This window comes from Vibrio sp. RM-41-2B, from assembly GCF_024744415.1.
GTDB classification, from domain to species: domain Bacteria; phylum Pseudomonadota; class Gammaproteobacteria; order Enterobacterales; family Vibrionaceae; genus Vibrio; species Vibrio diabolicus.
In genome coordinates, this window is record NZ_JAMQWD010000004.1 from 171,689 (window position 1) to 287,031 (window position 115,343).

Sequence of the window (115,343 nt, forward strand, 5' to 3'; positions counted from 1 at the left end):
TGCAGCGCCGCCTCTGGGTACTGCAAACTTACGTGTTCGTGATTTAATGATCGAAATCGGCAACGAGATGTTGGCGTTCGATACCGAAGAAACGACTCGCTTCTTTAATCAGCGTATTGCCGATGGCATCGACGAAGACATGGCAAACAGCCTCAGAACCTATGTGGAAGGTTGGCCATCGGCGATGCAGTTGATCGCGTTACAAGCGCAACATCAAAACCGTACATTGGCACAAACCGTAGAGTCGGTATCGCAGTTCAATCACGCGCATTTGTGGGATTATCTAGTCGAAGAAGTATTCGACTTGCTCGATCACGAAACTCGTCACTTCTTGATGCAAGTGTCCGTGCTTGACCACTTCAATGATGAGTTGGTGTTTGCCCTCACCCAACGCGAAGATGCGCTTGGTTTGATCGAATCATTAAACCGCTACGGCTTATTCATCTACCCACTCGAAGGGGAGCAAAACTGGTTCCGATTCCATAACTTATTTGGCGAGTTTTTGTCTCATGAGCGCCAAGCGCGTATTCCCCAGCAAGAAAAAGACCTCCACCGCAATGCAGCTGTTGCCTGGTTACAACAAAAAGCACCGCACCAAGCGATTCACCATGCACAAAAGTCGAACGATAAAGATTTGGTGGTAGAAATTCTAAACGAATTCGGCTGGAAGATGTTTAACCAAGGCGAGCTCAGCACGCTGGAGAGCTCAATTAATAAGTTGGATGCTGAGCTTCTGTTCAGCCACCCAAAACTTACGATGCTCCGAGCTTGGTTGGCTCAAAGTCAGCACCGTTATAACCAAGTAGGCCACCTGCTTGAAGAAGCGGAAGAAGAGCATAAAAAGCGTAACATTGAGTTAGATATTCATTATCAAGGTCAAGCAAACGCGCTGCTTGCTCAAGTGGCTATCAACAGCAACCAGCCAGAGAAAGCACTCGAATTAGCGGAGCTAGCACTTAGCCAACTTGATAACACGATTTACCGTAGCCGCATTGTGGCAACTTCGGTTGTTGGCGAAGTTAACCACGTGCTAGGTAAACTCGACCGCGCGTTACCGATGATGCAACAAACCGAGAAGCTGGCTCGTCAGTACCAAGTTTACCACCAAGCGTTATGGGCGATTTTACAACAAAGCGAGATTTTGATTGCGCAAGGTTACGTACAAGCCGCCTTTGAGCTGCAAGATTCCGCATTCCGTTTGATTGAAGATCAGCAACTTCAACATGTTCCTCTGCACGAGTTTTTGCTGCGTATTCGTGCGCAAGTGCTTTGGTGCTGGAACCGACTTGATGAAGCAGAGGAGTGTGCCTACCGAGGTCTACAAATTCTCGAAAACCATTCGCCAAGTAAGCACTTACACAGCTACTCGATGCTGGCGCGTATTGCGGTTGGCCGTGGCGAGCTAGACAAAGCCGGTAAATTCATTGAGCACATTCAACATTTGATGAAGCAGTCGACTTACCACGTAGATTGGACAGCAAACGCTTCACTATCGTTGATCCTATTTTGGCAAGCGCGCGGTAACACCGATGCAATGCAAGAATGGCTCAACACTGCGGTTCGTCCTGAATCGGCATGCAACCACTTTTCACAATTGCAATGGCGTAACATTGCACGCGCACACATCAACTTAGGTCAATATACCGAAGCGCGCGCAGCATTGGATTTCCTCCAAAGTGAAGCTCGTCGAACCAACCTGATCACAGATACTAATCGCAACTTAGTGGTCGAAGCGGTGTTTGCTGCTCGTCAAAAAGACGAAGAGCAAGCAAAAGCTTTGCTAAAAGAAGCGTTAGTGATGACAAACCAGACGGGGATGGTAGGTAATTTCCTCATTGATGGCGCCACCATTGGCGGGCTACTGGAGAAGTTAAGCCTACGCCATGAGCTAGGCGATCTAGAACGTCACCGCGCTCAACAATTGATGAAGGATATTTCGTCCAATCAGCGCAGCCGCTCTATTCACTTTGATGAAGACTTCATTGAGAAGCTGGTAAACCACCCTAACGTACCGGAACTGGTTCGCACAAGCCCACTGACTCAACGTGAGTGGCAGGTGCTTGGTTTGATTTATTCTGGTTTCAGTAATGAGCAAATCGCGCAAGAGCTTGATGTGGCAGGCACCACGATTAAAACCCACATTCGCAACTTGTACCAAAAGCTCAATATCGCCAATCGTAAAGAGGCCATTGTGACAGCTGAAAATTTACTCCAGTTGATGGGGTACTGATCAGCTCAAGAAAACAGATTAAAACCTAAAGTGAAATACAAGGGGTTGGCGTGATGCGTCAGCCCTTTTTTATGAGTCTAAAACGAGGGAAGTGCAATTTGCAAAGCACGTAAGTAACGTTGTTCATATAAAAAAATAGCCAACCGCAATAATCGCGATTGGCTTATATTTAGTGTGAACAAATTGTATTCACTAACAACGTCAGTTGGCTAGGTGACCCTCGGCTTAAGAAGGGTCGAGCAGTATTATGCATTAATCATGCCAGAATGCAAAGACTTATTTTTGGGCACAGGATCTCATATAAAGTGAATTTGTCTATATAAAATATAGCAAAACGCAAATTCAATTATCAAATTGCATTTGCATAATGCAACAAACGTAGCCATTGATAGTACAGTTAATCATCTCAATAATGTAAACCAAATATTAAGATATCGTTGTATTTGAATCACCTCATAACCTGTAACAAAAATAAGCAATTACTTGGATATAAAACCCAGTAGCTACAGCACTATTTCATACTTTTTTCGTCGCAATGTTTGTATACTCTGTGCCATCGAAACGACTTAGCATTAGAGCAATGAACTACTTAATTACTTTCTTCAAAGGAATCGCCATGGGCGCAGCAGATGTTGTTCCTGGCGTATCAGGCGGCACCATCGCGTTTATCACCGGCATTTACGATACGCTGCTTGAGAGCATTCGACGCATTAACCCATCACTTTTCTCTATTTGGCGAAAAAAAGGGGTTAAAGCCGCCTTTAATCACATCAACGGTTTCTTCCTTATCGCTCTGTTTGCCGGTATTTTCACCAGCATTGCTACGCTAGCAAAGTTGATCACTTGGCTTCTTGACACACACCCGATCCCACTTTGGTCATTTTTCTTTGGTCTGATTTTGGTATCGGTCTATCACATTATTCGTCAGGTTGAACAACGTGATCTTATCCGCTTTGTGACTCTACTTGTTGGTGTCGGGTTTGCTTACAGCATCACCGTGCTTAAACCTCTGCACATGGAACCAACAGCTATTAACACATTGTTCGCTGGTGCTATCGCGATTTGCGCGATGATCTTACCGGGCATCTCTGGCAGCTTTATCTTGTTATTGATTGGGATGTATGCACCTGTATTAGCCGCCGTGAAAGGTTTCCAAGTCGATACATTGGCGCTGTTTTTGTCAGGTTGTGTGATTGGTTTGCTGTCCTTTTCGCATCTATTGTCGTGGTTACTACGCAAGTTCCGCGATTTCACTCTGATGTTTTTGACAGGCTTAATGATTGGTACGTTACCAAAGATTTGGCCTTGGAAAGAAACCATCACTTGGCGCACCAATTCAAAGGGTGAGCAAGTGCCCTTGCTACAGCACAACCTATCACCATTTGAATTTGAACACGTGACGTCACAACCTTCTCAGTTAGTGCTTGCCGTTGTGATGATGCTTGCTGCCATTGCGCTGGTTTTGAGTCTCGAAAAATTCGCAGATTCAGACAAGTAACTGCGGTATCAAATCAATACGGAATCAACAAACAATAACGGAGCCAATTGGCTTCGTTTTTGTTTGTTGGCTAAGAGAAAATCATCGCAATTGAAAATCTTTATGGGCTTGATTCAACAGCCCCTAAGCCGCGCGGTTATTTTGATCTCTGTCATCGAGGCACAACGCACAATTTATCTAGGCCACGAGTTGGCGAATGACGCTTCTGTGCTACGATGCAGGTAATGTTAAGTGATAAATGCTGAACCTTAATGAAAGTGTTACAAATCGCCGCTGTTTCAGCCGCACTGGTTGCGGGATTTTATGCCCCGACTTTACTAAAAAGCTTTTCTTCATCCACTCCGATCAAACCGATAGATGAGTATTGCTTTCTCTCTACTGCCTCGTGCGTTCAAGAGAATGTTACGATGACGCTCAACGCAGATACTGCTCAACCCTTGGTCCCTACTACTCTGAATGTTGAGTGGCGCACAAGCGATGCTGAGCAACTCGTCCTAAGCCTTTCAGGAAGAGAAATGGAGATGGGAGAACCCAAGTTTTTACTGAAGCAAGTCGCTCCCGGTCGATATCAAGGTGACATCATTCTGCCGGTTTGCACTCAAGACGCCATGACCTGGGTTGGTGAACTCAGTGATGGAGAGAGTACCGTTTACCCTGCTATAAAAATGCAAAGATAAGGAATCGTTATGAGCCGCAATTGGTCCCTATTTCTCGTAGTTGCTTTCGCCCTCGGGTTTGGCGTAAAAAGCTATTTAGATAATCAGAAAACGAAGCCAGAGCAAGTGGATAGTTCCACGTCTCAACAAACGGTATTGTTTGGGGAAAATAACCAAGCCGTCAATATCTTCGATGTAAATGACCCTCGCATTCGAGTCGTCTATTTTGGTTTTACTCGCTGCCCGGATGTTTGCCCAACTTCGCTTGCTATGCTAGCAGGAGCCCTGAATCAAATCGATGAAGCGCAAAAAGCGCAACTGCGCCCAATGTTCATCTCTTTAGATCCAGAGCGTGATGAGGCCGATGCCTCGGCGAAATATGCCCATTACTTCCATCCAATGATTGAAGGCCTATCGGCACCGCTTGATGTAACCACACCTCTGGCACACAACTATGGTGTTATTTTCCGCAAAACCGAATTGGAAGGCTCGGAGCTCAAATACACGCTTGATCACAGCTCTTACTTTTACTTCTTGAAGCCGGATGGCACGTTAATCACCAAGGTACCGCATACACTCTCGCCGGCACCGATTGTTGAAGCCATTTCAAAACTGACGACTGAAGGCTCCTCAAATGACAGTTAAGTCAGTGCTGAAACAGTTTTTCAGTTTCCTAACTCAAACCAACCCCAATGTCGAACAAGACGTCGATACGATCATTGACGCCATTGGGGGGATAGAAAACCTGCTAGAAACTGGGGCATGCGCGACTCGGCTGCGTCTTACCCTTAGAACGACGTCCATCATCGATAAAAATGCACTCAAAAATCATGGCGCGCATGGCGTCGTGATACTGGATGAGCGTCATGTCCAAATCATATACGGCTTAAAAGCCAACACGTATTCGCAGATAATGGAAGAGCGCATCAACAAACAAAGCTAATATTTTCGCAGTATAGCTACCCTCTAAGAAAAAGGGCGGCTATACTCTCTTGGCTTAATTAATTCACTTATTTATTAACCAACGAAGAGGACACATGATGATTGTATTGAATAACACTAACTGGGCATCGCAAGGGTAACCCTAACCGCACCAATTGCGTGGCATAGCCACAACTCCCCTTCTCTGCCCGGTCTTCACCGGGGTCAACTCTATCCGAATTAGACCCTAATGCGATTTGTATTAAGGCGCTTTTTTGCGTCTGGGATAATTCAACAATGAATCAAACACATACTTTTTGTGACACATTAATTTCAACTTCAAACCCACTAAAACGATTGGGTTGGAAACCATTTTTTCAGCAACAACTGACACTAGACGATTACGACGACACTATCTTTGCACGTGTGATTGCACATCACCGAAGTGGTTACCTATTGGCGACAGAAACGGGGCAAGTCCACCTCAATGCCCACCACTCTCTACCCAATATGACCGTCGGAGACTGGGTTATCTTAAATGACGATCAGCAATTTGTTCGCTTACTGGATCGCTTGAGCCTCTTTAGCCGCAAAGCAGCAGGTAGCAAAGTGGCAGAGCAACTCATCGCCGCAAATGTGGATACCGTTTTTATCGTCTGTTCCCTTAACGACGACTTCAATTTAAGTCGTATTGAACGCTATCTCGCCTTGGCTCATGAAGCCGAAGTCGAACCCGTCATCGTGCTTTCCAAAGCCGATTTGTGTGGCAACATTGATGAACTAAAAAGCCAAGTACAGAAACTCGATCCTCTATTAGTCATAGAGACAGTCAACGGCTTAGAAGCAGAGAGTGCTTCCAAACTCATGAGCTGGTGCGAAGAAGGACAAACCGTCGCTTTTATCGGTTCTTCAGGCGTTGGCAAATCAACTCTTGTGAATGCATTACTCGGGCAGCAAGAACAGGCGACTGGGCATATTCGTGAAGACGATAGCAAAGGGCGACATACAACCACATCGCGCTCTATCCATCTATTACCTGATGGCGGCATCTTGATTGATACTCCGGGAATGCGCGAGCTTCAACTAGCAGACTGCGAACTGGGCGTCAGTGAGGCATTTTCTGACATTGAGGGTCTCGCTCAACGTTGTCGCTTTGGTGATTGCCAGCATCAAACTGAGCCGGGCTGTGCAGTTCAAGCTGCGATTGAAAATGGCACACTGGAGGTTCGTCGTTTCAATAACTATCAAAAACTATTGCGAGAACAAGCCTTTAACGGCGCGACTTTGGCAGAGCAACGAGCTCAAAGTCGACAGTTCGGGAAACTCACTCGAAATGCCATGAGTGATAAGCGCAGGCGCCAACAAAGTTACTGATTTGTTACGTTTGAGTTGTCAATAAAATCAAAGGAGACGAAAGTCTCCTTTTTAACAACTTTATTAAAAACCATTACTCATAACTAATGATAATTTTCAACATAAAAATCCTATTTAAATAACATTGAGCAAACATTTAATCCAAAAACAAACTAAAACTAGACACAAAATATTACCAAGCTAAGATATGTGATATTCAGCAAGAAAATGGCTGAATTTATAAAAACAGGATAATTGATAATCATGTGTCTTAGTGACCAGAAGCAATGCTCACCCCTTGCAATACAAGGGCATTATCGCCGTGTAATGATGGACTATTGCCCTGCTCGCTCTGGCATAAAATTGCAGGAATGATGTATGCAACACAACAGCCTCGTTGCCCGATTTGCTCGTGGTAACCTCGTCGTCCAGATCCTTGTCGGTATTGTCTTTGGTATTTTGCTCGCCACAATTTCCCCAAGCCATGCCGAAAGTGCAGGATTAATTGGTAGCCTTTTTGTTGGTGCTCTTAAAGCGATCGCGCCAATCCTTGTGTTTATTTTGGTTGCCGCTTCAATTGCGAACCAAAAGAAAAACCAGCACACGTACATGCGTCCAATCGTTGTACTGTACCTGATGGGTACGTTCTTCGCGGCGCTATCAGCAGTGGTTCTAAGCTTCCTTTTCCCGACCAATTTAACGCTTGTCACCGGCGCTGAAGGTGCAACGCCGCCTCAAGGTATTGCTGAAATTCTACGCACACTGTTGTTTAAACTGGTCGACAACCCAGTAAATGCACTAGTAGAAGCAAACTACATTGGCATTCTTGCTTGGGGTGTGGGTCTGGGTCTTGCGCTACACCACGCATCTGCAACAACGAAAGCCGTGTTTGAAGATCTCAGCCACAGCGTGTCTCACATTGTTCGCTTTATCATTCGTCTTGCACCATTTGGTATCTTTGGTCTGGTTGCTTCAACGTTCGCAACAACAGGCTTTAGCGCACTAGCAAGCTACGCACACCTTCTGGCGGTTCTTCTTGGCGCTATGATGATCATCGCACTCGTTGTAAACCCGGCGATCGTGTTCGTTAAAACTAAGCAAAACCCTTACCCACTTGTATTCCGTTGCCTACGTGAAAGTGGTGTAACCGCGTTCTTCACTCGTTCAAGTGCGGCGAATATCCCAGTAAACATGGCACTATGTGAGAAGCTAAAACTGGACGAAGATACATACTCAGTATCTATCCCACTAGGTGCGACCATTAACATGGCTGGTGCTGCAATCACTATCACAACGCTAACGCTTGCAGCTGTGCACACTATGGGTATTGAAGTTGATCTACTGACTGCGCTACTGCTAAGTATTGTGGCTGCGGTTTCTGCATGTGGCGCATCAGGTGTTGCAGGTGGCTCGCTACTACTTATCCCACTTGCGTGTGGTCTGTTTGGTATCTCAAACGACGTAGCAATGCAGGTTGTAGCGGTTGGCTTCATCATCGGCGTGATTCAAGATTCTGCTGAAACTGCACTAAACAGTTCAACAGACGTTGTCTTCACAGCAGCAGTTTGTAAATCAGAACAGCAAAAAGCTCAGTAAAACTGACAGAACAAATAGAAAGGGGAGCCGATGATGGCTCCCCTTTTTTATATACTAATTATTTGCGCTCAATTACGCGGTGGCCAGAACCACCTCTTCAATTGAGAAATGCTTACTTGGCTCAACAAATTCTTGCTGTGCCGCGATAGTTTGCAGCTCCCACTCCCCTGCATGGTAAGTGGCGCTTAATACCCCGTAACACGCGTCATGGCAGTGTTGGAAAGCTTGTTTAGGAGACCAGCCCTTCAATAATCCAGCGGTGAAGATAGCCGAAATAAGATCGCCTACCCCCACAGGTTGTTTGGCAAACTCAAACTGAGGGCGCTTCGCTAAGTAAATGCCTTCTTGCGTTGCCAGTAACATGTTGAAGCTGCCATTCTCTAGGCAGTAAAGGTGCTTCACTAGCACTATTTTTGGACCTTTCGCTAGTGCACGTTGGCATGCCGTGATCGCATCGTCTAACGAGTGGATTTCCATCTCTGCAAATTGGCTTAGCTCGAACTGGTTAGGCACGATCACATCTGCCATTGGCATCAGACGGTTTAACAAGTTTTCTGCAATACCCGGCGCCACAATACAGCCTTTGTCTGGCGCGCCCATCACAGGGTCGCAAACATAAAGTGCGTTCGGGTTCGCTTGCTTCACCTTCGTCACGGTTTCTTCAACAGCAAGGCACTGCTCTGCGCTGCCTTGGTAGCCCGTCAACACCGCTTGGCACTTTTCCAATGCACCGATGTTACTAAGACCACGCACTAACTCGCTAATGTCTTCAGCCGCAAACGCTCGCCCAGTCCAACCTTCTTGATACTGCGTGTGGTTAGAAAATTGAACGGTATGAATCGGCCATACTTCGAAGCCCATGCGTTGCATTGGGAAAACGGCACTGCTGTTACCAGCATGACCAAAAGAAACATGAGATTGTATAGAGAGGATACCTTGCATAGTACCTTACCTCTTATTGTTGTTATCGATAGTTCAAAGACAGCGGCAAGCGCCAGTTTTGCGAAACCAGTAGTGTATCCGACAAACCAAGATTCTCTAACTCAATTCTCGTTAACTTCTTCAGAGTAAGTTGGAGCGCTGGTTTTCAACACCATCTTCTTGATTTCCATTTTGTCTTTATTCAGTGCGATTTCTAGGGTATCTCCTTCCCTTATCCCGAGTTGAGTCAGGATTACGCTTGGAATGACTACGGCGGTATCGTCACCGATTTTAACAGGTTGACTTATCATCTTTCGTCCTCCAAATGTCGAAAATGAGTTTTCACATCATTGGATATTTATTCCCAAGAGCCTTGTTCTGACTTGGGCTTGGCATAAGCGCCTAAAAACAAAGAGCCTTCCACACCGCGTTTGGGAAGGCTCTTTCATTATTATTTTTTAATTTGCTAAAGGCTCATGCTTGGCAGCAATCAGACCGTAAGCACTCCAACCTAGGAAGGTTACGATTGAGCCCCACATCATCGCTTCGTAGCCGGAACCATATAGCGCGTAGAAGCTGTATAGGGAACCAATCAGAGCGATAATGTTGGTGGTTTTCATCTCGCGCTCTGGCACGTGCGCCACTTGCTGCATGATGAAAATTGCGCCCATACATAGGATGTAAGGAATTACGTTCGTTACTACCGCTAGGTTAACCAGCGCTTCGAACTGCTCGTTCAGCGTTGGAGAAATAGTCATTAAAGACAGCACCGATTGGATAACCGTGATGGCCACCATACCTTTGATTGGCGTACCACGTTTGTCCACTTGAGAGAACAATTTAGGGAAGAAGCCCGCATCAGAAGATGATTTGAACACTGACGCGATAGTGAACTGCCAACCTAATAGAGAACCAGCACAAGCCAATACCGCCATACCAGCAACCGCTTTACCTGCTGCTGAGCCAAGCATCACAGACCATACGGTTGAGAATGGCGCGGTAGAAGCGGCAAGCTCAGAGTTTGCAACGATACCAGAACAGATGTTTGTCGATACAATGTAAACCACCGCAGCAATCAACGTACCGCCCAATACTGCGATTGGTACGTTCTTCTCTGGGTTTTCTACTGCTTCAGAGTTCGCACAAGCCGATTCAAGACCAAGAAACGCCCATAGTGTCATGGCAATAGAAGCGCTCACAGCTTCACCAAATGGCAGGTGGTGTGGGTTCCAAGCTTCGATGTACATGGTTGGGTTAAACCAGAACCAACCAACAATACCTAGCGAACATACCGGTAGGATCACACCCCATACCGTGAAGGTGCCGATTTGACCTGTAATTTTCGCACCACCGAAGTTAGCGAAAGTACAAATCCAAAGAATGGCGATGGTGTACAAACAGGTTTCGACCGGAGATAGGGTCACTTCAAAAAATGCGGAGCCGTAACCCACACAGGTAATCGCTATCGCAATATTCGCAATAAGGAGCGACAAACCGTAAGTCCAGCCCGCCATAAACGCACCCGATTTACCGAATGCGTAAGACGCGTAACCGTTCATACCGCCGTCACGTTTACTAAAGCGACCACATTTTGCAAACACATAAGCCAACGCCAAAGAGCCCGCTGCCGTGATCAGCCAAGATAACACAGAAATGGTGCCCACTTGCGCCAGTTTACTTGGCAGCATAATGATACCGGAGCCAGCCATGTTGATGAACGTCAAAATGGTTAACTGCACCACCGACATTTTTTTAGTTTCAGTACTCATAAATTATTCTCCACGAATAAGCGGTTCGCACCGACGCCGGAGCGTGGTGCGAACGGGTAGATTAATCTTTTAGGACATAGCAATGTGCGGTAGTGCGACCGTCGACATCTTCAAGGTACACACCTTGAATTTCTGGCGCGAAGCCTGGGAATCGGTTGATGCCTTCTTCTAAAGATAAAAAGTAATCCACCACCTGTTGAGTCCAGATTTCACCAGTGATCACACAGATAATGCCTGGAGGGTAAGGTAGTGCACCTTCGGCGGCTACGCGGCCGACGGCCTCTTTAAGTGGTAGGTAATCACATTCACCGCGGAAGTATTTACGTGTTGCCACGTCTGGTTTGTGAACCATTTGTGGGAAGTATTCACTGCGGAACATCGCTTTTTGTAGCTGTTTCACGTTCAGCTCTTTGTACATGTCATGCATTTCCTGACATAGCTGACGGATGGTGTAACCACGGTAGCGCTCTTTGTTCGTTTCGTAGACGCCTGGTAGCACGATACTGAGAGGTGCATCATCACGAATGAATTTTTCAAATCGGTTGATTTGCGCGACAAGGTGACGGATCTTACCCATATCTTCGGCAGGAGTGAGTAGGAACAAGATGGAGTTCAAGTCACACTTCTCAGGGATGATGCCGTTTTCGCGAAGGAAGTTAGCCAATAGCGTTGCCGGAATACCGAAATCTGCGTAGCTGCCGTCTTCGGCAATACCTGCCGTGGTTAGCAACAATTTACATGGGTCAACAAAGTATTGACCTTCACCATAACCTTCAAACTTGTGCCAGTTTGCATCTGGCTCGAACATGAAGAACTTCTTGTTGGTCGCGATCACATCAGTGTCGTAACTGCCCCAAGGTTGACCTTCAATTTCATTTGGAATGAACGGACGAATTAACTCACAACTTTTGAGAATTTCTTTACGCGCTTCGATACCTGTCTTAACCGCGTCGCTCCATAAACGTAAGCCTGCTTCACCATCGTGGATCTTCGCGTTCACATCCAATGCTGCAAACAACGCATAGAACGGAGATGTCGATGCGTGCATCATAAACGCGTTGTTAAAGCGTTTGTGATTGCAGTAACGAGCTTGGCCTTTGATATGGCGGTCTTTTTTGTGGATTTGCGACGTTTGAGAGAAGCCAGCTTGTTGCTTGTGAACAGACTGAGTCACGATCACACCCGCATCTTCTGGTTTCAGATCCAGTAGCAGTGGCGAACAGTCTTTCATCATAGGGATGAACTGCTCATAACCAACCCACGCAGAGTCAAACAGGATGTAGTCACAAAGATGACCGATCTTATCCATCACGTAGCGAGCGTTGTAGATAGTACCGTCGTAAGTACCAAGCTGGATAATAGCAAGACGGAAAGGACGTTCATCGCGTGCACGCTCTGGAGATACTTTCGCGATTTGAGCACGAATATACTCTTCATCGAAACAGTGCTCATCCATACCACCAATGAAGCCCCAAGGGTTACGCGCCGTTTCTAGATAAACCGGCATACCACCCGCTTGGATTAACGCGCCGTGGTGATTCGACTTGTGGTTATTGCGGTCGAACAATACCAAATCACCTTCAGTTACTAGCGCGTTACACACCACTTTATTTGAAGCAGAAGTACCGTTAAGTACGAAGTAAGTTTTGTCAGCGTTAAATACTTTTGCAGCGTGTGCTTGCGCTTGGTGTGCAGAACCTTCGTGGATCAGTAAGTCACCTAAGTCCACGTCCGCGTTACACAAGTCGCTACGGAATAGGTTTTCGCCAAAGAAATCGTAGAATTGTTTACCAGCAGGGTGTTTTTTGAAGAACTGACCACCTTGGTGCCCTGGACAGTCAAACGCCGAGTTACCCATCTCAACGTAGTGCGTTAATTGCTTGAAGAAAGGAGGGAGCAGACGACACTCATATTTAGTCACGGCTTCATTAATTTGACGGCAGTAGTAATCGATAGATTGTCTTTCTAAATCAATAACCCCCGTTAACCAAACGTAATCTTCTGCCGAAACTGGAGTTTCATCGGTCACTAAGAAAACAGGAATTCCGTACCCTGTTTCCGAGATCATTCTGTGCAGACCCGCTTTAATGTCTGCTGACGTAATAATAGCTGCACCAACGTCGGTTAATTCAACTTGTTCTAAAGGCAGTAAGTGACGATTAAATTGTTCATCTAAAGATTCAGCTAATAAGCTAAAGTCTTCAGGCATGTAATTACTAACACCTATAATTAAACGTTTCATTTGAAATATCTCTTTTTTGTTCTTTAAAAATGACAAGGACAGATATTACAAACGAAATATTTATTTAAAATTCAAATTACAAATTTCGTGATTAAATTTTCATATTTAAAAGACTTATTTTATCGAATTAAAATTTAGAGACTTTCATCACTTTCCAATTTCTATCTCAATGATATTGAAACGCACCTAAAAGGAAAGATCCTTCAATAATTATGTGACAACGCCCATTATTAAAAAGAAGGTTATTATAAGAAAATAAAGTTTTGAGATTTCCATCACTATATAATAAGTTAAATTATATTATTGCAGTTTAAAACACTCCACTTTTAACCAAATTTAAACACATAATAAAAGAGCCATCAACACATGTATTGATGGCTCTTTACTTTGGATATAAAGAAAAAACAACTTAATTGAATAAATGACTATCTAGCTTGACTCCACCATTCGACCATTGTTGATAACGCTTTACAGACATGCCTGACGAGTACATGGTATGTTTACAATCCATACACTCAACAAAATACAACCCACTCATTCCTGCCATAACGTGCAGCCTTCGGCTATCGCAGCGCTTGCAGGACAGGCGCTTTACTTTGGTGTTGACGTCAATACGCCGAGCAAAGTTTAACGTTTCGTGAGAGCATAAAGCGTCAACAGCACTATCTTTAAAAGGATGCTCACTAAGTAAATAATTAATGGCGTAATCGTACACCGGGGGGATTGAAGATTTTCCACTTTCAATATTACTTATCTTAGCAACGGAAACGCCTAATAAAGAAGCGAACTCAGCCTTACTGTACTCTAAGATAAATCTTGAAGAGATGAATTTATCTGCACTAATGATTCTCAACATACACAAATCTCTAATAGAAATAAAAACAGAGCAAACTAATTCGCTCCATTTCTGCTGAAACATGTAATGAAAAAGTTACTTCCTAGTGTAATTCTGCATATTATCTATGCTATTTTATTTTGTATGTCATCTTGCGCCTAATTAATTATAAAATCAATAATCCATGCCTAAATATAAAAACACAATTTAAGATTTATAATACAATTTTTAATTTACATTATTAGATAAAGTAATGAATACTATTCACCTATTACTCTGGGCATCAAGTATTGCTCTTCAATCATTATTACTATCAATTGAAGAGACTTGATTTGAGCCCAACAGGAGAAGTAGATAAAGAGGGAAATCCCTCTATTTGAAGATAAACATATCCCGCCTTATCGAAGTACTAAAAATGTGTTGAAAAATCGAATAAATAGTATGCAATCCAGTAAATAAATCGCTTAGATAAGTTTACAGTCTGTAGTTGTAACCGACAGAGATACTGAGACAGAAAGGCAAAAGAAAAGCCTCAATTATGAGGCTTATGGATAAGATAAATTATGGTTGAAGGAAATTCTGCGTGAAATCGAGCGCCTCTTTAGAGAGCTTTTTTTCGGTAGACGATGTGGTTGTCTGTCCTTCCGTCGTTGCTGTGGTCATGTCTGGCTGGAAGTTCGGCGCCGATGCTTCATCCCATGCGTTAGCATCGTCTTTATTTTCGTCACTCAACACCGCGTTAAGTTCCTCCTCTGCAGGAAAATACGCTTCGCGTTTGTACACCTTGTTCAGCGCCCGAATAATGGAATGCTTTCTTACCATCCCTGACGCCAGCTTTCTTTGCAACGGTTTCGCTATAGATTGCAATCCAACGACGACGTCAACACCAATATTGGTCGCCACTTCGTCACGCAACGTACGCGCTGGCTGATACCCCATATTGGCAGCAAGAAACAGCCAAACATAAGCAATCGCATTGCCTGTTTTACCTTTGTCCTTCCACGCTTCGCCAGCATGATACATCGCCTCGGCGCTGCCACCTTCTGCGGCCCTTTCAAGCCAATAGCAGCCTTTGACCATGCTTTTTTCTGTACCAACACCATTTAGGTAACATAAGCCAACTTGGATCTTTCCGTCCGCACTGTCTTTTTCAGCCGCTTTCATAAACCAATAAAGTGCATCTGCACTGCGTCCTGCACTATTGTCTGGTGAAAGTTGCCACTCACCCATGTAAAGCATGGCATCAATGCAGCCTTCCTCGGCTGCGGTTTCAATCAGTTGGTTACCTTTGGGAATATTTTTTTCCGTTCCGCGACCAAAAACCAACGCTTTGCCTGTCGCAAATTTTGCTTCGGTATCCCCTTCCATTCCGGCAATGGCGGTACGCCAAAAGTTTGCCTGCTCTTTTAAAATCACATCTTCACGCATGCGCTCACTCAAGCGAACAATACCGTACATTCCCGTCACATTGTCCAACTTAGCGGCTTTATCATACCAATACAGCGCTTGACGAATGTTGTCCTTCTCAGCTTCTTTCGCTAGAAATAAAATGGTGGGGATATGTCCGGTTTCTGCTTTGAACTCACGCTCTTTACGCTCTTGCTCTCGCGCTTTTTGCATCGCCTTTCGATAAGCGGCTTCGCGAGCTTTCCTCTCTGCCTCGAGTCTCTGTTTCCGCATCGACAACGAGATCATCCACACAAATATCAGGACGAGTGAAAGGCCAGTTGCCGCAATGGCAATGCCCATACTACTCATAAATAGCCTCTTTTGGTTTCAGGGCCCAATTCATCTCCCTCTCAGGGAAATATTAAGATTACGCGCCGACATAACGCCGACTACCTTCATTATATAACGACCACTTAGCGAAAATCTGAAGCTTGCCAAGACTTAATGGCGGTATTTTATGCAATATCACTGCAACTTATTTTTAATTGAAAAATATCACTGTGATTTTTATAGAACTTAGTCACGGTTTTGGGGCTGAGATATTCTCCTCCCCTATCATCCCCCCTTGCTCCTCCTATAAAAATTTACATTTTAATGATGTGCAGAAGCTCTCACTATGCGTCTGTTTTATTATTTAATTTGTGAACAAAATCGACTGTGACAGAAAATTTTCACTTGTAAAAAACTTAACTGCCTGCTCTCACATTTTGCTGATGATTCAGTGTATTAGCATCTAGTTGAACATTTCCTTTTTCGGCATCTGCCTTTCTAGCGTGTGCGAAACCTTCTTGATGACTGAGTCAGCGAAGGCAGCGCGCAGCTCAATATCAATTCAATAACAATGGATTTGTAAACGTGGACAATAAGACATTTAAATTATCAACAATTGCCAAAACCGTACTGCCTTTGATTTCCGTCGCAGTCATCAGCGGTTGTGGTAGTGATAGCACGAACGAAGATACGACGAACCCAGGCTCAGGCTTGTACCCTGCGGGAGAGAACGAGGTCGTCATTTATTACAAACGCGATGTGGCGTCCGCTTCAACGGCCAGCGACTACGAAGGTTGGGGCTTGCACCTGTGGAACGGTGAAGGCTGTACCAGCACAGATTTAGACGCAATGGGCATTCCTGGCACAGGAACGGATTGGTCGGCACCGCATCCATTCGATGGCATCAACGACACCTACGGTGCTTACTACGTACTGAAAGTGAACCCAGATGCCTCTGACCCACACGAATGCATGAACTTCATTCTGCACAAAGGTGATGAGAAAGCATTCGGCAGTGCAAACTCAAAAGTGGAGCTGACGAAAATCGGCGAATCTAAAGGGTTGTTTGGCTTCCACGGCAGCAGTGAGCTTTACTACGAGCCAATCGAAGAACGCCCTGTTGATATTGATGGTCAAAAAGCGCATTGGCTAGATGCCAACACCATCGCGTGGGAAGCGGCGGCCAATGCGGATTCCATGAAGCTGTTCTACAGCCTCAGCAACGACATTAAAATGGATGAAGACAAGCAAATCTCTGGTGGCACGGCGGTTGAGTTGACGAAAGCAGGTGATTTATCTGATGGTCTGAAATCACGCTTCCGTCACCTTGCTAGCCTCCAAGCTGCAGGCATTGATGTCGATGACGCGACTCTACGCACGATCCTGAAATCACAAATCGTTATGGTAGCTTACAACGCAAATGGTGACGTCATTTCTGCAACTGAAGTGCAAAAGCCGGGCGTTCTCGATGCAGTATTTGCCGATTCCAAGGCAGGTAACGCGATTGGTCAAGAACTCGGCGCGATTGTGGAAGGCGGTGCTGCAACCTTCAAACTATGGGCACCAACTGCTCAAGATGTTGATCTTATTATCTACGATGAAAACTTAGCAGAAGAAGCGACCGTTGCAATGACAGAAGATCCAGCAACAGGTATCTGGGCTTCTGAGGCACAAAGTAATGTTGTTAACAAATACTATCGCTACCAAGTTAAGGTGTACCACCCTACAACTGGGGTCGTTGAAACTCGTTTGGTAACAGACCCATATTCAATGAGCTTGTCTAAGAACTCACGATACTCGCAAGTGGTTGATTTAAATGATCCAAGCTTAATGCCTCAAGATTGGAAAAACTACGCACGCCCAACGGTTAAAAAAGACGAAGACCACGTCCTGTACGAGTCACACATTCGTGATTTCAGCTTTAACGACAGCAAAGGCACACCAAGTCTTGATGGCAAATATCTGGCGCTTACAGAACCTGAGCGTGAGTCTGTATCTCACTTACAAGCTTTAAAAGATGCTGGCCTAACAACGCTGCATATCCTGCCAGCATTTGATATTGCAACCGTGGATGAAGACGCTGACCAGCGAGTCGATATCACCGACACCGTGGGTAAGCTTTGTGGCATCAAGCCAGAAGCCTCCATTTGTGAGACCGAAGATGACGGCAAAGTGATTGAAGAGGTATTAAATAGCTACGACCCAACAACGGGCAAAGCACAAGCGTTGATGAGCGATCTTCGCATGCTAGACAGCTTCAACTGGGGTTACGACCCTTACCACTACACCGTGCCAGAAGGCAGTTATGCGACCGATCCTAACGGGTCTAAGCGTATTCTTGAGTTCCGCGAAATGGTTCAAGCAACGCATAAAATGGATCTAAAACTGGTCATGGACGTCGTGTACAACCACACAAATGCATCTGGTGTGAACGAAAAATCAGTACTGGATAAGATTGTCCCTGGGTACTACCACCGCCTAAACGTCAACACTGGCGGCGTAGAAAACTCAACCTGTTGTGATAACACCGCCACCGAAAACCTAATGATGGGTAAACTGATGGTTGACTCATTGATGGTGTGGGCGGATGACTATAAAGTCGATGGTTTCCGTTTTGACCTTATGGGCCACCAGCCGAAAGATGTCATGGTTTACGCACTTGAAAAAGTCCGTGAAATTGATCCGAATACTTTATTCTACGGCGAAGGCTGGGACTTCGGTGAAGTCGCGCAAAACGCTCGCTTCGATCAAGCAACACAAGTCAACATGGCGGGGACAGAAATCGGTACTTTCTCTGATCGTCTGCGTGACGCAGTTCGTGGCGGAAGCCCGTTTGATGGCGGTGTAGATTCAGAAGGTAAGCACCCACTTCGCTTCAACCAAGGCTTTGGTAACGCTGCTTACCCGAACGAAGAAACTAAAACTGATGCAGAATCTGTGAATGGCCGCCTACACAACCAAGATCTGGTTCGTCTAGGTATGGCTGGTAACTTAGCTGACTACGTCCTTCTGGATTACAAAGGCGAAACCAAACTTGGTAAGAATGTTGATTACAATGGTGCTCCAGCAGGCTACACAAAAGTGCCATCAGAGAACATTTCCTACGTGTCTAAGCACGATAACCAAACGCTGTGGGACAACAACGCTTACAAGATTGCGACAGGTACTTCATCTGCTGAGCGAGCACGAATGCAGTCTGTATCACTATCAACGGTGATGCTAGGTCAAGGTATTCCGTTCATTCACATGGGTTCTGAGCTATTGCGCTCTAAGTCAATGCAGCGTGACTCGTACGATTCTGGTGACTGGTTCAACCGTGTATTCTTCGATGGAAGCGACAATAACTGGAACGTTGGTCTACCACGTGAAGACAAAGACGGTGCAAACTGGGAGTTGATCAAAACCATCGTCGGTGACAGCACGGCGAAACCAGACTCAACGGACATCGAGCTGACTAAGCAACAATTCCTAGAGCTACTAAAAATCCGCAGTACAAGCGAACTGTTCCGCTTAGACACCGCGCAAGAAGTGATGAATCGTGTTGATTTCCGCAACGTGGGCCAAGACCAAGTAGAAGGCTTGATTGTGATGTCTATCGACGATGGCACATCAGCAGGTGCCGATTTGGATTCGAACTACGATGCAATCGTGGCCGTTGTGAACTCAACATCAACTGAAAAATCTTTCAAAGTTGCTGGCGCAACTGGTTTCGAGCTGCATGAAGTTCAACAAAACTCTGCGGATGACATTGTCAAAGGTGCAAGCTTCGCCAATGAAACGTTCACAGTACCAGCACTGACAACAGCGGTATTCGTACAGCCACAAGACGGCACGCAGGGTGCAGGCCTACCAGTAAACACGGACAATAAAGACGTATCGAGCATTCCTCCTTACGGCGAAACCGTGGTTTACGTCAAAGGCACCATGAACGAGTGGTCAGATAGCAGTGACTGGGCGATGACCTTTATTGGCAACGGCATGTACTCTGTAACTGGCGTTCTTGAAGCAGGTGAACACGAGTTCAAATTTGCAGACTCAGGATGGGCAAATCCAAACATCGGTTGTGATGCTGCGGATTTGGCTTCTGGCTCACTAGACTTAGGCTCTGCGGGGAACTGTACGTTGTCTGTCGCTGAAACTGGTAAGTACAACTTCACTCTGAACGCGTTACATGTTCAAGATGAAAGCGTAGAAAAACCTGTCGTTTCAGTGACGAAGTCAGCAGATGCACCAACGTTCGGTGAAACAGCACTTTACCTACGTGGCACTATCACCACATGGGATACTCCAGTGCAAGACTCAACTGCGAAGTTCAGCTATGTAGCAAATGACGTTTACTCGCTAGACATTGACCTAGCGGCGGGCAACTACGAGATGAAAGTTGCGAGCGCAGACTGGGCAGCAGACACCAACTTCGGTGGCGAAGGTAGTGTTGAGCTTGGTAAAGCGCTAACGATGGAAGTCGGTGGCGATAGTGCAAACCTCAAAATTGCGATTGCAGAAGCGGGAAATTACAACTTCCACTTCAACGCGGCTGACAAGTCGGCGCCAATCGTGACGGTAACGAAAAACTAGTTTCATTTAAAAACATCCGTAATGAAAAAGGGGAAGCATCACGCTTCCCCTTTGTTTTGTTGGCGTCACTAAATGGTGGATACCAAAATCAAGAAGGTGTTAGTTTCCCCAAATCTGTTCAACAAACTCAGGGTGATCAATGAATGGATTACGATTGCCCTGAAACTCAAACACTTGTTGATTGCGGTTTTGTTCTTTTTCACTAACGGGATCATTTTTGTGCCAACGTTTCAGCATGTTTAACATCCAAGGTTCAAAAACCGTTGAACTTGAACCATCAAGGACAGCATCCGCATTGCTTGAATTGCCTTCCCAGTTACCTACAACATTTTCATAGCGGGTTGCCATGTAGAAATAGGCACGAGCAAAATCGCCTTTAAACTCATCGATCGGCTCAAACACCGTACCGGAGTAGCCCAGACTAGTGCTTGCTTGGCCAAGTTTAGAACCGTTACTAGACACGTACGTCGCGGTGGCAACTTCACCAAATGGCCAGTTACTGCGCTTCGCGTTCACATAACCATCGGTCGCAAACAAATGATGACCATCGGAGTTCATCGGTTCAACTTTACCGCCAAACCAGCTTTTCGGGAACGAGTGTTCACGGTTGTAGCAATCCCCTTCTTGGCTATATTGACCACATTGGTCTGTCACTTTCGTGAAGCTGATAGCATCACTGCCCGCAGGTTTCTCTGAATACATATCGAGAATGGAGCCATCATTTTCGTAATAACGATCAATATCGGCATCTTTTACCAAGGTCCACACCGCAGAATAACCTCGGCTAGTGTGGTTGTTGATGATGTTAAACAGCGCCGTTTTTAGAGCGTAGCCCGTCTTGCCAGACGCCGCTTGGTAGTAACCATCAACCACTGGTGGGGTCGTGGTTGAGTCACCTAACGTAAAGTCGGTGGTTTCGCTTTTCGCAAATTCATCGCCAGAGGCAAGCGTATTATCACCCACCTTCAACGCGTAAGACCCCGACCCATTGCCACAGCAAATGCCGTCGCCATAGCTGTCTTGAATCGTAAATTGGTAGTTACCATCGGCTAAACACATGGTCTTTTCAACAGTGGTTGACGACTCATACCCCTGACCAGAGAAAAGCACTTGCGCTTGGCTATTTTTCAACTCCCAGCTAGTTTCTGAGCCATAGTTGTCCGTCGTGAGTGTAAGAAGCACTTCATGATCACTACAGCTTTCTACAGGAGGTTGTGTACTTGTCTCGGTCGGTTGAAAATTATCGACGTAGACAACTTCTGAGCCATCAAACCCGGCCTCATCATAAAAACGCAACCCGACATTGATGGTCTTGTTCGAACTCGCAGTATAGTTATGCGCCAGCTCTTGCCACTGGTTTACCTGCTGCGGATCTGAGTAATTGTGATAACCATCAACCACCAGACGTGCTTTTACATTTCCTTCGGTGTGATAAACCGAGACAGAAAACGGATAGGTTTTCCCTTGCTCCACATTAATGGTTTGCAAAAGGTCAGTGTTGCTTTGGGTACCTGTATTCACGACGACTTGAGCAGCCAGGCCGCCCGATTTGATTTGTTCGCTGCTTGGCGACACCGCGATGCCAGCGTCAATCACTGACCACTGCGTAGGCGCACTGCCATTCCACTGTTCAAAGTCACCATTGAGAATTTGGCTATATGCAAGCGGAGAGCTAATAACAGCAAGAAGACAGAGGGGTTTCGTTATGGATTTCATTATACTTTTCCATTAGTTATGTAAATCCCAAACACGATAAACATATTAGTAAGGCATAAGTAATCCTTCGGTCACACTTTTACGTTGCACAAGTGTTAATTTACTTTTTAATGTGCAGCTTATCTCACAAATATCTACCGGCTGAAAACAAACGCCAATACAAAAAGCGAAGCGACCTGTTGACCACATCGTTGGAAAACCATTAAGGGAAAAGTAAAACGGACGGAAAAAAGCCAAGTGTGCGCCTATGGGGGTCAGCAACAACACTTGGCTTGTTTATAAGAAAGCTTGTGGTCAGCTCAACTGGTGAGCATCAATTCTGGATAATTCCTTAAGGTTTTACCGCAAAGAATCGTCCTTGTAGTGGCGACATTAGAATCTGATATTGACCATTACTCGGAGTAATTTTTTCATTCGTGAGCAAATCCACCAACTCACCAGTACCAACACTCTCCTGAGTAAGAGTGACGCTTCTAGCGCTCTCTAAGGTATTTAGCGCAAACAAGACTTTGTCCGAACCAGATTGTTTCAAGTCCACATAACTGCCGTTACTCGCAACTAAATTCGTGCGTGACCCTTGATAAAGTGCAGGATGCGCATCGCGCATTGTCATCAGCGATGTCACATAAGATTTGAGATCGGCTTGGTTTGCATCAAGCGTCGCCGTCACGCCTTCAATTTTCGCACTACTGCGCGCAACGTGATCATCGCACAAACCTTGAATGGCACAGGTGCTGTTGTCTTCTTTTGCGGCAAAACCATCCACTTGATCCCCGATTTCATCACCGTAGTACAACGTGATTGGCCCGGTGTACGCCGCTTGGAAAGCAAATGCGGCTTTATGGCGTAACCAATATTCTGCATCATTCACATCCGCCAAGTTTCCGCGTTGCAACAAGTCACCAAAGCGCACTAAATCATGGTTGCCGATCATCAAATTCGGCTGCGCATGCGTTGGATATTGGTTGTGTGTGCTATAGCCGTTGTCTAGCCAATCCACACCGCGACCACCCACGCCGCTCTCATTCACGGCCAGTGTTTCTACGATGCGATAGCGCATTGGGAAGTCAAATGCAGAGCACAATGCTGGATCGCTGTTCGATCCATACGCCTCATTCGCGATCTCAGACTCCCCTTTCCAAATCTCTGCCACCATGTAACCCAACGGATTCACTTGTTCACCTTTGCTATTGGTGTACGTCACACCTTGCGAGGCTTCATCGACAGCTTTACGAAGTTGTGTCCAAGCGTCTGTCGGAACTTGATAGGCTTGATCTAAACGCCAGCCGTCAATCTTGAGCTCTTTGATCCAATACGTCGCCACTTCTTTGTAGAAATCGAGACTGGCCGGATAATCAACCGGGTTGCTTGATCCAGATGGCAGCAAACCGGAAGGTGAGGGTTTGATCAAGCCATCTTTGTGATGACCAAATACGCCATCAAAAAATACGTACAAACCACGTTTGTGTGCTTCTTCAACTAGGGTTTTCGCGGTCGCTAAATCACCAAATTTTGGGTCGATCTTAAAGTAATCTGTCGCAAAATAGCCCGTGGCATCCAAACGATCGGCCCAGTGATCTTGTCCTGCTATCGCTTCAGACTCAAAAACTGGCGTCAACCAAATCGCGTTCATCCCTAAATCTTGGATGTAATCGAGTGAATCAATCACTCCTTGCAAATCGCCGTTATGATGGCTGGTGCCATAACCTGTACCGTGACCAATGCTCGCATCACCATCCACAAAACTCTCTACCATGATTTGATAAGTACGAAGTTGGTTACTTTGCGCCATGACATTGGCTTGGCAAGCATAACTGGTATCCGGTAGCGGAGTGCTGCTATTAGTGTCGCCACCACCAGAAGAATTACACGCAGATAAAGCACCAATCACACTTAACGCAAGCAACGAGCGAGACAGGCGATGGTTACGTAGGATATTACGCATTTTATTCTCCCTAACTTACTCAAATAAACTACTGACATTTGAGTAATAAAATTAACCCCGACATGTGTTTTATGCAGGGGTTAATAAATAAAAATAGATTTTAAATAACTGAATGGAATATTATTGGCACTTATTTACCATGACATGAACAGGTTTACCTTTTCCTTCAAACTGAAGACTCCATACATATTTACCATCTTCTTTAATATCAACCGAAGTATCCGTACCGTAACCACCAAATGTTAATGGTGTTAATTCACCAACGTTCATTCGATTGCCTTTTGCGGTAAATTGTGGGAACCACAACTCGGTCGCGTACTGCATTTTGTAGGAGCCTACTTTTTCTTGAACCACTGCTTGGTAGAAATTATTCCCTTTGTAGGTATATTGACGCTGAGGCACGTGTTTCCAATCGGAATCCGCAAACGTACCCACCACAAATAGTGGTTTAGAAATAGGTCCTTTCGCTGTGCTATCAGGGTTGTCACACGCTTTCATGAAAGCAACCACTTCGTCTTGAGACATATTAACAACTGGCTCTGCGGCCGCTTCAGGTTCTGCCGTCGATTGACAACCTACTAAGGCAACAAGTAGGGCAGCAGCAAGAGAGGTCTTCATCATGTTCATTTCACGTAATTCCTTTTTAGTATATCCAAAGCAAAATAAACTCAACGGTTAAAAGAAATATTAATCGTTATTAAAATGGAAATATCAAACGATAAATAAATATCGTCGGATTTCGAATTTAAATTACTTCGAGAAGTTTATTTATTTCCTAAGTAAAAAAACAAGTTAGGCACTGTCAATAATTATTGATCTAACCAATATAAAAAACAAAACAATAAAAATAATTATGTGAATAAGATAACTCTATGTAGGGGTATTTTTATTGGTTTATATTCTATGAAAAAAGGCCAGCATTTTGCTGGCCTTTTATATTCAGTTATTTTTTATTTACGGCTTTCACAAACACTTGTTGCGCACCTTCAATACCCAGTTCTTTTGCTTCATCGAGCAAGGTGAGTGCTTTAGGAATATCGTTCGCTGCCACTGCCGCTTCAATTGAGCTGTAGTAGTAGCTAGTAAGGTCCGTACCTTGGGGAATGTTGTCGTTTTTCGCAACAATCTTAGTATTCACAATATCATTCGCGGATACCGAAAAGCGGAACTGACCTAGTGGGCTATGTTTCGCTAGAGGGTCTGCAATATCTGGCGGCTGAGTGTGACGCGCCATGGCGAAGGCTTTTGCAGGGTGTAAAACTTGTGTACTTCCTTTTAGATCGGCGGAAGTAGTGTAAACCAACACATGCAGATCGTTACCTGTCATGTCTGGAATCACATTGAGATCAAGTACGAATTTATCGTTGTCCAACAGTTTTGCTGGTTCGTACTTAAACTTTGAAAAATCTGCTTGGTAAATGGTTTCTCCTGCCGAGTTCATCACTGCAACATTAGGAGCATAAAATTGAAGTTCTTTACTTACGAATGTCTCTAATTTGATATCGAGACTGCCACGGTTACCTGGAAGAGCAAACGCTGCAATAGCGCCAGCACTGTTACCATCCAACAACATTTGGCTTTTATCAGTCAAAGCGAATTCAGTAACCACAGGCACGTTAAGCGGTACCCATTGAATATCACCCGATTGCGTGATCACTTGTTGCTGACCTTTTGGACTCATCTCTACTTGTTCTACAGACGCACAACCAGTAGCCAACATGCCCAGCAGTACGGGAGCAAGCCATTTTTTCATTACTGTCTACCTCGACTCTTTATTGTTTTTTAAATAAATACAGCCAGATAAGTTCTGGCTGTATCATTCTAGGACAATTTAGGACTTAGTGGTTAGATGATTACCACCAAGCTTCAGCTTGTACACCGAATTGGAATGTATCGTCTGAACGACCGTTGTCAAATGTGTTTGAGTTGTCTTCTTTGTCAGCCGTTAGGTAAGAAGCGTAAACACGGATTTCAGGACGAGCCCAGAAGCTAGAACCAGCAGACCATGCTTGAGCAACAGTTAGCTTACCGTATTTGTTTTCTTCGCCGTCGTTATCGTCGATAGCGTAACCAGCTTCGAAGATAGTTTTGTGGTTGTCATCCCATTTGTACATTGGACGAACAACAACAGACATTGTTTCCCACTTGTCTTGGCCAGCCCACATGTCTTCACCAACACCGTACACTAACTGGTGACCCATTTCCCAGCTGTCGCCCATGCCGATTACACCCCAGTTGATTAGGCGGTAACCAGATGCACCGTTGTCAGCTTCTGCGCCGTACCAGCTACCGTCGCCGTAGAATGCCATTGTTTTTGAGTAACCTTCAGTACCGTACTGAAGCACTGTTTTGTTGAAACCAGCGTCTAGACCTTGAGTCAATTCTGCTGTGAACATTACGCCGTTTTTCGCATCTTTAGTGCCGTTTGGCGCAGCGTCAGTTTCGTTAAGAATTGCGTAGTTCAAGCCCATTTCTAGAGAGCCGTTGTCCCATAGAGGAAGACCTGCGTAACGTACGTCTAGAGTGTTTACGTTTGTTGCGCCACCATCGTTGCCTGGGTCTGCGATATCGCCGCGGTCGTTACGAACCCAAGCGAAAGAAACTTTACCAGGACCAGCTTCGATACCTTCAACACCAGCGCCCGCGCCAGAGATGTTCCAGTAGTAGAAGTCAGAGATATGAATGTCGTGACGTTGGTAGTAGCGTTTACCTGCCCAAAGCGTTGCTTCAGGAGCAAAGTTTAGTAGGCCTTTAGCTTGAACGTTGAACTGACGTAGTGCGAATTGTGCATCGTCTACACATTTCACTTCGCCGTTATCCAAACCACAGTTAGCAGAAGTGCTTTCCCAGTCGTTTGAACCGTTAGAAGTCATTGCAACCATAGAGTCTACGTAGAACGTTTTGCCGTTGTTGTTGTAAACTTCTTTACCTAGTTGAATCTCGCCGTAGATATCGCTTTCATTACCTAGACGACCGATCTTGTTCTTTTCGAATGTTAATTGTTGACCACCGTCAGCGTTCACGCCAACGCCAGCACGCATGTAACCGTGGAAATCCACTGCGAATGCAGAACCAGCAGCTAAAGTTGCAGCTACAGCAGCAGCAATTGCACTTACTTTTTTCATTCTTAACTCCATTAAGGGTATTTATAATTCTGTCTTCCCTGCTCACTCTTTTAGGTGAATATAGGCAGTAAAAACACACCTAAAGAAAGAGAGGTAAGATGGGAACGAATCCCCGTTTGTTTCAACAGTTTTGAGATTACCCGAGGCGTACAAGGATGACTTCCTCCGCCCCAAACTAATTTAGGGGGGATGAGAAGGGAGTAGAAAATTTACCGAATGGTGTTTTTTCGAGTCAGATCACCAATCTAGGGAGGAATTAGTAAGTTTATTCGGTTTTGAGCCGCTACAAAGTGATAGCCATTTCATATTTTTGACTCTAAGCCGTCACATAAAGTAATTAAATTACATGAATATTTTTATATTTAGGGTGGTTGACCTTAGTAAGACAAAGTTTTTAACTTATAGTTTCCTAAAGGTAGCAATAAATATTAAATAAAGTATCTCCGATGACACGACTTCTCTCTCGCCCATACCCCTTGGGTGCAACTGTAAATAAAGAAGGTTGTAACTTCTCTATTCACGCACCAGGGAATAAAGACATAAAACTCGCCCTGTTTGCAGACGATGGCAGTTACGCGCTTCATGATTTACCGAATGAATACGCTGGCATACGTCATACTTTTATTCCGGATATTAAGCCGGGGCAAAAATACGGTTACCTTGTCTCCCACAAGGAAGAGCCACTATTAATTTCTGACCCTTACGCAAAGTCAATTGATAAAGCCCTCCACTACCACCCTCCCTACTCTCCAGCCAAAAGTTTCGATATGCCGAAGTGCATCGTTATCGAAGATAATTTTGACTGGCAAGAGACGGATCATCCGCGTATACCAAGAGAAGAGATGGTGTTGTTTGAGACACACGTCAAAGGGCTTACCCAACTCCACCCAGAAGTTGAGGACAAACTGAAGGGGCGCTATTTAGGTCTTGCATCACCTGAAATGCTGGCCTTTTATGAACAGCAAAACATCAACACGCTGCAATTGCTACCTGTCGCTGCGTGTATGCATGAACCTCACCTACTAGAGATGGAAAAGGTCAACTATTGGGGATACAACCCTTATCTCTTTATGGTGCCTGATCCGCGCTATGCAGAAAAAGACGCCGTCACAGAGCTCAAAACAACGATTCGGGAACTGCACAAAAACGGCATCGAAGTGATTCTCGACGTAGTTTACAACCACACCGCAGAGGGGGGGGAAGGGCCTACAATTTTCAACCTGAAAGCGCTCGATTCCCGTTTTTACATCAAACATGGCAACCACTTCGCAAATTACACTGGTTGTGGCAACACGGTCGATCTCACCTATCAACCCGCTTTAAACCTTGTAATGGATACATTGCGCTACTGGGTTAGCGAATTTAAAGTCGATGGTTTTCGTTTCGACTTGGCTGCAACGTTAGGTCGACAGGGCGATGATTACAACCCAGAAGCAGCTTTCTTTAAAGCCGTTGCGCAAGACCCTATTTTGCGTGAAACCAAATTGATTGCCGAACCTTGGGATATTGGTCCAAATGGCTACCAAGTGGGTAACTTTCCATTTGGCTGGAACGAGTGTAATGACAAACTGCGTGATATTTCCCGCAGTTTTTGGCGCGGTGATCAAGGCTATTTAAAAGAGTTTGCCACTCGATTAATGGGCTCTCGTGACATTTACAGTGCAGCGAACTGGCCATACAAACTCACCGTAAATTACATCACGTATCACGATGGCTTCACACTGCAAGATTTAGTGTCTTACAAGCACAAACATAACGAAGCCAATGGCGAAGAAAATCGCGACGGTCACGGCGACAATCGTTCAGAAAACTACGGTGTTGAAGGCGAGACCGAAAATCTGATGATCATCGCCACGCGTGAGAAGCAAAAACGCAACCTTATTGCTAGCTTGCTGTTTGCCTTCGGTATCCCACACATTCTCACTGCTGACGTGCTGTCTCACACCCAAGGCGGTAACAATAATGCCTATTGCCAAGATAACGAAACCAGTTGGCTTCACTGGGGAGAAACGGAGCGTAAGCAACATTTCAAAACGTGGATGTCACAAATGGTCGCCAACCGAAATCAATACATGGTGCCATTTATCCGAGCTTTCAGTGGCGAAAACCGCAATAACAACCGCATTTTCTGGCGCCGAACAGACGGTCGCTTAATGGAGCACGATGATTGGAACCGTTTAAGCTCTGTCGCACTTCACCTTGGTATCGGTAAAGAAGGACAAGAGCTGGTCTATCTCATCAACCAAACTAACGCCACAGCGCGCTTTAAGCTCCCCAATGAGCGAAAGCAAGAATGGGTAACGATCTGCGACACAAACGTACGTAACCTCAACCCAGGACATGCTGAAGGTGAGGTTTTGCTATCACCTACTTCGATGGTAATTTTGCATTACCAGCCGAAATCGGATCAATCATAGGCAACCGCCCGGAAAGCTTATATACACGACTTAATAGTAAAAGACCCGAAGTCCGTTAACGACTTCGGGTCCATTTAGTGTTGTAAGCATTAATGAACCCCTGTATATTTATGAGCCATTACAGTATATGAACCAAATTAAAAAGGCGTATAGTCCATATGGCTACTTATCTTTACACACGTTACTCGCCAAAGAATCGAGCTTATCAAGAGCACCTCGGTATCCTAAAAGCGTTCGTGCCTGACGCCCAACATTTTGAGGATAAGGTTCGCGGTTGCATGCCTCCAGTAGAACGAGAAGCTTTCCAACAGCTACTCAATATCGTCAAAGCAGGTGATACGATTGTGCTCTGGTGGCTAACGGCATTTGGTCGAGATTTTAGTCAGGCGTTAAATACAATCAAAGTGTTACTAGCAAAAGGGGTCACACTAAAAACCGTTTGTGAGCCACTCACATTTGAACCGGATTCTGTTCAAACTCAAACGCTACTCACCGTGTTATCTGGATATGGAAAAGTGCAGACTGAACATCGCCTATTTGCCGCAGAGCAAGGACGGCAAGCCATTAAAGATCAACCAGATTTGTGGAAACAGAAATTTCGCGGACGCCCAGCAGACAAAACTAAACATCAACAGATCGCAACGTTGCTGTTAGAAGGCTATACGTTGAAGAGTGTTTCGGAGCAGTGTGATGTCAGCCTATCTACCGTAAAACGCGTCAAATCTAAGTTAAATGAAGTGGATGATGAAGGCTGCCTCAGAACACGAAAGCAAAGAGGTTATTCTGATGGTGATCCATCATGAGTCGCCCAATCAACTTTCGCACTATCTTACTCGCCTGTCTTATTATCAGTGTTGGCCAATTGAGCATGGGGCTTGTTATGCCGTCTTTGCCATGGATCGCAAAAGACTTTTCTATCTCCCTTGATCAAGCCCAACTGCTTGTGAGTATTTATTTACTCGGTTTTGGTCCCTCTCAGTTCATTTACGGTCCGGTATCGGATGCTTTGGGTCGAAAAAAAGTGCTACTGACGGGCTTGCTCATCGCGATGTCTGGTCTATTGATGATCATTTTCCTTAGTGACACCTTCACAGGCATGGTGATGGGGCGTTTTCTACAAGGCTTAGGAACTGGGTGCTGCGCGGTACTCGCGAGAGCATCGACTCGAGATAGATTTAGCGGTGATGAGCTCCCTGTAGCCATGTCTTATATCGCTATGGCAGCTTCGATCACGCCACTCATTGCGCCTGTGATTGGCGGCTTTATCAACTTCCACTTTGGTTGGAGTATGGTGTTCATTTCACTGCTAGGTTATGTCTCACTCGCTTGGGTAATCATCGCCTTTAAGTTTACAGAAACCATAGCGAAACGATCTGTTATTCCGTCACCACGCAACATGCTTTTCCAGTATCGAGACTTGGTGACGTCACGTTACTTTATGAGTTTTGCCAGCATCAGTTGGTTAAACTTCAGCCTGATGATAACGACCGTGTCCGTGATGCCATTTATCATGCAAGACCAAATTGGCATGACATCCGATCAATACGCAATGTGGGCACTCATTCCCGCTTTAGGTATGTTAGGCGGCACCACGATTTGTAACCGAGTAAGGCCAATTATCGGCAACAAAAGAATGCTACTTTGTAGTCCATTCCTGCATCTCAGTGCTGCAATATGGTTGTTCTTCTGCCCGGTAGAACCGCTGTATTTAATGTTGGGGCAACTATTAATGATCTTAGGTAACGGCATTGCCCTACCTTGCGCGCAAGCCATGGTAATGCAACCCTACAAAAAGCAGGCTGGTGCTGCAGCAGCCATGTCTGGAGGTGGACAAATGATCGTATCCTCATTGGTCAGCTTAACATTGGTACAGCTTGGTTTAAGCCAAGCCTGGCATCTATCAATCGTTATTGTGGTGTTTGCAGCCATAACGCTCACCAATATTCAACGAGGTTTTGGAGCAGATCAACCTTCAGAACAGTAACGAAAAGACTGACTATTGTCCTTATAATTAAGAACACATCGTATAAGCTTTAACTAAGGATAAGTTGGCGGGTACTAACATGATGTTGCATTTACGAATTGGCGCGCTACTACTCGCCACTTTTATATCCACTGGCACCACCGCGAAAGCCAACGAGTACTGGCAATTTGATAGTGACGATAACGGAATCACTATCTACTCTCGAGAGCATACCGACGGTTTAGTTGAGATTCGTGCTCGGATGTTCACACCCACCAGCTATGGCGCATTTTTAACGCTATTGGAAGATAGTGACAACATCCCGAACTGGATTGACAATGCCAGTCATAGCCGGGTTTTAAATCAAATATCAGCCACCGAAAACATCGTTTATACCCAATTTACGGCGCCATGGCCTGCAAAAAATCGTGATATGCTCACCTACTCTGAATATTGGGTCGATGAGCTTGGGTTCACGATAAAAATCAAAAGCGCACCAGACTCATATCTTGCTGAACAAAAGGGCTATGTTCGCATTCGTTCGGTTGCTGCAACTTGGGAATTACAAAAGCTCACTAATGGCACGACACTCATTGACTACAAAGCGTTTGCTGACCCCGGAGGCCTTTTGCCAATCTGGCTAATCAACAAACTATCAAAACAAAGTGCACGAGCAACATTTAGTAACCTAAGGAAAGAGTTACCAAAATATCAGCAATACTCCCATCCTCAGATAAAGGAGTAAACTTCACGTTTGCTCTTTAATTACGATTACGGTGTTTGAAAAAAGTGCCCACAAAAGAGGCGAAGGCTAACCCTAAAAAGAGCCAAAACAAAGGGATAAACCCAAATGACTCTACTAATAAGCCATTTTCATCTACGTAAGAGCCCTGAGCGTGGTACGCAATTAAACATGTCACACCGCTCAAAAATAAAACTACGCTCAGTTTATATTTACGAATAAACCCCATCTAAACCTCAAGCAATCAATTGATATGTTTTCGACATATTGCCACCGTATATAGTTCACTCAAAAAACATAGTGTCTCTATGTTTGCTCTAATCTTTATTAAAGGCCTTTTAGTCAGAGACAAGATAAAAACCCAAATATAAAGAATAAAAAGTCAAATTTAACTCAAAATATTATATGCGTTCTCAGAACTATCTTGACCTTTTTTCTCACATATACAGTGTAATTGTTATCATTTTGTTTGCTCAATGCTGCCAAGAATCGTTCACACCCCTCCCAAAATAATTAGTGTTCTAAATATTTTTATTACTCTACACAAAAACGAATCAAACAACAAAAAAACCTTTAAAATCAAAACTTAAAGTTCAGAAATCAATTGTAAAACAATAATAGAAACGAGTTGACCTCTTCATTTCTTTCGCTTTTTAATTGAACGTCTAATCAAGTTAACGCACAATGCCATCGACAACTCACATAATAAATCATGAAAAAAAGGAAGTGTCTTCATGCATAATTTTTCAAAAAGTGCAGTGGCAACTTTAATCTCTGGCCTTTTGCTTGGAACTTCAGCGAATGCGGGAGTGAGTATCACACAAGGAAAGACCACGATCCCCGATGGCGAAGCTACACACGCTCAAGACATTACCGTTCAAAACGAACATGTCGCCTTCGCTCTCGCTGTTGAATCAGCACCACCATGGGGCGTACCGCGAGGAACATTGGTCGATTTGGCAGCAGTAAAGAATGGCAAAGTAGACCTTGACCGTGTTGCCTTTGCTGACTTCATTCCTAACAGCTGGTCCGCATGGCCGAATGATCGCAAATCCATTGAAATTATCGAAGACAGCGACAATAAAGCGGTCATTAAAGTGAGCCGCAACTTCGATAACGTTGATATCACAACATGGTATAGACTCGCGTCTGGATCTGACTCAATTGCGCTTAAAACGGTCATGACCAACCAAGGTAAAAAAGATCTCGCGTTAGAATCAGGGCACACCATTTGGCCAGACACTGGCTACCAATTTGCCGTGCCGGGATTGGAAGGGAAAGAAGAATCCATGGCCGACAATGCCCTCGCCGATCGCATGGTCGCTTATGATCGAGACTGGGCCTTTGCACTTCATGCTCCTTATTTTGATCGCGTCAAATACAATGGTCGTGACATGTACCTAGGGCATACCTTGAAAGCAGGTGAAAGCCGCACTTTCCAATCCCGATTACAAGTGGTTCCAAATGGAGACATGGCCCCCATTGTCAAGGCAGAAGCTGACCGACTAGGACAAGCGACAGGCACCATCAACGGCCAATTACGCGCGGATAATGGTCGTATTCCTGAAGACGCCATCGTGATGATCGAAAAAGAAGGACAACCTTATGCTTGGACATTGGCCAAAGATGGCCAGTACAGCATGGCGCTGCCTGAGGGTGAGTACCAAATCTACGGCACAGCGACTGGTCACGCAAACAGCGAGCTGCAATCGATTCAAGTGGCGAGAAATAGCGAGCAAACACTCGATTTTACGTCTCTAAAACGCCCAGCAACTCTCTCACTTCAAGTTGAAGAGGCAACATCAGGTCTGGCCAAAGATGCGAGAATCACCATCCTTGAAGGTCAAGCGCCACCGGTTGAATTTTTAGGTAAACGCACCTTCTTTACCGATCTGCTGCCTGCAGGTCATGCGGAGCTAAAACTGGCACCCGGTCAATACAAATTAGGTATCAACTCTGGTGGAGGCTTTACAGCTAAAACCCAAACATTAGACGTAACCCTAACGTCCGGTAAAACGACGAAGCAACGAGTAGAAGTGCCTCAAGTGACGTTTCCTAACCGTCAGCATTGGTATGGCGCAGATTTACACCATCATGGCAACGTGTTGGAAGGCGTTACTCCGCCAGAAATTGTTGTGCGCGCTCAATTGGCAACGGATCTTGACCTGACTTTCATTAGCGATCATGACTCAACCATTAACCACCAGAAGTTTGCAGAACTATCTGCGAAACGTGGCGTGCCTTTCATCCCGTCGATCGAAGTTTCGCCATCATGGGGACATATGAACCCATTTCCTATCGATAATGGCGCCGAGCTAAAGGTCGATCCTGGCACTGCTGACGTTCACACGTTACTTAACGCCGTACATGAGATGGGGGCTGAAGTCGTACCGATGAACCATCCATACAACGATTATGGCTACTTTACGAATATCGCTAAAAATGCAGTCCCTGGTGGTAAAACGGATCGTTTCGACCTTATGGAGCTTAATGCGCGCGTAGACAATGAACCAACGTTGAAGAAAGCACATAAACTCTGGGATCAAGGTGAAGCAATGTACTTTACGGCGGGAACCGACACCCACGATGCGTGGAACCAACTCACGGGGCAGATTCGAATGATGGCAAGAGTCGATGGCGAGCTAACGCCGTCGAAGTTTGCGCAAGCACTTAAAGCCGGCCATGGCTACGCAACACAAGGCCCTATTCTTTATCCGCAAAACATTATGTTTGGTGAAACAGCAACAGCTGGCGATACGTGGGACATCCACGTCGTTGCAGCCGATGGTCTAAAAGAAATTCGATTGATCGGTAAAGGCGGCAACGTGCTGAATACCCTGACGATTAACCCGAAAGTTGATACTCAACGCATAGAGCTGTCGCTACCTATACCTAGCGACGCAGAGGGATGGATAAGTTTAGAAGTCGAAGATAAAGACGGCAGCACGGCCTGGAGTAACCCTGTTTGGTTGCAGTCATAGTCTTGATGAACGTACGGCTCGATGGTAAACAAACCTGAGTTCGACGATGAAATAAAGGCGGCACAGTGCCGCCTTTTTCTACTCGATGTTTTACTGCTGTGCAACCGTCACGGGTTTGGTCGCACCACGGTAATCAAACTCAAAACCAATACCTTGATCTGTTACATCCATCGTCATACCACCAACAAGCTCGCCTTGTAAGCTTTTCATAACATCATCAGGTAACGGCTCACCAGTCACGGCTGACGCACTTTCCAACACTTCCAAAATGCGTTCTGAATCGAAGTCAAAACTGAACAAGCCATTTGGAGAAAGTGGTTGTGCCATCACTTCTTTGCTCGCGTCTTCGGCATTCTCACCACTGTAGAGCGTAAAATGGTTTTCGTTTAAGCGAGCAAACACATCCATCTTCAAGCCTGTATGCATTTCTAGCAGGTCACTGACATTAACAGGCTGGTTATCCGGCTGAATTTGTAATTGAGCAAGTTCAGGGACAAACATTTGCGCGGTTTGAATCAGCATCATTGGATCATTGGCAGATAGAGACAACATACCATCTAGCTGGCTAAATACTTCACCGTGCTGAGCATTAGTGTCAACGTGGATATCAAACATTTGCAGGCTTAATCCTTTCAGGCCGTTAACCATGCCGGAGCCCATGCTCACAGCTGCGGCTGGGTTTTGGCCACCCATCTCTTGCTGCATTTGAGTCAATACAGAACATTGGTACTGAGGCTGAGTCAAGTCGCTCCAAATCTGACCAATCGATGGCGCTAGCGTATTAATGTCTAAACCAAGCGCCATGCTAAAGAAGCTCTTATCATTGTTCGATTCTGCCAAAACGCCACGAATCGACTTAAGCGCATCTAGAATTACTTTATTTTTCGATTCAACAACAAAAGCACCTTTAATGAATGCCTGCTCGCCTTTCAACTTGTATTCCGCAAATGCGACGGATTGAGGCCAGTTTTCTGCAACTTGAGTAAGTTCAGTATGACAGGCTGGTGAGCGCATCTCCTGAATAGTCGGCTCAGGATCAATGGCATCCAGCATACTGACTTGACGCGCAAAGATATTGCCATCTTTCGTCGTCAAACCTTTAACCAATTCACGGTGATCAAAGTAACCGAAAGAGTTATTGTTTTCGCCGTATTTAGCCTGCAACGCCGCTAGGCGTCCACTCTCCGCAATATTTTGACTTGGTGACTCAAGTCCCAATGCCATTTTAAGCGGGTTTTGAACACCCAGTTGCGGAATATCAACCGTTAGCGTAAGTACGTTGTCAACCACGGCAACAACCAAGCCAATGCCATCTTGCGGGTCAACCGAATCTGTCATCTCGTAACGACGAAACTCAACTTCACCGAGTTTAACCAGCTCGTGCTTAGCACCGCTCATCTGCTCTTCGTGATCCAATGTTTTCCATAACGCGGCAGGATCTTCAATCTTCAATTTGTACACTGGTACCATACCGATTGTGTACAACACAGGATTAATGTTTTCTCCGGTACCTAAGTAGGCTTTTAACGTTTCTGGCGATGCAGCGCTCTCCAGATATCCATCAAACAAGTTAACGGCAAACTGTTGCTGTGGAGAAAGTGGTTCATCGGCAAAAAGTTCAGCAATCGAGCCTTGGTTAGCCGTGCCAAATGCATTCATGTATTTATAATGATTAAAAGGTTCCGTCTGATACGTCACCATGAGCGAATCCGCAGGAACTTGCGAAAGTAGTGATACTGAATCACTCGGGGTAGTATTGTTTTGGTACAGGTAGCCAGCGCCCCCTGCAGCTGCGACCACTGCTGTAGCCAATAGTAGTTTTTTCACGACCAACTCCGTTGTCATAGTTATGTGTTCCTAAGCGAAAGATCACGCTTAGGTTTAAAGCCTTTGAATAGCACTTTTATATCGACCGCTATCATAAACAAGTTATCGATATAATGAATGTCGGTTTGATAAATTATCCAACATTTATAAGGTAAACCGTGAAGTAAGTTGAATTGCGTGAGGATGCTATTGGCAATATTCACAATCTAATTTCTCGGATAACCACCTTATAAATCAAAATCTTCAGTTCAATAAAGCGATTTGGAGTAACTACGACCAAAAGCACTAGGATATTAAATCTTTATTGAGTCTTTTATCTAATATCTGAAAACGCCTCACGGCCTGACACTTCTTTCCAATTTGCCTCTAGCGGTCCCCGTTTGTTTTCCTTACATTCCCATTAACTCAGTGACGAGACGTATACCAGATACGAGCAGTAGAAGACGATGAAAGACCAGTTGACGATCTCTATATCAACCATCAATGGCTCCAGACATTGGTACTTCAGTAAAAGGATGCAACGCAATCTAAAAACGTTTTTATGCTTTTTTGTCATTGCTCTGGCCGCAACCGCGATCTTAATTCATCACTTGTACACTCGCGTCGATAATGCCGCGTTAAAACAAGCTGAATTGACAGAACATTCGCGCACTATGGGTGAAGAGCTCAGCACACTGAAAGCATTAAAATCCGAGCTGGAAAGTGATCTCTCAGAGCGAGAAGAACGAGTACAACTTGTTTCGGAGCGTTTGGGAGAGTTAGAGAAAGTCCTTGGAGTTGGAGAACATACTACCACGGATAATTTGGATGCCCGACTTGATGCGGCGGCGATTACGTCGAACGTTCGCATGGTGTTGTTAAACCAAATACCAAGCGGGTCTCCGGTCGGTAAAGCGCGGCTCTCTTCTCGCTTCGGTAAGCGCATTCATCCGGTGACAAAAGTCGCTAAGATGCATCGCGGGCTCGATTTTGCCGTGAATACCGGTACTAAGGTTTATGCCCCAGCAGATGGGGTTGTGGAAGTCACCCGCCGCAGCAATAAAGGCTCTGGTAACTTCCTCAGGCTGCAACATTCTTTCGGTTTTTCGAGTTCTTATTCGCACTTGAAAAAGTTCAAAGTAAAAAGCGGTCAGTTCGTCAAAAAAGGGCAACTGATTGCAATTTCCGGCAACAGTGGGCTCTCTTCTGGCCCTCACCTTCACTACGAGGTGCGTTTTGTTGGGCGAGCACTGAATCCGAAGCCATTTGTCGATTGGAGCCTCAATGATTTCGAAGACATTTTTACTAAGGAGCGAAGAATACGATGGGAATCTTTAATCAAAACCGTGGAACAACGAGTAGCTCAGCAGCTTCAACTCTCATCGCCAAAGGCTGTGCTGTTAGCGGAGAACTCAAAGTAGAAAACGATGTCCAGATTGATGGCATCGTCGATGGTCAAATTAATGTAGAAGGCACTCTCGTCGTTGCAGAAAGCGGCCGAGTAAACGGTGAGATCTACGCTAAGCAACTGATCATCAATGGTATGATGGATGGTAACTGTCACGCAGAACACATTCAAGTACTTGCCAAGGGACGTGTAAGTGGGAGGATCTGGAGTAATAACCTCAGCATCGAACCTGGTGGTAAATTCTTTGGTGAGGCGGCCGAATTACCTGAAAAAGAAGTGGTGACACTGAAAGGAAAGGCTCAAGAAAACGCCAGCACGAAAGAAAACAATACCAACAATGAAAAGCGACCTGCGCGTAAATCAGCATAAACTCTTTGGTTAAAGTGCATAAAAAAGACGGCTTTCACGCCGTCTTTTTTATTACTAGAGACACGAGCTTCGTCAGAAGCTACAGTGATTATTCGGCCGGATTTAAAATCATCACCGAGCGCTTTGCTTGTGGACCAAAAGCCGCTTTCGCATGCGCTTTCACTTCTTCTAATGTCACACTCTTAGCCGCTTTCTCAACGTCAAGTAACACATCGACGCCGTAATCATGCACCAAGTAGCGTGTATACGACCATGCGCGCTGAGCAGGGTTATCATCTAATCCTTGCATCGCTACCGCCAATTGCTTCGCTGCCGTATCCACTTCTTTTTGCGTGATGTTCGAAGCTAGGTCATCAAACATTTTGCCTAACTTGCTATCTAAAACTGCCACGTCTTCGGGCTCAACTTGAGATTCCAAGAGCCAATCAGAGATTGGTTCGCGATCTTGCGTCACGGTGTAAATATTTGGGCTGTAATCGAGACTAGACTCTTCTCGCACAATATCCAAGACACGCGCATTACTGATACGTTGCAAAATATCTTCGATAACCGTATCCCTTGCCGTACGTTGGTAATCGTTCGTGTTAGTCAAACGGATTACGTACAACGATGAAGGTTCATGACCATCCGCAACGACTGTTCGCGCCGGCACGTCGGTGTTGAACGCAACATGGTAATCAATCGAACGACTCGGTTGCATCTCGATGGAGGCCACATACTTACGCAAGAGTGGCGTAATTTCTTCCGGCTCGACATTTGCCACAATAACCATCTTAAAACCATCATTGGTTTTGAAAAGTTGCTCATGCACCGCCAATATTTGCTCGGAAGTCACTTGCTCTACATCGTCACTGGACACTATACGATGACGACTACCCGGCAAATAAGAATTACCGTTTGCTTTCTGAATCAGTTTTCCCATCGGCGATTCAAAAAAAGCGCCACTCTGCTGTTTAAACTCTTGCTTTGCTGCCGCCATCTGGCGCTCGTCAACTTTGATCTCCGTCGCTAGGTTGTACAACCCATTCAACGCGTAAGTTAAATGCGTTGTTGGCGCGGTAATTTGTGAACCGTGACTGGTCGCATCGAGAATCGCGCTAAGCGCAATGTTATTTTTGCGTAAGTAACTGTCTAACTCTGAACCAGAAAATGCCCCTAACCCACTGCGTATCGCCGTCGTTGCAGCGATTTCATACGCAGCATATAACGCTGGATCAACGGCGGCTTTACCGCCTTGGCTAGCATAGTAAATATAAGCTCGGCCACCCGCTTTGGCATCTTTTTGGAACCACACTTCGACACCGTTTGATAGCGTATAAACTTGAAAGCCACCCGCTTCCTGACGCATGCTGGTGATGGTACCTTCTTGAGTAGGCTGTAAGAATCCATCCACTTTGTCATACATCTCTAACGGTTTTTCGCCCGTTTGGAGGTAGGCACTGTATAGATCGGTAAATACATCATTGAACTGAGCTGACGTTTCACTTTTCCCTAACCCAATCACAAAGATTGGTTGCTCAGACAACAAGGCATTCAATTGCGTGTTAATGCTCTCTAGATTCTCGTTGTTGATGAATTCAGACAAACTCTGGGCGTAACTCTCTTTTGATTGACTCACACTGCCTTGGTCAATTTGAAAAACGCGCGCTTCTGCATAACTGTTTGGCTTACGTTGGTCCCAGTCTGAATCAATATTTGCGAGCTCACCTTGCCAATTTGACATGATGCTCTCTAACTCAGATTGGGTCGCACCATAATCTCTCAGTGACGCCAACGTGCTGATGAAAGTTTGATGCATTTGTTCACGACGCTCAGGCCCAAACGAAATACCTGCCGACATCATGCGCTGGTAGTTGGAATAGTAAGGCTGGGCATAAGCATACTGAAAAGGTTCAGCGGCATCATTAAGTACACGAATCAGACGTTGTTGAATTAGCTGTGTTGCGACTTCATCACGCCACACTTGATGCTGTTGTTCAATCGTAGTGCTGCCACTTAGACCACGCTCAATCACTAAATGAAGGCTTGGTGATTCCATCGTGTTACTTGGCAAGATTCGGTTTTGGTTGTTCACTCGAATATCGCGGCGCTTCTCTATTACGGTATCCGAGGTGCTTTCCCAGTTCGAGAATTTGTTTTTGATAATATTGGACAGTGAATCCACGTCGATATTACCGCTCACAACCAACTCGGCATTTTGTGGTTGGTACCACTTGTCGTAAAACGCTTTTAGCTTGCTTGATGAGGCATTTTGAATCGCTTCGCGAGTACCAATTGGGTCGTGTTCACCATACATAGTGCCTTCAATCGACGCTTGATAAGCATGCATAGAAAAGGACTTATCATCCGGGTTAGCACGTCGCCATTCACCAAGGATCACCCCTTTTTCTTTCTCTACTTGTTCAGGAGCAAACTCAAGTCCGTTTCCGATATCTCTCATCCACTTCAGGGCATCTTCCAGCTTTGTATTATTGGCAAGATCAAGTTGGTAAGAAGTTTGCTGATAAGTGGTAAAGGCGTTGATATCGGCACCAAAGCTACCACCAGATTGCTCGAAAAGTTTAACAACGTCGTTGCCGGTAAAATGCGTGCTGCCATTAAACGCCATGTGCTCAACAAAGTGAGCGTAACCTTTTTGATTGGCTTCTTCTTGGAATGAGCCGACATTCAGAACCAAACGGACCGATACTTCTTGGTCTTTTGTTGGGTAAAGATGGTATTTCATACCGTTCGATAACTGGTCGACATGCCAGTTGGCGTCAGGCTGAATCGGCGTCGATTGTTGTGTCAGAGCACACCCTGACAGTAATAACGCGGGGACTAACAATATACTGCGCATAACTATTGCCCATAACAATGATTAAGCCGATCAATATAATCCTCGTTCCATGACCTTCACATTTTTAATGGATTATTTACTACTCAAACGTGACGTAAATCACCTTTTAATGAAATCAATTATCATTTACAAAAATAGACAAATCCTTACTTTACAAATAGATAAATAACACAGCTTAAAAGCCTTTTTCTTATTTGATGTAAAACTCAAAATCGCGACATGGAGTCAGTATTTATTTTGAGCAATAAAATATAATTATTGAACAGATTCGAATCTGACTTTCTGCTGCATATTCAACGGCTCGGTGAGTCCTGATGAGAATAAAAACACAACAACTATTATTCAAAGATCTATTATTCGCTTTATGTTCAAAAATCTATCATTAAAAAACAAACTGGCAATCTCTGCCAGTGCTGCCATCATTCTCGGGGGAGTGCTGGTAGAAGGGCTGTCTTTTCGAGATTCATTAAACAGACTGGATGTAGAAGTCGCGCAACGACTAGAAAGCACCAGCGCATCTTACAATCAATACGTAAAAGACTGGTTACTCTCAAAAGAGCGAGCACTGACATCACTCTCTTCCGATTCAGAGAAGCGTTCTCTGGTTACGCACTTGAAACAAGTCCGAGACTCTGGCGCGTTTGATAACGTCTTTCTCGCTTACCCAGACGGCTCACAAGACAACGCCAATGGGGTGGTTTTGCCACCAGGTAATAACGACCCACGCAAATGGGGTTGGTACACCAACGCCATTGCCAATCCATCGAAAGTCTTTATGGATAATCCAACCGTCGCAGCGGCCACTGGGGCCAACGTCGTGTCGCTTGGTAAAGCACTGCAACTACATGGTCAAACCGTCGTTCTGGGTGCTGATGTCGAAATTGGAGATATTTTAAACAGCCTCAACCAAGTGATCCTGCCGGGTGAAGGCTATATGTTTATTGCCAATGACCAGGGCAATATTTTCACCCATAACGACGGTAAGCTGCTGAATCAACCTGTTAGCAAGCTGGGCCTAAACAACAGCGATATTACCTCTGCCGCACGTTCCGGCACAGAGCGTCGTGTCTCGATTAACAACACCGAATATGTGGTTTACGCGCGCCATATTGAGGGCACCAAACTCACAACGGTCACAGTGTTAGATCAAAACTCGTTGGTTGCCCCACTTTACGATGCTGTTTGGGATCAAATCATCGCAACCACCATCGTCGTCGTTATCTGTGTAGCTTTGTTTAACCTGCTATGTAACATCTTGTTCCGTCCGCTCTACAATGTTTCGAATGCGCTCGCGCAAATCGCCAACGGTAGCGGCGATCTGACTCAACGCATCAAAGTAGAAAACCGTGACGAAGTTGGTGAACTGGCTGAAAATTTCAACCAGTTCGTTGAAAGTTTGCAGCAACTTATTGGTCACATTCGTCACCAAGCGGAAGAACTGAGCCAACAATCGGAGCTGAGCACGACTCGCGCGAATCAATCGGTTTCCGATCTGAACCATCAGCAACAAGAAATCACTATGGTGGCGACCGCTGTGACTGAAATGGCATCGGCAACGCAAGAGATTGCAGCACATGCAGAGCAGACGGCCAAAGCCGCTCAAGACTCTTCAGCAAGCACACAAAACGGTCATGAGTTAGTGATCAACTCCAAATCGTCCATCAACAATTTGTCTTCTGAAGTCAACCAAGCGAGCGTTGTCATCGGTGAGCTCAACCAGCACGCGCAAGACATCTCAACCGTGCTATCAACGATTCGAGACATCGCGGAGCAAACCAACTTACTGGCGCTGAATGCGGCGATTGAAGCGGCGCGTGCAGGTGAACAAGGCCGCGGTTTTGCCGTTGTTGCGGACGAGGTTCGCGTGCTATCACAACGCACACACACCTCAACCGAAGAGATTCGCTCGACGATCGAGACTTTGCAACAGACCACACAACGCGCTGTGACCATCATGGATACAAGCTCTCAACTTGCCCAAGGATCAGTGGAAGATGCCGATCGCGCAGCACTGGCTCTGGATGAAATCAACGCGGCCGTTGCGCTGATCAGCGATATGGCAACGCAAATTGCAACCGCAGCCGAAGAGCAAACGCACGTAACCAATGAAATCACGCAAAACGTCACGTCAATTAAAGATGTGACCGATCACTTGGTGGTTGGAGCAGAAGAATCGATGAATCAATCTGCTGAGCTGAAATCACAAGCCGAGGATCTCAACTCGAAAGTGGCAACGTTTAAACTGGCTTAAACGCCACGCTAGGAACGCACTTAAAAACAACAAACCCCGCTAGCAAATGTATAACTAGCGGGGTTTATTTTTATGGCTCGACGTTTTTATTGCAGATAGCTTTCGAAAGACGTAAACCTACACCGCCACACACATCGGCGTGCCTGAGATTGGGTCGTTAAATACTCTCGCTTGTAAATCAAACACCGATGCCAACATACCTTCTGTCAGTACCTCTTGCGGTGTTCCCTGCGTGACTAACTGACCTTTTTCCAACACCACCAAATGATCGCAGTAACGGCACGCTTGGTTTAGATCGTGCAGCACTACGACCACTGTTTTGCCTTTGTCGTTCATCTGCCTCATGAGTTTCATCAGCTCAACTTGGTGAGAGAGATCCAAGTAAGTGGTTGGCTCATCAAGCATCACTACGTCGGTATCTTGCGCCATTACCATCGCAATCCAAGCCCTTTGCCTTTGACCGCCAGACAGCGATTCAACTGGCTTGTCAGCAAACTCAATCACGCCAGTATCTTGCATTGCTTGCTCGACTAAGGTCTTGTCTTGTTGACTTAACCGGCCCCAATGAGAGAGATAAGGCGAGCGGCCATATTCGACCAGTTTTCTGACGGTAATACCTTCAGGACTGACAAGAATCTGCGGCAGCAAAGACAACGAACGCGCCAAGCGTTTATCACCGTAGCTGCTTAGTGGTTTGTCGTCATACAACACTTGGCCAGAAGCGGGTTTATTGATGCGTACCAAGGTTTTTAATAGTGTCGACTTACCGCAACCATTTGGGCCAACTAGTGCGGTAATTTTACCTTGAGGAATCGACAAAGAGAGATCTGGAATGATGGTCTGTTTGCCGTACGCGACGGATAAGTTCTGCGTTCGTAACATGCTTACCAACCTCTATAACGATACAAAAGAAAAATGAAATATGGTGCGCCAATAACAGATGTCAGCACTCCCGCTGGTAGCTCAATTGGCGGCTGTAAGCCTCTCGCTAAACCATCGGCGCAAATCACCAACAAAGCGCCAAGGGTTGCAGCGGCTGGAATCAACAACTTGTGGTTGTGGCCAAACAGCAAACGCGCAAGATGCGGCGCAAGCAGGCCAACAAAGCTGATCGTGCCTGCCACAGACACACTGATGCTCGCCAATAGCACGGCAGCAATCAGCGCAAGAATTTGGATCTGTCTTGGTTTCGTGCCAAGTGTAGTGGCGCTTTCTTCTCCCAGTCCCATCACATCTAACCTCCATGCCAACCAAAACGCCAATGGCAGTAGCAGCAATAGAGCACTCCAAATAAACGGCACTTGTTGCCAGTTTCGTCCCCACAAACTGCCGGTTAGCCATACCATCGCCGTGTTGATTTCGATAGGGTGCACAATCAGAAGAAAATCGATACCGCTGGCTAAAAATGCGCTGACAGCAACACCAATCAGCGCCAAACGTGCTGGTGTTGGTTTCGACCAGTAAGCCAGCACAGCAATAAAGCCAGCAGCAAGCAAGCCTCCCGCCATGGCGACCATCGGCAACATTGCCACTGGCGCATTCGGATACAGCACCAAACAAGCGGTAGCCGCCAGTCCTGCTCCGGCGCTTATCCCCATTAAATCTGGTGAGGCAAGTGGATTACGGATGACGCCTTGAACTAAAACGCCTGACAGCCCCAACCCAGCGCCCACGCCAATGGCGAGCAACATTCTCGGTAATCGATATTGGTGAATCACAAAGTCCGAGCCAGAGAAAGAAAACAGTAATGCAAAAACCTGTTGAGCCGACATGTTCGCCGCGCCAACAAACAGCGTGAGAGAAGACGCAATCAGCAACAATCCAACTAATGCAAACAGTTTGGTTTGATTCATCATGATGATTTCCTCATTGCAATCGCGATAAAGCAAGGTGTGCCCAACAGCGCGGTAATCACGCCCACTGGCGTTTCAGCCGGAAAGGCAATCGCTCGTGATAAAGCATCTGACCACGTCACCAATGCCGCGCCACACAAGGCGGAAACCGGAATGAGAATGTGATAGTTGTGACCAACAATCGGGCGTACCAAGTGCGGCACTAACAACCCGACAAAGCCAATTGGCCCAGCAATCGCTACGCTAGTTCCTGCCAACAGCACAACCGCTAAACCACTGATAAATCGCGTAAGACGAATGTTACCACCTAGCCCAACAGCAACTTCGTCCCCCAACGCGAGTAAATTTAAGTTTCGCGCTAAGCCCATGGCGAGCACCAAACCTAAAGTCGCAAAAGGCCACAGTTGCTGCCACTGCTCAGAATCTACCGCAGAGAGTGAACCCGTTAACCAATGCAACACGCTGTAAGCCATGTCATCCGCCAAAATTACCGACGCACGAGTTAACCCTATCAGCAGTGCACTGATGGCAATGCCCGCTAGCACTAAACGCAATGGGTGAGAACGCGCGGAGAAAAAACCGCCCAACAACATGACCGCACCACCACTTAGTAGCGCGCCGAGTACTGCGTTGATGATTGGGTTCAATTGACTAAAGAATGGTACGCCGATGGACGCCAAGGCCATAAAACACGCCGCACCGGCATTAATGCCGAGAATGGATGGCGACGCCAAAGGGTTACGAGTTAATCCTTGCATCAGCACTCCGGATACCGCAAGCGAAGCGCCAATTAATAACCCAGCATAGGCACGAGGCGCACGCAGCGTCGCGAGGATTTGATGCAGCATATTGCCCTCATCAAACGCAAACCAATAGCTTGTCAGATCATTAACGCTCAAAGAAAAGTTGGACCAGCCAATCATTGAGGCGGTATAGCCTGACAACGTACACAACGCCATAGCGCAGACAAATAAGCTCGCTTTCCAATGCGGCTTGCTAACCGAAGTCGGGCTTTCTGAGATTATCGACGCACTCATGAGCGCCCCAATAATGCTTCAAGGTTGTGGGCAATTTCTTCCGCCGCCAACATTCCGCGATTTAATGACCACAGTTCAGGAGAGACCTCAACAAGTTGCTGTTTTTTCGCCGCAGTTAGCAACTTAAACAATGGATTTTTGCGCCATTCATCCACAATGTTTGGTTGAGAGTAAAGTCCAACTAACAACCAATCAGGGTTGGTTTTTAGTAAAAGTTCGAAACTGGTTGGGATATACGCTTTTTGCTCAGATGGAGCCAGCGGGCTTTGGATGCCCAGCGTACTCAAAACGCCACCAGCGTAAGAAACCGGGCTATGCAGCCACATCCCTTTGTCAGAAACCACACCAAACTGAATGGTTTCTTGTGTCGCAAAATGCTGTTTGAACTCCGCCATTGTCTGTTTGTGCTGCTCAATTCGTTGTGTCATTTGCGCTTGTTTGCCAATTGCCACCCCGATTTTGTGTGCGGATTCGAGATTTTCTTGATATGTCTCACCACGGCTTTTTAGCAGCAAAGTTGGCGCAATTCGCTGCAAATCTTGATAAATCGCACGATGACGTTCGGCATCGGCAATGATCAAATCCGGCTTGAGCACCGCAATCGCCTCTAAACTCGGTTGTGAGCGCATGCCGACTGATTGCCAAGGCTCAATCTTGGCACGAACAGCAGGAATGACTCGTGTGGCATCGTTGTCATCGGCAACGCCTACCGGTGAGACATCGACTGCCGCCAGAGCGTCCACAAACGAAAACTCCAAAACCACAATACGTTGAGGTATCGCTTCTAGCTCAAAAGTGCCTTGCTCATCTTGCACGCTACGCGCCTGAGAAAATGCGCTAAATGACATCAAAGCTGAGCTCAGTAGCATCAGCAAAACGGTTGAAAAGTGTTTGATCGTAAATTGTTTTTTATTTTTCATCTTGCTTTTTCCAGTGCTAAGAGTTTTCCATTACCTAAGATCGGCAAAGTCGCCAAGGTAAATTGGCGACTTTTCTTTTCAAACTCGGTGAACGAAACGCTTAAAACTGATAGTTCAGATCCAGTGTGTAAGAGCGTCCCGGAGCTGGGTATCGACCAACTGGGCTGGTATCAATCCCACGGAAGTAATACTCCTCGTCAAACAAGTTGTTTACCGCAACATTCATGCGCAACTTGCCTTTGTCGTCTTTGTATAAATCCGTGCCTAAATTGAAGTTCCACACCATGTAAGACGGCACTTTGCCCGTTTCACCTATTGCGTCTTCGGCACTGGTGTTGGCGTTATCGGTATACGAATCACTGAAGTAGAAGCCCGATAGCGTGGTGTCCATGCCGTAAAATGCGTAGGTCGCATCCCAACCAAGCTGATGCTTAGAGGTGTAAGGCAGCTGATTACCTTTATTCTTACCTGCCTCTTCTAGCGTGGCGTCGAGGTAGTTGTAGCTTGCGCCTAAACTCAGTGCAGGTAGTGCCTCAGGCACGTAACGAGCAGAAAGCTCTATACCTTGGTGGAGTGTTCTACCTATATTTTCAGACGTGTTTATTCCACTTTGCCACTGCAACTGATCCTTAAAGTCAATGCGATACAAAGCTGCATTGAAACTTGTTAAATCTTGAACATACCTAACGCCAAGTTCGTAGTTCCAAGCCAACTCACTGCTTTCCTCACCGACTCCTCGAACATTAACAAGCTGAGGAACGCGAAGAGATTTCTGCGCATTGGCATAGCTCAGCCATTGTTCATTCCAGTTATATGCAATCGTCACACCAGGCAATAATTCAGTCGCCTTGTTTCCAGATTCTTGCCCGCTGCCCAAATCTTTATAGGACATATCAACAAATTCATAACGAAGTCCGGGCGTGACTTTTAACGCACCATTAAACAACCCGATTTCGTTACTCACATAGCCTGCGTACGCATCGGTATCAAGGTGCCAGTTTCGCGGTACATTTGTGGCTCCGCCAGACACTGGTGTTTGTGTCACTTTATATTGAATGTCTTCATTAATATAACGAGTCCCTATAATCCAGTTTTGCGTAATGGCACCTCCATCAACAAAAACTGCAAGCCTAGGTTCGATACCATAAACACGGAACTCTCGTGGTGAAGTACTTACTTTCGTAGAAGGCAGAGCCGGATCCGCCCAGTGACCACCTGCGCTGTTGAAGCCCCACTTGAAAAGACGCTCTGATTTGTGACCAAACGTGAGCACTTCTAACTCTGCACTGTCGGCAAATGGCAAATCGTGGATGTACTTAACGCTCCAGCGCGTCGACTTGCCTTCATAATCGTCGTAAGGACGTTTCGATTGATGACGATCTTGCTCGTAATCTTGTGGCGAGAGCGCGCCCGGCATTTGCGTTTCAGCATCGTAACGTTGCAGGAATGCTTGAATCTCTTGAGTATCACTCAATAGCCACTGTGCTTTAGCTTGAAAGTTCTTCACGTCCGTATCAGAATGCTCACGGAAGCTTTCGCCTTTTAGGAAGTTACCCTCCAACTGCAGCGCGAATGTGTCGCTTAACCAACCGCCCGTGCGTAGGTAAAAATCATTCAGCGGCGCATCACCGCCATCAAACACGGTAAGGCGGTTACTGATTTCCGTTTGCCAAGTGTGTGGAATCGGTTTGGTCACTAGGTTGATAACACCACCGACGTTATTTGGACCGTACTGCACTGCGGCACCGCCGCGTACAATGTCAATACGATCAAGCATCGACAGCGTTGCTGGGAAGATAGACTGACCAGTATGGCCGTATGGCGCGAGCGTTAGCGGCACACCATCCATCAAGAACTGCGCATGACCACTGCGGCTTGCTTTCAAACCACGTACGGAAATGTTAGGCAATACGCCCGTTCCGCTTTCATCCTGAACTTTAATACCCGGCACGCGCTGTAGCGCGTTATCAATCGAGCCTGCGGCGGTTTTCTCGATTTGATCGCGGGTAATGACGGTACGAGCACCTGGGTACTCTTTGACGTCTTCAATTTCAGAGTTGCCAATCACGCTGCCAGTGACAACGACGGTTTCCATCGCGGTAGTTTGTTCTTTTTTAGCAGAAGCGGCAAGTGCGCTCATGGAGGTGGCAGAAGCGATAGCAATCGCGAGCACACTGTAAGTGGTAGACAAACCAGCACGTACACGCACTTTACCATCCAAATTCTGGTAAGACATTAAGATCTCCTTTGCGAGAAATTGAGCCTCGGGCAGAACATTTCCCGTAGGCTCTCGGGGCTAAACATCCTCAATAAGAGGAAAAAAATCGGCTAACGTGCGCCAACTACGCACAACAAGCCTAGAACTGGTATCCGTAGCTAAGCATGAACTCGGCTGGTGCGCCGTAGCCAATCTGGTTTAGGCCAGACGTGCCGTTTGTTGCGCCAAGAATGTATTTCTCATCCAAAATGTTGTAAGCGTTCGCTTGGATTTTGTGACGACCAGTGGTGTACGCCGCCATCAAATCCACCGTTGTGTAATCGCCAAGTGCGACAGCTTCGTCGTTACCTGCGTAACGGTCGCCCACGTACTTCACACCACCGCCTAAACGCCAGTTGTCATCCAATTGGTAAGTGCTCCAAAGAGAGAACAAGTGGTCTGATACATCGTTCGGCTTTTTGCCTGTGGCTTTGTCTTCCGCGTCCAAGTAGCTGTAACCCACAGAGATGTCCCACTGTTTGGTGATTTGACCGCGAGCCTCTAATTCAATACCTTGGTGACGCACTTCAATTTTATCGATCACATCGCCGTCCACGTTGGTTTGTGGTTGCTCTTGATCAATCTGGAACAGTGCCGCATTCAACATTAATGCGTTATCCAGCAGGTACGCTTTCGCCCCCACTTCTTTTAAGTCGGTATGGAAGAATTCCGCCAACTTTGGATTGATGTAGATACCAGCGTACGGTAACTGCCAAGAGCGCGCTAAACTCGCGTATACGGATGTGTCGGAATTGATGCGGTATACCAAACCAGCACGGTAGCTGAATTTGTCATCATCCAATTTTTCCTTATCTGAGCCCGCTTTTTGTTGTTCGAGCTCCATCGAGTCGTAACGCACGTTACCAATCAAAGAAAGGTCGCCCCATGTGTACACGTCTTGCACGTACACACCTGTGGTTGTGGTGGTATTGTCACGAAATGGCTTAAAGCCCGGATCAGGCGTTGGACCAACGACTGGGTCGTAGATATTTTGCGGAGGAAGCGTTTTGTCACTTGCCAACGTTAGGTCGATATCGATCTGGTTGAAATCTGCACCCACCATCAATTGATTGTCCCTGGTTTCCCAAACCAACTCAGATTGTAAAGTGGTCGTAGTACGTGGATCGTAACCAAAGTTGTTGACGGTTTGAGACACTTCATTACCCGTCACTTTGCCCTGACGCGTGCCTTTTTGCTCAAGTTCGATATGGTTGAACGCCGCTCGGTTGTTCCATACCCATTGATCATTCAGACGCCATTCGTAATCCACCGCAATACGGAGACTGTCTGACTCCTGATAGTCGTTTGTGCCGCCAAAGTAAGTGCTTACTGGCAAATCAACTGGCTTGCCATTTTTTGATGGCACACCACGATATGGCACTAGTTCTTGATGAGCGTATTCCACGTCAATATCAATGGTGTGACGATCCGCTGGTAACACACGAATGGTCGGTGCAATGAAGAAATCGTTTGAATCAACATGATCAACGTACGAGTCGGCTTGACGGTATTCCAAGTTAATACGCCCGTTGACCTTATCTGTGAACGCCATTGAGCTGTCGACCTGACCGACATACTGGTTGTTGCTACCTACACTGCCGTTTACGTGAGTAAAATTCTCACCGTTAGCGCGTTTCGTCACCAAGTTGATGATGCCCCCAGCCGAGCCACGGCCATACAAAGCGCCCGCAGGGCCTTTCACAATTTCAACGCGTTCAACATTCGCTAAGCTGCGGTAAGACTGCAACGTACCGTCATCTCGCAAGCCATCACGGTACATATCGTTGAGTGAATCAAAACCACGTATCATGAACTGATCGCGGCTGCCTTCGCCCAAGGTGTTATTGACCCCGGCTACCCCATCTAGCGCATCCACTAAGCGCACCGCGCCTCGGTCTTGCATTTCTGTTTTCGTTACTACGGATACCGCTTGTGGCACATCAAGCCATTCCACATCGGTTTTGGTGCCTGATTGAGGCATGTGTTCAGCATAACCTTCGTACTGATGCCCGAAGACTTGAATCGTTTCAGTTGCTGATGAGGTTGAGTTCGTCTCTTCTGAAGCCACTGCGCTTGGTGCTACTAGTGAAGAACCAATCGCGACCGCCAAGGGGGTCAGGGTCAATAATTTATTCATTCCATAATTCCGTTTAGTTGTTATAAAGCCAACGGATGGAAATAAGAACAAATATTATTTCTATTTGCAATATTAATTTTATGCTCTATATTTATTTACCCTAAAAACACAACTAACAACAAAAAAAACCAAACATAATAACAATAAACACTAAAACTTCTGCCCTCCTTCTCGCGAGAGGCACATTGGAAGACGACCGTGAGCGACTTTATCAACGTTAGAAGAAAATGTTAGAAAATTAGGAAAGCTCATGAAATCTACGATGATTATCGTAAGTCATGTCGTTAACGATGCAGTCACTCACGGCTTCGTGCCTGCAGCTAAAGCGATGGACCTTCACGTCGTTCTTATCACCGACCATAAGCTCAGCCATTTAGAGCTGGCGAGTCGTGATAGTCACTTTAATCCGGATACCATTCTAGAATGTGATGTCTTCAACCCATTAGAACTCATCGAAACCATCACGGAGCATGAATTAAATCCAGACGCTATTTTCAGCAATAGTGATCACTTACAAACTTCCACCGCCATCTGCGCGCAATTTTTTGGCCTCCCATCCAAAGATTGGTCTGTCACGTTAAAAGCCAAAAACAAACACTTAACTCGACAAGTGTTAAATGAAAAAGCCCTACCCAACACACAAAGCTGTTTGCTGCACCGCCATTCGAATGTGGCATTAGGCATGGCCTTTCCTGTCGTGGCAAAACCCAAAGAAGGCGTGGCAAGTTTAGATGTGCAGCGCTGTGACTCCCAAAGCGAGCTCGATGCTTACTGCGATGCGTTTTGGCAAAAACACCCAAACGCCGCCATTCTGGTGGAGCAATTCCTTCAAGGGCCTTTGGTTACGCTCGAAACTCTGGGAGATGGTGAGCGCCTTATCGCCGTGGGCGGTTTTGATGTGTCGCTCTCAGAGCCGCCTTACTTTATCGAAACAGCCGCAGACTGGAACGGACCAAACGGCATTGCTCACCGAGAAGCTTGCTTGGCTCAACTGAAAGCGTTCGGCGTTGGTTTTGGAGTTTGCCACAGCGAATTTATCATTACGGAAAATGGCCCGGTTCTGGTGGAAATTAACTACCGCAGTATTGGAGATGGTCGCGAATTCTTGCTCAACAATCTCGCTCACTTCGGCTGGTTTAGCACGATTTTGGGTCTGCATCTGGGTCGAAGATTGGACGGCGATTACCAAATTCATGGGTCAGCGCACGTGCACTACGTAGTTGCGGAACACAGTGGTGTGATCGACGGAGGTTCGACGTCGTTCATCCAACACGATGACGATATCATCACCCAGCAACAGGTACTAAAAGCCGCTGGAGAACACTTCCAGCAGAGTTATTCCAATAAGGATTATCTCGCCCGAATTTCGATTGTCTCACCATCAGGGCGAAACCTCGACCAAGCGCTGCAGAACGCGCTTAGCAATTTCGATCTAGCTCCGACTCGTGAGGTGGCAGCATGAACGACAACGCTTTGTATCTAACGCAACGATTGATCGACACTTGCTTACGCGAAGACATGTTTGGCATTTTGTCGAAAGCCAAGTTCAGTAGCGACGCGCCAAAAGGGGTAATTGTTCCTCAAGGCGAGCAAGTCTGGCTGATATTTGCCAACTCTGATTTCACGTTGTATTTACCCGTTGCGCCAACGTATTACATGCAGCACTGGCGCTACGGTCACGCCAATGACGAAACACCACAAGGTTGGTGGGTGGAGAAAAATGGCCAAGTCGAGCATCAGCAGCATTATCAAGAGTGGATTGCGCTGCTAACGACACTGGCGCATGAGAGCTCTCACGAATTGTTGGCGGGGTATCTTCAAGAACTGGAATGTGCAGAGAAACACAAAGCGCTGTGTGACCAAGCATTTCATCATCACGCAGACCACATTTCTCAACCAATATCCAAGCTTGGTTCTTGGCATCAAAAACTGCTGCTAGCCGACCAGATCGCTTCTTACCTTGACCACCCGTACTATCCAACTGCGCGGGCGAAGTTTGGTCTGAGCGATGAAGACCTTGCTAAGTACGCGCCCGAGTTCGCACAAAGCTTTGCTCTGCATTGGATTGCGATTGAAAAATCACTGGTGACATTAACCAGCGAACAACCTGATTGCTGGCCAACAATGGAGCAAGTTGGGCTTCCTGCTGATTTTGCACTGAGCCACGTACTGTTCCCTGCGCATCCGCTCACCCTTCGCTCTTTAGAAGCCTTACCCGAAGGTATGATAGAAGCGCCTTTAACGTATCTAGACGTGACGCCGACGCTTTCCGTTCGTACTGTGGTCGTCAACGACGCGCCGCATATTCACATCAAAGTTCCGCTGATCATGCGATCGCTAGGCACGAAAAACATTCGCTTAATCAAGCCTTCAACACTGTATGACGGCCACTGGTTTGAACGCCTACTTAGCCACCTTGAACAAACGGACGCTGACTTAAACACTCGCTTGTTCCATTGCAACGAAAAACACGGTGGACACGTCGGCGAGGATAAAACCTTCGCGTACATCGTACGTGAGTACCCACTTACTCATTGCGAAGACAAAGCGTTAGTTCCGGTTGCCGCACTGGCAAGCCCAATGCCTGACGACCGCTTGTTCTTAGAACATTTGGCAGAGCAGTACTATCAACAAGATACGCTGGCGTGGTTCCAAGATTACGTCGACCTATTATGCCAAGTGCACCTCACATTGTGGCTTCGTTATGGCATCGCATTAGAGTCCAACCAGCAAAACGCCATCGTTGCATTTGATCAACAGGGCAAAATGACGCTCGCGATGAAAGACAACGATGCGGCGCGAATTTGGCCAGAGCGCTTCAACTTCGCAACAGAGCATGCGGCCCAAAAACACGGCGCAGGAACAACTCCTGTGAATTGCGATGAACTGCTCGACCAACGCATCAAAGTCGACAATGAATTGGCGCTCGGTCAGATGTTTACCACCATCACATTACAACTGGATATTGCAGCGATTGTAGAAGCCATGGCTACGAAGGGCATTGCCTCTTCAGCATCGCTTTACGCCATCGTGGCCAAAAGCATTGCAGAGCAACTCAACCGATTGGAAGGCGAAGGGTTAGAGACAAAACTGGCACGCGAGTTACTGCAAGAGGCACCTGATTTGTACGCCAAGTACTTGTTGAGCTCTGGCAGTTTGCTCTCGAAAGAAGCCTCCGGCGCGAGTGACATCAATAAATTCTATGGTTTGTCGGCTCCGAACTTCTTACTGCTTTCTAGCGAAGAAGCGCAGCGCGCCTACTTAGAAGCCATCAAAAAAAGCGTACGTTAAACGATTATGACCAAACTCATCTACAGTGTGTTGTTGTGCCACTTTATCGCTGCGTTTGCCGCGTTAGGTATGCCGCTATTTCTACCCGTCGTATTGCCAACGTTAGGCGCAAGCATTGATGCGGACTGGGCAGGGGTATTGTTTATCCTACCTACGTTTTGTACTGCGTTGGCGGCGCGATTTTGGGGCAACTTTGCCGATCGCTACGGTCTCCGCCGCTCACTCTTGCGTGCGCAACTTGGCCTTGCAGCAGGTTTTGCGCTGTGCGGCTTGGCAGACAACCTCGCCATGTTTGTGTTTGGTCTTATTGTTCAAGGAACCTTTGGCGGCACCATGGCCGCCTCGAACAGCTACTTATCTAGTCAAATTAAAGAAGCCAAAACACTCGGCAAGTCACTCAATAAAACCCAACTATCTGCTCGCTTGGCGCTGATCGTTGCGCCCATTGGGCTCGGCTGGAGCTTGTCCGAAACCAACCCACTCAACGCGTACCTGTGGTTATGCGTTTTGCCTTTAATTGCTATGGGCATCACGCTAACACTGCCTGCGGATAAACCCGCCGAACGAAACCTCGAAAAGCCAAACTCAGAATCTCAGCAAGAAAAACCGGTTGCACAGAAAAACGCAATGCATGCCATTCGCTGGATCTTCTTTGCTCAGTTCGGGTTTGCGTTTTCCATGGTGGTGACCTTTCCTTATTTCTCGCCGTTTGTGCAGCAATATGGCATCACTAACCACGCATGGATCGGTTTTTTGTACGCACTGCCGCATGGCGTCTATCTGTTGCTGGCAGGCAAAATCCACGTGTTGTCAGATGGGTTGAATCGCCATCAACCGCTGCGCACGTTGTGGCTCGGGTTTGCATTGCTTGCCGTGAGCTCTGCCTTGCATTTGATTGCGTCCGAAACCGCACTCATTGCTGCGAGAATTATCTTCGGCATCGCGATGGTGTGTTGCTATCACGGATTGCATCAGCATCTTGCGAGCTATCTGGATCGCAAACTCAGTGGCAAAGTATTTTCTCGCTTTGATGCCATGTCCAAATGGGGGGGTGTGGCGGCGGGATTTTGCGCTTCTTTCATTTCTAGCTTGGGGCTACTTGAGGTTCCTTTCCTACTTTCTGCGATAGTCAGCGTAATCACCTTGATCGCGCTGGTTCTCCATTCAAAATTTGGAAATCAACATGTTACAAACTCAATCTTCTCAGACTAGCGAATTACGCGCGCATGATGTGCAGCTCAATCGGGAGAAGGCCCAACTCAACACGATAATGGGTGTTCTTAATTGTTACTTACGTGAATTTGCACTGCCGAATCAACAAGTAGAATGGCACTACCAATCGACATCGCTCCCCCAAACGTTAAAGCGCAACTATTCCGCAAAACAACGGGTAGCCGTTCATCTGTCTCAACAAAATGGCCTGCTGGTTTTACCGATTCACTACGCGAGCAAACTGGGCAAAATCAAATTGGCAGAACTGCCTTGGGCAAAAATGCCGGGATCTGGTTGGGCGAAATTGGATGCCACGCAAACTCTTACGCTTTTGCTTAACTATCTCAAGCAGGTATTGGCGATCCCATTTAACCATGAGCTGATCGAACAACTGGAAAATAGCGTGCTGGTTACCGAGCAGTTTCTCAACGTCGCGCCCAAATCGCATCACAACGAATTTATCGCTTCGGAACAATCTCTGATTTGGGGGCATACTTTCCATCCTACCCCGAAAAGTCGTTCGGGCGTCACCATGGATGATCTCTTGGCATTTTCTCCAGAAGTCGGCGCGCAAGCGCCGTTGTACTGGTTTGAAGTGGATACGTCCTTACTTGATGTGCTGAGTTCAGACGGAGAAGCTAACCCTGCGCAGCGCATGCTACAACAGCTCGCGCCACAACACGCCGCCAGCAATGGAAAGACCCTCTACCCTTGTCATCCTTGGGAAAGCTACACCATTTTGAGCAACCCAAGCGTGAAGCGTGCCATTGAACAAGGTAAGATCACGCCACTGGGTTTAGGTGGTGAAAAGATGCAGCCGACCTCTTCAGTTCGTACCCTCTACCACCCAGATATGGATTGGTTTGCGAAATTCTCCATCAACGTACGATTAACCAATTGCGTGCGAAAAAACGCGTGGTACGAACTCGACAGCGCCGTGCAGCTCACGTCGATTCTTAAACCAATTAGAGAAAACGAACAGCTGCACAACCCCGTATTTAAAGTGATGACAGAGCCTTACGCCACCACGTTGAATTTAGAAAGCGTCGCTGAGCGTAATTGGGACGACAACACCAAAGCGCGCGAATCGTTTGGGATTTTGTATCGCGAAAATTTCTCGCTGAGCGAAGTCGATATCTTAAAACCAACCCTCGCTGGCGCTCTGTTTGCTTACGACAAAAACGGCAACAGTTGCATTGCTCAACGCCTTAAAAACAAAGCGCGTACTACGCAAAATCGCTATTCCGACATCGCGACACTGTGGTTTGAACGCTATTTGCATTGCCTAATTCCGGGTGTGTTTAACTACTACTTCAAACACGGGGTGGCGTTTGAGCCGCATTTGCAAAACACTTTGATTGGCTTTGAGCAAGAGATGCCGTGTTGTGTTTGGATTCGTGATTTGGAAGGCACTAAATTACTGCCGGAGTTCTGGCCAGCAGAAACATTAACTGACTTGTCTGAACGCGCGCGACAATCGGTTTACTACAGTCGCGAACAAGGCTGGAATCGCATCGGATACTGCACCTTTATAAACAACATCAGCGAAGCGATTTTCTTCATCGCAGAAGGTGATGATCCACTAGAGCAAACGCTGTGGAATGCGGTGCAAAGTGCCATTGTGCGTTGGCAATCCGTGAATGGAAAACAGCCGGAACTAGAAGCGTTGCTAAATGGCGGTCACTTCCCAAGCAAAAATAATTTCACCACGCGCTTGATGCAAAAAGCCGATAAAGAGTCGGGCTATACCCAAGTCGCCACGCCTTGGCAGCAACACGAAAAAGGAGCGCAACATGCCTAATTCCCTCTCTCTACCGACACGCGTTAGCCAGCAAATTCACACGCTCGCACAGCAGAAAAATCAACCCTTGTGCGCGTACTTGTATGACCTAAACGCCTTAGAAGAACACATCAAACAACTGCGTCACGTTTTGCCGAGAAATGTCGAGCTATTTTACGCAGCCAAAGCCAATCCATCGGGCCCGATTTTTAAAACGCTCGCTCCGTATGTCGATGGTTTTGAAGCGGCATCTGGCGGGGAGTTGACACACCTCCACCAGCAACAACTCGATAAGCCATTGATCTTCGGCGGCCCAGGAAAAATGCCAAATGAATTGCAACAAGCGATTGAACTTGATGTCGATGCAATTCATGTCGAAAGCCTCACCGAGCTGCAACGCATTGGAGCACTAACCGAGCGCCTCAACCGCCCGACTTCGATCTTTTTGCGTATGAACATAGATATCGGCGACATCACGCTCAGCAAGTTAGCGATGGGCGGCAAGCCGACTCCATTTGGCTTGGACGAGTCCGAACTGAGCAATGCTTTGATGTTGCTGCGCGATTTCCCGCAAGTGTCGCTGAAAGGCTTCCATTTTCACTTGATGTCGCATCAGCTTGATGTTGAACGCCACTTAGCGTTAATGCAGCGCTATTTCCAAGTCGTGAAGGCGTGGCAGCAGGAGTTCGAACTCGGTGAGCTGATGATCAACTTGGGCGGCGGCATGGGGATTAACTACCAAAACCCTGAGCAACACTTTCCGTGGATGGAGTTTTGCGACAAGTTGGAATTCCTCGTCGCCAAAGAGCAAGTGCAAGACTGGACACTGCGTTTTGAATGCGGACGTTTCATCACGGCGGCATGCGGTTATTACGTGATGGAAGTGCTCGATATTAAGCAAAATCTTGGCGAAAACTTTGTCATCGCACGCGGGGGAACTCACCACTTCCGCACGCCAGCAGCGCAGAGTCATGACCATCCATTCGTCATCCTGAAAAGCGAGCAACACCATGAGATTTCTCACCCAATTCAGCATGCACAAGCGACCTTTGTCGGCCAGCTTTGTACGCCCAAAGATGTGCTGGCACGCAATCAGCACGTCGCCCACGTCGATATTGGTGATTACGTTGTGTTTACCTTAGCAGGCGCCTATGCGTGGAACATTTCCCATCAAAACTTCTTGATGCATGAACCGCCGATCTTCCACTATTTCTAAACGGCATACTTCGCTTTACTCAAGCCCCAATCATTGGGGCTTTTTTATTCCATCTCGGCACAAATACATTGCCATTAACCGCTTTGCGAAATAGCAATAATGCGTTTTATCAGCTCATCGGGTTCCATTTTGGGATTGCGGTAAAAACGGAAGATTTCCGAGTTTATCGCTTGCTGGGCAACCGGATTGACCGCCATCGAATCAATCATACTCGGCACAGCGAGGTTGTGTTTAACGCCGTAGTGAAAGTCTTGATATGACTGGACCTGACACGGATTGAAATCGCTGATGTCAATATCGGTGCGTACCGGAATCGAGCCTTTTACCTTATTGAACTTAGCTTGAAACTCGACGTCTGCCAGCGCGCTTGCGGTTTGCAGAGCCGCCTCGGCAGAAAACGACTTGCTCGACATAAACACCAAACTGTCCATGTTGTAGAGGAATACACCATCGCTGTCCGGCGTTGGGTAACAGCCGACCTCTTGCGGAACTGAGACTTGATTGGCGAGTAGCTCACCCAAAATCCAATCACCGCCGATTTGAAACAGCGCCTGACCGTCGGCTAGCGCTTGGGTCGCCGTATCCCACTTACTGTCGGGTAATTGGTTGTCTATCAACAAACTCAGGCGGCGAAATTGCGTCAGAGCTTGACGGAGTGTATCGCTGTCGATGCTGTCGCGTTCTAGTTTGACCATCGCATTGGTGTAGAACTCAACGCCGCCAGTGGAGATCACTAAGTTCTCGAAAAGTTGGGCGACTTGCCACGGCTGCTCACCAACCGCGATCGGTACAATGCCATTTTGCTTAGCAAGCTCCATGGCGGCGAACATCTCTTGCCAGTTTTTCGGCGCGGATAGATTCAGTTGTTTAAGCAGCTTGTGGTTGACCCACAGCCAGTTCAAACGGTGCAGCGTAAGTGGCAGGGCGATATAGCCGTTTTGTGTTTTATTGATTTCGATAGACAGTGGGTAGAGCACCTCATCCCAGCGCTGCTCATCGGCAACCGCGTTGACGTTGTGCAAAATACCGATGGCATCCCACGCCTTAATACTTGGCCCTTCGATTTGCGCGAAGCTCGGTGGATTACCCGCCAGCGCGCGAGCTTGCAGTACCGTCATCGCGCTGTCACCACCACCGCCTAACACCGGGCTTTGCAGCAGCTCAATATCGTGCTGTTTCAGTTGCGCTTTAAGTGTTTGCAGCGCTTGCTGCTCGCCGTCAGAAGTCCACCAATGTAAAAACTCTACCCCTTGTGGCGACTCAGCGTGAGCAACGCAAGGGGCGAGCAGCAGTGGGAACCAGAATGCCAGTTTGTTCATAGTCAGTCTCTCGGGAAAGTCAGCGTGGCGCAGAGGCCGCCAAGCTGAGAATGGCTCAGCGACAAACTGCCGCCGTGAGCCTTTGCAATGCTCTGTGAAATGGTTAACCCCAGCCCACTGCCTTCTTTATCGTTGTTAGCGCGGAAGTATGGCTGGCAGAGCTTTTCAAGTAATAAATCGTCAACACCGTCACCGTGATCTTCAATTTCAATCTGGATCGACTCTGAGCTTTCACTCAGCGTAATGTCCGCTTGATGGCCGTATTTGAGCGCGTTATCGACCAGATTCTGAATGCAGCGCTTAATCGCTAACGGTTTACCAGCAAAGTGGGTGTGGATTTCACCGTGGATGCGAATTGTGTCCGGCGCATCGGCGATATTGGCGGAAATGTGCTGAATCAGTTGGGTGAAATTGATCGGCTCGATTTCCTCGTGGATATCGGTCTCTTTAATGCATTGCAATGCGCCTTTGACCATCAAATCTAGGTCGTTACTCAGGCGGATAAAGCGTTCTCGGTCGGCGTCGTCATCTAGCATTTCCGCCCGCAGTTTTAGGCAGGCTATCGGCGTTTTCAGATCGTGGGAGATGGCGCTGAACAGCATTTCGCGGTCTTTAATGTGGCTGTCGATGCGTCGATTCATCTTGTTAAACGCACGTACCGCCGCTTTCAGTTCGTTACTGCCTCGCTCAGAGACTTCGGGCACGTCTAATCGACTCGACATAAGGGTCGCGGCTTTTGCCAGCTCGCGAATGGGTTGAATTTCTTTGCGAACGATAAACCAGGTACACAGCAACAGCATTAGTGCGGACAGCAATAGTGTCAGCCATTGGCGCAGCTCAAAATAGTTAGTCTCTAGGTTGATGTAAGGCGCGGGTAGCACCGCCGCGAGATAAAACCATTCGTTCTGCGCGACTTCGACCTGCATCACCAGAATCGGTGGATTGAGGTCACCAAACGAAAGCGAATAATGCGCCCACAATAGCGGCAGTTCGTCGATAGGTAGCTCGTTGTTGAATACTTTGAGTTTGTCGCGCTGGGTGAACTCCACCTCGATATTAGGAATGCCGCTCAGCTCGCTTTCTAATACCTCGCGAACTTGGTTGATGACCAACGTTTTGCGTTCGCTCTCTGGCAGTGGGTCGACGTCAATCTGGTGATTGTTGAGTGAGACGAAAAAGCGCGTACCACCCATGTTGCGTAGTTGATTGAGCACCAAGTGGCGATATTCCGAAGGGAGGGTTTGAAAGAAGGCGATGGTGGAAGAAGCGCTCAGTGCTAAGCTTTTGACCGTGGTGGTCAGGCCTTCTTTATCGCGTTCGCTGGCGTGTTGATACCAGATAATCCCAGATAATACCTGCGCCAGAATGATCACCAGCAGCAGGAACACGCTGGTGCGAACAACCAGTGACCCCGTCCAGCGTTTAATTCTCATAATGCACGTCCGTGGTCAGCATGTAGCCTTTATTGCGCACCGTTAGGATCAGCGAGCGGTCTTTATCTTCAAGGTGATGACGCAAGCGGCTGATCTGCACGTCAATGCCGCGTTCAAACGGGTCAGCATCGCGTCCCCAGATCTCGCGCGCAATATCATCGCGCGACAATATTGATTGCGCGTGGTTGACGAACAAACCGAGCAGCGACAAATCCGCGCCACTCAGTTGCTTGACCTCGCGTCTAGCAACGTGGGTCAGTTGTCGGGTTACGGTATCCAACAACCAATCGTCAAAACGCACTTTACGCGTCAGTTTGCTATTGGCGGTCGATTGGCTGCGTCTCAGAATCGTTTTGATGCGTGCGAGCAGTTCGCGCGGACTGAATGACTTGGTGATGTAGTCGTCGGCGCCCATTTCTAGCCCTGCGACTCGGTCGGCTTCTTCAGTGACGGCGGTCAGCATGATGATCGGGATATCGGAGTTTTTGCGCAGTTTCTGGCACAGGGTAAAGCCGTCTTCACCGGGCATCATAATATCGAGGATGATCAAATCAGGATGGTGATCGTTGAGCAGCTGCCACATCACGCCGCCGTTTTCTGCGCAAAGTACTTCAAACCCAGCGCGGCCAAGGTAATCTGACAACGCTTCGCGAAGGTCGAGGTTGTCATCGACGACCAGTATCTGCTTGTTTTCCATCCTACTTTCCCTGTGTCCGTCCCTGAGTTTGGCGCTGGCCAATATGATGCATTCTTAAACGCACATTCACAATCGAGCCGATTACAATTTTCACTTCTCGGTGTAAGAGATTTGTAAGCGGCCACTTACAAACTGATTGCCTTTTGTAACCTTAGGCGCCGCCTTGCTCGCTATGATCATTCTGACCTTACGTGAAACAACATGACCTGAAGGAATCAGGTCCTACAACACTGGCATTCGTCAGGAGGAAACCATGTTTGCAAGTATATTTGGACAACTACAAAAAATAGGGCGGTCGTTGATGCTGCCTGTGGCGGTGTTACCGGTGGCCGGCTTGATGCTGGGGATTGGTAATGCGGGGTTTGCGTTTATTCCAGACGCGGCCAACAAAGTGATGCTCGCCGCCGGTGAAGGCGTGTTCGGCAACATGCAGTTGATGTTTGCGGTCGGTGTGGCGCTCGGGTTATCAAAAGGTAATGACGGTGCCGCGGCGCTCGCTGGCTTAGTTGGCCTAATTATTATGAACGCATCGCTCGGTATCGTGACAGGCTTGCGTGGCTTAGAAACTGACGCCACCATCATGGGCGTTGAGACGCTGCAAACCGGGGTGTTTGGCGGCATCTTTATCGGTGCGGTCGCGGCAATCATGTATAACCGCTTCTACAATATCAAACTGCCGGAGTACTTGGGCTTTTTCGCGGGTAAGCGATTTGTGCCCATTGTCACCGGTCTATCGGCGATCGTCGTTGGTGCGATTCTCGCGTTTGCATGGCCACCTGTCGGACAACTTCTTGATGCATTTTCTCATTGGGCAGCGTACCAAAACCCTGTTCTCGCGTGGGCGGTTTACGGTGCGGGCGAACGTTCATTACTCCCAGTTGGTTTACACCACATCTGGAATGCGCCGTTCTTCTTCGAAGTCGGCAGCTACATAGACCCAGAAACCGGTAAAGAGTTTACCGGTGAGCTAACACGCTTCTTCGCCGGTGATAAAACCGCAGGTTATCTGTCTGGTGGCTTTATGTACTCCATGTGGGCACTACCAGCAGCGGCACTGGCGATTTATCACTGCGCGTCTCCTGAGCGCAAGAAAATCGTCGGCGGTTTGATGCTGTCAGCGGCGTTTACCTCTTGGTTAACGGGTATCACAGAGCCAATCGAATTTACCTTCCTATTCGTCGCGCCAGTGCTGTACGTAATCCATATTTTCCTTACCGGTATTGCGTTTGCGATCACCGCATTTTTGGAAATCAAACACAGTACGGACTTTGCGCACGGTGCGATTCAGTTCTTCCTTTACTACCCAATGTCGACCAACGCGTGGATGTTCATCATCATCGGTCCAATCTGGGCGACGCTGTACTACGGCTTGTTCCGCTTCCTAATTGTGAAGTTGGATCTGAAAACGCCGGGTCGTGAAACCGACATTGCAGAAGTGAAGATTGCCGGACAGCCTGATGAAATTGCGGTGGATGTAGTAGCTGCATTGGGAGGCAAAGCCAATATCAAGTCAGTCGATGCGTGTATCACCCGTCTGCGTGTCTCGGTGAAAGACATTGCCAACGTTGATGTTGCTAAGCTAAAAGCACTCGGCGCGCGAGATGTGTTAGTGATTGGCGACAGTTTACAAGCGATTTTCGGTACGCAGTCTGACTCAATTAAGTCAGAAGTGCACAGCGTGCTCGCCACCTCCTGATCTTACCTCCCCCAATATAGGTAAGATTTGCCAACCTCCTTGTGAGGTTGGCTTTTTCGTTTTCGGAGTTAAAAAAGCGAAGCCAATAACCAGCCCTACTTCGCCGCCGCGTTGGTTAAATTGCCCAGCACGCCGCTGATTTTGTTCAATACCTCGTCGCAGCCTTCAATATGATGACGCTGCTTTAAATACATCGGATCGTTGTAAGCTAACCACGTTTTGCCTTCAGCATCTTCATACACCAACACTTTTTGGGGTAAATCGAGCGCCACTTCCTGCGCACAGATCATCAGTGGCGTGCCCACTTTAGGGTTTCCAAACACGATAACTTCGGTTGGTCGCAACGTCATATCGACTTTCGTGGCATTCTCTTGATGGTTAATGCGCGCAAAGACGTTCAACCCTTTTTCTTGCGCGATAGCGACAAATTTATCCGCCGTATCTTTTGCTGAATGCGTGCTCGCAACGGTTACCACACCCTCCCCAGCCAATGCACTCAATGACGTCAACGCCACGACCAACCCGATGATTACTTTTTTCATTTGTCGTCCCTTCCTCTCTATCTGAGTCGAAAACTGTAACTGTATAAAAACCAAGTGTAGGAAAACTATAGAAGTCAGATTCCGCTATCGCGAATTGCACTCTACCCACTCAAGAGTCGACCGTGTAACACGGATTAATTGATTCAGATTAATAAAGCGTTAACTAGCTGAGCATCAAAAGCGTGAAATACGTAACATTTGCCGCCTATTTTAGTAAGAAAGAGAATAGTAGTGACACGCGATCAATTTGAGTTATTAGCACCCGGTGGTGATTTAGATTCCATCAAAGCCGCCATTGCCGCTGGCGCCGATGCAATTTACTGTGGGCTCGACCGCTTCAATGCTCGTAACCGAGCGACCAACCTCACCTTAGATAACTTAAATGGCGTGTTAACGTTGGCCCATCAGCACAGCTGTAAGACTTTCCTAACGTTGAATGTGCTGATTTTAGAAAGTGAAATTCCAGCGATTGTTCGCTTACTCAGCCAACTGAACACCACCAAAATCGATGGCGTGATCGTGCAAGATCTCGGTCTGGCCTACATTCTCAAACATCACTTTCCCAATTTGGATGTGCACGCTTCAACGCAACTAAACACGCATAACGAAGGCCAGATCCTCTTTCTCAACCAGCTCACCGCAAGCCGAGTAAACTTATCTCGCGAACTTAACATCGATGAAATAAAACATCTGGCGCAATTTGGTCGCGAGCACAACGTAATGATGGAAGTGTTTGTCCACGGCTCATACTGCATCGGATTCTCCGGAATTTGCTACATCAGTTCCGCTCGCAATGGCGCATCAGGTAACCGTGGACGCTGCAGCCAACCTTGTCGCGAACAGTACGAAACGACCAAAACAGGCAACAACTACCCACTCAATATGAAAGACAACTCCGCCTTTGGGGACTTGAAAGCGCTTGCCGATGCTGGCGTGTATTCCTTAAAAGTGGAAGGACGAATCAAGAAATCACACTACGTCTATACCGTGGTCGACAATTGGCGTCAGCAAATCGATCGCTTGTGCGAAGGTTTGGAACTCTCTGAAGACACCACAGAGTTATACACGGTGTTCAACCGTGATTTCTCCAACGCATTTTTGCAAGGTGATTTCGGCAAGGCGATGTACATCGACAACCCGCGCGACCACGCTGTAAAGCATTTTTCGAAGGTTTATCAATGCCAGTCTGCTGATGATGTGCAAGCGGTGAAAAAGAAACTGTACGATGACAAAACCGCGATCATTGAGAAAGTGGCAGAGCAAACCAAGTCGTTCGATGTCACTTCAACACAAGTATCCGGCAGCAGCTTGAAAGGGTCGATTGATGTGCCAACTCTGCCAGCGTTACCTCAACCAGAACCTCGCCAAGGTGCGCCAAAATTATCGGTTCTGATCTCGTCAGCACAAGAAGCCATGCTGTGCGAATACCAAGACATTGATGTTTACTATCAATTGCCAATGGGATTGTCTGGTGAACTGAGCGCGATGATGGAGTTGTTCCAAGCCAACCCAATGCTCAAACCTTGGTTTCCTGCCATTTTGATTGGCGAAGACTACCACGCCGCGCGCGTATTTTTGGAAACCATCCAACCTGAGTTGTTGATCACCAACAACTCAGGCGTCGGCATGATCGCAAAAGAGCTAGGCTTAGGCTGGGTGGTAGGCCCACAAATGAACACGGTGAACTCATACGCGTTTAAATGCCTTCAAGACGAGTTCGCGGCAAGTGGCGCGTTTATTTCTAACGAGCTGAATATGAAGCAGATACGCCATATCAAGCGTCCGCAAAACATGCGCACCTTCTACAGCATTTATCATCCAAATACCCTACTCACGAGCCGCCAATGTTTGTTCCAACAAACCGAAGGATGCCGTAAGGTGAAGGTCAACAAAGGTTGTTTGAAACGCTGTGATAAACGCACGTCTATCATCAACTTAAAAGACAATCCTTACGTGGTGCAAAAACAAAAAGGCAGCCACAATTCAATCTACAGCGAGTACAACGTCTTAAACCTGCAAGTGCTGCACGATCTGCCGCAATTGTTTAGCGATGTGTTGATCGATCTGCGTGATATCCAGACCGAAACGAAAGTCTCAGCAAGCAAACCTGAGTTGATTGACGCGTTCTTAGCTCTACTTGAAGAACACAGCGAACAAACCGTCCAAACGCTGAATGCCATGATTCAACCAACAGCCAACGCGCAGTATTTAAAGGGGTTGTAGAATTTTTCTAACGAGGCAAACAAAACAATAAATTATCCTACACTCTACTAGAGGGAAGCGTAACGCTTTGTAAGTCAGATGGTTGGCTGAAGAACATAGTTCATCAATAGAAGAACTTCCTGGCCATTTGAGATAATTTATTTGAGTACGCTATGAAAATATCTAAAGGTATCGAAGAGCAGGGGATCCCTGTCGGAAACTATTACGACAAATACAATACTCAGAACCCCATCGCCAGAAAAATGATGAGCAATTTCGATCATCATTTATCGCAACTGGTTGATATGGTCACACCAAAGTCGATACACGAAATCGGCTGCGGAGAAGGAGTCTGGGCACTTAAATGGCATCAACAAGGGATCCGTGTGAAAGGGAGTGACTTCTCCCAACAAGTGATTCAACTAGCAAGAGACAATGCCCAAGCACACAACTTGGAAGACATTTTGTTTGAACAAAAAAGTGTGTATGACGTTGCTAGAAAGACTGATTCTGCTGACCTTGTTGTTTGTTGTGAGGTCTTGGAACACCTGGAGCATCCCGAGCAAGCACTAGCAACATTGCAAGAGCTCGATACTGACTATTACATTTTTAGTGTGCCAAGAGAGCCGTTGTGGTGTGCGTTAAACATGGCAAGAGGTAAATATTTAAACAGTTGGGGCAATACTCCCGGACATATCCAACACTGGTCCAAGAATGCCTTTCTGACTTTGCTCAATCAACACTTTGAGATTCTCGAAGTACGCTCTCCCATTCCTTGGACCATGGTTTTATGCCAGCGTGTGAATCATGAAACATAATAAGAGTAAATTCATATTACGCTGGGTTGGGCGAATCATTACTATTTTTTCCATTGCCTTTGTATTAATCAAGCTCTCTACATACTCGCAGCAACTGAATATTCAGGATATTTCCTCTCACTCCTATCTGGTATTTATTTTTTGCATCGGCCTCTACGCCTTTGGCAATTATATTCTTTCTATGGCGTGGCGACTTTTAGTCGCGAACAGTGAATATACTTTGTCTGCATCAACTGCTATTTGGATGTTTGGCAGGTCTCAAATTGCTAAGTATCTACCTGGAAACATTTTCCAATTCGCTAGCCGACAAGTAATTGGCGTACAACACGGAATTAAAAATAATGTATTACTGAAATCGACCTTATGGGAAATAGGGTTGATGGGTATTGCGGCTGGTTCGTTTGGCGTCTTTCTGCTGAATGAGTACTTCCCTAATTTAATGGGGTACGAGATGACTTTATTCGCTGGACTTATCGTGATCACCGGATCAATATTAAGCTTGATAGCCAGTCGCAATTACCTAAAAGCTTGTGGGCTTTATCTCTGCTTTTTATTGGTATCGGGCGGCATTTTCTCACTCATATTTTTTACGCTAAACGACAATCTAACTCCAACTTTAGAGACATTTTTACAAACATCTTGTTACTTCATCATCTCATGGTTAATAGGGTTTGCCACCCCAGGTTCTCCTGCAGGGTTGGGTGTCCGAGAGGCTGTTTTAATCACACTCCTAGATTCTCCGAGTATTGAAGATACACTCTTAGTTGCCGTCCTTGTTTCCAGAATCGTCACGGTTCTAGGAGATATGTTGTTCTTCGCTATCTCGAGTGTATTTAGGCCTAAGCAAGCCGTATCAAATAACTCACTTCTTTAAAGTATCGAGGTAACTCGCTATTACTCTCCAGATCGTTTTCGCTTGGTTTCAAACTGATAAGTGGGCGACTTTTTCTGATGTTCCAGCTTTTCTTCCAGCACCTCAATTCGATGCAATACTTTTTCGGTCAGTTTTCGATTGAACCCTATTAGATCGGCCACCAACCCCATCAATAAAGTGATGAAACCCAAGATAAGTAGCGTGACCCCAAGACCAATGACTGAATATGGCCATCTCCCGCTCCATTTAAAAAGAAATACAGGAATCGCATAATGGGAATCACACCGCAAATCATCGCCACAGAGCCAATAAACAAAAACACTTGCAGAGGTCGGTACATGGTATAAACCCTGACCAAAGTAGAGAGCGACATTTTTAGAAACTGCGGAATGCTCTTAAACAGACGGGACTCTCGCGTTTTTTCATTAGTTCGGATTGGCACCGAAACCACACCAATCCTTTTTGCACTTGCTTGAATCAACATTTCTATTGTGTAGCTAAAATCCGATACGATATTAAGTTGTTGTGCCGCACTTCTCGATATTGCGCGAAAACCACTCACAGCATCTTTAACATCCAATCCCGTCGCTTTGGCAATAATAAAGCTCCCCGACACTTGTAAACATCGTTTAAATACAGAGAAATGTGTATTGCTATACCCTCCTCGGTCACCAACAACAATTTCTGCTTTGTGCTCGATAATAGGCTTAACCAAGTGCGGAATATCGGCCCCATTATATTGATTGTCGCCATCGGTGTTCACAATGATATCAGCATGAAGACGAAGGCACTCCTCAATCCCTCTTCGAAATGAGTAAGCAAGCCCCTTATTGCCCTGGTTAGTAATAATGTTCTCAACACCACACTTGCGTGCGACTTCTGAAGTACCATCCGTAGAACCATCATCGATGATTAGAATCTCTATCTTAGCGATACCATCAACGCGCTTTGGTATTGAGCGAATAACATCAGCAATATTGTCCGCTTCGTTAAAGCACGGAATTTGAACAATTAACTTCATGCTTGCTCCTCATGTTCTGAATCAACATTACTGTGCGTATTAGAAGCCGGTAAATAACCTCTGCTTCTCTTCAAGGTTGCGAGGTCGGTACAGGTTATCTCCCCAACGCAGAACGACTTTACCTGGCTCTTTCGACGCTAATTCATAGACACCCCGCGCCAAGTATCGAGCTTGACCTGCCAACCAAACCTTGCCATTAATCATAAGACTATTGCTAGCTTCAAGCGTATATAGGCCCTCGATGTTGACCATAACTTCCCGATTAAGAGAGTTGGGCGTCAGTTCAAACGTCTTTCCTGCAACATACAGATGCGACCAATGATGAATGTAGTTCTGCCTTAACGCTTGAATATCTAGCCTTAATAGCCCTTTATCGGTTTTTTCAGGGCCAAACACATCTAAATAGTGCGAATTAACCAGTACGAAAGCCGGATTGTCTTGCTCTATAGCATTGCGAATAACGGGGATGTTTCTCGCAATATAATCTTCGTAACCCCACGTACTCATGAAAAAACCTTGTTTTGAAAAAGTCGGAACCATGGAGCATCGATCAATATAAGCAACAGGCTGAGGAAAGATTTTATGTACTTCATCAAGAAACTGACGCTGGTAGGCCAAGTTGCTTTTTATCGGTAAAACAAAACCATTCACCACAATGGATACCGCAAACAAGCAGGGAACAATAAAATTAAAAAATTGTGCAACTCTTGCGTTAGTGAAATTCTGGATACCAACCCAAGCCACAGCAAACAAAGCACTCACTGGAGCAAGCATAAAAGCGTAATAGTATGGGAAAGCGTTGCGATAAAAGAGCAAAGTGAAGAGTAATAAACTTAGGCACAAAAACTTAATCGATGACTCACGGCTTAATAGCTTTTGCGAAAAACACGCATAAACAGCAGTACCAATACCAATGAAAAGAGCTAACCAATACCATGAGTTCGTCGAAACTGAATGAACAAAGTAAAACAATCGAGGAAAAAGCTCGCGCTGGTTTAGTGTCTTATCCGCAGCACCGAACATCGTTCCTGCATCACCAACCGAACTCGCTCCATGTATAGAGAAGTAATGCCAACTGTATAGCATCGCAAAGGCAACCAGTATTGCGACTCCATACATGAGAACTTGCCTAAAATAACGCTTACGATTTCGCGACCAATAAAGCGAGGTTAAAACTATGCCTATAAAAGTCGGGATATACAGAGCGGTCTTTAAAGTGACGAGCAAGGCGACAGCCGTAAGGACACCAGCAAGAATGGATACACGCCAAGAAAATGTTGTACTAAACACATAATACAGCGCCGCCATGATCATACATCTCACGATAGGATCAGTACGAAAACTGGCCCCCATACGAACATTATAAACAAAAGAAAAATAGGCAAGAACCGCAAAAAGTGCCGCCGATTTGCTGCAGTACAATCGACATAACTTGTATAGATAAAATCCCGTGAGTAATTGAAAGAACACCATAACGACTCTCGCCACAATGATCTGGTCAACATCGTTATCTGATACACCACTCAGCCAAGTAAAGAAGTGAATGTGAAAGGTTTGGAAACTATTAATCACCTCGCCGTTAATAAACCGATGCACAAAAGATAGGTAATAAAACTCGTCCCAATTTACTTCGTAATTAAACGCAACAAAAAACCGAGCGATTACAGCTACTACGATTAGAATACAAAGAAAAATAGAAGTGCTAGAGGTAGTATCTCTATCCGATAAATGACGTTTATTAACCTGTTCAACAGTTTCCATTCACCCTTCCTTGTTAATCGTTTCTCGACTAGTGGCCTGCTCTGAGACATTAAGTTGTATGAATAAGGTTAGAACCGCCAGTAATGAGTATAGTCATGATTCAAAACCAAATAAGGGGTGGCAGGAGAAGTTTCGAGAGCAAAACACCTTTGAGCAACGAGACCGTGTTTTTATTCCACACTTTGAAAGCGGGAAACTTTGCATTATTTCAAAAGGCTTTAGTATTAAGTCTCTCAACATATCTTGAACACTCACTGTGCACTGACTACAATGGCGCACTTTTTACGGAATTTAGGTCACAAACATGACAGATACAGCTAAACCAGCTCTACCAGATCGCCTAGCAGGTAACCCACGTAGCCCATTCTTCATCAAAGAATGTTTCGATCACCAAATCGGTATCCGTTTTAACGGCAAAGAGCGCACAGACGTAGAAGAATACTGCGTGAGCGAAGGTTGGGTGAAAATTGCTTCTCCTAAAGCAAAAGACCGTTTTGGTAACCCAATGCTGATCAAACTTAAAGGCGAAGTTGAAGCGTACTACGTATAAGCTGACCAAGCTGAATTTCTTTGAAAGCTCGAGTTTGACTCGGGCTTTTTTAATGTCTGTTATATCCCTTTCCCGTTTAATCTATTCCCTCTTATTTTCAGTACAAGTTATTAAGAAATCGATGTAAATCGCTGTTTTTATCTGATTGTTGGCTAAAGTTTTTATAGAACTTACTTAAACAGCCATTGCCAAAAGAAACGACACCTTTTGAATACAGGGAGAGGAAATGGAAAGCCCACTTGTCACACTCAAACACGCCAGCAAAAGCTTTGTCGATGGCAAAGAGAGCCATCGTGTGCTGGAAGGCGTCGATTTCACCCTCAATTCGGGAGCGAGTGTCGCACTGACAGGCGCAAGTGGTAGCGGAAAAAGTACCTTGCTTAATATCATCGCTGGCTTTGAGCCACTTTCCGAAGGTGAGTTGTGGTTAGATGGTGATAACGCAGCGGCTTGGAAAGACCCACAATGGAGCCGATTTCGACACCAAAAACTCGGTGTTATCTTCCAGCAATTCAATCTATTAACGCCGCTCAACGTGCAGCAAAACATCGCCTTTCCTCTCAATTTGAATCAACAGAAATGGAATGACTGGTGCGATTATTTGGTCGAGACTCTAGGCATCAGCCAACTGCTCGATAGACATGTTTCTGCCCTTTCTGGCGGTCAACAACAACGAGTCGCGATTGCGCGCGCATTAGCACACAAACCTAAGCTTCTACTCGCCGATGAGCCCACAGGTAACCTTGACCAAAAAGCGGGCTTAGAAGTGATGAAACTGTTGAATGAAATCACCACCCAAGGCAATACCGCTGTGCTCTTGGTGACCCACAGCCCTGAGTGTGCCGAGTTTATGCAAACCCAATTACGTTTAAAGGATGGGCGTTTGAAGGATGGTCGTTTGCAAAGCGGACTGACGCAAAATCAGCGCGATGTAAATGAGCAACATCATGAAGCAAGCTAAGCAACCAAACACCAGATTCACGCATACTCGACTCGCCCTGAATCTGTTTGCGGCGCACTATCGGCAGGCACCACTGCAAGCCGCCGCGATTCTGATCGGTATTGTGCTGGCTGTGACCTTGTTTGTTGCGGTGCAAGCCATCAACCTCAATGCCAAGCGCAGTTATGCGGAGTCTACCGAGCAGCTTAGCGCACAAGCTCAGAACTTAACTATTCCACCAGCAGGGCAAAACTATCTGCCCGAATCGCTCTACTTCACCCTTAGACAAAATGGGCTCAGTGCAACACTACCTGTAATTGAAGGGCGAGTGAGAGACGAACAAGGTCGTCGTTGGTCAGTGCAAGGTAGCGAGTTAATTGCCGCCATCTCTTCACGTTCGCGCTATTCATCAGAAAACCAACCGAACGTGTCTTTGTTCGACAGTGCGTTACCTTTACCTGAGCTTTTGGCTGGCAAGCCGATCGTGATGATGAGCCAATCTCAGCATCAAAACTTAGGAGAGGTAGAAACCCTAACTCTGGACGACATCCCAACCCAAGTGGTGGTGCTACCTGACGAATGGCAGTTAGGTAGCCGAATGTTGATGGACATTGGCTTTGCCCAGCAACTGCTCAATAAACAAGGACAGCTCAGTTACATTGCGGTTTTCCATTCGGGTGATAAAGGGAATAAAGACACGCAAGCAAAATGGCAAAGCATCATTGGTAAGCAAGGACAATGGATTTCCAATAATCAAAGTACAGACCTTGGCTCGCTGACCGACAGCTTTCACCTCAATCTCACGGCAATGAGCTTACTTGCCTTTTTAGTCGGGCTGTTCATTGCATACAACGGCGTAAAGTACAGCTTGCTCAAACGCAATCGCCTGTTAGTGCAGATTCAACAGGCGGGCGTTGCGCCGAGCATTGTGTTCTCTGCGCTGTTAGTTGAACTCACTATTCTCGTTACCATCGGCGCTTCCCTCGGTTTTGTATTGGGCATGCAGCTTAGCCATTGGTTGCATCCGACCGTGGCACTGACTCTAGAACAACTTTATGGCGCGACACTGCTGCCCGGCACTTGGCAGTGGCAATGGTGGGCGCAAGCGCTGCTGCTCACGTTAGCCGCAACCCTATTGGCGTGTTGGCAGCACTTTAAACAGCGAGTGCGCCAGCCGCTTTCCTCTCATGGTGGATTTTATCAAGCACCTGAAGCTTCTAACGAAAACCAATTGTTCGTGATAGGCGCTGCGTTGACGACTCTCGCACTCGCAGGGTTATGGCTGAGTGAGCATCACCGCTTCACCATGGCGTGGCTCGGCGTGCTTGTGGTGTCGATTCCTTTGTACCTACCCAAAACACTCAGCGTGTTAGCCAATTGGTGTGAAAAGCGCACCACTTCCGGTTTGATGCAGTATCTGTTTGCTGAGCTGCGCGAGCTGATTTCTCCGCTTTCTCTCGCCATGATGGCACTGCTACTCGCCGTTACTGCCAACATGGGGATGAACACCTTAGTGGGCAGCTTTGAGTCCACCCTAAAGCAGTGGTTAGAACAAAGGTTACACGCCGATATTTACGTCAGCCCTGCCCAAGGAGAAATCGCAGATGTAGAGCGCGCATTAGGACAGTTCGACAAGGTTGAGACCGTCTACAAGCAATACTACGTCGACGATAACCTGCAAGGCTTACCGATTTTGCTTGGCACCAAAGACAAAGGCACCTTAGAGCAAACCATGGTATTCAAATCGCACTTGGAAAACTTCTGGCAACGCTTTTACCAAGGTGAGGTGATCGCCATCAGTGAACCTACTGCGGTCAAACTGGGTTTATCACTGGGTAGCGAACTCACGCTTGATGCCATTCCAAATAAGAACCTACTTGTGGGTGCGATATTTCACGATTATGGCTCACCCAATGGTGAAGTGTTATTAGCACCCAAATTATGGCAAGAGAGTGGCTTTACCGACCTGCCCACAAGCCTTGGTATTAAAGTTTCGGGGGACCCACAAATCGTCTACGACCAACTGCGCGAGCAACTGAATCTGCATCCAAGTCAACTCTACGATCAGGCGCAAATCAAATCCATCGCGTTGGATATATTCTCGCAGACCTTCGCCATTACGCGCGCACTCAACGGCGTGACGTTGATGGTCGCCGTGATTGGTTTGTTCAGTGCTTGTTTTATGTTGCTCGACGCGCGTAAAGCCGCCATTGCAAGGCTGTATGCACTTGGCGTCAGCCGTCGTAAATTAATGACCATGGTGGTCGGACAGATCGTCGCTCTGGTCAGTTTTACTCTGGTTATCGCCCTACCTTTAGGAGCCATGGTGGGTTATGTGCTGACAGACATCGTCACCTTGCGCGCTTTTGGTTGGAGCTTAAATTATCTGTGGAATTGGAGTGATGCCCTCAGCATTGCGGCGATCACCATCTTGGTGGCGGTGATTGCCACCTTGATTCCGCTGTGGCGATTGGTCAGTAAGCCTGTCGTCTCCAGTTTGCAAAGCGAGGTGTTGTGATGGTTCGATTGGCAAGCAAGCTTACTCTACTCATAAGCAGCTTATTCCTATTCGGTTGTGAAGATCCCCAACAAAAAAATATGGGCACTTTGCTGGGCAGTGGAGAAACACAAAGCGAGAGCAACCGATTCACACCCGTGGAAAAAGGTGTCGAACTGACCTTCCCAGCAGACCATCAAGCACACCCGAATTTTCGTCATGAATGGTGGTACTTAACCGCTAACTTAATCGATGAAGACGGCAACCCACTTGGCGTTCAATGGACACAATTTCGCTTTGCTGCTGCGCCACCAACGGGCGAAGATGACGTGAAGAAAACCGAATGGCAAACTCAGCAAATCTACATGGCGCACAGCGCGGTTACAACACAAGACAAACATTATGCTGATGAAAAATGGTCACGTGACCAAGCCTCTCTAGCTGGCGTCGACACTTCACCATTTCGGGTTTATCTCGATGATTGGCAGTGGACTTCTTCAACCACCGATCTCTTCCCTGCCACATTGAATACAAACTCCGAACAATTTGGCTATTCGCTGACGCTTACCAGCAACGCGCCTTATCAAAAGCAAGGTGAGCAAGGTTACAGCACCAAAAGCGCCGATGGTCAGGTGGCTTCGTATTACTACAGCCAACCGTTTATTGATGTCTCCGGTGAAGTCACCATCGACGGCAAAACCCATCAAGTGTCGGGCAAAGGTTGGATAGACCGAGAGTGGAGCTCGCAATTCTTACTCAACTCACAACAAGGCTGGGACTGGTTTGCCCTAAGATTGAGTGACGAGACCAGCTTGGTAGTGTTCCAATTGCGGGATTCCAAAACAGGACAAGCCAGTTACGCCAGCGCAAGGCTGATGCAGCAAGATGGTTCTGGCATCGCTATCCCACAAAAAGACATTCAGTTAGAGGCAACCAAGCAAACAGAAATCCAAGGGCGAAAGTATCCAACCCAGTGGCAAGTGTCGATTCCAAATCAGCAAATTGAGCTTACCGTTTCTGCTCTCAACCCGAACGCGAAAATGCCCCTTTCTGTGCCTTATTGGGAAGGCCCAGTGCGTATTGAGGGCTCTCATTCTGGGACTGGTTATATGGAGCTGACGGGATATTAAGCGCTCTGAACGGATTTCAATTACCGTTGAGAAGCCATCTTAAGAACCATCTCCTACCCGCAACAGAATGCATCACAATCAGAAATAGATGACTACGACGCATTTATTCGATACTAGCCTTGAATCCTTGCTTCGTTGCGGTACGCTTTGAGCAAATCAAACAAGGGTGGCCCCTCTCATGCGTGTCGATTATCACCAACGACTCGTTCCTGTTATTCGCTATCTGGAACAGCACTTTAACGATCCTCTCAATTTGCTCGAAGTGGCAGCGCTAGCCAACCTCTCTCCCTATCATTTTCACCGTACCTTTAAGGCGGTACAAGGCGAAACATTAGCCGACTTCATTCGACGTTTACGGCTAGAGGCGGCAGCAGACGACCTTTTCAAATCAAAGCAACCAGTGCTGAACATCGCGTTAGAGTACGGTTTTTCTAGTTCGCAAAGCCTAGCTAAGGCGTTTAAGCAGCATTATGGCGTAACACCAACCGCCTTTCGCGACTGTAAAAACTACCAGCAATTTTCTGAACTCGCGCGAAACAGCAAGATTGGACACGCACTGCGCAAGAATGGAAACGAACGAGCCCTAAGCGATTCATATACTGACTCTGAACTCACAACATGGAGCAACAATATGGAAACGCAAAACTTTGATAAAGCAAAATTGGCTTACATTCGCGTTAACGGCCCTTATGGCCAAGGTTATGAAGAACCATCAGGTCGCTTGTATCAATGGGCAGGAATGAAAGGTTTGGCGGGCAATACCTGTATCTTCATTTATCACGATAACCCAGAAATCACGCCAGACGAGAAGTGTCGTACTGACATCTGTCTAATGGTGCCAGAAGATACCGAAGTACCAAAAGGCATTGAGCTGCAAGACTTCCCCGGCGGTCAATATGCGGTGATGCGCCAGCAAATTACCGAATTCAGCCAATACCCTAAAGCATGGGATGATTTGATGAGCAAAGTGGTTGAATCTGGTATTGAAAACGACTGTCGACCTTGCTTCGAACTTTATCATAGCTACGATCCACAAACGCACCATGCAGACGTCAGCTTCTGCACTGCCATCAAATAATCGAAAAAAGCCTGCACGTTCGCAGGCTTTCCTTCTATTAGAAATAATGTCTAAATCGATTAGATCGCTTCGCCGTTTACTGTAACAGCAACATCAATATTGCCACGAACGGCGTTTGAGTATGGGCAAACTTGGTGTGCAATGCGCGTTAGCTCTAATGCTTGTTCTTGTGGCATATCTAGCTCTACCGCTAAGCTCACTGTTAGTGCAAAGCCGCCGTTATCGTTCGGACCAATGCCCACTTCCGCTGTTACGGGTGCACTTTTCAGGTTTACTTTACCTTCACGTGCTACGTGCAGAATCGCGTTAGAAAAACATGCTGAATAGCCCGCTGCGAAAAGCTGCTCAGGGTTAGTTGCCGCACCTGTGCCGCCCATTTCCTTCGGGTATGACAGCTCTAGATCGAGAAGACCGTCATCTGTTTTTACTTGACCATTACGACCAGCCAAAGCAGTAGCTTGAGTTTTGTATAGAGTAGTCATGCGATTGTCCTTCTTAATTTAGGTTGTGCACAATTTAATTGCCTGCAATCTTATATCGAAGTAAAGATCGTTTGCAACTATATTGTGCACAATTTATTTTGTTACTCTCTTTCTCTGTGAGCAGGTAGGCAACGCCAATGAGCCAGTGTTACACCGACAACACCATGACCAACGACGATAAACTCTTACTCGAAAACCAAGTTTGCTTCCCGCTCTATAGTGCAGCAAATGCGGTGATCCGAGCTTACCGCCCGTTGCTGGACGAGCTTGATCTGACTTATTCGCAATACTTAGTGATGATGGTGTTGTGGGAGAAAGACGGTGCCAGCGTTAAAGAACTGGGCTCGCAACTGCATTTGGATTCAGGCACGCTCACGCCGCTGCTTAAACGCCTAGAAGCAAAAGGCTATGTAGAGCGTGGTCGCAGTGAAACCGATGAGCGCGTACGCGTACTCAACCTTACCGAGCAAGGTCGTGACCTCAAAGAGCAAGCCAAGTCAGTGCCAAACGCCATGATGTGTAAAATCACGTTAGAGCTGGATGAAATGATCATGCTGAAGAAGTTGTGCGGCAAGGTGCTCGACAATCTGAACTAAAAAATAAAAGCATCAGCATCCCCACTTCCTATTAGAAAGAGCCTGCCGAGATGCAGGTTCTTTCGATCTTAGCCGGACGATCTCTTAAAGGTCATCATCGGTATTCTCTATTACCACTCGGCCTTCATCTTCAATAAAACCTATCAAAGCAAACTCACTTACATCGGGCTTCCCTGTTAATAAAGATAGGAAATGACTATCAATAGGATAGTTACAAGCGATTTTCCTTAAACACAATCCAATGCGAATATACTTTCCGAAAGCAAGAACTGCTCACCCTAAAACATTCTGAGGAAAGTAAAAATGATTAATACAAAGATCAAACCATTTGCAGCTACAGCATACAAAAACGGCGAATTCGTTGAAGTAACAGAACAAGACGTTCTAGGCAAATGGGCTGTATTCTTCTTCTACCCAGCAGACTTCACATTCGTATGTCCGACAGAACTAGGTGACCTAGCAGACCACTACGAAGAGCTACAAAAACGCGGCGTTGAAGTGTACTCAGTATCAACAGACACACACTTCACTCACAAAGCTTGGCACGATAGCTCAGAAACCATCGGCAAGATCCAGTACTACATGCTTGGCGACCAAACAGGCAACATCACAAACAACTTCGGTGTGATGCGTGAAGGTCAAGGTCTTGCAGACCGTGCAACGTTCCTAATCGACCCAGAAGGTACTATCCAAGCAATGGAAATCACTGCTGAAGGTATCGGTCGTGACGCAGAAGACCTACTACGCAAAGTGAAAGCAGCTCAGTACGTAGCAGCACACCCAGGTGAAGTTTGCCCAGCGAAATGGAAAGAAGGCGAAGAGACGCTAGCTCCTTCTCTAGACCTAGTAGGCAAAATCTAAGCCACTGAATTTAAGCTCAATTTGACATGCTAATTGACGCTTAACTTAGAGAGCATTCCAGGTTAGATACCTTGACGACCTTCTACCTGGTTTGCTCTCTCCCTACTGATTTTATCCAGAGTAACCACTCTTTTGTTTATTTAAGGTAACAACAACTATGTTAGACCAAGCGCTCCAACAACAACTCAAACAATATCTGGCTAATGTAAAAGAAGACGTTCGTCTAGTGGTTAGTCTAGATGAAAGCAAAGCATCGAATGACATTCTGTCTCTGGCGAACCAAATCGCAGAGATGAGCGACTTTATCACCGTTGAACGTGACGACAACGCAAGCGCACGTAAACCAGTGATGACGGTGACCAACCCAGTAAAAGGCACAGCACTTCGCTTTGCTGGCCTACCAATGGGTCACGAATTTACCTCTCTGGTATTGGCATTGCTGCACTCTGGTGGTCACCCAATCAAACTAGAGCCGGAAGTGATTGAACAAATCGCAGCGCTAGATAAAGAGTTGGAAGTTGAAGTGTTCATTTCACTGTCGTGCCAAAACTGTCCAGACGTCGTTCAAGCGTTCAACATGATGGCGGCAATCAACCCGAAAGTGAAAGCAACCATGATCGACGGTGCACTCTTCCAAGATGAAGTGAAACAACGCGACATCATGGCCGTACCAAGCGTATTCGTGAACGGAGAGCTATTCGGTCAAGGCCGTATGTCTCTAACTGAAATCCTAAACAAAGTGGATGACGGCGCGAGCGAGAAAGCAGCCAAAGCACTGAGCGAAAAAGACCCATACGACGTGCTAGTTGTCGGCGGTGGCCCTGGTGGTAGTGCAGCTGCACTATACGCAGCGCGTAAAGGCATTCGCACTGGCGTTGTTGCTAAACGCTTCGGTGGTCAGGTGATGGACACCATGGCAATCGAGAACTTTATCTCGGTAAAACGTACTGAAGGTCCAAAACTGGCGACTGACCTAGCCGAGCACCTAAAAGAATATGACGTAGACGTCGTGACTGAGCAACAAGCGCAAAAACTGATGGGCGCAGCGCACACAGATGATGGCTTGATTCATATCCAACTTGAAAGCGGCGCAACGCTGAAAAGTAAGAGTGTCATCCTAAGCCCTGGTGCACGCTGGCGTGAAATGAACGTTCCGGGCGAGCAAGAGTACCGCAACAAAGGCGTCGCGTACTGCCCACACTGTGACGGCCCGTTGTTCAAAGGCAAGAAAACCGCCGTTATCGGTGGCGGTAACTCAGGCATCGAAGCGGCTATCGACCTAGCAGGTATTGTTGAGCACGTAACCGTTCTTGAATTTGCAGACGTACTTCGCGCAGACCAAGTGCTTATCGACAAAGCGAACTCACTACCAAACGTAGACATCATCACGATGGCGCAAACTACTGAAGTTGTGGGTGACGGTACTCGCGTAACAAGCTTGAAGTACAAAGACCGTAACACAGATGAAATCAAAGAGATTGAACTGTCAGGTATCTTTGTTCAAATCGGTCTAGTACCAAACACAGAATGGCTGAAAGATTCAGAAGTAGCGCTTTCTGAGCGCGGCGAAATTGAAGTTGGTAGCCGTGGCGAAACCAGCCTAGAAGGTGTCTTCGCAGCGGGTGACGCTACGACGGTTCCTTACAAACAGATCATCATTGCTATGGGTGAAGGTGCAAAAGCAAGCTTAGGCGCGTTTGACTACCTAATCCGTAAGCAAGGTTAATCTCCAATTTCTTGAGCACAAAGCGCACGGTGCGGTGTTTTCTTCCCCTGAAAACCAATCGGGGCACCGTGACAGCGATGAGTAACAAGAAATAAAAGCAAAAAACCTAGAAGCCCAAAGACTTTGCCAGCAGGTACTAACTGCTGGCTTTTTTGGTTTTGGGGAGGGGTGTAAGTACATCCCCCAGCACTCCGTGCTTAAGGTGGCAAGTTCTACAGTCACGGATAATTCAATTCACACCACCAGCATCAAAACGCGCTGCAAATAGATTCTGAATACTCGCTTAGGCTCCTTCAGAATGACGCTGTTCGTTAAGCGCTCTCTTCACGTCATTCCCGCGAACCTAGGTGAGACTGGGAATCTACTCACCACAAGCTTGAACGAAAGAAATTCACACACATACACGTGAAGCATCAACGGTTAGAGAGTTCATGAACATGATCCTCCTCCCAACCTCAAACCACCAACCCCACCTAACCTTCGCTTGTATCAAACTCTAAAGATCTCAACACTCCGGGCTCAAAGGGGAGGGACTGGTTCTGCAATCGTGGACAGTTAACTTCACACCGCTAGCATCACAACACGCTGCAAATAGATTCTGAATACTCGCTTAGGCTCCTTCAGAATGACACTGTTCGTTTAGCGCTCTCTTCACGTCATTCCCGCGAACCTAGGTGAGACTGGGAATCTACCCACCGCAAGCTTGAACGAAAGAAATTCATACACATACACGTGACGCATCAACGGTTAGAGGGTTCTGAACATGATCCTCCTCTCAACCTCAAACCACCAACCCCACCTAACCTGCGCTTGTATCAAACTCTAAAGATCTCAGCACTCCGAGTTCAAGGTGGCAAGTTCTACAATCGCGGATAATTCAATTCACACCACCAGCATCGAAACGCGCTGCAAATAGATTCTTAATACTCGCTTAGGCTCCTTCAGAATGACGCTGTTCGTTAAGCGCTCTCTTCACGTCATTCCCGCGAACCTAGGTGAGACTGGGAATCTACTCATCACCAACTCGCTCGAAAATGATTAGCACGAACAAACAAAAGATGAAAGAGGGTTGCAAGCACCTAACCCAACTCGCAGATTCAAGTACCACCCCACCGAATCTCTCCATGTACCAAGCTCCAAAGACATCTACCCTAAAAAATTTAAAAAAAGCCCTTTACCTCGACTTAACTTGAGGTTTTAGCATGTTCATCGTTGGCTAGGAAATGACAAAAAGGAGCACATCATGATCCAACTAGAACATATTAATTTAGTCGTGAAAAACATCCCTGAAATGCTGAAGTTTTATCAAACTGCATTTCCACATTGGTACGTGCGTGATGAGGGGAAAGGCGAATGGAGTGGCAAGCCAAGAAACTGGCTACATTTTGGCGACGAGTATCAATATATTGCGATGAGTGACCACGGTGAAGGAGAGAACCGCGAGTTGGGCGGCCACCAAGTAGGGCTAGCGCATTTTGCTTATGTGACCAACAACGTCGATACGATCATCAAAAGACTAACCGATGCAGGTTATCCGATTGCCCAACCTGGGGCTGATGAGCCATATCGCAAGAATGTGTATTTTGTTGACCCGGCAGGTTTTGAGATCGAATTCGTTGAATACCTGACGGATGATCCAAAACTTCGTAACCTGACAAGCTAAAAGAGACGTAAATAATAAAACGCCAGCAGATGGTTACTGCTGGCGTTTTAGTTTATCTATCAGGTTTCTTTATCGCATTAGCGCTGTTTGGCAAAAACCTGAGTCCAGTAATACCCGTAGCTTGCCGAGTGATTTTCGACAAGCGACGCGCCCATCTGATCAAAACCCGCACTCATGATATTGAGGCAGTGACCTTCGCTCGATAACCAAGCATTAACGACGGCGTTAATGGAACTTTGCCCTACGGCGACATTCTCACCAATGGCGCTCCAAGCATAGCCCGTTGCGTTGACTCGATCTGACATATTGCTGCCGTCAGAGCCTGTATGACTCATGAAGTCGCTGTTCGCCATATCGCTCGAATGTCGATAAGCGGCGCTTTCCAAATCGTAGCTCCAAGTCAGTGCCCCAACAGGTGGCATGGTGGTTGCGCCACACTGTTGTGTAGTAGAGCGAGCACTGTTGACAGCTGCGAGCATCTGCTCGGCAAATGTGCCTTGTGACGATGTGGAACCTGTGTTTTGAGAGCCGCTGTCTACAGGTGCTGACGACTCCCCGTCGCCGCCACATGCGCTGAGAAGTAGGGCCAAAGCAGGCACTAAGATCTTAGTTGGCATTGTCTTTCCTTTATGAGTGACGAAGAGCAAACTGCGCTTGTCGATAATAACGCCCAATAACCTAACAAAAACCCATAAAAGCACCATATGGCTTGGAGTGTTTTAACCAAAGACTCACATGAAGTTTTCAATCTCCTTGGTTCGGTTGGTAAATCGGCAACGTTTCAGCCCACGTATGGAATGGCGTTTCATCCATATCCTGTATTGCTTGAGTGATAAAATCGATGAACACCCTCACTCGGGCAGGCACATATTCCCGGTTGGCATAGAGAAGATACACGCCATTTCCTGCTTGACGCATGCTCGGAAATATCGGCACTAAACGCCCGGCTTTGAGCCAATCCCTCGCGATAAAGTGAGGAATCTGAGTTAATCCCAAGCCTTCTGCGCAAAGAACTGCCATCGATTCGCCGTCATTTACAATAAAATTTCTCTCGGGGTTATACTCACTTGCACCGTCTGGTTCTGGCATCCGAATCGGCAACAGTTTTCCCGTTTGTTTAAAACGAAAACGAACCCAAGAATGGTCATTGAATACATCCGGGCCACTCGGAACACCATGCCGCGCTAAGTAATCCTGACTGCCACAAATAATAAAATCGATAGGACTCAGCTGGCGCACAATCAACTGGCTGTCCTGAACGACACCAGATCTAATCGACACATCAATCCCTTGTTCAATAATATCAACGTAGGCGTCATCGTAATGAATATCGATTGTGATGCTGGGGTAGCGGCGACAAAACTCTTTTAATAAAGGGCGAATGTAAAGGCGACCGTAGGAGACTGGCACATTAATCTTAAGCCGTCCTGAAAGCGCATCATTGTGGCTTTTCAATGAATCCTCACACGCCGTCAGTTCGTCCAGTACAAACCTAGCGGTATTTGCGTACCGACGACCGGCTTCTGTCAGACGGATCTGTCGCGTAGAACGTTGGAAAAGCTGTATTCCCAAGTCGCTTTCAAGACGATGGATGGCCTTACTCACCGTAGAAGGGTCTGTGCCATACGCTTTGGCGGCCGCAGCAAAACTGCCACCTTCTAAAGTGGCAATAAAAAATCGTAGGGACCGTATCTTATCCATAAAACTCGTGCATTCCATTCGTGAACTTTATTCACTTTAGTAAAGACAAAGTGGCTCTTCAATCACCAATCAGCCCAAATATAATGAATCTCAATAACTTGATGCTCTGTTAGCGAGGAAAAACAATGGGTAAAAATGGATTAAAGAATGCACTACAACTATTGATAGCGACCTTAGTTCTATTCTTTGGGATGCTTCAAACGGCACATGCGGCGGATAAACGCATTGGCATTCTGGTTTATGACGGCGTATTGACCTCTGATGTTACTGCGCCTTTAGAGGTCTTTGGTGTCGCAAGTCGGCTGACTTGGTTTAGTGATTATGAAGTGCTCACTATTTCCGTCTCTGAGCAGAAAACCATCACCACTGAAGAGGGATTAAAAATTGGTGTGGATGCTTGGATTGGCGATCAGCCGGAGCTCGACGTGCTGGTTTTAACATCCAGCTACGACATGGATGCGCTAATCGAAAACAAGGATCTCATTCACTTTATTCAAACCACATCAAAGGCGGCAGATTGGATGGCAAGTAATTGCTCTGGTGCGTATCTATTGGCCGAGGCTGGCCTGTTAAACGGTAAGAAAGCGACGACGTGGGCAGGAGGTGAAAACGGATTACAAAAAGACTATCCAGCAGTTGATGTACAGGTCGACCAGAATTTTGTTGTTGATGAGGGTGTCATCACCTCAAACGGCAGCCTAGTTAGCTATCAAGCCGCCCTTAAATTGCTGCATCTCATGACTTCAGAATCTAAAGCTCAAGAAGTCGCAGACGCCCTTCAATACTCACGTTTTTCTACCCAGCCCTTTTAAGCGGGCAAGAACGAAACCGCAGGTAACCTTTGAGCTTCAGAGGTTACCTTACTACTCAGCTCTACACTTCTGATCTTAATCCTATGGAAAAACACAAACGATACGAAGCACTGACGAAGGAGCGATACCAAGATATCTATCGTCTTGCGTATTGGCTATGCAAAGATCATCACCTTGCTCAAGATTTGGCGCAAGACACCTTCCTGAAAGCGTGGCGATTCTTTGATCACTTAAATGATCCCAATGCCGCGAAGCCTTGGCTCATCACCATTTTGCGTCGTGAGAATGCTCGGCACTTTGATAAAAAGCAGTACGATTTTGTCGATATTGATGAGTGTGTAATACAGGCAAAAACCTACCCTGGCAGTGACCACGACATGGCACAAGATTGGCTTCAAAAACAAATGATGATTCTCGAACCCAAATACCGAGAGCCATTGGTCTTAAAACTCGTAGTCGGGTTTAATCATAATGAAATTGCTCAAGTCTTAGAGCTTAATCACAACACCGTGGCGACTCGATTATTCAGAGCACGCAATCAGATCATTGCGCAGAGGGAGCGCGATTAAGACACAAAAAAAGTAGTCAATCATGTCAACTAACTGGCTATGCTCCGGTCTATTTCATAAGTCGTTACACAACTCGGCGCTTTAACGCTTTACATCAAGCGCGACTAGATGAACACTTCTCGTCAAAGTACAATAACAGCCGACATAGAGTAGAGTCAGTAAAACATTATGAGTAACACAACGGCGAAAAAGCCGAATCCCCTATTCGAGATTCTTTTTAACGTATTCATCCCTTCCTTTATCTTGATGAAGTTTAGCGGCGATGAACACCTAGGAACAGCAATGGCGCTGGTTGTCGCTTTGCTATTTCCTATCATTTACGGCGGTATGGACCTTGTCCGGAACAAGAAATTTAACTTTATTTCTGCACTTGGCTTTATCAGTGTTTTATTAACTGGCGGCATTGGCTTGTTAGAGCTTGATACACGTTGGCTAGCCTTGAAAGAAGCCCTGATCCCTGGCCTGATCGGTTTAGCGGTTTTGGGCTCAACGTTTACCCGCTACCCACTGATGCAGAAGTTAGTACTGAATGACACGGTATTAAATTTATCGCTGATTAACGAACGCTTGAAAGAGAACGGTCAATCAGAGGCATTTGAACGTTGTCTAATGTCATCAAACTATCTGTTTGCGAGTACTTTTGCGTTCTCATCCGCGATGAACTACTTCCTTGCGACTTGGATCGTGACCAGTCCTTCGGGCACGGCTGCTTTTAATGAAGAGTTGGGTAAGATGACGCTTTACAGCTACCCGATGATTGCAATTCCAAGCATGTTAATGATGTTCGGTATTTTTTATTACATTTGGCGTCAAGTACGTACGATGACATCGCTCGAAACAGAACAAATTTTCCATCTAAAATAGTCCCATCATTACAAATAACCCATCAAAAAAGGGAGGATTTTATCCTCCCTTTTCTCAACAGACTCACTGTAATTCATAGCGTCAAAATAATTTTTCCTGACACCACCGATGAGCGTTGCTCAACCATTTCAATCGCAGTTTGAAAATCCTCTAGCGGCAGCTCAGACGCTACACTTAACTTTATATCGTTGGCAATAAAGTGGTCTAACATTTCAGCGAATACCGCCTTTCTCCCGCCTTTACCTACCGATTTTTCCCAATACCGCAAAAAGAAGGTGCTAAAGTCGATGTTGTTGGTCTTCATCAATTTAAAAAACGCAGGCGTATAAGGCGCTAACGACAACGTTCCGTAGTTGATGTATTGACCGTTTTCTTTCAAGGTACGAATGAGATACGTGCCAGCCTCACCGCCTATCGCATCCAAAGCGGCCGTTGGTTGTGGCAGTTTGCACGTTTGCAGTTGCGCATGTAAGTCTTGCTTCGCGTCCAACACTGGAATCGTATTGTACGGATACTCGTCTGGCTTTGAAGTGACAGCAATCAGTGTAAAACCCAGGGAATGGGCGAGCTGGGCAAATATCTTACCGATCGCCGAACCCGCCGCATTGATGATCACCACATCCTCTTTGTTCAACTTAGCCACTTTAGTGGTGATCACCCACGCGGTTAACGCGTTGATGTACAACTGGCAGGCATAGCCGTTATCCAAACGTTCAGGTAGCGGAAAAAGATTCTCAGGCGAAGCATCTATGTAGTATTGCCAAGTACCACTCATCGCCACCAACACTTTTTGCCCAACTTGAAGGTCAGTGTGATCGACTGCACTGACTTCCACCACACGCCCAACCGCTTCAAATCCCGGCACGCGAGGTGGTACGTGAACGCGGCGGTATTGCCCAACACCATAAATGGAAAGCAAGTCACTTGGGTTAATATTGGTGGCTTCCAGTCGCACCCGAACCTTGCCCTGAGCAAGCGGTTTGAGGGGCACTTTTTCCAACGACAGCGACGTTTTTGGCTGACCAAAGCAGAATTGGTTCACTCGAGTATTTATCGTTGGTGCCATTGTTATTCATACCATGTAATTGAAATTCAAAAAGGAAGTTTCGCGACTTCTTCTCAAACGCATTGAGTTAAGTCGAAACTCTGTATTTCTACCTGCACGATGCGCCGTTCACTCTAAACTGTTGTGGCGTCATATCAAAATAGGCTTTAAATGCTTTGATGTAGGATGAGTCGTTTTGATAACCCACTAGGTCTGCAATGGCTTGGATTGGCAACGTTTCATCTAACAAAGAAAGCGAGTAAATCAGCCGAATTTGTTGCCGCCAAAGCAGAAATGAAGTGTTGAATTCCTTGGCAAACAACCGTGATAAAGTGCGCTCAGACGCCCCAATTTTCTCCCCCCACTCTTTTAGCGAACAGCTCAACGCGGGCTCGTCAGTCAGTTGCTCGAAAATCAGTTTGAGTCGGCGATCTTGTGGCAGTAATAACTGAAATGTCTGCACGTTGCTTTTCAAAATTTGATCATGCAACACCACCAGCAAATGCAGCACTTCTTCGTGGCTTGTCTCACCTTCACACTGTCTGCGGATCTCTTGTAAAAGCTCATTTAAAAACGGCGTTAAAGCAATGGTTCTCACTTGTGGCTCGTACGTTGCGCCAAACGCAGGGTTGAGGTAAATGCCAACAAATATCGTATTGCTCAGAGCAATCGACTCGTGTTGAACACCCGCAGGAACAAATAACGCAGAAGTGTGCGGAACCAAATGCTGATAATGCTCCGTTTGCGTTTGCAATAACCCTTTGATAGGAAAGATGATTTGATGCCAAGTGTGTTGATGCAGCGCATCAATGTAACCTTTTGGCATGTCGATGGTTTTCACCAAAACAGGAGAATGGGGATTCGCGGCCATCATCTCATTGGAGGTCATGACGCCTGACTTCGAATCAATTTGGCGAGTTAGCATTGTTGATTGTCTTTTCATCCCTATTCCGACACAAGTTCACTAAGCTATCATGCTCCGCATCGCGAATGAAGGTAAACACTTTATCTCTCATTCAAATAATAAGGAGGTTACATGAAGAAAATCGGCGTCGTAAAAGCTGTGCTAGCAGGGAAAACTGTCCCTTATGCTCATGGAGCGCAAAGCGCAATCAACAAACAAGTGTTGCCCGAGCGCCAGCACGCAACAGAGCTTGGTTTTATCAGTGATGAGCAAGGCGATCCACGCTTTCATGGTGGAATTCAAAAAGCGCTTCATATTTACCCAAGCGAGCACTACCCAATCTGGCAACAAGAATTAGGCGAAAGAACTATTTTCCAATCCGCTGGCGGCTTTGGCGAAAACATCAGCTCCGAGGGCGTCACCGAATCCACGATTTGCTTGAAAGATAAAATCCGTATCGGCTCAACATTACTTGAAGTGTCGCAAGGTCGCATGCCTTGTTGGAAACTTAACGTACGCTTTGACCAACACGACATGGCGAGAAGACTGCAAGATACGCTTCGAACAGGCTGGTATTTCCGAGTATTGGAAGAAGGCGATATCGGTGCAGGTGACGAGATTATTCTGTGTGAAAGACCTTATCCAGAATGGCCATTGGCTCGCATCATGGGCGCGGTTTTCACTGGATGTTTAGATAGAGAAGAACTCACTAAGCTGTCTGAACTGCCGTTAGTCGAGTCTTGGGGCAAGTTGGTCGAGCGCCGCCTAGAAACTGGCGAAGTCGAGGATTGGGAAATGCGCTTGGTTGGCCCAACAAGACAATAAAAAACGCAGAGTAAAAGCTCTGCGCTCACTATAAAAAAGTGGCCTTGGTTATTACTGTCCTGCTGCATACTGACCATCGGTGACTTGCTCTTTCCAGATAACGTTTTCACCGTCTTTTGACGCCGTAACCACTAGGTGAGTCATTGGCGCATTTGGTGTTGCACCGTGCCAATGGTCGATACCAGGCGGACACCAGACACTATCACCAGCAGCAAATCGAATTACATGCCCATCACGCGTTCCTGTAAGTGCGGTACCAGAAGTGACGATCATGTGTTGTCCTGCTGGGTGAGTATGCCAAGCGGTTCGAGCTCCTGCATCAAAAGTGACATAGGCGGCGCTGTAGTTTGCAACTTCGTTTTCAGGAAACAACATCTCGACGTTAACTTTCCCGGTAAATAGGTTTTCAGGTCCTTGAAACGATTTCTGATCAGCAGAGCGATAAACTTGCTGCGAAGATGAGTTACCATCGGCTGCTTGAGCAATTGGAAGCATAAATCCCGTCGACAACAGCACAGACCAAATAAACAATGATGATTTATTTTTCATAAACGAATTCCTTTCTAATTGATATGATTGGCCAAATAATATTTATTTTTCCAAAACTGTTTTTAGGACCGATTGAGCATTGTTAGACACACTTTCACCACAGCACTCACTTAATACAACAATAAATTCCTCTAACTCTTGAATAGAAACATTGTTATTCATACTGATATTATAGTGAGCTGCTAATTGGCTATTAACACCGTTCATATTTGCTAATGCTGCAATCGTAGCAATTTCACGCTCTTTCCAAGTGAGCACATCGCGTTCAAAAATATCACCAAACAAATGTGCTTTTAGGTATTCATCAATTTGCGGAGAAAAATCGAATAGCGCGCCTTTTACTTCTGCACCAACAAGTTGTGTTTGGTTTTCAGCGCCAAATTCTAAGCTGGTTTTATCGTTAGGTAACGCGCTTGATTCTCGCCCTAAGATATCGGTAATACCTCGGCTTTTGCGTTCCTCCAACACCGTCATAAATGTTGCTAGTCCATTCAAACTGCGCGGAAATCCAGCATACGCATACAACTGAACCAGCAGTTCTTTTATCTCGTTGACCGTTAGGCCTGCGTCTAACCCATCATTAAGGCTTTGTGCTAGTTTTTCTATTTCACCACTCGCAGTAAAAGCAGAAATAGGAATAATAGCTCGCTCTTTATCACTGAATATTTCTGATGCTGAAGCGATATTCGTTGTGCATAGCGTTGTCATAGTGAGCACCAATATTAATATTGATTTAACAGATTTGTTTAATGCTTTCATATCAAAATCCCATTATGTAACGGTGTTCTAATCCATAGAAGTTCTAGAAATATATTTATTAGCGTTCTGATTTCTACATTAATAATTCACATTGTTAACTGGGTCATTAATTTACTTTTTCGATCGTGACACGGTTTGTTTCTTTCGAAATAAAGCAATTAATCCCATCATCGATTTGACCTAATTTAATTAACCCAGACGCGTAACCAAAGTCTTTATAAAAGATAACTAAATTTCCCCAAGGGGCGTAATAAGAGATGTCACCCGCTTTTGATTGAGTTCCAGAAGGTGCGCCTTCGCGAGTTAACTTATTCGGTAAGTAAGCAATTTTCTCTGTATTTGCGTAGTCTTGTAGATCTAATGTTAGAGGCAATTGACGAACAAAATCGTCTGTACTCGCACTGCTCTTCAATGTGCCTAAAACACTGCAATCATCGAAAATAAAACGAATTTTCACTATATTTTCCTCCAATCCAGCGCTATTAACTTCTGCGTTTACAATGCAGGGGAACATCCAGGCACTACTCACCAAAACGCATCTCACCCACTGATTGAAACGGTATGCTTGTCTCATCGAGATTCCCTTTTCTCACTGAAAACTTGCTCGGGCTACTTTAGTTGCATGTACTCTTGATCAGAGACTGGTTCGCACCATTCATTACTTGCGCCTTCAGCCGGTATTTCTATTGCTACATGTGAGAACCAACTGTCTTTAGCTGCGCCATGCCAATGCTTAGTACCTGGCGCGATATGCACGACATCGCCAACATTCAACTCTTTTGCTGGTTGGCCAAATTCTTGACACCAACCTCGCCCTCCTGTCGCTAACAGAATCTGCCCACCTTCATGATGAATATGCCAAAAATTGCGACACCCTGGTTCAAACGTTACGTTCGCCACGATAAGACCAGGCTGATTGAGCAACGCCAGATAACTCGTACCGGTAAAGTAATCCGCATACGCTTCATTCTTTTCACCAAACTCGAAAATGCCTCGACCTTGAAATACACCGGCTTGCAGTACGTCAGGGATTTGAGTATTGCTTTTGTTATTCATCATGACTCCAAATAGTGTTCTTGAGTGCTTACAACTCACCAAACCATGGGTTCACTGTATTGCGCTTTGATAGATGACCGTTAGCCTATTCATTGCTAATACTTGCCCAATATTCCAAACCAATACAAAAGACAACCATACTTGAGACCGGTTAGAAAAAACGGAATAAAAACTCATCTATACATAAGCACTTGACTATTAAATAATAAAATTCATGACAGACAATTAACCCGCTCAAAAACCAACCAGAAAGATCACTCTCTGATCGCTTAACCTCGAAATAGACACTTGCCCAATATTCTTTACTTAAAGAAATGAACTGTTATAACTATGCTTAATGAAGTCGCTTAATTGACTCCGAAGAGGCGTTAACTACAAAGGCAGAAATCGCATGCCGTTAACACCGAACCTGAGGCCAACCAGAGGAGAGCACTGACCTATGCAAGAGCTACCGTCAAACACTTCGTCAAAGGTTCAGTCGTTGGGCAACCCCAACACCACCGACAAGCTACACCCACAACCCAAGTATTTGCTTAATTGCTCAAGGGAGAAAGCGCGTGTTGTTGGGTGAAGATAGCTTTGTTTACGATGCGAACCACTTTTTAATCTCCTCTGTCGACTTGCCGATTATCGCCAATATCATTGAAGCCAGTGAAGATAAACCTTATTTAGGGGTGATTATGGAGCTGGATCTGACTGAAATATCTCAACTTATTGTCGATAGTGAGCTGACGTTTAATCAAAGCAAAGAAGCACAAAAAGGCATAGCGGTTGGAGAGTTGTCGGAGCCATTACTTGACGCCTTTCTGCGTTTAATAGAGCTGCTGGATGAAGGACAAAGCATCAAAATTTTAGCGCCGATCATTAAGCGAGAGATTTTTTATCGACTGTTAATCACCGAACAGGGCGCTCGTCTTAATCAAATCGTGACTGCAGGAAGTCACAGCCATCAAATCGCGAAGGCCATTGATTGGTTGAAGAATAATTTCGTAAAACCGTTAAGTGTCAGTGAGTTAGCCGCCTACAGTGGCATGAGTAAATCGGCGTTTTATACCCACTTTCGTTCTATGACATCTATGACGCCACTGCAATTTCAAAAGAAATTAAGACTCAGCGAAGCTCGGCGTTTAATGCTGACAGAAAACCTCGATGCCATGGCGACTACGTTTAAAGTGGGTTACGAAAGCCCTTCTCAATTTAGCCGTGAATACAGCCGTTTATTTGGTGCGCCACCATCCAAAGACATCAAGTCTTTGCGCGAGAGTATGGGTTAAGCTCGGAATATCCTAGGAAGAAGCTAGAAAGTGAAACCGTCAGTCTCGTACTGCCTCGAGGCTAACGGTTTTATTATTTGGGAGAGAATGAACGTCACCTGCATTTGCAAGCAAAACTGCGCAATATTGTTTATAACATCGCTTGTCGACTAGGCAAAAATACCTCACCCAACATACAGCGAACCGAGCCACCGCCAATAGATTCTATGGTAGAAACATCGAATGGCAGCAATTTACCGTGCGTCGCAAGTTGATTTCTTTGTGCAGGAGAGAAAGCATCGTATGCCGATTGCGACATCGCAATGACTTTGTCTCCATTGATGGTTTCCAACTGAAGAATGTTGCCGCAGAACTGGTTCATTTGCTCAATCGAAATAGAGATCACTTGCTTATCTTTGGCGAGTGATTTCAGAACAAAACGACGCTCAAATTCTGGGATCACTTCGTCACAAATCACGCAGAACTGCTCACCCACAGCCATCATCACGTTGGTATGGTAAATAGGCGCACCAGACGGCAAACGGGTTTGGAAAGAGATCACTCGTTCATAGCCAATGCGATCGGCGTAATCTTCTAAAACCAGACGATCACAACGTTGTGAAAGTGCGGCGTAGACCGTTTTATTTAAGTGGTCAAAGACCATCACACCCGTGCTTTCTAAATACGCTTGCTCATCAAGATATTCAGTTAGGCTGCTACGTCGATGAACTTCGCGCCCAGCTTGCGCTAGTGCCGCCACAAGCGCATCGGGACGCACTTCTTTTTGACGGTTTTCACAGGCCATTGGAAAGGTGTACAACGTGCCATCTGGCGTAGTGCTAAACCAGTTGTTTGGAAATACCGCATCTGGCGTCGCAACATCAGAAGCTGGATAATCAAACTCAACAACTTGAACGCCCTCTTGACGCAGCGTTGCTACCATACTCGCGAACTCGGCCATCACTCTACGCGAGACTTCTTCTTGGCTGAGTGACACTTTATGTTGGAACTCATTATCTTGTGCGGTTTCTTCATTAAAACGAAACTCTTTCGGTGGCACCATCACTACGCAGTTTGCGGTTTGGCGCTGAGCACTTTGCGTGCTTTCTTCTTTCCCATTAGCAAATTGGGTCACTGATTCGTGTAATAGCATCCAATACATTCCTTATCACTAGAATGAGGAGATTGTAAATTTATTGTTAACTTCAGTTTTGCTGTTTTCACAATTAATTTAATTATCTAGAAGTAATTTTCACTGCACTTAGCTTATTTCTCCCGAAATTTTATTGTCACTATGCAGGTTTAAGGTTTTATGGCATCGCGATGAACATGCGAAGAATTCATCATAAGAATCAGAACCATAGACAACCACACCCATAACCAACTAGTTACATTTAAAACACAATCGGTTAGACTATTTTTTCGCCCCTCTCGTCAATCCGTCTGCTTTCTCGAGAGCAGCCAAAAACCCTTATACACGCGGCTTCGTCCAAAGCTGCGTGAATCGATGGATTTAGCCACCCCAAATGGCACTGTTTTAACTTTAGGATGAGTTATGTTTAAACGATTTGAAGGCTTTACAGAGCCGTTCCCCAAATCCACACCAGATCAGCCTCCTTCAGGGATGCTCGCTTTTTTACGTTATTACACCCGCGGCTACGAAAAGCCTTTGATCATCATGTCTTTGATGGCCACGATTGTTGCTGTCGTTGAAGTTATGTTGTTTGGCGCGATGGGACAATTGGTTGATTGGTTGTCTACCAGCAATCCAGAAACGTTCTTGCAAGACAATAAAGCAGATTTAATTTTCTACGGAACCTTATTGTTGGTTGTCATGCCCATTTTGGTAATCGTGTATTCGTTGCTCGTTCACCAAACATTATTGGGCAACTATCCAATGTCTATCCGCTGGCTTGCACACCGGTATTTGCTCAATCAAAGCTTAAACTTCTATCAAGATGATTTTGCAGGCCGAGTTGCAACTAAAGTCATGCAAACCTCATTAGCTGTGCGCGAAACCGTCATGAAAGCTATGGATGTATTTGTTTATGTTACGGTTTACTTCACCAGCATGATCATTATGTTAGCGACGGCAGACTGGCGTTTGATGATCCCAATGATCGTCTGGCTGCTCGCTTACATCGCTATCCAAATCTATTTCGTTCCTAAGCTCAAAGACGTCGCTTCAGCGCAGGCCGATGCACGTTCGACAATGACAGGACGCATCGTCGACAGCTATACCAATATTCAAACGGTCAAACTGTTTTCTCATAGCCAGCGCGAAACCCAATATGCTGAGCAAGGCATGAAGGGATTTTTGAATACGGTCTATCGTCAAATGCGCCTAGTGACCGGCTTCGACGTTGCTGTAGAGATCTCAAACTATATTTTGGTGTTTTCCGTTGCTGCTTTATCGATTTACCTGTGGTTGGATAGTGCCATCAGCGTTGGCGCGATTGCGATTGCTGTTAGCCTTGCATTACGCGTAAATGGTATGTCGATGTGGATCATGTGGGAAGTTGGCGCCCTCTTTGAAAATATGGGAACCGTAGTCGATGGAATGAAAACGCTCTCTAAGCCTATTGATATTAAAGATAAACCAGGCGCAAAAGACTTAGTAGTCACTGAAGGTGGCATTCACTTTGATAACGTCAGCTTCCATTACGGTGAGAACAAAGGCGTGATTAGCCACCTCGATCTCAACATCAAACCAGGAGAGAAAGTCGGCTTGGTTGGGCGCTCCGGCGCCGGAAAATCAACTCTGGTGAACTTGTTACTTCGTTTCCACGATGTCGAAGACGGCAGCATTAAGATCGATGGACAGAACATCTCAGAAGTCACACAAGACTCTCTGCGTTCAAAGATCGGTATGGTGACCCAAGATACTTCTCTGCTGCACCGCTCGATTCGCGACAATATTTTGTATGGCAACCCAGATGCGACAGAAGAAGATTTGTTGAAAGCCACTAAGCAAGCGCATGCCCATGAGTTTATTGAAACTCTGACCGACCCATTTGGCAACGTCGGATACGATGCGCAAGTTGGTGAACGTGGTGTGAAACTGTCTGGCGGCCAACGTCAGCGTATCGCAATATCTCGTGTGCTACTAAAAGATGCACCATTGCTGGTACTGGATGAAGCTACATCGGCTCTGGATTCAGAAGTCGAAGCAGCGATTCAGGAAAGCTTGAATGAATTAATGCAAGGAAAAACCGTTATTGCGATTGCGCACCGATTGTCGACCATCGCACAAATGGATCGCCTCATCGTGCTAGATAAAGGCAGTATTGTTGAACAAGGTTCTCACCAAGAGCTCATCGCGAACAACGGTATTTATGCCCAGCTTTGGGCCCATCAAACTGGCGGATTTATCGCTGAAGAGTTAGAAAATCAACACGTTTCTTAATTAGCGAGAAACCCAATAAAAACGGCGCATGAAGCGCCGTTTTTCATTTTTATTGATAACCCTATACTCATATAGCCATTATAGTTTCTCATATATGAAACATCCTCCATGATAAAGCTCACATTTTTTCTGCTAATATACTGCCTCGTTGCGTATCCATTGCAATGAACACAATACAGAGTTTTGAGCCGTCTTCATTTGTCATTTCACTTTTTGAGAAACAGCTATACTCAATAGATGGCTTAGTTATTAGATTAACAATAAGGTAATTAGCTTATGTGTAAATGTGGTTCAATGCAGATCGTACAACTCAAACCAAGTTGGGCTGACAAGCTATTCGGCTACTCAGAAAGATGGAAATGCCAACTTTGTTGTAAGATCTACCGCATCTAAAATTAAAAATAGAATCTTAGTTTTTCTAAGAAAAAGCAGTGGCCCGACAGTAATTGTCGGGTTTTGTTTTTCTATACATCCATTTTTATCCCTTCGCAACACGGTCACTCACCACGGCAAAACCTAGCATCTCAATGTGACTTAGGTATAGAATCAGGCCCACTTATTTATTCCGATATTCACATATAACTGGTCACTATGAACAAAAGTTTGCTAACGAATGTCCTTGCTATCGCTTTGATGGCTGGAGGTCATCAATTACAAAACGACTACCTTTGGTATGCGGGGCTGTTTGCGTTCTCGGGCGCCATCACTAACTGGCTTGCCATCCACATGCTGTTTGAAAAAGTGCCTGGATTATACGGTTCTGGCGTGATCCCCGCGCGATTTGAAGAGTTTAAACTGGCTATCAAAAACTTGATGATGGAGCAGTTCTTTACCGAAGCGAACATCGATCGATTCTTGAACAAAGAAATGGCGGGCGGTGTAAACATCGATCTTCAACCTGTGATTGAGAAAGTGGATTTAAATCCAGCGTTTGACTCTTTGGTAGAAGTGATCGAAGGCTCTCAATTTGGCGGCATGCTAGCGATGTTTGGCGGCGCGGAGGCATTACAACCTATGCGGCAGCCTTTCGTCGAAAAGATGCAAGAATCCATTATTGAGTTGAGCAAGAGCGATAACATCAAAAAAGCACTGAAAGAGCAGTTCGAATCTCCTGCTATGATGGATGAGATAAAGCAAAACATTGAAGGCATCATTGATCAACGCTTGAGCGAATTAACACCCGCACTGGTCAAAGAAATGGTGCAAAAAATGATTAAAGAACACCTTGGCTGGCTAGTCGTTTGGGGCGGTGTTTTTGGCGGTTTAATTGGTGTTATCAGCACCTTTATCGGCGCATAGTCGCTCACCGATTTATCAAAAAGGAGCTTCGGCTCCTTTTTTGATCTTGAAAAAGTAATACGCCAAGTCACGTTAAATAATATTCTCAACGCATAAGCGCTGCGGTCATAGACATCAGCCTCGCCTAACCAAGGAGCTCCGGGTTTACGCCAAATCCTGTTTTATGTTCTTCAATTACCACTTCACTGCGAGTCTGGATTACGCCTGGAAGCGTGCCTAACTTACTCGACATAAACTCCTGATACGCTTTCATGCTCTTAACACGAACCTTTATCATGGTATCGAAGTCCCCAGAGAGCGAATAACACTCTTCAATTTCCGGCATCAATTCGACGGCTTTCGCAAACTTTTCAAAAATGGAAAAACTGGTTTGGTCTAAGCGAATATGGATGAATACTTGCACATCCAACCCTAATTTTTCCGCATTCAGCTCCGCATGGTAGCCATTGATATACCCCTCTTTTTCTAGCCGCTTCACGCGGTCAGAACATGGCGAGGTCGTTAAGTTGATCTGCTTTGCGAGTTCAACAACTGGAATTCTGCCTCTTGAATGAAGCACTCTCAAAATGTGTAAATCAATCCGGTCCAATTGGTAACTCATTAACCACATCCTTGTAACCACTCAGGAAGCATCACATTAATCGTTGCTTAAACAATTGCAAACCATCAAATGCACAGCATGTGAAATTCAGCAGAGAATAATTAGAAAATAACTAAGGAAGGAAAGGGCTGCGATTACTGCCGCTCTCTCCATAACCGAGTATGAAGAACAAAAGTAATCTAGCGGCTCCCGTAGAGTCTCAAATTTGAAAGCGTGTGATACGCCTTTATAGATCTGGCGTGCGGGACAAGCCGCCCTGTTTAGCTATTAATCATAGCTATCGCTCTGAATTAGAGAGCTGCCGACGTATGCCTGGTAGGATGAGGAATCACTTCTCCAATTGCACGATGATTACAGCATCGGCAGTAGTATTGTGGTTCCATCTCGTAGTAGTGTTCACCTGATACAAATTTCGCCATCAGCTGTGTAAAACTCACCACTTTACCTGTCAACGAATCAACGGGCTGTGGCTCGCAACGCTTCATGATCACTTTATGTTGCGTTGATTTTCTACAAGCTGCGCAATATATATCCGGCATTTCTCTTCTCCCTGTTTTTCAGTACTACTGACAATTGACATATTTTGTTCAAAATAATTCCACAATAAAAAAGCCCCTTTAATTTTTTGTGTCCTATCTTCAAAAAATTGGACGAAAGTATCAAAAAATTGAGACATTGGTCAGACCTCAACTTTTGTACCATTATTATGAACGAACGCGCTTATGTGTGTAATAATACGACACATCACACATAAGCAATTGTTGCTACTCGCTATTTCAATCTGCAATGATCAATTTTATGGCGTTTTAAATATGGCTTTCACTCACATTTTCGATTCAGGCATTACTTGGTTGTTTAAACATGCCTGATTTACAGTGTGAACCTGCAATTTCCACGATACTGACACATCTCAAGGACGCACGATGACGCTTCAACCAACGCTCACGACACAAATGCTTATTCTTCGCCCATTTCATCCGACAGACAGCGCAACAGTCGCACGACTCGCAGGAGACAAGAGCATTGCAGATATGACGGCAAATATTCCTCATCCCTATGAAGAGCCGATGGCACAAGTTTGGATTAAGAGCCATGTTGGCGCATATCAAAAGCGTAGCGGGGTCATATATGCTATTACCCTGCGTCAAGACGAAGTGTTAATTGGTGCTGTTAGTCTGCTAAACATCTCGGAGGGAGTCGGCACATTAGGGTATTGGCTTGGCGTCGATTATTGGGGTAATGGGTTTGCTCAAGAAGCGTCAATGGCTTTAATTCAATTTGCCAGAACACATTTTGAGTTATCGGGCCTAAAAGCGATGCACTTGGTCGAAAACAGACAATCCCAATCAGTCATTCAAAAGTTGGGCATGACGTATATCGACAATCACATCATCAAAATGCAGGGAAAAGAACGAGAAGTCTGCGTATACCAGCAAATATTTTCGCCTCAAGTAACCGTAGCAACCTCTCAAAATTAAGGCACTAAAAAAACCAGCCTCTCAGCTGGTTTTATCTTTCACCTTGAAAGGCAAAAATACTAGTCTTGTGCGACTTTCACACGAATCTTGCTCTTGTGTACTGAAGACAGGTTTAGTGCCTCCAACGCCGCAACGGCTTCGGCTTCATCCGGCATGATCACAAAACCAAACCCTTTTGATAAACCCGTCTCTTGATCAAGCACGACGGTGCAAAGCTCAACTTTGCCGTAGTTTGAGAACAGAGTACGGATGTCTTGCTCTGTCGTCTCACGAGCTAAGTTTCTTACTAGAAGTTTCATATTAAACCATTTTATGTTTATAACGCCTCAATTCTCTCAGCTTCTCCCTTACAAACCAAGTGAATAATGTTCTTGCAAAGGCTAGATGTCTCTAAGTGTTTCTGTTTAAATGATTTTTAGTGATAACGCTCTGAATCCTGCATTACGAAACGATTGGAGTATAAAAGCCTAGGAGATTCGACATGGAAACCAAACGTTTAAAGCTCATCCCAGCTTGCTTGGAACGTGCAGAAGAAGCACATCAGGCCGTTGTTCGTAGCCAAAAAACGCTTGAAGTTTACCTGCCATGGGTACCTCACGTGCTCACTTTAGAAGCGATGATTGCAGGGACAGAGAAAGCCATCGCAAACTTTGAAAACTTCGAAGAAGAGTTGCGCTACTACCTAATCGACAAGGAAAGCGATCGTTTACTCGGTGCCATTGGGTTAATGATCCATGATCAAGAGATACCGGCATTTGAGATTGGCTATTGGCTTGATGATCGCGCGGTAGGCTACGGTTATATCTCTGAGGCGGTAGCGGCGATTGAAAACTATGCATTCGAAGCGTTGGACGCGAAAAGAATCGCGATTTTAGCCGATGCGAATAACCGCAAAAGTCGTGCGGTTGCTGAGCGCTGTGGGTATGAGTTTGAAGGTGAGCTACGCAATGCTCGGCGTGCGTCTTCTGGCGAGCTGAGTAATACCGTCATTTACGCCAAAGTTCGTCGTGACTGACACACTCACAAAGAATAAAGCGACGTGACAGTCTGGCCTCAAGCAATCACCATTAACGTTTATTAAGTTCAGATAAAACAAAGCCCGCTGTATAAGCGGGCTTTGTGTTCGTAAAAGGAAGTAATTAGTCTAGTTCAACTAGTTTCTTCTCGTACGATTGATGTTGGTCTAATACGTCTTGCGCTGCACCGCCTGTCGCTTTGCTGATAACAACGATAGCAAGCGTAGAGAAGATGATGCCCGGTACGATTTCGTACACATCAAACCAACCGCCAGTTAGCTGCTTCCAAACTACGATAGTGATACCACCAACAAGGATACCTGCTAGTGCGCCGTTACGGTTCATACCGCTCCAGTAAAGGCTAAGTACAACCGCAGGACCAAATGCAGCACCGAAGCCAGCCCAAGCGTAAGAAACAAGACCAAGTACTGAACTATCTGGTGTCATTGCTAGGAATAGCGCAACAAGCGAAATCACGATAACGCCGATACGGCCAATCATTACGATTTCTTCAGAAGAGGCTTCTGGCTTGAATACTTGCTTGTAGAAATCTTCTGCAAGCGCTGAAGATGAAACAAGGAGCTGTGAGTCTGCTGTACTCATTACCGCCGCTAGGATTGCTGCTAACAACATACCTGCAACGACAGGGTGGAATACTGCGTTAACCAATAGCATGAAGATCTTCTCGCCATCTTCTAGTTGAGTGCCCGGATGACCCGTAACCCAAACCAGACCGACAAGACCAACAAGCATTGCACCAACCATAGATAGTGCAGTCCAAATCACAGCGATACGACGTGCAGTCGTTAGATCTTTGTTTGAACGAGACGCTTTAAAACGCGCTAGGATGTGTGGCTGACCAAAGTAACCAAGACCCCATGCCGCTAAAGAGATGATAGCAATCGCAGACAGTGGTTCGCCTTTGGCGTCATTCCATAGCGTTGCAAGTTCTGGGTTGATGTCATGCAGATCAGAAGTTAGCTGACCTAGACCACCGTCCATTACTGCAACAGGAACAATCATTAGCGCAGCCGCCATTAGCAAACCTTGCACTAAGTCAGTCCAAGATACCGCAAGGAAACCACCGAATAGTGTGTAAGAAACCACACACACCGTACCGATGATAACAGCGTAGGTGTAATCTAGACCGAATACCGTCTCAAACAGTTTGCCCCCTGCGACCAAACCTGAGCTGGTGTAGAAAAGGAAAAATAGAAGAATGAAAAACGCAGAGATTGTCTGGATCAGTTTCGACTTATCGTTGAAGCGACGTGACAGGAACTCTGGCAACGTTAACGCGTCAGTTTGGATACTGTAGGTACGTAGGCGTTTTGCACTGATGAGCCAGTTTGCCCATGTACCAAGAAGTAGACCGCCGGCTAACCAGAAGGCCTCGATACCCGCAGCGTACGCATAGCCAGGCAAGCCTAGCAGCAACCAACCACTCATGTCTGAAGCACCTGCAGATAATGCAGCAGGCCACGGACCTAGGCTACGGCCACCTAGGAAGTAATCAGATGAATTGGAAGTCCTCTTATACGCGTAAACGCCAATAGCAACCATAATCAGTAAATACGCCACAAAAGTGGACGTGATAGCAAAGCTATTTTCTATCATTAGATAGTCCTCGTTATAATTATTTCCTTCCTTGCCTGCCCTGATATTTTACCGTCTCAGCAATACATCAGAGTATAAGAAACCAATCTGGACCGGCTCTCAGTCCAGTTACTCCAGATTGGTATCACAAGTCAGGTTAGTGAGTTTCGTTCCCCAACTCGAGTAGAGTCGCGTTACCACCCACCGCGGTAATATTTATCGTTCGAGTGCGCTCGGTAATGAAGCGCAACGAGAGATGAGGATCATGAGCCAATTTCGGTGACTCTAAATCCGTTTCAGAAACTAAGCCGACGATTGCACCATCACGCTTAGCTAGTTGAAGATTGAGCGCATGCTCAACCTGTGAACGCCCAACATAACCCACACTACGTACATCGCTCTCAAGCAACGGGGCAGACGCATCGTACGCAACAACCTGGACTAAGTTAGATGGGAAGTTTGCCAACGCTACAGCTTGCTTAACCTGTTGGTTTAGCTCTGCATTGTCACTGCAAACGACCACACTGTTGCCTGCAATTAAGGCACAGGTGATCATCGCAAAAGCACTGTATAACGCATTATCAGCAGGCTCGATGTTGTTTTCACAAATCACCAAAGCCACACCGCGTCCTGCGGCATACAGTTCGTTAGTTTCCCCTGTAGGGCCAACTAACTGGTGAGTTTCTGCAAGAAGAGTTGATGCTTGTTGCAAGTGGTAAGAAACCACTTTGGCAACGGTAGACTGCTGCCCTTCTAATGCAGATTTAAATGCCAGAACATGCTCGCATTTGTAATCAAAATCAGTCAGATTCCACTGCTCCCACGCAGAGAATGCATCTTTAAAATAGGTGATCTGATGAACCATAATGCGACTCCTTATGCGTTTTCTGCTTGAGCAAGAAGATGTTGAGTAAAGCGGAATAGGTAGTGTGGACCACCAGCTTTCGGGCCAGTACCCGACAAGCCTTGACCACCAAACGGCTGTACGCCAACCACAGCACCAACTTGGTCTCGGTTGATGTAGCAGTTACCCACTCGAGCGTGTTTCTCAATCCAACGGTACGTGGTTTCGTTACGGCTATGGATACCCATCGTCAAGCCAAAACCCGTCTTGTTGATCTGCGCAACCACGTTCGGTAATTCAGAGGCTTTAAAGCGAACAATGTGCAAGATTGGACCAAATTGTTCTTCTTTCAGCACATCGATGCCCGAGATTTCAAACGCACTTGGTGAGACAAAGTCACCATGCTGGCACGATTCATCCAGCTGTAGCTGAGCGACTTTAGTCTGTGTTTTGCTCATTTGCTCAAGGTGAGCAAAGAGTTTTTGTTTTGCATTGCTGTCGATAACCGGACCAACATCCGTTTTGTGTAGGTAAGGTAAACCAACATGCAGCTCATTCATCGCACCTTGAATCAGGTTGATCATACGGTCTGCTACATCTTCTTGTACAAATAGAACACGAAGGGCAGAACAACGCTGACCGGCAGATGCAAACGCTGAACGAATCACATCACGCACCACCTGCTCTGGCAATGCAGTACTGTCCACGATCATCGCGTTTTGACCACCTGTTTCCGCAATAAACGGAACCGGTTTCGCGCTGCGCTCCGCAAGCGTGACGTTAATGCGTTGCGCAGTTGCCGTTGAACCAGTGAATGCCACACCAGCAATGGCATCATGAGAAGTCAGTGCATGACCAATCTCAGCGCCGCGACCAGTAAGTAACTGAATCACACCAGCAGGGAAACCCGCATCAAGCATTAATTCAATAGCGCGAGCGGCAATTAGGCTTGTTTGCTCAGCAGGTTTGGCAACCACTGTGTTACCCGCAATCAGTGCTGCCGTTACCTGACCAAGGAAGATAGCCAGCGGGAAGTTCCAAGGGCTAATACACACAAACACACCAAGACCTTCACGGCTAGAAATGCGTTTCACACCATCGAAACCCTCTAGCTCAAATGGCTGTAGGTTTTGCGCTTGTTTCGCGTAATAACGACAGAAATCCACTGCTTCACGAACTTCATCAATACTATCGTGAATCGTCTTGCCCGCTTCTTTGTGACAAATCGCCACCAGCTCAGCCAGATTTTCTTCCATTAAGTCAGCAAGCTTTTCTAAACAAGCCGCTTTTTGCTCAACAGGCACGCCTTTCCAATCAGAGAAAGCAGTTTGCGCCGCATCAATTGCAGCGGAAACATGATCAAGTGTTGCAAATGCCACCTTGCCGACTTCAATTCGGCGATCGTACGGTGCGGTGATGATCTCAGCCGCATTTTCCTTGATCATGCTTTCGGCAAAACGCTCACCATTGATCATCGGGCCTGCAACCCACTGATTGTCCATGAAGCTTTCTACTTGCGCTTCAAATGGCTTCGCCTCACTGTCGATATCAATGTTGACGCCGTATGAGTTCTTACGCTCAGGGAAGATATCGGCAGGTAATGGGATCTTGTCGTTGTGTAGCGTGTCAAAACCCGTCAACACATCAACAGGGTGATGAGTCAACTCGTAAATCGGACAACGCGCATCAACCAATCGATGTACAAACGAGCTGTTTGCGCCATTTTCAAGCAGACGACGAACCAAGTACGGAAGAAGATCAGCATGGCTACCGACAGGAGCGTAAATACGTACTGGCTGACCATACATTTCCATAACATGGTTATACAGTGAATCACCCATACCATGTAGACGCTGGAACTCGTACTCTTTGTGCTCAGCCATAACGGCGATTGCCGTCACCGTGTGGGCATTGTGGCTTGCAAATTGCGGGTAGATATTACCGCGAACACCTTCGCTAAGTAGGAAACGAGCACAAGCTAGGTACGCAACGTCCGTCGCTTCTTTGCGAGTGTATACCGGGTAATTAGCGTAACCCGCTTGTTGAGACCACTTGATTTCGCTGTCCCAGTACGCGCCTTTAACCAAACGCAGCGGAATAAGGTCACCCTGCTCTTTTGCGAGTGCGTTTAGCCACACCAAGACTGGTAGAGCACGTTTTGAGTAGGCTTGAATAACCAAACCAAACTTGCCCCAACCTTTCACAAGATCGCTGCGGTACACTTTCTCAAATAGCTTCAGAGAAAGCTCAAGGCGATCCGCTTCTTCTGCATCGATTGTGATTGCAACGTCGACTTCAATTGCACGTTTCAATAGCTGCATTAGTGAGTCATACAACTCTGTCATTACACGTTCTTCATTTGCGACTTCGTAGCGCGGGTGTAATGCAGAAAGCTTGATGGAAATCGAAGGCGCAGGACTGGTGTCATTGCCGTAAGTCTCTCGACCTACCGCTTCGATCGCCATTAGGTAATCTTTGAAGTACTTGTTCGCGTCCGCTGTAGTTAACGCCGCCTCACCTAACATATCAAATGAGTAGGTGAAACCTTTGTCGCGCATTGGGCGACCATTCTTTTGTGCTTCTTCGATCGTACGACCACGAACAAACTGGTGACCCATGATCTTCATTGCCTGATACATGGCTTTACGAATCACAGGCTCAGAGAATTTATTTACCAGACGGTTTACAGCCTGACCTGGGCTCTGGGTGCCTTGCTCACCAAGACCAACCACTTTACCTGTTAGCATGAGGCCCCATGTTGATGCGTTAACAAACACAGAGTCAGAGTTTTTCAGGTGAGATTTCCAGTCTGCGACGCTCAACTTATCTTTAATCAAAGAATCTGCTGTCGCGGCATCTGGGATGCGCATTAATGCTTCTGCAAGACACATCAGCAAGATACCTTCTTGAGTATCTAAGCTGTATTCCAACAATAGAGCATCAATCATCTGGATTGACTTCTTATCGGCACGAATGGCTTCGATAAGTTGGGTCGTTTGGGTAGTGATCGCCGATTTTTCATCCTCTGTCGGCGTCGCTAGTGGCAATAGTTGCTCTAGCCATTGAGACTCGTCCACCATATACAATGGCGAGATCAGTGACCACAACTTATCAAGCGGCTGCCCGATAAATTCCGGTGTCAACACGTTCGTAGCTGTAAACATGTGTGTTCCTCAATCTCACTCCTCGAAAACCGCTTCGAGGATTATCAATGGCTGGCAGTGTATTTTGAGGCTGATAAGAATACTTGTCAAAAACTACGACATTTTTGCCAAAAACTCGCTTTTATAACAAAACATCCACATAGTCACATTCAAATAGGTAATATTTTGTGTTGTAAATTTTAATTTTTTCATTGCATTCACAACAAAATGTCAGGAATATCAATAAGATTTTTGTGAAGCGCTCGTTCTAAGAGAAAATGTAGGATCAAGTGGCATATCAGTCACACCAAAGGACAGAGAATTTAACAAAACGAGAGATAGGTCACGTGAATAAAACACAAAAAAACCATGCATATTGCATGGCTTTGTTCTGATTGCTGCTAATTTGACCTAAAAATACGCGTTGTTATCCAACTTGTTTTTTATAGCGGGATGGCGATATTCCCTGTAAGCGAGTAAAAGTATGAGTAAACGTACTCTGGCTTGAGAAACCAGTGAATTCGGCAATTTGCCCTAAAGAAAGGTGGCCTTGCTCGATTAATTCACGAGCCATGTCGATACGCTTTCCGAGAACATATTGATGAGGTGTAATCCCCATCTGCTCCTTAAACAAGCAATGGAACTGACTTTCCCCTAGAAACACTCGTCCCGCTAACTGAGCCACACTGATTTTATGGCTAAGGTGCTGCTCGATGTAGCGATCAATCGCCTCCAAATCAAAGCGTGACTCTTTTCGGCTAGTCTCAAATGCCGAGATATGGCGCTGCATTAATGCAATCACGGTGTCGTTGCACGCGCGACTTAACAGCAGGTCGTCCGGATGGTTTCGCATTTCCTGAACCAACATCTGTATCAGCTTCTGAATTTGACCGTCTAACTGAAAGTAGACATGGTCTCTTTCTAGATTATTGATTTTCTGCAGCATTTCAGGATCATCATTTGTCGGTTTTGGCATATTCAGCACCAAAATATCCGATTGATTAATGACGCCACCGAAAGCATGATCAGAGCATGCGGTTACCACACAACCTTGGCCAGGACCGACAAGATTACCTCGTCCACGCACTTCAAATTCGGCTTGTCCTTTTAAACCAATCACGATCTGTGTGTAAGAATGATCATGGCAGTCCATATAAGACGGAAGTGTGATCAGTTCTGCTGGCTTAGGCAGCATAATCTCTTGATATGGCGGGGCTTTGGGGTTATCTGAATCACTCATTTTAAACAGTCGTCTTTACACGGTCAGCTTACGTCTTGGCATCATATACCTTCCTTGTTGGGTTGCAACTTTTCCCCAACTCAATCGCACAAGATCAAAACAGCATGATCAAGTTCGTTTACATGATCATAGTTCCGGAACGATGATCATGCGAGGTTAACTTACGGTCAATGAGCAACCAATTTTATTAACAAAAACGGATAGATAGAAGCACCTTACGTATACATAACCAATAGATATAAAGATCCTTGTTACCGAACAATCCGTTATTTGGTAGAACACTGCGGTTCAAAATAGATAAATCGCCTCATAAACAGATCAAAGCCACATCTTGAAATCAACATAGAGGGATTTCCCCCCTTACTAATATGCTTCTGATTCAATACATTAGTCCTCGAGCTTTAAGATGCATACGATCTAAAGCTCTCGGTATCTCATTGATACCTCTAACTTACTTAGCAGACCCTCGCTAGGTAATTTAGAACCTCTTCTACACGTCGACAAGATTATATCTTGTGTTGCCAGCCCGTCTTCAGGCTGGCTTTTTTTTCGCTTCTCAACAATGAAAACAATGGCATAAGCTGATATTATAGCTTTCGTCTCACTGTCCCTCTCATATGACTTAGGCGCCGTTCTCCCTCTCGATGAGTGATATGAACGCCAACTAAATTACAACTGAGTTGTAGGAAGCATGATCAAGGACGATACGAGTTGTAAGCCGAACATCAGGCGGACATCCGTGAGCGCACATATCTGTAATGAAACAGACCATTTTCCCAATTAAATTCTTCGTTCAATTTCGTTGTTGTTTATCACTGTGTGACGAAAATATCGAACACCATGAACTTAATTGGATTGAGCGCCAATCAACGAACGTGTTCTAGCAACGTGACTGCCTACTTGGCAATGTCAATATTAACAACGCAACACGGACGTCTCTGTATTGGTAAAAGCAGTATGTAGTGAGTCCTTTTGTGAATATTTCAGTCGATACCATAGAACAATCCCTCCTTAAACAGCTACCAGGTTGTTGGGGATGCAAAGATAAAGATTCGGTATTCCGCTACGTAAATCAGGAATACGCAGAACTGTTGGGACACACGTCGCCCGAGGAGTGCGTCGGTAAAACTGATTTTGAGATGGCAAGCCCAACCACTGAATGTGCACAAGAATTTCAACGCCAAGATAAACACGTCATCGAAACTGGTGAGTCACTCAAAATTCTTGATATCCATCCTTATCCAGATGGCCGCTGGCGAGCGCATATCTTTACTAAAACACCGTGGCGAGATGACAATGGTAACATCGTAGGGACCATTTTCTACGGAAGAGAACTCACCGACACCGCCGTGATTGAAGTCGGGTATTGGGTTTGTCGTGCAATCAGCACCAACCCTAATCAGCAATCCATCTTTCGTTTCTCTGACTTACAGCCAAAACCAGAGAAGCTCACATGTCGCGAGCAAGAAACGCTTTTCCTCTTGCTCTACGGCAAGAAGCCACAATTCATCTCTCAGGTCATGGGCATATCAACAAAAACCGTTGAAGGTCACGTCGCACGCTTACGTAATAAGTTTGCAGCGAACAGCAAGAACGAACTAATAGATAAAGCAATGGAAGCTGGCTACGGCTCTGTTGTACCCAAAACGCTGCTTAAGCATCAATTATCGGTAGTGTTGAATGGAGAGCGATAATTCGCGCCACTTTCTACCTACAAAAACACCGCCCAAGTGGGCGGTGTTTGTTTATTCATGAGGCACGAGAGTTTATGGCGCTAGACGGTCAATGTCCCAATTTCCGTCATGTTGGGAGAAAAGAAAGCGGTCATGAAGACGGTGTTCACCACCCTGCCAAAACTCGATGCTCTGTGGTTTTACGCGAAAGCCACCCCAGAAGGTTGGAACCGGTATTTCACCCTTCGCAAATTTCTGTTTTAGCTCTAAAAACTTACCTTCTAATACACCTCGAGCAGAAATACGGCTACTTTGCTTGCTCGCGATTGCGGCTAATTGGCTCTCTTTTGGACGAGAAGTAAAGTATTTCATATTTTCTACGGCGGTGAGCTTTTCCGCCACACCTGTAATATGAACCTGGCGCTCTAACGGATGCCAAGGGAAGTGCAAACTAATATTGCTGTTATGCTCAAGCTGCTGGGCCTTGCGACTGCCTAGATTGGTGTAAAATACAAAGCCATTTTTGTCGACGTTTTTTAATAGAACAATGCGTTGAAACGGCATGCCATTTTCATCAACCGTTGCAACTGTCATCGCAGTCGGATCCGTTAAACCCGCTTCAACTGCTTGCTCTAGCCACAGATTAAATTGATCAATAGGATCAGCTTTCAAATCTTTACGACGTAGCCCACCTTTGGTGTACTCACGACGAATATCAGCAAGTTCCATCTTTACTCCTTCACTCGTTTTTGTCGATTGTGCTCCCGATACTGAGGAAATACAAGGACATCATTGTGCTTGTTATCGTTGCCGCTCACAGCATCACAGTGTGTCATTTGATACCATGACACAAAAAACCAGTGAGCTGATCGTGAACTTACTCAACCCTAAAGCCCTACGCCATTTTCTACTGCTGCTGTGTGCCATTGGCATTTCAGGGCTTGCGCTTACTCATCATTACGCAACTCAATACCAACATGATCAGTGGCAACAAAAGCTAGAGAGTCAAGCGGCGCAAGTGTCGCAAGAAGTCGACTACGAGCTGGCAAAGTTTGAACAGATACCAAACCTATTAAGTCACGATCCGAGATTACTCAAAGCAGTAGAACGCGGATCGCCCTCTCACGAGCTCAACCTATTGTTAGCAGATTGGTTGAAACAAAGTTTGGCCGATACGATTTACGTTCATGACCGCACAGGGTTAGTCATTGCCTCAAGTAACTTTCAGCAAGAGGATACGTTTGTTGGTTCCAGCTTTAGCTATCGTCCCTATTTTAAAAATGCGCGACGCGGTGAACCTGCTCAATATGTCGGGTTAGGCGTTCGTTCAAATAAACGTGGGTACTTCTTCTCATCTCCGCTTTGGGTAAATGATGAGGTCGTTGGCGTGATCACGGTAAAAGTGAATTTGGAGCAGTTAGAACAGCGTCTTTCGCAAACCACGACGGACGTACTCATCACGGATAAACACAATGTCGTGTTTATGAGCAATTTGCCTAACTGGCGCTATCGTGCACTTTTCCCGCTGTCACCGAGTGCGATAAACGAGCTTACCGAAACGCGTCAGTATGGCGATACCTTACCAGAGTATTTTGGTGAGCTTACCGCGCAAAGTGGCGTCACCGAGTTTGCTGATAATCAATTGCTCCTCTCACCCAATTACCTCGCATACGCGACACATTTATTGGATAAAGGATTTCGCGTCGTTGCCTTGATAAACCACAACACCGTCCTTGCCGCCGTTTTACAGGCTGATGTCGTCTTTCTGATTCTATATGCGCTCATTGCGCTGATTGCGTTGGCGTGGTTCCAAACACTCGTGAACAAGGCACGCCTAGCCGACCTTAATGTGAGCCTAGAAGAAAAAGTGGTGCAACGAACCTTAGTGTTGAGTGAGGCCAACCAAAAGCTACAACAGACCATCCGCCAATATGAGCAAAGCCAACAAGAGCTTAAACAAACACAACAAGAACTGACTCAAGCCGCGAAATTGGCATTGTTGGGAGAACTTTCTGCCAGTATTAATCATGAGATAAATCAGCCACTTTCCGCACTAAGAACCTATACCGAAAACTCGCAGCGTTTGTTGGCAATGGAAAAATACCCAATGGTCGCCGACAATTTGGGCAAAATGCTGACACTCAATGACACCATTTCGGAAGTGATCGCTCGCTTAAAAGTCTTTACTCGGAAAGCCACGCACGATTCACACAATGAAATCGCGGTACTGCACGACGCAGTGCATACTGCCACCAGCATTTTGAGCAACAAACTCATTAAACAAGGGGTGACATTAAAAGTCCCAGCCATCGATTATAATGTAAAGCTAGCAATTCACAGCGTTGAGTTAGAGCAAGTTCTGATCAATCTCTTCCATAATGCTGCACAAGCGATGGAAAACTACTGCATTGATCCGCAAATATCTATTGCCGTTCAGTGTCATGATGACAGCTGTGACATTCTTGTTTCCGACAACGGGCCCAGCATGTCGGACGAAGCCCTAGCAAAAGTCTTTGACCCATTTTTTACGACTAAGCCAGAGGGCTTAGGATTAGGTTTGACCATCTCCAAACGCATTTTAGAAAGCTATCACGGTTCACTCAGTGCTTATAAACATCAGAACACGGAACAACAAGCAGGAGGCATGACCTTTATCGTAACGCTGCCAATCGCTATCCAAAACCAACGCAACCCAGAAGTGGAAAACAACCATGAATAATCCCGTTTTCTTTGTTGATGATGAACCACATATTCGTGATGCCGTCGCTCAAGCACTGCTTATTGAAGGGATAGACGTCACCTGCTTACCAAACGCCGTGGAAGCCTTACGCGTTATCGACCCAAATACGCCAGCGATCATCATCACCGATATCCATATGCCCGTGATGGATGGATTAGAGTTCATGCGAACGTTGCGAAGTAAAAACGATCACTTTCAATTTATCGTACTTACCGGACATGGAGATGTGAAAACCGCGGTAGATGCGATGAAAAGCGGCGCGTACGACTTTCTCGAAAAGCCTTTTTCAACGGAACAACTGATGAAGTCGCTCAATAATGCTGGCGATAAGTTGAATCTATTGCAGGAAAACATCTGGCTTAAAAAAGAGCTCGACATGCAAACTCACGTTGGTCCGAAAATGATTGGTCACAGTAAAGCCATGGTGAGCATTCGTCGCGCTTTGATCAGCGCACCAACGAACCAGCCGATCATTTTTGTTGGTCAAGATGGCACAGGTCGCCGGCTCGCCGCACAATTTGCCCACGACATACATGCAACGCCAGACAGCGAGTTAATCGCCGCTTCTGGTGAGGATCTCTATGAGCTTTCATTAGAAGCCCTCGATAAAGCCATACATCGCTTGATTGAAGGAAAAAGCCATTGCAGCTTGTACTTACATAGTGCTGAACATGTGTCATATGAACAATGGCAATGCTTGTTTAAGCACCCGAAACTTGAGCGTGTTTTTGGTGCGACAACCCAAGTTGATCCGTCTATCAAAGCCCTAGCTACTCTAATTCACTTGCCGACACTAGATGAAAGAAAAGAAGATATAGGGCCTTTATACAAGCACTTTGTACGCCACGCTGCGAGTCGTTACCAACTTCAACCGCCACACATTAGCTTAGAAGAAGTCAAACATCTGACCGATTTAGAATGGCCGGAGAATATTAAGCAGCTGCGCCAATTTGCAGAACTTCGCGCACTCAAGCCAGATACCTTCCGAATGGAAGATTGGAACAGTGAAAAAAGTATCGAAATTCAGAGTATGACTCAGCGCACAGAATACTTTGAATATTGCTTATTATTCGATGCACTACAAAGACACCGAGGCAGACTCAAAGAGGTTCAACTAGAATTACAGGTATCACGCAAAACCTTGTACGACAAACTAAAAAAACATCAGTTGGATAAAACCAAGTTCAAGGCGCAATAGCCATACTCTGACGATATATTCACTTTTCTTTTGCTAGAGAAGCATTGAAAACGCTCATTCGGAGAGAGAATGGTCTTCGTCTCATATTTTTATTCGCCGAGCATACTGACATGATCGGTTAATAATAATAAGATCAAAAAGATAATCAGCATTTATATAAGCAGGGACTGTGATGAGCCGAGATAACTACAACAAACTCAACAATGAAGAGTTGGATTTTGTTGACGACAAAACTGCAGCATTGCTCCTCAACACCCCCAATAGCGCACGTTTGATGCTCTGGGTGATGGTGTTGTTTTTTATTGCTGCAATAGGCTGGGCATCTTGGGCTGAAATCGACCAGGTCACTGTTGGTCAGGGAAAAGTCATTCCCTCTTCACAGATTCAAGTTGTCCAAAACTTAGAAGGTGGCTTAGTCAAAGAAATTTTAGTCAAAGAAGGTCAGTTGGTTGAAAAAGGTCAGCAGTTACTTCTTATCGATGACACTCGCTTTCGCTCTGATTTTCGTGAGCGTGAACAACAAGTTGCCAACCTAACTGCGTCTGTTCTGCAACTCTCAGCTTCGATCAACAGTGTTGCTGTGAAGCGTGATTTTGAAACGGAAAACTGGCGCCAAAGCGTAGTACTCGATTATGGCAAACTGACCTTTCCACCAATTTTAGAAGAAACTCAGCCGAAACTCACTCAGCGCCAGAAAGCAGAATACCGCGAAGATTTAGACAATTTACGCAACCAACTTTCGGTGATTGACCAACAAGTTCAGCAAAAGCAGCAGGACTTAGTAGAGATTGAAGCGCGAGTAAGGAACTTACGTCAAAGCTATCAATATGCGAAGAAAGAATTAGACATCACCAAACCGTTGGCTGATGAAGGTGTTGTGCCTCGTATTGAATTACTCAAGTTACAACGCCAAGTCAACGACACCCGCCGCGAAATGACTTCCAGTGAGCTCAAAATCCCGGTATTAAAATCAGCGATTCGAGAGTCCATGCTCAACCGTATTGATGTTGCGCTCAAATTCCGTTCAGAACAGCAAGAAAAGCTCAACAGCGCCCAAGACCAGTTATCTGCCTTGGTTGAATCAGCAGTGGGTTTAGAAGATAGAGTCAATCGAACCGTTGTGAACTCGCCAGTCACAGGCAAAATCAAAACGCTGAACATCAACACCGTTGGGGGGGTTATCCAGCCAGGCATGGATATCTTCGAAATTGTACCAACTGAAGATACGTTATTAGTAGAAGCGAAAATTGCGCCAAAAGACATTGCATTTTTGCGCCCGGACCTACACGCCATCGTGAAGTTTACG

General features: G+C 46.1%; 90 protein-coding genes and 1 pseudogene (2 of these 91 running past the window's edge). 47 read left to right on the top strand and 44 right to left on the bottom strand.

Annotated features, from left to right (window positions below; all coding sequences use genetic code 11):
• The 7 genes from malT to sstT all read left to right on the top strand — a co-directional run.
• Positions 1–2,230, top strand: partial view of an HTH-type transcriptional regulator MalT gene (gene malT / locus NB463_RS02280; protein ID WP_005396763.1) — the 3' portion only. The gene continues 479 nt to the left of window position 1, outside the view; 2,230 of the gene's 2,709 nt are visible here — the last part of the coding sequence; the start codon falls outside the window, past its left edge; it ends in the stop codon at positions 2,228–2,230.
• A 580-nt stretch (positions 2,231–2,810) separates the two neighbouring features.
• On the top strand, positions 2,811–3,728 hold the full coding sequence (locus tag NB463_RS02285) for a DUF368 domain-containing protein (RefSeq protein ID WP_041853110.1): 918 nt from the start codon (positions 2,811–2,813) through the stop codon (positions 3,726–3,728).
• Between the two features lie 251 nt (positions 3,729–3,979).
• Positions 3,980–4,405 (top strand): hypothetical protein, encoded by a 426-nt coding sequence (locus NB463_RS02290; RefSeq protein ID WP_182019588.1) that lies wholly within the window; start codon positions 3,980–3,982, stop codon positions 4,403–4,405.
• Between the two features lie 9 nt (positions 4,406–4,414).
• On the top strand, positions 4,415–5,029 hold the full coding sequence (locus NB463_RS02295) for an SCO family protein (protein WP_006740812.1): 615 nt from the start codon (positions 4,415–4,417) through the stop codon (positions 5,027–5,029).
• Positions 5,019–5,327 (top strand): PTS transporter subunit EIIB, encoded by a 309-nt coding sequence (locus NB463_RS02300; protein WP_046875700.1) that lies wholly within the window; start codon positions 5,019–5,021, stop codon positions 5,325–5,327. Before NB463_RS02295 ends, NB463_RS02300 begins: the two co-directional genes overlap by 11 nt.
• Before the next feature lie 275 nt (positions 5,328–5,602).
• Complete coding sequence (rsgA, locus tag NB463_RS02305; protein WP_258432016.1) at positions 5,603–6,679, top strand: ribosome small subunit-dependent GTPase A; 1,077 nt, start codon at positions 5,603–5,605, stop codon at positions 6,677–6,679.
• Between the two features lie 357 nt (positions 6,680–7,036).
• On the top strand, positions 7,037–8,254 hold the full coding sequence (gene sstT / locus NB463_RS02310) for a serine/threonine transporter SstT (RefSeq protein WP_005396770.1): 1,218 nt from the start codon (positions 7,037–7,039) through the stop codon (positions 8,252–8,254).
• A gap of 72 nt (positions 8,255–8,326) precedes the next feature.
• Here the strand turns inward: sstT and pdxY are convergent, their stop codons facing one another.
• The 6 genes from pdxY to NB463_RS02340 form a co-directional block, all read right to left on the bottom strand.
• Complete coding sequence (pdxY, locus tag NB463_RS02315; protein ID WP_085342499.1) at positions 8,327–9,196, bottom strand: pyridoxal kinase PdxY; 870 nt, start codon at positions 9,194–9,196, stop codon at positions 8,327–8,329.
• A gap of 101 nt (positions 9,197–9,297) precedes the next feature.
• Entirely contained in the window at positions 9,298–9,486 is a 189-nt protein-coding gene (locus tag NB463_RS02320) for an AbrB/MazE/SpoVT family DNA-binding domain-containing protein (RefSeq protein WP_005396772.1), read from the bottom strand.
• A gap of 147 nt (positions 9,487–9,633) precedes the next feature.
• Positions 9,634–10,944 (bottom strand): putrescine-ornithine antiporter, encoded by a 1,311-nt coding sequence (gene potE / locus NB463_RS02325; RefSeq protein ID WP_005396773.1) that lies wholly within the window; start codon positions 10,942–10,944, stop codon positions 9,634–9,636.
• A 61-nt stretch (positions 10,945–11,005) separates the two neighbouring features.
• Positions 11,006–13,186 carry an ornithine decarboxylase SpeF gene (gene speF / locus NB463_RS02330; protein WP_152813282.1) on the bottom strand — a complete coding sequence of 727 codons (2,181 nt, stop codon included), beginning with the start codon at positions 13,184–13,186 and terminating at the stop codon, positions 11,006–11,008.
• A gap of 409 nt (positions 13,187–13,595) precedes the next feature.
• Positions 13,596–14,042: a helix-turn-helix transcriptional regulator gene (locus NB463_RS02335; RefSeq protein WP_031780583.1), complete on the bottom strand. Its 447-nt coding sequence runs from the start codon at positions 14,040–14,042 to the stop codon at positions 13,596–13,598.
• A 540-nt stretch (positions 14,043–14,582) separates the two neighbouring features.
• Positions 14,583–15,779, bottom strand: coding sequence for a tetratricopeptide repeat protein (locus tag NB463_RS02340; RefSeq protein ID WP_046875696.1), 1,197 nt, complete (start codon positions 15,777–15,779; stop codon positions 14,583–14,585).
• Between the two features lie 546 nt (positions 15,780–16,325).
• Between NB463_RS02340 and pulA the strand changes: the two genes are divergently transcribed.
• Positions 16,326–20,315 (top strand): pullulanase-type alpha-1,6-glucosidase, encoded by a 3,990-nt coding sequence (gene pulA / locus NB463_RS02345; protein ID WP_258432291.1) that lies wholly within the window; start codon positions 16,326–16,328, stop codon positions 20,313–20,315.
• A 99-nt stretch (positions 20,316–20,414) separates the two neighbouring features.
• Here the strand turns inward: pulA and NB463_RS02350 are convergent, their stop codons facing one another.
• The 5 genes from NB463_RS02350 to NB463_RS02370 all read right to left on the bottom strand — a co-directional run bounded on the left by NB463_RS02350 (position 20,415) and on the right by NB463_RS02370 (position 27,101).
• A complete protein-coding gene (locus NB463_RS02350) occupies positions 20,415–22,031 on the bottom strand; it encodes an endonuclease (RefSeq protein ID WP_258432290.1) in 1,617 nt (538 codons plus the stop codon).
• Positions 22,032–22,362: 331 nt separating this feature from the next.
• Positions 22,363–23,976, bottom strand: coding sequence for an alpha-amylase family glycosyl hydrolase (locus NB463_RS02355; RefSeq protein ID WP_258432289.1), 1,614 nt, complete (start codon positions 23,974–23,976; stop codon positions 22,363–22,365).
• Between the two features lie 120 nt (positions 23,977–24,096).
• Complete coding sequence (locus tag NB463_RS02360; RefSeq protein ID WP_005374788.1) at positions 24,097–24,603, bottom strand: hypothetical protein; 507 nt, start codon at positions 24,601–24,603, stop codon at positions 24,097–24,099.
• A 316-nt stretch (positions 24,604–24,919) separates the two neighbouring features.
• Entirely contained in the window at positions 24,920–25,729 is an 810-nt protein-coding gene (locus NB463_RS02365) for a MalM family protein (RefSeq protein WP_170892488.1), read from the bottom strand.
• A gap of 100 nt (positions 25,730–25,829) precedes the next feature.
• Positions 25,830–27,101 carry a maltoporin gene (locus NB463_RS02370; protein WP_005374784.1) on the bottom strand — a complete coding sequence of 424 codons (1,272 nt, stop codon included), beginning with the start codon at positions 27,099–27,101 and terminating at the stop codon, positions 25,830–25,832.
• A 446-nt stretch (positions 27,102–27,547) separates the two neighbouring features.
• Here NB463_RS02370 and glgX point away from each other — a divergent pair, with 446 nt between their 5' ends.
• From glgX to NB463_RS02390, 4 genes are all read left to right on the top strand, one after another.
• A complete protein-coding gene (glgX, locus tag NB463_RS02375; protein ID WP_258430383.1) occupies positions 27,548–29,518 on the top strand; it encodes a glycogen debranching protein GlgX in 1,971 nt (656 codons plus the stop codon).
• 158 nt (positions 29,519–29,676) lie between these two features.
• A complete protein-coding gene (locus NB463_RS02380) occupies positions 29,677–30,321 on the top strand; it encodes a recombinase family protein (protein WP_053808236.1) in 645 nt (214 codons plus the stop codon).
• Entirely contained in the window at positions 30,318–31,502 is a 1,185-nt protein-coding gene (locus tag NB463_RS02385; protein WP_048625450.1) for a multidrug effflux MFS transporter, read from the top strand. Before NB463_RS02380 ends, NB463_RS02385 begins: the two co-directional genes overlap by 4 nt.
• A 79-nt stretch (positions 31,503–31,581) precedes the next feature.
• The gene (locus NB463_RS02390) at positions 31,582–32,226 is read left to right on the top strand and encodes an START domain-containing protein (RefSeq protein WP_209021023.1); all 645 of its coding nucleotides are present in this window, start codon (positions 31,582–31,584) and stop codon (positions 32,224–32,226) included.
• A gap of 16 nt (positions 32,227–32,242) precedes the next feature.
• On the opposite strand, the gene NB463_RS02395 is transcribed toward NB463_RS02390, so the two are convergent.
• The gene (locus NB463_RS02395) at positions 32,243–32,452 is read right to left on the bottom strand and encodes a DUF3955 domain-containing protein (protein WP_005395601.1); all 210 of its coding nucleotides are present in this window, start codon (positions 32,450–32,452) and stop codon (positions 32,243–32,245) included.
• A gap of 505 nt (positions 32,453–32,957) precedes the next feature.
• Between NB463_RS02395 and NB463_RS02400 the strand changes: the two genes are divergently transcribed.
• Positions 32,958–35,204, top strand: coding sequence for a CehA/McbA family metallohydrolase (locus NB463_RS02400; RefSeq protein WP_258430963.1), 2,247 nt, complete (start codon positions 32,958–32,960; stop codon positions 35,202–35,204).
• Positions 35,205–35,294: 90 nt separating this feature from the next.
• On the opposite strand, the gene NB463_RS02405 is transcribed toward NB463_RS02400, so the two are convergent.
• Positions 35,295–37,049 carry a hypothetical protein gene (locus NB463_RS02405; protein ID WP_199804530.1) on the bottom strand — a complete coding sequence of 585 codons (1,755 nt, stop codon included), beginning with the start codon at positions 37,047–37,049 and terminating at the stop codon, positions 35,295–35,297.
• Between the two features lie 428 nt (positions 37,050–37,477).
• On the opposite strand from NB463_RS02405, the gene NB463_RS02410 reads away from it, so the two are divergent.
• Together NB463_RS02410 and NB463_RS02415 are read left to right on the top strand one after the other, a co-directional pair.
• On the top strand, positions 37,478–38,431 hold the full coding sequence (locus NB463_RS02410; protein WP_005395595.1) for a M23 family metallopeptidase: 954 nt from the start codon (positions 37,478–37,480) through the stop codon (positions 38,429–38,431).
• The gene (locus NB463_RS02415; RefSeq protein ID WP_080619267.1) at positions 38,335–38,787 is read left to right on the top strand and encodes a bactofilin family protein; all 453 of its coding nucleotides are present in this window, start codon (positions 38,335–38,337) and stop codon (positions 38,785–38,787) included. Before NB463_RS02410 ends, NB463_RS02415 begins: the two co-directional genes overlap by 97 nt.
• 88 nt (positions 38,788–38,875) lie before the next feature.
• On the opposite strand, the gene NB463_RS02420 is transcribed toward NB463_RS02415, so the two are convergent.
• Entirely contained in the window at positions 38,876–41,626 is a 2,751-nt protein-coding gene (locus NB463_RS02420; protein WP_258430962.1) for a M16 family metallopeptidase, read from the bottom strand.
• Positions 41,627–41,990: 364 nt separating this feature from the next.
• On the opposite strand from NB463_RS02420, the gene NB463_RS02425 reads away from it, so the two are divergent.
• A complete protein-coding gene (locus tag NB463_RS02425; protein ID WP_258430961.1) occupies positions 41,991–43,877 on the top strand; it encodes a methyl-accepting chemotaxis protein in 1,887 nt (628 codons plus the stop codon).
• A 117-nt stretch (positions 43,878–43,994) separates the two neighbouring features.
• Here the strand turns inward: NB463_RS02425 and fecE are convergent, their stop codons facing one another.
• The 6 genes from fecE to NB463_RS02455 form a co-directional block, all read right to left on the bottom strand.
• Positions 43,995–44,759 (bottom strand): Fe(3+) dicitrate ABC transporter ATP-binding protein FecE, encoded by a 765-nt coding sequence (fecE, locus tag NB463_RS02430; RefSeq protein WP_054575393.1) that lies wholly within the window; start codon positions 44,757–44,759, stop codon positions 43,995–43,997.
• Between the two features lie 2 nt (positions 44,760–44,761).
• Complete coding sequence (locus NB463_RS02435) at positions 44,762–45,733, bottom strand: FecCD family ABC transporter permease (RefSeq protein WP_139059654.1); 972 nt, start codon at positions 45,731–45,733, stop codon at positions 44,762–44,764.
• Positions 45,730–46,689, bottom strand: coding sequence for a FecCD family ABC transporter permease (locus NB463_RS02440; protein WP_372430187.1), 960 nt, complete (start codon positions 46,687–46,689; stop codon positions 45,730–45,732). The genes NB463_RS02435 and NB463_RS02440 overlap by 4 nt, the downstream gene beginning before the upstream one ends.
• A gap of 74 nt (positions 46,690–46,763) precedes the next feature.
• Entirely contained in the window at positions 46,764–47,687 is a 924-nt protein-coding gene (locus NB463_RS02445; protein WP_302470652.1) for a Fe(3+) dicitrate ABC transporter substrate-binding protein FecB, read from the bottom strand.
• A gap of 100 nt (positions 47,688–47,787) precedes the next feature.
• Positions 47,788–49,923 carry a TonB-dependent receptor family protein gene (locus NB463_RS02450; RefSeq protein ID WP_258430959.1) on the bottom strand — a complete coding sequence of 712 codons (2,136 nt, stop codon included), beginning with the start codon at positions 49,921–49,923 and terminating at the stop codon, positions 47,788–47,790.
• A gap of 121 nt (positions 49,924–50,044) precedes the next feature.
• Complete coding sequence (locus NB463_RS02455; protein ID WP_258430958.1) at positions 50,045–52,081, bottom strand: TonB-dependent receptor; 2,037 nt, start codon at positions 52,079–52,081, stop codon at positions 50,045–50,047.
• A 250-nt stretch (positions 52,082–52,331) separates the two neighbouring features.
• Here NB463_RS02455 and NB463_RS02460 point away from each other — a divergent pair, with 250 nt between their 5' ends.
• The 5 genes from NB463_RS02460 to NB463_RS02480 are packed head-to-tail and all read left to right on the top strand — an operon-like array spanning position 52,332 to position 59,580.
• The gene (locus tag NB463_RS02460) at positions 52,332–53,543 is read left to right on the top strand and encodes an ATP-grasp domain-containing protein (RefSeq protein ID WP_258430957.1); all 1,212 of its coding nucleotides are present in this window, start codon (positions 52,332–52,334) and stop codon (positions 53,541–53,543) included.
• Positions 53,540–55,372 carry an IucA/IucC family protein gene (locus tag NB463_RS02465; RefSeq protein ID WP_258430956.1) on the top strand — a complete coding sequence of 611 codons (1,833 nt, stop codon included), beginning with the start codon at positions 53,540–53,542 and terminating at the stop codon, positions 55,370–55,372. Before NB463_RS02460 ends, NB463_RS02465 begins: the two co-directional genes overlap by 4 nt.
• A 6-nt stretch (positions 55,373–55,378) precedes the next feature.
• On the top strand, positions 55,379–56,584 hold the full coding sequence (locus NB463_RS02470; protein ID WP_258430955.1) for an MFS transporter: 1,206 nt from the start codon (positions 55,379–55,381) through the stop codon (positions 56,582–56,584).
• Positions 56,556–58,385: an IucA/IucC family protein gene (locus tag NB463_RS02475; RefSeq protein WP_258430954.1), complete on the top strand. Its 1,830-nt coding sequence runs from the start codon at positions 56,556–56,558 to the stop codon at positions 58,383–58,385. Before NB463_RS02470 ends, NB463_RS02475 begins: the two co-directional genes overlap by 29 nt.
• Positions 58,378–59,580 carry a type III PLP-dependent enzyme gene (locus NB463_RS02480; protein WP_258430953.1) on the top strand — a complete coding sequence of 401 codons (1,203 nt, stop codon included), beginning with the start codon at positions 58,378–58,380 and terminating at the stop codon, positions 59,578–59,580. Before NB463_RS02475 ends, NB463_RS02480 begins: the two co-directional genes overlap by 8 nt.
• A 74-nt stretch (positions 59,581–59,654) precedes the next feature.
• Here the strand turns inward: NB463_RS02480 and NB463_RS02485 are convergent, their stop codons facing one another.
• The 3 genes from NB463_RS02485 to NB463_RS02495 are packed head-to-tail and all read right to left on the bottom strand — an operon-like array spanning position 59,655 to position 63,029.
• Positions 59,655–60,899: an ABC transporter substrate-binding protein gene (locus NB463_RS02485; RefSeq protein ID WP_145472391.1), complete on the bottom strand. Its 1,245-nt coding sequence runs from the start codon at positions 60,897–60,899 to the stop codon at positions 59,655–59,657.
• Positions 60,900–60,901: 2 nt separating this feature from the next.
• Positions 60,902–62,332 carry an ATP-binding protein gene (locus NB463_RS02490; RefSeq protein ID WP_258430952.1) on the bottom strand — a complete coding sequence of 477 codons (1,431 nt, stop codon included), beginning with the start codon at positions 62,330–62,332 and terminating at the stop codon, positions 60,902–60,904.
• Positions 62,322–63,029: a response regulator gene (locus NB463_RS02495; protein WP_025515567.1), complete on the bottom strand. Its 708-nt coding sequence runs from the start codon at positions 63,027–63,029 to the stop codon at positions 62,322–62,324. Before NB463_RS02495 ends, NB463_RS02490 begins: the two co-directional genes overlap by 11 nt.
• 253 nt (positions 63,030–63,282) lie before the next feature.
• Here NB463_RS02495 and ptsG point away from each other — a divergent pair, with 253 nt between their 5' ends.
• Positions 63,283–64,725 (top strand): glucose-specific PTS transporter subunit IIBC, encoded by a 1,443-nt coding sequence (gene ptsG / locus NB463_RS02500; protein ID WP_257888926.1) that lies wholly within the window; start codon positions 63,283–63,285, stop codon positions 64,723–64,725.
• 95 nt (positions 64,726–64,820) lie between these two features.
• Here the strand turns inward: ptsG and NB463_RS02505 are convergent, their stop codons facing one another.
• Positions 64,821–65,267: a DUF302 domain-containing protein gene (locus NB463_RS02505; RefSeq protein ID WP_005383492.1), complete on the bottom strand. Its 447-nt coding sequence runs from the start codon at positions 65,265–65,267 to the stop codon at positions 64,821–64,823.
• Between the two features lie 231 nt (positions 65,268–65,498).
• Between NB463_RS02505 and NB463_RS02510 the strand changes: the two genes are divergently transcribed.
• The 3 genes from NB463_RS02510 to NB463_RS02520 all read left to right on the top strand — a co-directional run bounded on the left by NB463_RS02510 (position 65,499) and on the right by NB463_RS02520 (position 69,161).
• Positions 65,499–67,490: a U32 family peptidase gene (locus NB463_RS02510; protein WP_258430951.1), complete on the top strand. Its 1,992-nt coding sequence runs from the start codon at positions 65,499–65,501 to the stop codon at positions 67,488–67,490.
• A gap of 152 nt (positions 67,491–67,642) precedes the next feature.
• On the top strand, positions 67,643–68,287 hold the full coding sequence (locus NB463_RS02515) for a class I SAM-dependent methyltransferase (RefSeq protein ID WP_065646128.1): 645 nt from the start codon (positions 67,643–67,645) through the stop codon (positions 68,285–68,287).
• Positions 68,277–69,161, top strand: a complete 885-nt coding sequence (locus tag NB463_RS02520) for a hypothetical protein (RefSeq protein ID WP_258430950.1) — start codon at positions 68,277–68,279, stop codon at positions 69,159–69,161. Before NB463_RS02515 ends, NB463_RS02520 begins: the two co-directional genes overlap by 11 nt.
• Positions 69,162–69,330: 169 nt before the next feature.
• Here NB463_RS02520 and NB463_RS02525 read toward each other — a convergent pair whose 3' ends face one another.
• Both NB463_RS02525 and NB463_RS02530 read right to left on the bottom strand, forming a co-directional pair.
• Positions 69,331–70,182, bottom strand: coding sequence for a glycosyltransferase family 2 protein (locus tag NB463_RS02525; RefSeq protein WP_258430949.1), 852 nt, complete (start codon positions 70,180–70,182; stop codon positions 69,331–69,333).
• A 39-nt stretch (positions 70,183–70,221) separates the two neighbouring features.
• On the bottom strand, positions 70,222–71,943 hold the full coding sequence (locus NB463_RS02530) for an ArnT family glycosyltransferase (protein ID WP_258430948.1): 1,722 nt from the start codon (positions 71,941–71,943) through the stop codon (positions 70,222–70,224).
• 304 nt (positions 71,944–72,247) lie between these two features.
• On the opposite strand from NB463_RS02530, the gene NB463_RS02535 reads away from it, so the two are divergent.
• From NB463_RS02535 to NB463_RS02555, 5 genes are all read left to right on the top strand, one after another.
• Positions 72,248–72,493 carry a DUF3297 family protein gene (locus tag NB463_RS02535; RefSeq protein WP_005383498.1) on the top strand — a complete coding sequence of 82 codons (246 nt, stop codon included), beginning with the start codon at positions 72,248–72,250 and terminating at the stop codon, positions 72,491–72,493.
• 226 nt (positions 72,494–72,719) lie between these two features.
• Complete coding sequence (locus NB463_RS02540; protein WP_257888923.1) at positions 72,720–73,454, top strand: ABC transporter ATP-binding protein; 735 nt, start codon at positions 72,720–72,722, stop codon at positions 73,452–73,454.
• Complete coding sequence (locus tag NB463_RS02545) at positions 73,441–75,951, top strand: ABC transporter permease (protein WP_258430966.1); 2,511 nt, start codon at positions 73,441–73,443, stop codon at positions 75,949–75,951. The genes NB463_RS02540 and NB463_RS02545 overlap by 14 nt, the downstream gene beginning before the upstream one ends.
• Positions 75,951–77,060, top strand: coding sequence for a lipocalin-like domain-containing protein (locus NB463_RS02550; RefSeq protein WP_258430947.1), 1,110 nt, complete (start codon positions 75,951–75,953; stop codon positions 77,058–77,060). The genes NB463_RS02545 and NB463_RS02550 overlap by 1 nt, the downstream gene beginning before the upstream one ends.
• 178 nt (positions 77,061–77,238) lie before the next feature.
• On the top strand, positions 77,239–78,138 hold the full coding sequence (locus NB463_RS02555) for an AraC family transcriptional regulator (protein WP_114322702.1): 900 nt from the start codon (positions 77,239–77,241) through the stop codon (positions 78,136–78,138).
• A 59-nt stretch (positions 78,139–78,197) separates the two neighbouring features.
• Here NB463_RS02555 and NB463_RS02560 read toward each other — a convergent pair whose 3' ends face one another.
• Positions 78,198–78,620 carry an organic hydroperoxide resistance protein gene (locus tag NB463_RS02560; protein ID WP_005374640.1) on the bottom strand — a complete coding sequence of 141 codons (423 nt, stop codon included), beginning with the start codon at positions 78,618–78,620 and terminating at the stop codon, positions 78,198–78,200.
• A gap of 137 nt (positions 78,621–78,757) precedes the next feature.
• On the opposite strand from NB463_RS02560, the gene NB463_RS02565 reads away from it, so the two are divergent.
• The 4 genes from NB463_RS02565 (at position 78,758) to NB463_RS02580 (ending at position 83,466) form a co-directional block, all read left to right on the top strand.
• On the top strand, positions 78,758–79,216 hold the full coding sequence (locus tag NB463_RS02565) for a MarR family winged helix-turn-helix transcriptional regulator (RefSeq protein ID WP_182019656.1): 459 nt from the start codon (positions 78,758–78,760) through the stop codon (positions 79,214–79,216).
• 303 nt (positions 79,217–79,519) lie between these two features.
• Positions 79,520–80,077 carry an alkyl hydroperoxide reductase subunit C gene (gene ahpC / locus NB463_RS02570; RefSeq protein ID WP_005395542.1) on the top strand — a complete coding sequence of 186 codons (558 nt, stop codon included), beginning with the start codon at positions 79,520–79,522 and terminating at the stop codon, positions 80,075–80,077.
• A gap of 157 nt (positions 80,078–80,234) precedes the next feature.
• Positions 80,235–81,803 (top strand): alkyl hydroperoxide reductase subunit F, encoded by a 1,569-nt coding sequence (gene ahpF, locus NB463_RS02575; protein WP_258430945.1) that lies wholly within the window; start codon positions 80,235–80,237, stop codon positions 81,801–81,803.
• A 1,243-nt stretch (positions 81,804–83,046) separates the two neighbouring features.
• Positions 83,047–83,466, top strand: coding sequence for a VOC family protein (locus NB463_RS02580; RefSeq protein WP_258430944.1), 420 nt, complete (start codon positions 83,047–83,049; stop codon positions 83,464–83,466).
• A gap of 77 nt (positions 83,467–83,543) precedes the next feature.
• On the opposite strand, the gene NB463_RS02585 is transcribed toward NB463_RS02580, so the two are convergent.
• Together NB463_RS02585 and NB463_RS02590 are read right to left on the bottom strand one after the other, a co-directional pair.
• Positions 83,544–84,083, bottom strand: coding sequence for a CAP domain-containing protein (locus NB463_RS02585; RefSeq protein ID WP_258430943.1), 540 nt, complete (start codon positions 84,081–84,083; stop codon positions 83,544–83,546).
• A 127-nt stretch (positions 84,084–84,210) separates the two neighbouring features.
• Positions 84,211–85,167 carry a LysR family transcriptional regulator gene (locus NB463_RS02590; RefSeq protein ID WP_258430942.1) on the bottom strand — a complete coding sequence of 319 codons (957 nt, stop codon included), beginning with the start codon at positions 85,165–85,167 and terminating at the stop codon, positions 84,211–84,213.
• A 125-nt stretch (positions 85,168–85,292) separates the two neighbouring features.
• Here NB463_RS02590 and NB463_RS02595 point away from each other — a divergent pair, with 125 nt between their 5' ends.
• From NB463_RS02595 to NB463_RS02605, 3 genes are all read left to right on the top strand, one after another.
• Complete coding sequence (locus tag NB463_RS02595; protein WP_046875663.1) at positions 85,293–85,979, top strand: DJ-1/PfpI family protein; 687 nt, start codon at positions 85,293–85,295, stop codon at positions 85,977–85,979.
• A gap of 83 nt (positions 85,980–86,062) precedes the next feature.
• Positions 86,063–86,548: a sigma-70 family RNA polymerase sigma factor gene (locus NB463_RS02600; protein ID WP_258430941.1), complete on the top strand. Its 486-nt coding sequence runs from the start codon at positions 86,063–86,065 to the stop codon at positions 86,546–86,548.
• Between the two features lie 168 nt (positions 86,549–86,716).
• Positions 86,717–87,412 (top strand): VC0807 family protein, encoded by a 696-nt coding sequence (locus NB463_RS02605; RefSeq protein ID WP_046875662.1) that lies wholly within the window; start codon positions 86,717–86,719, stop codon positions 87,410–87,412.
• A 73-nt stretch (positions 87,413–87,485) separates the two neighbouring features.
• Here the strand turns inward: NB463_RS02605 and NB463_RS02610 are convergent, their stop codons facing one another.
• Positions 87,486–88,478 carry a zinc-dependent alcohol dehydrogenase family protein gene (locus NB463_RS02610; RefSeq protein WP_258430940.1) on the bottom strand — a complete coding sequence of 331 codons (993 nt, stop codon included), beginning with the start codon at positions 88,476–88,478 and terminating at the stop codon, positions 87,486–87,488.
• Positions 88,479–88,566: 88 nt separating this feature from the next.
• Positions 88,567–89,382 carry an AraC family transcriptional regulator gene (locus NB463_RS02615; RefSeq protein ID WP_258430965.1) on the bottom strand — a complete coding sequence of 272 codons (816 nt, stop codon included), beginning with the start codon at positions 89,380–89,382 and terminating at the stop codon, positions 88,567–88,569.
• Positions 89,383–89,493: 111 nt separating this feature from the next.
• On the opposite strand from NB463_RS02615, the gene NB463_RS02620 reads away from it, so the two are divergent.
• The gene (locus NB463_RS02620) at positions 89,494–90,186 is read left to right on the top strand and encodes an MOSC domain-containing protein (RefSeq protein ID WP_005398246.1); all 693 of its coding nucleotides are present in this window, start codon (positions 89,494–89,496) and stop codon (positions 90,184–90,186) included.
• Between the two features lie 51 nt (positions 90,187–90,237).
• On the opposite strand, the gene NB463_RS02625 is transcribed toward NB463_RS02620, so the two are convergent.
• The 4 genes from NB463_RS02625 to NB463_RS02640 form a co-directional block, all read right to left on the bottom strand.
• Positions 90,238–90,735, bottom strand: coding sequence for a (R)-mandelonitrile lyase (locus tag NB463_RS02625; protein WP_005398244.1), 498 nt, complete (start codon positions 90,733–90,735; stop codon positions 90,238–90,240).
• 42 nt (positions 90,736–90,777) lie between these two features.
• Positions 90,778–91,494 (bottom strand): carboxymuconolactone decarboxylase family protein, encoded by a 717-nt coding sequence (locus tag NB463_RS02630; RefSeq protein ID WP_258430939.1) that lies wholly within the window; start codon positions 91,492–91,494, stop codon positions 90,778–90,780.
• Between the two features lie 106 nt (positions 91,495–91,600).
• On the bottom strand, positions 91,601–91,951 hold the full coding sequence (locus NB463_RS02635) for a cyclophilin-like fold protein (protein ID WP_139059687.1): 351 nt from the start codon (positions 91,949–91,951) through the stop codon (positions 91,601–91,603).
• Positions 91,952–92,103: 152 nt separating this feature from the next.
• Positions 92,104–92,553, bottom strand: coding sequence for a cupin domain-containing protein (locus tag NB463_RS02640; RefSeq protein ID WP_258430938.1), 450 nt, complete (start codon positions 92,551–92,553; stop codon positions 92,104–92,106).
• A 467-nt stretch (positions 92,554–93,020) separates the two neighbouring features.
• Between NB463_RS02640 and NB463_RS02645 the strand changes: the two are divergent.
• A pseudogene (locus tag NB463_RS02645) lies at positions 93,021–93,824 on the top strand (AraC family transcriptional regulator N-terminal domain-containing protein); the annotation flags it as partial.
• A 130-nt stretch (positions 93,825–93,954) separates the two neighbouring features.
• Here the strand turns inward: NB463_RS02645 and NB463_RS02650 are convergent.
• Positions 93,955–94,956, bottom strand: coding sequence for an arginine deiminase-related protein (locus tag NB463_RS02650; protein WP_258430937.1), 1,002 nt, complete (start codon positions 94,954–94,956; stop codon positions 93,955–93,957).
• A gap of 402 nt (positions 94,957–95,358) precedes the next feature.
• On the opposite strand from NB463_RS02650, the gene NB463_RS02655 reads away from it, so the two are divergent.
• Together NB463_RS02655 and NB463_RS02660 are read left to right on the top strand one after the other, a co-directional pair.
• A complete protein-coding gene (locus NB463_RS02655; protein ID WP_005392176.1) occupies positions 95,359–97,209 on the top strand; it encodes an ABC transporter ATP-binding protein in 1,851 nt (616 codons plus the stop codon).
• A 591-nt stretch (positions 97,210–97,800) separates the two neighbouring features.
• Positions 97,801–98,508: a DUF445 domain-containing protein gene (locus NB463_RS02660; protein WP_199804094.1), complete on the top strand. Its 708-nt coding sequence runs from the start codon at positions 97,801–97,803 to the stop codon at positions 98,506–98,508.
• A 124-nt stretch (positions 98,509–98,632) separates the two neighbouring features.
• Here NB463_RS02660 and NB463_RS02665 read toward each other — a convergent pair whose 3' ends face one another.
• Both NB463_RS02665 and NB463_RS02670 read right to left on the bottom strand, forming a co-directional pair.
• Positions 98,633–99,109 carry an Lrp/AsnC family transcriptional regulator gene (locus NB463_RS02665; RefSeq protein WP_006740877.1) on the bottom strand — a complete coding sequence of 159 codons (477 nt, stop codon included), beginning with the start codon at positions 99,107–99,109 and terminating at the stop codon, positions 98,633–98,635.
• Between the two features lie 290 nt (positions 99,110–99,399).
• Entirely contained in the window at positions 99,400–99,648 is a 249-nt protein-coding gene (locus tag NB463_RS02670) for a hypothetical protein (protein ID WP_012842405.1), read from the bottom strand.
• 384 nt (positions 99,649–100,032) lie between these two features.
• Between NB463_RS02670 and NB463_RS02675 the strand changes: the two genes are divergently transcribed.
• The gene (locus tag NB463_RS02675; RefSeq protein ID WP_258430936.1) at positions 100,033–100,587 is read left to right on the top strand and encodes a GNAT family N-acetyltransferase; all 555 of its coding nucleotides are present in this window, start codon (positions 100,033–100,035) and stop codon (positions 100,585–100,587) included.
• A gap of 59 nt (positions 100,588–100,646) precedes the next feature.
• Here the strand turns inward: NB463_RS02675 and NB463_RS02680 are convergent, their stop codons facing one another.
• Entirely contained in the window at positions 100,647–100,886 is a 240-nt protein-coding gene (locus tag NB463_RS02680) for an RNA recognition motif domain-containing protein (RefSeq protein ID WP_005392166.1), read from the bottom strand.
• A 182-nt stretch (positions 100,887–101,068) separates the two neighbouring features.
• Between NB463_RS02680 and NB463_RS02685 the strand changes: the two genes are divergently transcribed.
• Positions 101,069–101,602, top strand: coding sequence for a GNAT family N-acetyltransferase (locus tag NB463_RS02685; protein WP_054866771.1), 534 nt, complete (start codon positions 101,069–101,071; stop codon positions 101,600–101,602).
• 124 nt (positions 101,603–101,726) lie between these two features.
• Here NB463_RS02685 and putP read toward each other — a convergent pair whose 3' ends face one another.
• The 4 genes from putP to NB463_RS02705 form a co-directional block, all read right to left on the bottom strand.
• Complete coding sequence (gene putP / locus NB463_RS02690) at positions 101,727–103,220, bottom strand: sodium/proline symporter PutP (protein ID WP_005392162.1); 1,494 nt, start codon at positions 103,218–103,220, stop codon at positions 101,727–101,729.
• A gap of 136 nt (positions 103,221–103,356) precedes the next feature.
• Positions 103,357–104,064 carry a 1-pyrroline-5-carboxylate dehydrogenase gene (locus tag NB463_RS02695; RefSeq protein WP_258430935.1) on the bottom strand — a complete coding sequence of 236 codons (708 nt, stop codon included), beginning with the start codon at positions 104,062–104,064 and terminating at the stop codon, positions 103,357–103,359.
• A gap of 11 nt (positions 104,065–104,075) precedes the next feature.
• Positions 104,076–107,207 (bottom strand): bifunctional proline dehydrogenase/L-glutamate gamma-semialdehyde dehydrogenase PutA, encoded by a 3,132-nt coding sequence (putA, locus tag NB463_RS02700; RefSeq protein ID WP_258430934.1) that lies wholly within the window; start codon positions 107,205–107,207, stop codon positions 104,076–104,078.
• Between the two features lie 406 nt (positions 107,208–107,613).
• Positions 107,614–108,426 carry an AraC family transcriptional regulator gene (locus tag NB463_RS02705; protein WP_006740882.1) on the bottom strand — a complete coding sequence of 271 codons (813 nt, stop codon included), beginning with the start codon at positions 108,424–108,426 and terminating at the stop codon, positions 107,614–107,616.
• A 974-nt stretch (positions 108,427–109,400) separates the two neighbouring features.
• On the opposite strand from NB463_RS02705, the gene NB463_RS02710 reads away from it, so the two are divergent.
• On the top strand, positions 109,401–110,120 hold the full coding sequence (locus NB463_RS02710; RefSeq protein WP_005392144.1) for a helix-turn-helix transcriptional regulator: 720 nt from the start codon (positions 109,401–109,403) through the stop codon (positions 110,118–110,120).
• Positions 110,121–110,192: 72 nt separating this feature from the next.
• Here NB463_RS02710 and pdxH read toward each other — a convergent pair whose 3' ends face one another.
• Positions 110,193–110,828: a pyridoxamine 5'-phosphate oxidase gene (gene pdxH, locus NB463_RS02715; RefSeq protein ID WP_047009698.1), complete on the bottom strand. Its 636-nt coding sequence runs from the start codon at positions 110,826–110,828 to the stop codon at positions 110,193–110,195.
• A gap of 115 nt (positions 110,829–110,943) precedes the next feature.
• Between pdxH and NB463_RS02720 the strand changes: the two genes are divergently transcribed.
• The 3 genes from NB463_RS02720 to NB463_RS02730 all read left to right on the top strand — a co-directional run.
• A complete protein-coding gene (locus NB463_RS02720) occupies positions 110,944–112,818 on the top strand; it encodes a sensor histidine kinase (RefSeq protein WP_258430964.1) in 1,875 nt (624 codons plus the stop codon).
• The gene (locus NB463_RS02725; protein WP_053808192.1) at positions 112,811–114,037 is read left to right on the top strand and encodes a sigma-54-dependent transcriptional regulator; all 1,227 of its coding nucleotides are present in this window, start codon (positions 112,811–112,813) and stop codon (positions 114,035–114,037) included. Before NB463_RS02720 ends, NB463_RS02725 begins: the two co-directional genes overlap by 8 nt.
• A 172-nt stretch (positions 114,038–114,209) precedes the next feature.
• A protein-coding gene (locus NB463_RS02730; RefSeq protein WP_258430933.1) for an HlyD family type I secretion periplasmic adaptor subunit crosses the window boundary here: on the top strand, positions 114,210–115,343 show its 5' portion. Its footprint extends 258 nt past the window's final position; the window shows 1,134 of its 1,392 coding nt (coding positions 1–1,134); it begins with the start codon at positions 114,210–114,212; the stop codon falls past the right edge of the window.

Excerpts from the sequence above, each read along its gene's own strand:
- NB463_RS02615 (WP_258430965.1), bottom strand. The coding sequence starts at position 89,382 with ATGCTAACTCGCCAAATTGATTCGAAGTCAGGCGTCATGACCTCCAAT.
- pdxY (WP_085342499.1), bottom strand. The coding sequence starts at position 9,196 with ATGCAAGGTATCCTCTCTATACAATCTCATGTTTCTTTTGGTCATGCT.
- NB463_RS02370 (WP_005374784.1), bottom strand. The coding sequence starts at position 27,101 with ATGAAAAAAGTAAGTGCAATTGCTGCTGCTGTAGCTGCAACTTTAGCT.
- NB463_RS02655 (WP_005392176.1), top strand. The coding sequence starts at position 95,359 with ATGTTTAAACGATTTGAAGGCTTTACAGAGCCGTTCCCCAAATCCACA.
- NB463_RS02530 (WP_258430948.1), bottom strand. The coding sequence starts at position 71,943 with ATGGAAACTGTTGAACAGGTTAATAAACGTCATTTATCGGATAGAGAT.
- NB463_RS02620 (WP_005398246.1), top strand. The coding sequence starts at position 89,494 with ATGAAGAAAATCGGCGTCGTAAAAGCTGTGCTAGCAGGGAAAACTGTC.
- NB463_RS02420 (WP_258430962.1), bottom strand. The coding sequence starts at position 41,626 with ATGCGCAGTATATTGTTAGTCCCCGCGTTATTACTGTCAGGGTGTGCT.
- NB463_RS02440 (WP_372430187.1), bottom strand. The coding sequence starts at position 46,689 with ATGGCGTTGTGTACGTTGTCAGGCTATACCGCCTCAATGATTGGCTGG.
- ptsG (WP_257888926.1), top strand. The coding sequence starts at position 63,283 with ATGTTTGCAAGTATATTTGGACAACTACAAAAAATAGGGCGGTCGTTG.
- potE (WP_005396773.1), bottom strand. The coding sequence starts at position 10,944 with ATGAGTACTGAAACTAAAAAAATGTCGGTGGTGCAGTTAACCATTTTG.
- NB463_RS02495 (WP_025515567.1), bottom strand. The coding sequence starts at position 63,029 with ATGGAAAACAAGCAGATACTGGTCGTCGATGACAACCTCGACCTTCGC.
- NB463_RS02445 (WP_302470652.1), bottom strand. The coding sequence starts at position 47,687 with ATGAAAAATAAAAAACAATTTACGATCAAACACTTTTCAACCGTTTTG.
- NB463_RS02600 (WP_258430941.1), top strand. The coding sequence starts at position 86,063 with ATGGAAAAACACAAACGATACGAAGCACTGACGAAGGAGCGATACCAA.
- NB463_RS02705 (WP_006740882.1), bottom strand. The coding sequence starts at position 108,426 with ATGAGTGATTCAGATAACCCCAAAGCCCCGCCATATCAAGAGATTATG.
- NB463_RS02560 (WP_005374640.1), bottom strand. The coding sequence starts at position 78,620 with ATGACTACTCTATACAAAACTCAAGCTACTGCTTTGGCTGGTCGTAAT.
- putP (WP_005392162.1), bottom strand. The coding sequence starts at position 103,220 with ATGATAGAAAATAGCTTTGCTATCACGTCCACTTTTGTGGCGTATTTA.
- NB463_RS02670 (WP_012842405.1), bottom strand. The coding sequence starts at position 99,648 with ATGCCGGATATATATTGCGCAGCTTGTAGAAAATCAACGCAACATAAA.
- NB463_RS02290 (WP_182019588.1), top strand. The coding sequence starts at position 3,980 with ATGAAAGTGTTACAAATCGCCGCTGTTTCAGCCGCACTGGTTGCGGGA.
- speF (WP_152813282.1), bottom strand. The coding sequence starts at position 13,186 with ATGAAACGTTTAATTATAGGTGTTAGTAATTACATGCCTGAAGACTTT.
- NB463_RS02475 (WP_258430954.1), top strand. The coding sequence starts at position 56,556 with ATGTTACAAACTCAATCTTCTCAGACTAGCGAATTACGCGCGCATGAT.
- NB463_RS02555 (WP_114322702.1), top strand. The coding sequence starts at position 77,239 with ATGCGTGTCGATTATCACCAACGACTCGTTCCTGTTATTCGCTATCTG.
- NB463_RS02395 (WP_005395601.1), bottom strand. The coding sequence starts at position 32,452 with ATGGGGTTTATTCGTAAATATAAACTGAGCGTAGTTTTATTTTTGAGC.
- NB463_RS02335 (WP_031780583.1), bottom strand. The coding sequence starts at position 14,042 with ATGTTGAGAATCATTAGTGCAGATAAATTCATCTCTTCAAGATTTATC.
- NB463_RS02535 (WP_005383498.1), top strand. The coding sequence starts at position 72,248 with ATGACAGATACAGCTAAACCAGCTCTACCAGATCGCCTAGCAGGTAAC.
- NB463_RS02485 (WP_145472391.1), bottom strand. The coding sequence starts at position 60,899 with ATGAACAAACTGGCATTCTGGTTCCCACTGCTGCTCGCCCCTTGCGTT.
- NB463_RS02720 (WP_258430964.1), top strand. The coding sequence starts at position 110,944 with ATGACACAAAAAACCAGTGAGCTGATCGTGAACTTACTCAACCCTAAA.
- NB463_RS02365 (WP_170892488.1), bottom strand. The coding sequence starts at position 25,729 with ATGAAAAAATGGCTTGCTCCCGTACTGCTGGGCATGTTGGCTACTGGT.
- fecE (WP_054575393.1), bottom strand. The coding sequence starts at position 44,759 with ATGTTACGAACGCAGAACTTATCCGTCGCGTACGGCAAACAGACCATC.
- NB463_RS02565 (WP_182019656.1), top strand. The coding sequence starts at position 78,758 with ATGAGCCAGTGTTACACCGACAACACCATGACCAACGACGATAAACTC.
- NB463_RS02425 (WP_258430961.1), top strand. The coding sequence starts at position 41,991 with ATGTTCAAAAATCTATCATTAAAAAACAAACTGGCAATCTCTGCCAGT.
- NB463_RS02590 (WP_258430942.1), bottom strand. The coding sequence starts at position 85,167 with ATGGATAAGATACGGTCCCTACGATTTTTTATTGCCACTTTAGAAGGT.
- NB463_RS02450 (WP_258430959.1), bottom strand. The coding sequence starts at position 49,923 with ATGTCTTACCAGAATTTGGATGGTAAAGTGCGTGTACGTGCTGGTTTG.
- NB463_RS02605 (WP_046875662.1), top strand. The coding sequence starts at position 86,717 with ATGAGTAACACAACGGCGAAAAAGCCGAATCCCCTATTCGAGATTCTT.
- NB463_RS02630 (WP_258430939.1), bottom strand. The coding sequence starts at position 91,494 with ATGAAAGCATTAAACAAATCTGTTAAATCAATATTAATATTGGTGCTC.
- NB463_RS02340 (WP_046875696.1), bottom strand. The coding sequence starts at position 15,779 with ATGAGTAGTATGGGCATTGCCATTGCGGCAACTGGCCTTTCACTCGTC.
- NB463_RS02385 (WP_048625450.1), top strand. The coding sequence starts at position 30,318 with ATGAGTCGCCCAATCAACTTTCGCACTATCTTACTCGCCTGTCTTATT.
- NB463_RS02480 (WP_258430953.1), top strand. The coding sequence starts at position 58,378 with ATGCCTAATTCCCTCTCTCTACCGACACGCGTTAGCCAGCAAATTCAC.
- NB463_RS02415 (WP_080619267.1), top strand. The coding sequence starts at position 38,335 with ATGGGAATCTTTAATCAAAACCGTGGAACAACGAGTAGCTCAGCAGCT.
- NB463_RS02360 (WP_005374788.1), bottom strand. The coding sequence starts at position 24,603 with ATGAACATGATGAAGACCTCTCTTGCTGCTGCCCTACTTGTTGCCTTA.
- NB463_RS02525 (WP_258430949.1), bottom strand. The coding sequence starts at position 70,182 with ATGAAGTTAATTGTTCAAATTCCGTGCTTTAACGAAGCGGACAATATT.
- NB463_RS02410 (WP_005395595.1), top strand. The coding sequence starts at position 37,478 with ATGAAAGACCAGTTGACGATCTCTATATCAACCATCAATGGCTCCAGA.
- NB463_RS02285 (WP_041853110.1), top strand. The coding sequence starts at position 2,811 with ATGAACTACTTAATTACTTTCTTCAAAGGAATCGCCATGGGCGCAGCA.
- NB463_RS02675 (WP_258430936.1), top strand. The coding sequence starts at position 100,033 with ATGACGCTTCAACCAACGCTCACGACACAAATGCTTATTCTTCGCCCA.
- NB463_RS02685 (WP_054866771.1), top strand. The coding sequence starts at position 101,069 with ATGGAAACCAAACGTTTAAAGCTCATCCCAGCTTGCTTGGAACGTGCA.
- ahpC (WP_005395542.1), top strand. The coding sequence starts at position 79,520 with ATGATTAATACAAAGATCAAACCATTTGCAGCTACAGCATACAAAAAC.
- NB463_RS02725 (WP_053808192.1), top strand. The coding sequence starts at position 112,811 with ATGAATAATCCCGTTTTCTTTGTTGATGATGAACCACATATTCGTGAT.
- NB463_RS02460 (WP_258430957.1), top strand. The coding sequence starts at position 52,332 with ATGAAATCTACGATGATTATCGTAAGTCATGTCGTTAACGATGCAGTC.
- NB463_RS02665 (WP_006740877.1), bottom strand. The coding sequence starts at position 99,109 with ATGAGTTACCAATTGGACCGGATTGATTTACACATTTTGAGAGTGCTT.
- NB463_RS02355 (WP_258432289.1), bottom strand. The coding sequence starts at position 23,976 with ATGCGTAATATCCTACGTAACCATCGCCTGTCTCGCTCGTTGCTTGCG.
- NB463_RS02585 (WP_258430943.1), bottom strand. The coding sequence starts at position 84,083 with ATGCCAACTAAGATCTTAGTGCCTGCTTTGGCCCTACTTCTCAGCGCA.
- NB463_RS02435 (WP_139059654.1), bottom strand. The coding sequence starts at position 45,733 with ATGATGAATCAAACCAAACTGTTTGCATTAGTTGGATTGTTGCTGATT.
- ahpF (WP_258430945.1), top strand. The coding sequence starts at position 80,235 with ATGTTAGACCAAGCGCTCCAACAACAACTCAAACAATATCTGGCTAAT.
- NB463_RS02350 (WP_258432290.1), bottom strand. The coding sequence starts at position 22,031 with ATGAAATCCATAACGAAACCCCTCTGTCTTCTTGCTGTTATTAGCTCT.
- NB463_RS02405 (WP_199804530.1), bottom strand. The coding sequence starts at position 37,049 with ATGACAACGGAGTTGGTCGTGAAAAAACTACTATTGGCTACAGCAGTG.
- NB463_RS02470 (WP_258430955.1), top strand. The coding sequence starts at position 55,379 with ATGACCAAACTCATCTACAGTGTGTTGTTGTGCCACTTTATCGCTGCG.
- NB463_RS02660 (WP_199804094.1), top strand. The coding sequence starts at position 97,801 with ATGAACAAAAGTTTGCTAACGAATGTCCTTGCTATCGCTTTGATGGCT.
- NB463_RS02515 (WP_065646128.1), top strand. The coding sequence starts at position 67,643 with ATGAAAATATCTAAAGGTATCGAAGAGCAGGGGATCCCTGTCGGAAAC.
- NB463_RS02300 (WP_046875700.1), top strand. The coding sequence starts at position 5,019 with ATGACAGTTAAGTCAGTGCTGAAACAGTTTTTCAGTTTCCTAACTCAA.
- NB463_RS02520 (WP_258430950.1), top strand. The coding sequence starts at position 68,277 with ATGAAACATAATAAGAGTAAATTCATATTACGCTGGGTTGGGCGAATC.
- NB463_RS02640 (WP_258430938.1), bottom strand. The coding sequence starts at position 92,553 with ATGATGAATAACAAAAGCAATACTCAAATCCCTGACGTACTGCAAGCC.
- NB463_RS02540 (WP_257888923.1), top strand. The coding sequence starts at position 72,720 with ATGGAAAGCCCACTTGTCACACTCAAACACGCCAGCAAAAGCTTTGTC.
- sstT (WP_005396770.1), top strand. The coding sequence starts at position 7,037 with ATGCAACACAACAGCCTCGTTGCCCGATTTGCTCGTGGTAACCTCGTC.
- NB463_RS02610 (WP_258430940.1), bottom strand. The coding sequence starts at position 88,478 with ATGGCACCAACGATAAATACTCGAGTGAACCAATTCTGCTTTGGTCAG.
- NB463_RS02400 (WP_258430963.1), top strand. The coding sequence starts at position 32,958 with ATGCATAATTTTTCAAAAAGTGCAGTGGCAACTTTAATCTCTGGCCTT.
- NB463_RS02580 (WP_258430944.1), top strand. The coding sequence starts at position 83,047 with ATGATCCAACTAGAACATATTAATTTAGTCGTGAAAAACATCCCTGAA.
- NB463_RS02550 (WP_258430947.1), top strand. The coding sequence starts at position 75,951 with ATGGTTCGATTGGCAAGCAAGCTTACTCTACTCATAAGCAGCTTATTC.
- rsgA (WP_258432016.1), top strand. The coding sequence starts at position 5,603 with ATGAATCAAACACATACTTTTTGTGACACATTAATTTCAACTTCAAAC.
- NB463_RS02650 (WP_258430937.1), bottom strand. The coding sequence starts at position 94,956 with ATGCTATTACACGAATCAGTGACCCAATTTGCTAATGGGAAAGAAGAA.
- NB463_RS02680 (WP_005392166.1), bottom strand. The coding sequence starts at position 100,886 with ATGAAACTTCTAGTAAGAAACTTAGCTCGTGAGACGACAGAGCAAGAC.
- NB463_RS02455 (WP_258430958.1), bottom strand. The coding sequence starts at position 52,081 with ATGAATAAATTATTGACCCTGACCCCCTTGGCGGTCGCGATTGGTTCT.
- glgX (WP_258430383.1), top strand. The coding sequence starts at position 27,548 with ATGACACGACTTCTCTCTCGCCCATACCCCTTGGGTGCAACTGTAAAT.
- NB463_RS02295 (WP_006740812.1), top strand. The coding sequence starts at position 4,415 with ATGAGCCGCAATTGGTCCCTATTTCTCGTAGTTGCTTTCGCCCTCGGG.
- NB463_RS02320 (WP_005396772.1), bottom strand. The coding sequence starts at position 9,486 with ATGATAAGTCAACCTGTTAAAATCGGTGACGATACCGCCGTAGTCATT.
- NB463_RS02465 (WP_258430956.1), top strand. The coding sequence starts at position 53,540 with ATGAACGACAACGCTTTGTATCTAACGCAACGATTGATCGACACTTGC.
- NB463_RS02595 (WP_046875663.1), top strand. The coding sequence starts at position 85,293 with ATGGGTAAAAATGGATTAAAGAATGCACTACAACTATTGATAGCGACC.
- putA (WP_258430934.1), bottom strand. The coding sequence starts at position 107,207 with ATGTTTACAGCTACGAACGTGTTGACACCGGAATTTATCGGGCAGCCG.
- NB463_RS02625 (WP_005398244.1), bottom strand. The coding sequence starts at position 90,735 with ATGAAAAATAAATCATCATTGTTTATTTGGTCTGTGCTGTTGTCGACG.
- NB463_RS02545 (WP_258430966.1), top strand. The coding sequence starts at position 73,441 with ATGAAGCAAGCTAAGCAACCAAACACCAGATTCACGCATACTCGACTC.
- NB463_RS02490 (WP_258430952.1), bottom strand. The coding sequence starts at position 62,332 with ATGAGAATTAAACGCTGGACGGGGTCACTGGTTGTTCGCACCAGCGTG.
- NB463_RS02390 (WP_209021023.1), top strand. The coding sequence starts at position 31,582 with ATGATGTTGCATTTACGAATTGGCGCGCTACTACTCGCCACTTTTATA.
- NB463_RS02695 (WP_258430935.1), bottom strand. The coding sequence starts at position 104,064 with ATGGTTCATCAGATCACCTATTTTAAAGATGCATTCTCTGCGTGGGAG.
- pdxH (WP_047009698.1), bottom strand. The coding sequence starts at position 110,828 with ATGGAACTTGCTGATATTCGTCGTGAGTACACCAAAGGTGGGCTACGT.
- NB463_RS02505 (WP_005383492.1), bottom strand. The coding sequence starts at position 65,267 with ATGAAAAAAGTAATCATCGGGTTGGTCGTGGCGTTGACGTCATTGAGT.
- NB463_RS02380 (WP_053808236.1), top strand. The coding sequence starts at position 29,677 with ATGGCTACTTATCTTTACACACGTTACTCGCCAAAGAATCGAGCTTAT.